The organism is Phyllobacterium myrsinacearum (genome assembly GCF_014138285.1).
Classification (GTDB): Bacteria; Pseudomonadota; Alphaproteobacteria; order Rhizobiales; family Rhizobiaceae; genus Phyllobacterium; species Phyllobacterium myrsinacearum_A.
The window spans coordinates 1-115,343 of record NZ_JACGXN010000003.1 but is presented as its reverse complement, the minus strand read 5'-3'; the positions used below and the strand labels follow the sequence as shown (position 1 = coordinate 115,343).

Genomic DNA, 115,343 nt, shown 5'->3' with positions numbered 1-115,343 from the left:
AAAGTCCACATTGCTTAAGGCGATCGGTGGTTATCTCAGTCCGACTGAAGGGCAGATCAAGCTCAAAGGCAAGGAGGTTACCGAACCTGGGCCGGACCGGATGATGGTCTTTCAGGAGTTTGACCAGCTTCTGCCGTGGAAAACGGTTGGCGAGAACGTTGTTTTCGCCCTTACCGCCAGCGGCCGGGCAAAGCCGGCGGAAGCGCGAGAACGGGCCCGTAGCTATATCGACAAGGTTGGCCTGACGAAATTCATCGACAGCTATCCTCACATGTTGTCTGGCGGCATGAAGCAACGTGTGGCCATCGCGCGGGGGATGGCCATGGAGCCGGATGTTCTTCTCATGGATGAACCGTTTGCCGCACTCGATGCGCTGACGCGCCGCAAAATGCAGGATGAACTGCTGCAACTCTGGGATGATACGCATTTCACGGTTCTGTTTGTTACCCACTCCATCGAAGAGGCAATCCGCATCGGCACGCGCATTTTGCTCCTTTCACCCCATCCAGGACAGGTGAAGGCCGAATTGAACAGCATATCGCCAAGCGAGCTTGGGACCGGTGCGCAAGCGGCGCTTGAAACCCGCATCAACGACATGTTGTTTGCCAGTTGAGATTGGAAAATTCGATGACTGAAGTTCTCTATACACGTCCAGAAATTGTGCGCGGTGATGGCAAGACAAATTTTCTGCAGGTCGAGAAGACATTGTCTGTCTTTGAGCGCATCTATCGCATCGGTGCAGTGCGAAAGGCATTCATCCTGTTTGTTCTCGCAGCAGCCTGGGAGATTTATGGACGCTGGCTCGGCAATCCGCTGCTGTTTCCCAGCTTTTCCCAAACCTTTGCGGCCTTCAGCTCCAACATTGCTGATGGAACCATTCCGGCTCGGGCGCTTGCATCCATCAAAACCTTGCTTATCGGATATGGTATCGGCATCGTGCTGGCTTCGCTGCTCACCACGCTGGCAATCGGATCCCGCATCGGTGCCGATCTGCTTGAAACACTGACCTCCATGTTCAATCCTCTTCCGGCCATTGCGTTGCTGCCATTGGCTTTGATCTGGTTCGGTCTGGGGCAGGGAAGTGTGATCTTCGTGCTGGTGCACTCGGTGCTATGGGCAATCGCCTTGAATACGCATGCCGGTTTCCGGTCGGTCTCCAATACAATGCGCATGGTGGGGCTCAATTACGGCCTGCGTGGTCTCAAGCTTGTCCGCCACATTCTCATACCTGCTGCGTTCCCGTCCATTTTGACGGGCCTGAAGGTAGGCTGGGCCTTTGCATGGCGCACGCTGATCGCTGCCGAACTGGTCTTTGGCGTATCGTCCGGCTCGGGTGGTCTTGGCTGGTTCATCTTTGAGAACCGTAACCAACTGGAAACGGCCAATGTCTTTGCAGGATTGTTCACGGTTATTTTGATCGGCCTTGCCGTCGAAAACCTGATCTTTGCCACGGTTGAAAAGAAAACCATTCGCCGCTGGGGAATGCAGGCTTGAGTTTAAACCGCCGGGAACCGGTATGTACAAAGGGAGGACTACAATGAAAATCATGAAACAGCTCTGTGCTGCTATGCTGGGTATCGGACTCGGATTGGCAGGTACTGCGAATGCTGCCCGTGCGGAAGTGACTGAAGTGCGGATCTCCAAGGGATACGGCATTCTGTATCTGCCGCTGATCATCATGGAAAACCAGAAGCTAATGGAAAAACAGGCGGCCAAAGCCGGTCTCGGTGATGTCAAGGTGACATGGCTGATGCTGGATGGCGGCAACGTTATCAATGATGCGATGATGGCCGGTTCACTGGATTTTGCCGGCACCGGTGCGCCAGGCTTTGTAACCCTGTGGGCCAAAGCCAAGGGTATCCCAAATGTCGAAGTTGTCGGCATCAGCGGTCTCAGCGCAACGTCGCTGTGGTTGAATTCAAACAACCCCGAGGTCAAGACCCTGAAGGATTTAACACCCAAGGACAAAATTGCTCTGCCGGGGATCAAGACGTCCCTCTCGGCCGTTGTCCTGCAAATGATGGCTGCGCACAAATTCGGGCATGAGAATTATGCGAAGCTGGATCCATTGACGGTTAGCCTGCCACATCCGGAAGCCTTGGCGGCGGTCACGAGCGGCCAGACGGAAATTACGGCGCACTTCACGTCGCCGCCTTTTTCCTATCTGGAGCTAAAAGACGCGAAGATGCATCGTGTCGTCAATTCTGTCGATGTGATTGGCAATATCACGCTGGACGTGACCTTTGCGCCCAAGAAATTCGTTGATGCCAATCCGAAAACCACTGAGGCTTTTCTGGCGGCACTGGATGAAGCAAACGCTTTCATCGCCAGCAACAAGCAAGCGGCTGCCGAGATTTTTTCCAAGAGTTCGAAGGTGAAGGTTTCGGTCGAGGAAGTCCTTGAAATGCTCAACGACAAGGATTCGCAATTCTCGACGACACCAAAAGGCGTCATGCAGTTTGCCGAATTCATGAATTTAGCGGGTACAATCAAGGTCAAGCCCGCAAGCTGGACTGACCTGTTCATTCCTCAACTTCATTCGCGTAGCGGAAGCTAGCTGGTTGCCAGACTATCGACGGCAATAAGAGGTGGCATTTTTGATATGGTGCCACCTTTTACATGTCCCCATTCAAGCGATGAGACGTGAGCGAGCAGTTTCGGCGCATCGGTTAATCCGAAATCGCAGCGTCGAACAAACGGAGTCCATCAGGCAAAACAGAGAACTTTGTGTTCTCCAATTTCTGCGTATCGCCATTTGCTGGTATATATTTCCGTGCCCAGATCTCGATCGAGCAGCTTTCGCGTTTGCGCTATTATCTGTGGATGTTCAGAATAAGTTGTCAGGAACAGCTTGTTCTGAAATGTCAGGAATGGAGCAAGACGCCGGTTGGCAATACGCAGAAACTCAAACAGGCCTTCAGATACGCTCGGCCAATGCGGACCAAGAAAATCATCCAGCAGTATCACGCCCCCGGGCACAATCAGCTCCTGTGCTAATGCCATATCATTCATCACGTGTTTAACGGTGTGACCTCCGTCAACTGAAAACAACCGTGCGCCAGAGCTGGAGAGGCGGTCTCTTATCGTTGTGGGGATAATCGAGAGGCTATCGGCCGATATGGCGGTAATTTGTGATTTCAGATGGGGAACGTAATCATCAATATGCTTGGTGAATATTGAAAGCGATCCTTTGCCGCTGTGGTCCAAGTTTTTCTCTTGGTCATCAAACAAGTCGATTGCAATGCATTTTTCATTTGGCCTCGCTGCTGCGGTGAACTGCCCCCAGTTTCGACCGGACACTCAGCATAAGCAGGAAGGCTCAAGCACATGCTTGAGGATATGTGTGGACGCCTCCGGTTGCGCAAGAGAATTCTTTAGATCTGGACGTTTGAGTTTGGTGCGGACATGTGTTCGGCTTCTTTCGCGGCAGAACTTCGCCGCCAGCCACTATGGATTACGCGGGCTCAGTCCACTTCAGGCTTACGTGCTCGGGTCTGGTTTTCTGAACCCTGCTGCAAACTCGTCGGCCATACGATCCTTAGACCTCTCGTGCAATACGCATTCTCCCTGTCAGACTGTCTGCATATACCGCCCTCCGTGCCGCATAAGCGGCCGTTCAGCAAACGTGCAAACGAATGTATTCGCCAGACAATGCTGCTCAAGAATGCATGGCACGACAGCGGCAAGGTCTATGGATACCGCAAGCTGCACGATGATCTGCGGGATCAGGGAGAGACCTGTTGTCCGAACCGTGTGGCGAGGTTGGCCAGGCTGGCAGGCGTCAAGGCCCAGATCGGTTATAAACGCCGATCGGACAGATACGGAGGTAGGCCTACATCGAGATGTTTTATAATCCGCAGCGCAAACACGTTAGAAACGGTATGCTGTCACCGGCACACTTTGAACGGAACCACAAACTGAAGACGCAGGGTGTCTAACAAACTCGGGGCTATTCAAGCTGCCCTCTGAGAGGAAGTATTAGTAGTGAGAATGTACAGTGAAGTTGAAAGTAAATACAGTTTGGTTATGGCTGTACTAGAGCGTTGCTTGATTTAAAGTAAATAACATTATGATACAATCAAACATTAAATTATTTAAATATTATTATTACTATATATGCTGAATAAACATATATATAGATTCCTTTTTATGTGTTAATCATCAATCTTCTGTATAACTAGTAGGGTTGCCTAAGACTGTATCATCATATATTACCTCAAGGGAATTCGATATGCTTTCTTTCATTCGTTCGCGGTAATTGGGGGGCGCTAATATGTCTGAGGTATTTGAACCGTTTATCGCCAGAGAGCGAATCGTCGGGCCGCATAAGTTTGATGTTCATATTGAGGACGATTTGGCGCGCAAGTGGTATAGCTACCCAAATCAATGGCAGACAGAGCGACAATGGTGGATCGACACCATCCAACCTGGCTGGATGGTCCTTGATTGCGGCGCCCATCAGGGCTTGACCACTGTTCTATTGGCTTTATGTACGGGTCCGACTGGCACGGTTCATGCTTGGGAGGCGTCACCCAATAATGCGACTATGATTAAGCGTAACGCAAAATTGAACAAGCTTAAAAATATCGTTGTTCATCCTCGCGCTGTTGGAGATCGGAAAGGTATGTTGCCGGTTTTAAACAATGACGGCGCGTTTCTGGTTCTCCCCTCGGATCAGGATCCAAGAATGTCGACTAAAGTCGAAGTCGTCAGGCTCGATGATGATTACGACCACTCCAGGAAGGTCGATTTTCTGAAGATCGACGTAGACGGTGCAGAGTTGGAGGTAATGCTTGGGGCGCCGAGAATTTTGTCTGATCGACCTTACGTCAACCTAGAAATACATAATTACCTCTTCGACAATCCGGTGAAAACGATGTCGAAGATCGTCGAAATATTTCATGATCTGGAATACAGCTTCAAATTGGACGGCTATGACGGCAAGGAAGTTGTTGATGCTGGCGTCTCCCCGGATGTTGCTTGGCTGACCAGTTTCAAATTCGCGCAACTCTTCTGCACGCCAGTGTAGAGTTGGCGCCAGTGCAGCAGCGGTTGGTTGTTGGTTCCCGATCGATCGGCGGCTTATTCAAGCAGAGCCGATACAAAAGAATTCGATTCTCGAAGGGGCGATAGAAGAGGGCTAATTATTTTACGGAGGAAGTTGTTTCTCTAATTGGCATTGGTAAATCGTCATATGATAACATGTTGTATCCAGAATATAATAAGCCTCGCAGTCTGCATATAATAAGTACAAATTACGCAAAATACGGACAGATAGCGTTTTTACTCCACTTCAAAATCAAATGAGAATATTAAAATAAATCTTATTCGCAAATTTAGATAAGGTCGGGCTCGATCTGTATTGTCTTGTACTTTGGTATGAATTACGCTCGTGGTGCGTTGGAGGAAAATTAATGTCTCACCCATACCGCGATTTACCTGATCATCAGTATTGGCGCCGCGCTGTAAGCTTACGATGTTGGGAAGATGTGGATCCTGCCGTTGGGGGTACAGTAAAACTTAATCCCAAAACTAGGCTCGCTACAGCGGGCAGTTGCTTTGCTCAGCACATTGCCCGTTCGCTGATCGATCAAGGTTATTGTTATTTAAAAACTGAGCAGGCGCCAGCTGGACAGGAAGACAACTTGCTCTATGGACAATTTTCTGCAGCCTATGGCAATGTCTATACCGTCACGCAGCTATGCCAGTTGATGGCGCGTGCTTATGGCTTCTACAAGCCCAAGACAAATTATTGGGTAAATTCGAACGGCAGATATATGGATCCCTTCCGGCCCGCTGTACGTGAAGAAGGGTTTGAGACACTCGAAGAACTACTTACTCTTCAAAAATCACATCTAAGGGCAGTTCGGCGTGTATTCGAGGAATGTGACGTATTCGTCTTCACTCTTGGTCTCACAGAAGGCTGGGAGGCCACGGAAGATTCGGCAGCCATACCGGTGGTTCCTGCAGCGGTTGACTGCCCGGACTGGCAGCATCTTTACGCATTTCGCAACGCTCGCGTTAGCGACATGAACACGAATCTAAATGCCTTTTTGAAGGATCTGCGTCTTGTGAATCCAAAGGTTCAAGTGATTTTGACCGTTTCACCGGTGTCGTTGATCGCCACTTACGAACCACAACATATCCTTCTGTCAAATACCTATTCAAAATCTGCATTGCGGGTTGTCGCTGATGAAGCCGCCCGGGATCATGATTTTGTATCCTATTTCCCATCCTTTGAGATTATCAGCTCTCACCCTTCGAAAGCGCAGTACTTTGAAGACGATTTTCGTCAGGTACAGGCCCAGGGTGTTGCACATGTGATGGAGATTTTTGCCAGACATCATCTGACTGCTGATGAAAATATCGAGACCGTTGCGCGCACGGCTCCCCCAGCTGCCAGCAAAGAACAGGTCGAGAAGACTGAAGCCGAATATGCTCAGGTCGCGGGCGTGCTGTGCGACGAAGAACGATTGGTACTTTAGGGGATAGGTGACAAATGACTGTACGCGTCGCCGTTGTTGGAAACTGCACAGCTATTGGCATTGCCAACGCGATCAAGGTGCTTTCTCCAGATGCTTTTGTCCAGCATTTCAGTGTTGCAGACATCCACACTCTTGAGCCCTCTCGGCTCAAATCCATGTTTGAGGGCTTTGATCTGAGTCTGTCATTTGCGGAAATCGGCAACTATGCCTCCATTAACGAGCAGGTCAGCAAGATCGGCCGTTCGGTGTTGTGGCCAAGCATAGTTTTTACTGGTTATCATCCGGATATTACATATTTTGGCATTGAAGGTCGTGTGGCCACATCCTGCCTAGGTGCTTACAATTCGCGCATCGTGGCGGTTGCTTATGCCAGCGAACTTTCCGTCGAAGATACGGCTGAGCGTTTCAACGCGCTGACTTTCGGACGTCTCGGCTATTTTGATGCATATGAGCTCGGAAGGCAGCAGTTTCTTCGCACGGCTAAGCAATACAACCTTGATCTAGAAGAGGATTTCGCTCGTTGGGAAAAATCGGATCCATTCATGTACACTATCAACCATCCCAAGATAGCCGTTGTCAACGATCTCGCCCGCAACCTGCTCGAAGCCTCGGGTCTTGCGATTAAACGGGATGTTACAATGGACGAAACTGTTCATGACTATTTTGCTGACGGAATTGTGTGGCCGGTATATCCGGAGATCGCACAGCGCATCGGCAATAACGCGGGATCTTACGAGTTCAAACCCGCGGGGCATGCCGCAAACCCTTCGTCCGCCTTGCATCTGGAAGAATTCATCGACGGATGCTTCAAACGATACAAGGATGACGGCTTTACGCCAGCCCAGTTTAGAACTACCGGACTGCTGAATGTGCTGGGTGCTCATATGGGTCTTGCTTGATCTGCTGGGATGAACATATTTTGGCACGCAGATGCTGGTAGCGCGTGCTATTTAGAATTCCAGCGTCCTCGAATCCCATTACGCCGATTCTGCGGTACTGGAAAAGCGCGGTTGGCATCTACGAAGACTGGCACGCAAGCGCCGAAGCCAGCTTGAATTGTCCTTATCCAAATGGCGAACGAGCATATTCTTTAAAGGACAAGAAAATATACTCTTCGAGTCCGTATGTTTTGTTGCCATCCTGTGCCCCGCCTCGAAAATCCAAAGAGCCTTTTAAACCGATTCGGTTCGCCAATTCAGGATAAACCGGCCAAATTACACCCGTTGAGAGATCATCTTCCGTATCTTTCGCATGATCGATTTCAGAGCTGGCTCGGGAAATCCGCACAGCTAGGATAAGTGGAATTTCTGCCTGACTTCGGCTTAGATGCCGGGAACAGGAGAGACCATGACGAGACGACCGCGCCGGAGCCACAGCCCGGCTTTCAAGGCAAAGGTGGCGCTCGCCGCCATCCGAGGTGAGCAGACGCTGGTGGAATTGTCCCCGCAGTTTGACGTACACGCCAAATTCCCCGACTACATGCGCCACACAGGCACGGCGGCGTGCGGGGCTTAGATGGGGTATTCGGATTGCTCCTCGCCTTCACGCGTTGGATGAGGTGAGATGGCAGTTCCGTTAATCCAATTTGAAAGGAACCTATCATGTCACTGTTTGCCGGCCTCGATATTTCCGTGAAGACGACAGCTATCTGCGTCTTGGACAACAACGGTAAGGTTCTGCTCGAAACGACTGTTGAAAGCGATCCGCACGCAATAGCCGATTGTCTGTGCGGGTTTGATGAATCGTTCGAACGCATCATACTCGATATATGAGTCTCATTTACCCCATAAATACGTTATGATGCAATGTATATATTCGTTATATGTAAGTAATTTAATTTCTATAATTGAGATTTATACCATATTTCACGTCATTTCATCATTATAGATTATGAACTAGTCAACATTATCTTGATCAATGTAAATGTAATATTGTTAGCTAACCTAACCGTGTGCTGCACTAATATCGTTTTGACCGTAATTGGTTGCAGTAATCCTGTATGGTTCAAAAGCCAGGGCTAATACGGTTATTGCCGGAAAAGCTCGCTCCCTGCGCCGGAACCTTTGTGGGCTTTCAAGTCATTCGCGCCTCTCGTGAGCGCAAGTAACATTCTCAACCTTTTAGACTCATGAAGAATCGTAGAGTATCGATCAATTGAATCAGAAGCATTTATAGAGAATTTTTGTACTCAAAGACAAGGAACGGGATTTTGAGATAAAGACTTAATATACAGAGAAATTATAATTACCCCAATCCATAGAGCAGTGGAATTTTTGTTCCATCACCATGTTGGGGTCAATGATAATGAGGATAAGGATACTTGGTGATTCCAGCATGACATTGGAGAGCGGGCCCATAACATGGGTTCCGGCCAATTTTTTTCGCATTTTAGCATACTTGCTGTTGGAAGAGAGTTCTCACTCTGTTTCACGGTCGAAGTTGGCACAAATTTTATGGTCGGATAGTGATCCGTCCCACGCACTTGTAAATCTGCGTCAAAGCCTTGCACGCATCCGTAAGTTTCAAGATCAGAATGCCCTGAATCTGATTCAGATGGATGCAATATTTGTTTCACTCAATCTTGAGCAAGTTAGGGCTGGGTTAGTCTGGATTGATGTGATGGCAGTAATCGGGCTGTCGCAGAATGGAGACGTGGAGTCCGTTCTTGAATGCTGTGATGCGTATCGAGGCGATCTTCTCGAGCAAAACCTGCTTCAACATTCGGACTTTGATGATTGGCTTGATATCAAGCGGGTCGAGCTGCGCGATACAATTATATCGCTCTTAAAAAGAGTGTTGGATCACGCGACTGTTATGCCAGTTGAGGCGAAGTGTCAGTGCGCGCGAAAACTTATCGAGATCGATGCATATCAGGAAGTCGGTTATCGGACCCTTATGCGGGTAGCCGGTCAGCTCGGACAACCGGGCAAGGTCGAGCGTCTGTTTCGCGAATGTGCTGGCAAGTTACGCGACGACCTCGACGTAGACCCAGAGGAGCAGACGATCCGCCTCTATCGAGACCTTATTTCGCAATCCCAAACAGATTCAAAAGGTCAGCAAAATATTCCACGCCAAGACCTGATCCTATTTGATACAGGTTTGAACTCCGTGAGCGATGACGTTTTTGAGGGAAGCCAAAAAGAAGCTTCGCACGAGGGCCTGCCGAAAATTGCTGTCATCCATCTGGCGGTCAATCCAATGGATCCGATGGAGCAGCTGGCAGCATCTTTGGTCGACGATATCACCTTGGGCCTTTGTCAGCTTAACACACTCTGGGTGGTTGCTCCCTATACAGCAAGCCAGATAGCGACGAGTTCCATCTCGACTCTCCACCAAACGAGCAAGGGGCTCGGCATCGATTACATAATCAACAGTAAGGTCACTCAAATCTTTGGAAGTTACGTTCTGTCTGTCTGCCTTATCAAGATTGGGTCTCAAGAAGTTGTATGGGTGGAAAGCCATAAGTTCGATGACGTTCTCCCCGAACAGCAGTATCGCCAGATTTCGATCAGAATTATTCTGTCAGTTGCGTCGGTTATCGAGAAAAAGGAACTCGAACGTTACAATCAACTGTCTCGTGATCCCACTGCTTATTCCTGGTATCTAATCGGACAGGGTGAAGTCGATAAATTTGACGTTGAAAAGCTGCATCAGGCACGGCAATCGTTTAAAAACGCGCTGAATGTATCTCGCGATTTTGCTCCCGCCCTCAGTGGAATAGCCAGGAGCATGCATAGGGAATGGCTCGTATTGGACCGGGATGACAACTTCCTTCTTTTGGAGGCTGAGAAAATTGCCCAACGAGCGGCAATGGCCGATACGGAGGATGGAAGGCCCTTACACGAACTTGGCATCATCAGCATGTATCTGGGCAGGTTCGAGGACAGTCTCGATTATTTTGACCAAGCAGAGTCCAAGAGCCACCAACATGCGGATTTACTTGCAGATTATTCCGATGCTTTGTTGCACTATGGCAACCTGGACCTGGCGCTGGCCAAAATCAAACACGCTTTTGCGCACAATCCTCTTGCGCCGGATCATTATTTTTGGACCGCTGCCGGTATTCTTCATAACCTTGGCCAGCATGCGAACGCCATTGATTATCTGTCACGTATGAAAAATCCGCGCGTCGCATCACGCCTAATGGCCGCATGCTGGGCGGAGCTTGGCGAAAACAAAGAAGCGAACAGGTACAAGAGCTATAATTTGGCGGGCAGTCCCAAATTTCGCATTGGCGATTGGGCCCGAAACATCTGCCTGAGACTGCCCGTGCAGCTTGCCAGAAACGAAGCATCATTTCCCGCTGTCAGGCTTCAATAATCGTTCAGACCGGGTGCACCAATGAGTTGAGGTGGTCGTGTTTTCCCGCACGCGGCACGAAACACGGAAGAGAGCTGAATAAAGTCCGGATACCACCAATGTCCGGCAGTTCAGCGACACGCGATGGCGTCCAATCCTTGATCAGGAATATTGTGCTGTGCGCCGGCTTTGACGCACAAATCATAACCGTATTCCGCTGCCTTTTCAGGCAGCACCTAAGCGTATGCATTTGAGTGCGACTCAAGCAACACTTCAGGTTAAACTTCAGGCGTTGGCCAATGATTCAGTCATTTCGGAAAAACGATTGATCGCGCGTTGGGTATTCCAGCCGGCAGAGGACTGCAGCGATGATTGTTCAAGATAGTTCCGGTAGATAGCCGCAGCTTGGGTCCGATTGTGAACCTTGAGTTTCCGGATCAGATTGTGAACATGGACCTTCACCGTGTGGCCGGAGAGATTCAGCCGGTCAGCTATGGTCTTGTTTTGCAGGCCCTCAGCAATAAATTCCAGAATTTGACGTTCGCGCAATGTCAATGTGTCAATGGGCTTGCTTTCGGTAATACGCCCGGCGAAGCCATTTGTTGTAGCCGGTTGACGGCCGCGCATGGGGTTCTCTTTTGCGATTTGTTCCAGCGACTGCATGACACCGTAGGGATAATATTCCCCGCCGTTAAGCAAAAGCCATATGGCCGCCAGCCAGATATCAAGTTTCAGGGTAAATGGTAGCAGTCCCTGAATTCGTTTGTCGCCAAACAGTCTGCTTAGTCCATGAGATCCGGCGCCATCACCGTTGATCATCAAAGTAATCGAAGCATTCGGAAAAGATATCCGGCAGCGTTCAATGCACTCCGAAAGATCATCGACGAGATCTATATGTAGAAGTACTAATCCCACGCTCAGATCCTGATCCTGAATATCGGGAAGATAATTCGACAAATCTATCTTTATGTCAGAAAATGTTCTTTCCAGTGATTGTACAAGCCCCTGAAAAACGACCCCCGTTTCGGCATAAATGAAAATGCTGTTGGTGCGTCTGTTATCATGACTGGCGCCAAAATTGTAATGAATACAGTCTTTTGCGTGGATGTTCGTATTCGTACTCATGCTTGCCCCTACGTTTCTTGTGAACATAATCATTACTGTTCATAGTTTTTAAAATTCTGTTTTTCAGAAACTTGGATGGTCAGAACCATGATTGCAGTAATATTTGATCCATCCTTACCGAGTAAGTTAATTGGTTGAGAGTGACGAGGGCGTGACTTGAATATTATGGCTGATGCTTCTGGAAGTTTTCACTGATGCTGGATGTCATGCATAATCCGGCTTAGGCCCCAACATTGATTATCGCTGGAATTGTAAGCTCGTTTTCCATGACAAAAGAGGGTTGCATAAGCTGTTCTGCGTAAATCGTGGCCGCGTTCCAGGGTAGGCATGATCTCAAATAAGGCGTGCAATTCCACCTGACCAGCGCGCCTAATCAAAAGGGGCAGTTCGCCTCATCCTTCAAGCTGATCTTGTTCACAATTTTACTAAATGGAGCTCTCTTCGGAACGCCGATACCTTTTAAAAAAAGCGTTCACGTTGATGGTGAAAGGTGATGACATCTTGCATCGGTGAATGCCTCATAAACGGGGGTCGTCCGTGTTGCTCTGGTTCACCAATTCCATCGTAGCCCTGTCAATGACCGTGCTGCTTATCGTGTTTCTGAGGAAGATTTCCTACGCATTGGCCCTCGTCGATCATCCGAATGATCGCAAACGGCATGAATGTGTGATTCCGTTGTGCGGTGGTATCGCGATCTTTTCGGCATTTTCATTTGTCATATTATCCAAAGGCACCGGACTTCTTCCCACGAGCTTTTGGGCTGGTATATTCGTCATTCTTTGTATCGGTGTGATGGATGACCGGAAGGAGCTATCAGCAGCTACCCGGCTTTTTGCGCAGCTGCTTGCTGCTGGCATCTTGATCGTGCCACTGGCCGGATCGAGCATTTATGTTGCGAACATGCTGCCCTTGGCCTTCGTGGATACAAGCGCACCGATACTCATGATCATAGCGATTTTATTTGTCGTCGGCCTGGTCAATTCATGGAACATGATTGATGGCGTCGATGGGCTTGCTGGCGGCTGTGCTGCTTTCTCGCTTTTTTGGATCGCTTTGACTGCGAGCTGGAAGGGGCTGGCAAATCTGGATTTATCCTGCTTTGTGCTTCTTGCGGCCGTGTGCGGCTTTCTTCTCTTCAATATGCGCAGTCGCTGGCTGGCACGGGCCAATATATTCTTGGGCGACGCCGGAAGTACGGCACTCGGCGCTACTATTGCCTATCTTTTGATCACTCTCTCGCGTGAGGGTGAGATTGCCTTTCCGGTCCTGTTGTGGATCGTCATCGTGCCGGTCACGGATACGATCAGCCTCATTGTCCGCAGGTTATATTCTGGACGCAATCCATTGACAGCGGATCGCTGGCATCTGCACCATTTGCTACTGGATCAAGCATATTCGCATTCCACCACTACGAACATTATCGTGGCATCATCAGCACTGTGCGGCGGTATTGGTTTTATTGGATTGATTGTCGGCGTTCCGAACTATGCAATGACATTCGGGTTGCTGTTCCCGGTTGCTATTCACTCTGCGTTTGTTTTCGCGGCAACCGGATTTCCCAGCCACGACAAACCGCACCCCGTTAAAATTCCTCAATTCAATCCTATTGCTCCCATGCTTCTTCGCCCCGAGCTGGACAAGAGCTTTGTTGCTAGCCAGCAGCCAGTACAACCAAGTCCTAATATTTTGTCCGATGCCGTCTAGCGCACCCAAGAATGGAGTATTCACTTGTCCGTATCTGTCTTGATTATGACCCTGAACGAGGAAGAGAGCCTTCCGGCCTGCCTGGCTTCTCTGTCCTGGTGCGACGACATCGTTATTTTGGATTCCTTCAGCACGGATCAAACTGTTGAAATTGCGCGGCAGGCGGGTGCGCGCATCTATCAGCACAGATACGAAACAGAAACCAAGCAGCGCATGTACGGCCTGAAGGAAATAGAGTTCAAACACGCTTGGGTTTACATGCCGGATGCTGATGAAATCACACCGAATGATCTGCGTGACGAAATGTTGACGATAGCAAACGATCCAGATCGACCGGAGGCACTGTTTCGGGTTCGCTACAAGAACATGTTCATGGGACGTTGGGTGAAACACAGTAGCCTCTATCCGACATGGATCACACGTCTTTGCCGGCCAGAACGGGTCGTATATGAACGTGAGTGCCATTCACGCTGCGTCGGCAACGGTCCTACCGGACGGCTGAAATCTCACTTCATTCATTACAGTTTCAGCAAAGGCCTGACTGCCTGGTTTGACAAACACAATCGCTATTCAGGTTTCGAAGCCAAAGAGTCCCTGCAGATCCTGCGCGGCAGGGGCGTTCCATGGAGGGACTTTTTGAGTACGGTTCCGGAAGCGCGCCGCAGGGCACTCAAAGAACTGTCCTACAGACTGCCGTTCCGACCCGCAGCCCGCTTTGCTTACATGTATCTGTTGCGGGGCGGTTTCCTCGACGGCTGGCAGGGTTATCACTATTGCCGCCTCATCGCTGCTTACGAGTATATGATCGTGATCAAGATCCAGGAGCAGCGCCGCCGCGAGCATGGTCTTTCGATATGACAACGACCGCTTCTCATCTGAAGCAGCGTAGTGAAAATCTGCTGCATCATTGGTGCGTGACAACTCTGGTTCTGGGTGTCCTCGTCCTGTCCAGTTATCCCTTGGCAATTGTTTTTGCCAATGGGCTCCTGAGCGTACGCAACCAAGCTGCCAAGGCAGATGTTATTGTTGTTTTGGGTGGGGACGGACCTTCGCGTGCGGCACAGGCTGCCCGCCTCTGGCGCGACGGCTTGGCTCCGAGAATACTCATAAGCGGTGACGGGGACTGTACCTGGATACGCAAAACCATGATTGAGCTTGGCGTCGATGGTGGCTCAATCTCGATAGAATGCCAATCGGGAAATACATGGGAGAATGCCCTTTTCTCCAGTCCCATTCTCCACCGCATGCACGTGCACAGGGCTATTCTTGTGACAAGCTGGTTTCACTCTCGCCGTGCCTTGGGCAGCTTTGAAAGGATATCCTCCGATATCCAATGGATATCAATTCCGGTTGAGCCAAGCGTTTCCAATTGGCAGATAGCCGTTGCGCAGGATGGCATTCAGATTTTCAAAGAGTACCCGAAAAGCCTCTGGTACATGCTGCGCTACCGGTTGTGGAAAGACCGCGGGACGAGGGATAGCCGGATCTTTGCCGAGGGAATGATCGCATGAACTGGCTGTTCACATGGTTGATGCTCATCACGGTTCTCCTGCTCATCGGCTGGGGGCTTCTGCGAAGTGAAAGGATATACCAGTTTCCGTTCCTCGTCGGAGTCATCACGTTCAGCTTCATCATGCCTCAGATACCAGCGTTGGCAGATGACCATTTTCTGCCCGAAGGCGCTTATGTCAAAACTATCGCGTTTTCAATTCTTTGCCTGATCATGTGCTGGCTGGGATGGGCACCCAATGCTCGACCCTTCCGCTTCCTCCAACAAAGCTTTGATGAGAAGCGCTTGCTGGTTGTTTCATTGCTATTATCCGTTACGGGGGCCTATTTCTACTACAAGCTAAGCCGATTGCCGGGTGACGTTTCTGTCGGCGTTCAGATGAGTGGCGCGCCGGTTGCCTGGTTGTTTTTTGCCCGATTTATGACCTATGGCCTGGCGATCGCCGTTCTATGCTTTGCCCGTCGCTTTTCCTGGATTGCGGCACTTATTATTGTTGTTGATCTTGTATTCTATCTGGATCGAATACTCGTGACCGGCAAACGGGCGGAAGCCGTTGAGCTGATTGCCATATTTGTTCTGGCATTCTGGTTTCACAGAGCCTGGATTGTGCCACGCGCATTTGCCGTGGCTGGCATCGCAATAGGCATGTTGTTGATGAGCTCGATGAGCGATTATCGAGATATAACACGTGCGAATTCCGGACCGATATGGGAAGATATCAGCCATATCGATATTGCTGCCAATTTTGATAATCTGCTGAAAGATGGCGGTCCGGAAATGCATAATGCCGTTCTGCGCATCTACAACACCGACATGTCACTCGAATTCGACTACGGCATGTTTCACTGGAATCGTCTTGTGTTCAATTATGTCCCTGCGCAGCTTGTCGGCGACAAATTGAAGAACGCGCTAATGGCGAAGCTACCCTCGCTGGGCCGCGAATATAGCCCGCTTACGGGGACCACCGAAACAGGGATGGCCGATGCTTTTCAATCATTCTGGTATTTTGGAGCGTTGAAGTTTCTTCTTCTGTCGTATCTCGTCCGAAAATTATGGGTCTCTGCAAATGCCGGTGCAACGACTGCCCAGATCGTTTACATGCTATCGATCGTCCCTGCCATGCATGCCATCTCACATCAAACTGACTGGGCGCTGATCGTGTGGGTGCATATGATCATTTTCCTGGTGCCAGCTCTCGCTTGGGCACGGCGCCCAACATCTCATAATCAACATGAACGGTTTTTTGCTGATGCGCCACTGTTGCAGCCTCATCTCACCGCAGCAGCCTGAACCCAAACTGCAAAAACGGCGAGTAGTTTATTCATATAGGGAGAATTTGATGCAATCACGTTTCGCCGATGGGACGTTGGACAAAGCAGGGGAACCATTACCCCGTTTCGGCGGGGCAACTTTTGCGCTCAGATTTCGGCTCGCGCGATTGGGTTGGACAATTTGCTGGTTTTTTCTTGCTGCTTGGACACCGTCTCCTTGCAATCTTTGGCGGATTTGGTTGCTCAAGCGTTTCGGAGCGCAGATTCACCCAACGGCAATTGTCCGCGGCAGCGTGCGAATCTGGTGGCCGGGTAATCTGGTGATGGGGCAACATGCATCGATGGGCCCTGGCGTGCTTTGTTACAATGTTGCTAACGTGACGCTTGGGGATTTTTCGATTGTATCGCAGCGTGCGCATTTGTGTACAGGGACGCATGATGTCGATGACGAGGACTTCCCCCTTGTCAGTCTGCCGATCACCATACAGGCCAACGCTTGGATTGCCGCCGAAGCATTCGTGGGACCCGGGGTTGCTGTCGGGGAGGGCGCTGTCCTCGGTGCCAGGGCCGTGGCAGCCCGGACACTGCTGCCCTGGACTATTTATGTGGGCAATCCTGCAAAGCCAGTCCGGCTTCGTCACGCAGCCGGTACAGTTTAGAGTTTTCCGTGTGCCGATACGCGCTGAGATGTTACCGGCATTGGGGTGCTGAGAATCCCCGTGTAGCCTTTGATCGTTGATGACGCTATCTGCGGCCAGGTATACTGCTCGCGAATGAGCCGCCGTCCGTTTTCACCCATTGCCGAAGCCATCGTGGTGTCATCGAGAATTGCGCTAAGGCCGGAGGCTACGTCTTCCGGGACGAGGCTTACCACAGCTCCGGCGCGCGCGACCCGGACTTCCGGAAAGTGACATGCATCACTGATAACAACCGGTAATCCGCACGCAAGCGCTTCGAGAATGGCTACACTGAAGCCTTCTTGGCGGCTTGGAAGGCAAAAGCAAGTTGCATCCACCAATGCGCGCAGTTTGTCTTCGCCATAAAGAGCACCTACCAGATGGACGCGATCATTCAGGTCCAACTGTGCTATCGCATCGACGAACCCGTCACGTGCGCCTCCATCAGGACCAGCAACAACAAGATCCACATCCGGATAGCTGCTGGCGATGTATGCATACGCCTTTGCCAGGATATCCAGTCCCTTCTTGGTGTGAAGCCGTGACAGGAATAGGATGATGCGCTTGTCGCCGATGTATGGAAGCCGCTCCTTGAAGAACCCGCTTGCGGGAAGGCGCTCAAACTCCTCGAGAAATACACCGTTGGGAATTATTAGGTGAGGCGACGCCAGGTTAAGCGGCTCAAGCAGTCGCGCCTCATCCGTATTCAAGGCCAGAATGAACTTGGCCTTGCTTAACATTTTCCGATAACCGAAACGCAACGCAAGGCGTTTTTTGAAGGCTTTCTGTTTCAGGCTCCACACATCAAGCATGCCGTGCGGTTGCACGCAGTAGGGTATTTGCTTTCCCCGGGCGATGCTGGCAGCCTTCCTGAGGAGAGGCTCCCAAACGCCGTGGATATGTACAAATGATGCTCCTGTCAAAACGGCGTGGAGTGTTTTGCGGCCCTGCAAGCAAAAGATGGATTCCTTCACATTTGGATCTGCAAGCAAGTGCCACGTTATATCTTCAAGATGAGGAACCACGCGGGCCGCCTGAAAAGCTTTTTTGCGTATGTCTTCACCGCCATAACTGACGATATGCACATCATGGCCCAGAGTTGATTGCGCGGCTGCCAGACGAATACAACCCGACTGGGGACCACCTTGTGCCGGATCGATGGAAGAAATGACGTGAATTATGCGCATGGTGAAGACCGTCCGCCTGTTTCTTGTGCCGGCAATGGGGATATGAAGCACTCTTTCATGATTATCTTGTCATCCAGACGGGACCTGTTTTCGCGCCAGCGACGTCAACACACCCATAAGCCGTTCGCCGTAGCGTTTGACCGTGAAGTCCGCTGCGCGTTCTCTGGCATGGTTCGACATTGCAATGCGGTGTGCTGCGTTTGCTGACAATTGGAAGAGCGCTTCAGCAATGGCGTTGCTGTCCCTGACAGGAACGATAAAACCATCTATTCCATCCCTGACGACGCTGCCTGCGTTTTCAGTGCAGATGACAGGCAGCCCGGCCGCCAATGCTTCATAGATTGCTGTGGCTGAGCCTTCACACACTGACGGCAGAAGGAACACATCAGCCCATCGATATTCCTCTGGCATGTCTGTTCGAGGTACAATTCCACGCAACTCGACCAGAGCAGACAGGTTCTTCCTGACTTCGGTAGGCAGGATTGTCGGCCCGGCCATACGGAAGTGTGCCGCAGAACCCAAAAGACGGGCTGCCTCTGCCACGTAGGGAGAGCCTTTGCGTAACCCCACCTCGCCAACGGTCAACACACGCAATGGGCCATCCGTACGGTTAGGTTTGTTATCTTTAAACTGGGAGTCGATTCCATATGGAACTACAACGCACCGCCCGGAAGGTCCTCCGCAGGCTATAACGTTGCGTCGGACAAATTCCGATGGACAAACGATGACGTCTGCGAGTTCCCACTCCGCTTTTTCGCGCGCGGCAAATGCTTGCGCATAGCGGTTCATTTCATATTTTCCTGCCCAGTCCGGAAAACTCAGTTGTTCTGCTTGGACCAGTTCCTCGACAACTTCACGTGGAGCGATCATCTGTTCTACCGCCGTCCACATGCCGAGTGCTTTTGCTGCTTGCATTTGCTCCAATGCGTCCCCGCTGAAAGCGTAAAGACCGGCGGCGCCGTGAAATCCGCTAGAGGCGACCAGCTCGGAGAAATGTGAACCAGCCCAAACCGCATGCCGCGTCTGTTCAACCACGTTTTTGAGCCTGAGCCTGCGTATCGCCGATATGACTCCGAAAGTAGGAAACGTTGATGTCAGGCTGGGTGCCACGCCTTTCGGCACGCGGCCGATCAATCGCGTCAGTGATGATGGAAGCACCGTCCTGGGCAGACTGTTAATCAGGCGGGGCCAGCTGTTGGTAGCGCAGATGTCGGTGTAGAAATGCGCAAGTTGTCCTTCCGATGCCAAGATACGTGGCACGGCGTAATGCATCCGCGCTCCGAGTTGGCTGACGACCACCATTCCACTCATTATGCCGACCTATAGACAGAGGATTGCAAAGGCTCTTCTGCACGCTGCTGGAGCCCGGACATGAGATCCGACCAGGATTGCACCGCATTATTACGGGAATAGACGATATCCAGGACATCTCTGGCATTTCGCCCCATATTCTCGCAGCGTTCAGGGGAGTTCTTCAACTGAACAATCAGGTCTGCCAGTTTTTGGCTTTCGCCGATTTCAACAGCCTCTCCACATCGGGTTGATGCAATGACGTTCGCCACTTCACCATCAGGCGATCCGACAAAAAATGTGGGGCGGCCGGCTGCCAGGATGCCGTAAAATTTGCTGGGTACGATACAGTGTTCGAGTCTGGGTATAAGTGAAACAACGTGTGCATCGGCAGCGCTCAGGCTTTCGGAAATATTCTCGGGTGGTTGCAACGGTTTGAAAGTGATGTTCTTCAGTTGCTGTATTCCGACAGTTTCTTCAACGCGCGCGCGTTGTTGCCCGCCTCCGATCAACAGGAAGTGGATATCGTTATCGTTCTTCAAAAGGGCTGCTGCTTCAAGCAGTGTTGCAAAGTCGTGAGCCCTCCCAAAATTCCCGGAGTAGCCGATGACGAACTTGTCCTGCAGCCCCCAATGCCGTCTCAGGGCGTTGGTTGAACGCGGGACCGGATAGATTTCACTACCATCCGACCAATGGTGCATAACGCGGATACGGTCTCGGGAAAACCCGCTCTCTATTAAATAAGATGCCATCATTTCGGTCGGGCAGACAATTACAGTCGACTTTCGCAAAGACCAATTGCGTAGTGCTTTGCTCAGTTTTCCTGGAATGCCGGTTTTCGAAAGCATTTCCAGCTCAATGGCGACTTCCGGAAACAGATCCATGACCCAGTTTATCGTTCTGGCTCTCCGCCAGGATACGGGCAGGGCAGTTGTAACAGACAACAGGGGAGGATCCGTGCAGACCACAAACAGGTCCCCAGCGCGAAGATTTCTGAGACACCACAAAAACGCAGATATATGGAACGTCAAATAATCCATTATCCGGCCGATCAGATGATGGCGTCCGAACCGTGTTGCCCAGAGCCGTTTGACCATGACACCGGCAATCATTTCCTCTGCGGGAAGAGCGACATTCGAATGGTCATGCAGTGTTCGACTGGTAATCGCCGTGACGTCGAAGCCCTGATGAACAAGCGCTGAGGTCAGACTTGATACCATCCGGCTGGTGGCCGACTGATCAGGCAGGAAATAGCGGTTCGCGAAAACGATTCTCATTCCCAATCCTTTTTATATCTGGCCCAGCCAAATGATTGCGGGAAAAGTTAGAAAGGGAGTTTCGCAGTTCGCCGGGAGCGCGGGCAAGTTCGACAATCGCATTACCGGTGGCTCATATGGGGAATAGGTCTCCTACTCCTTCTGGTGAAGGATGATCGCTCGAACACCTATTTAAGTATTCAGCCGCTGGTCTGTATGCCCAGATAGCCCGGTGGTTCATCCGGAATCCTATCCCTATTGCCGAAGTGCCTATTCTCGACCGTTGCCTATACTCGCCGTGTATTCATTGTCGATGAGTGCCGCCTCAACGACCAAAATTCGCCAAGCAGTGTGCGTGTTATCGAACGCCTTGCGCAGAAGAATGGAAAATTGCGAATGGCCGCGAAGACCGCATTGATCATTGGCGTTACCGGGCAGGACGGTGCCTATCTGAGTGAGTTCCTGCTGAATAAAGGCTACATCGTACACGGCCTCAAACGCCGGTCGTCATCGTTCAATACCGCCCGCATTGATCACCTCTATCAGGATCCGCACGATGAGGATGTTCGATTTCATCTGCATTTCGGTGATCTGACCGACGCCACCAATCTTTGTCGTGTGGTTCAGGAAATCCAGCCCGACGAGATTTACAATCTTGGCGCGCAAAGCCATGTGCAGGTCAGTTTCGAAACGCCGGAATACACGGCGAACGCTGATGCGATGGGTACTTTGCGTTTGCTGGAGGCGATGCGCATCATGAAGATCGAAAAGACCTGCCGTTTCTATCAAGCTTCCACATCCGAACTGTTCGGCAAGAGCACCGAGGCGCCCCAGCATGAGGGGACACCATTTCACCCGCGCAGCCCCTATGCCGTAGCCAAGCTCTATGCCTATTGGATCACGGTCAATTATCGCGAGGCTTATGGCTTTCACGCATCAAACGGTATCCTGTTCAATCACGAGAGCCCAATACGTGGGGAAACATTCGTTACCAGAAAGATCACCCGGGCTGTTGCTGCCATTGAGCGCGGATTGCAAGACAAGCTTCGCTTGGGAAATCTGGAAGCGAAAAGGGACTGGGGCCATGCGCGCGATTACGTGGACGGCATGTGGCGTATCCTGCAACAAGACAATCCCGACGATTATGTCCTGGCTACGGGTGAAACCCATACGGTGCGTGAATTCGTAGAGAAGGCTTTTTCCACCGTGGGAACAACGATTGAGTGGAGCGGATCCGGTGTCGATGAAATCGGTTACGATCGCAAGAGCGGGAAGGAGCTCATAGAGATAGATCCGCGTCATTTCAGACCCACAGAGGTTGATCTGTTGCTCGGTAATCCTGAGAAAGCGCGCATTAAACTGGGCTGGAGCCATACAACAGCATTTGAGGATCTTGTTTCGGAAATGGTTGAATCGGATATGAGAACCATCATGCGGGAAGAAAGCCGGAATGACTTCTATGGCTGAGACTTCCCGGCACAGTTTCGATCTCCGCAACAAGCGGGTCTGGGTTGCAGGACATACGGGCATGGTTGGGTCCGCTCTCGTGCGCCGCCTGCATGACGAAGGGTGCCATTTGATCAAAGTGGATCATGCGGAACTTGACCTGACACGCCAGCGCGAGACAGAAGAATGGATGGCGTCCATGCGACCGGACGCCATTTTTATTGCTGCTGCACGTGTCGGTGGAATTCTGGCCAACTCGCTTTATCCGGCTGACTTTCTGTATGACAACACTATGATCGCTATGAACATCATGCATGCTGCTCACCGGCTTGATGTGAAGAAATTGCTATGGCTCGGGTCCAGCTGCATCTATCCGAAATACGCGGAGCAACCTATCGAAGAACAATCATTGCTGACGGGAAGTCTTGAGCCAACGAATGAAGCCTATGCCGTTGCCAAGATTGCTGGACTGAAGCTTGCGGAGGCTTATGCACGTCAGTACCGCCAGTGTTTTATTACTGCCATGCCAACCAATCTTTACGGCCCAAATGACAACTTTGATCTCCAGCAGGCCCACGTCCTTCCGGCACTGATACGAAAGATGCATGAGGCTAAGGATTCCGGGAGCCCAACGGCTATCGTATGGGGTACCGGCACGCCGTGCCGCGAGTTCCTCCATGTGGATGATCTTGCCGATGCATGTGTTTTCCTCATGAAGCATTATGCCTCCGCGGGCCATATCAATATTGGTTCCGGAAGGGAGATCTCCATCCACGAGCTTGCCCTGCTCGTTGCCAGGATTGTGGGTTATCGTGGCGCCGTCGTATTCGATGTCTCAAAACCGGATGGAGCTCCGAGAAAGTTATTGGACTCTTCGACCATGCAAGACATGGGATGGTATCCTCGTGTGGAACTTGAAACCGGTATTCATGAGCTCTATGTCCGATGGCAAACGACAGATGCGCTTTCGCGCGCACTGGACGATGCTATGTCTGTTTGAGGATTTCCCTTCGCGTCATCCCATTCCCAAGCGTATCCCGCGTTAAAAAGGTAACGCGCAACCCTCAGGACGCGCGTTGGAACGGAACTTGTTTGTTAGTTTTCTGCTTTGGCGACGACCTGCTTGGGCAACTCAAGTTGAGCGCGTAATATATCACCGGCCCTGATCATATCGTGTTCCGACAGAATGGTTTCACGATATTCACCGTCAACGACCCGAACCACGGTAAAGGCAAGTTTGACGGTCTCGTCGCGTGAACTGACGCGCTGTGCTGCCGCACCTATTTCACCCATGGTCTGCGCGATGAAGGCCATTTTCTTGCGAAGCCGTATGATATCGAGGTCGATATCCCTGAGGTCTTTCGCCGCATCATTTGAACGGGAATCGCGCAAGGCAAGCAGACGTTGCTCAATGGCGTTTTCATTCTGTTTTGCGCGCGCCAGGAAAGAGCCGAACTCAAGGGCGTCTCTGCGCATGGCCGACAGTTGACGTTGTGTATCGCGTAATGTCGATTGTGCGGTCAGGCCCTTGTCTACAAGGCTCTGCGATGCCTTCACATTCTGTTCAAGAAGAGAAATCTCATCGTTACGCAATTGGGTGCTCTGTTCGAGCGTGGTAATTTCCTCCTCATAATTCTTCTTCTGCGCCTGAAGCGCAGTTGCCTCGCTTTCGAGAGCGGAGAGACGAAGATCAAAAAGTTTACGTTCGGAATCCACGACCTGTTGCCGATCTGATTTGTCCTCGATCGTATCTATGCCGGAAGCCAAATCATACTCGAATGGCTTTTCGTTCAGCTCGGCTTCGAGGCGGGCACGTTTTACGTCCTGTGCGAACAGTTGCAGTGACGTGTCTGCGTATTCCTGGCGTGCCGCAACCAGCTGGATGCCGGCTGTATCGAGTTTGTCCGAAGCTTGCCGTAGTCCTCCGCTTAATGCAAAAAGTTCCAGCGCTATCATGCCCGGTCGATATTCATACTTTCCGGGCTTTTGCACATCGCCAATGACGAATACGGGCGCATATTCCTTCACCGCAACTGAAGCGGAAAGACCTGGAATGTGTTGCAAAAGAGATTGTGTGATGGTTTGACCAATCTCGGCAATCGTATGATTATAAACAGTTATGTTCCCGAGAATAGGGTAGGCGATCGTTCCATCCACGCTGACCGGAAACGTGCCGGTCAATCCCGTGTCGCCGTAGACCGTTATAAGCAAAACGTCACCCGAAGCTATCTTGTACGGTGCCTCGGCCGCATAAGCCCGGGGCGCGGTGAAAGAGAACATGAGCAATGATGAAAAAGCTCCTGCCATCAGAAAACTATACATACGCGCACGACTTTTTTTCGGCATTTTTTGCATTTCTGACCTCATGCCTTGACTGCTGAAGTACGGGATCTTGCATAGCTGGCTATTTCCGTGACGAAGCGTTTTGCTACGGCGTTTGCCGGAGGTAACTGATCCGTTTGGAAAGGGTCTTTCATGCTTTGATCGCTGTTCATGACGATACCGCTCAATTTGCGACCTTCGGAGCTGAGTATCCTGACGGCATTGATGATGTCATCGGTATTGGCCTTGTCGCATCGGGCGACCAGGAGAGTTGTATCCGCCAGCGACGCCACCCGGATCGCATCCGCGCTCTGGTTCACCGCCGGCGTATCGATAAGGACGATGTCGTATTGCTGCTTGAGTGCGCTGATCAGTTTGCCAAACTGTTCATGCCCCAAAAGAAACTCAGCTGGGACAGAGCAGGTTTGGGTTGCAACGAAGTCGATTGACGAAAAGAGATCATGCTGAATGGCAGCCTCGAGCGTTTGTCTGCCCCGGATCACATCCTCCAAATATGGGCCGAATTGATCGCCGAATTCTTGTGCAACCATTGGTGTTCTGAAATTGGCGTCTATTACAATGGTACGCACGCCCGTGGCCGCCAACGATCGTGCGAGGCCGGCAACGATCAGCGTCTTTCCCTCCTGAGTGCCGGCTGACGTGACCGCGATAGCTCGCGCACTTTTCTGCGGAGAGGACAGCAACAGATGAGCTTGCAGATCCGCAATGGCGCGAGCGAAGCGGTAGCGACCCTCACTGACAATGTGCGCGACGTTCTTTCGTTCGCCGCTCGACAGTCGCGGGATGCGGCCAATAATGGGTGTTCTGGTTGCGCTTTCCAATGCATGCGCTGAGCGAATGGATTTGTCTTTCAACTCAAGAACAATAGATACGCAGAAGCCGAAGAATAGCCCTCCAAGCGTGCCCATCGCCAACCAGGTTGAGAAGTGCGGGCTGGCCTTTGATCGAGCCGGAACCGCGCGCGAGATCATGCGTGCCTCCGCCGTCGCGATGCCATCCTGTTCGATCGTCTGTTTGTATCGGGTTAGATAGCTTTCATAGATCGCACGGTTTGCACTTGCTTCGCGATCAAGCTGATCAGCGTGAACGAGGGCCTGGTTAGCTGCGGACATGCCTTCCTGCATTTCCCTGAGATTGGTCTCCACAGCACTTTGCTGACGGTGGGTGACATTGATCTCATTTCGCAAGCTGTCGATGACCTGCTGCACTTCTCCTGCAATCTGTGTTTTTAGAGATGCAAGCTGAGAGTTCAGCTGTGGTAGCTGGACACTCTGCGACGCGCCACTCTGGCTAATTTCCTGAAGGGAGCGTTCGACACGGGATTGCTCGGCGCGCAGTTGCTGAATAGCAGGCGAACCAAGAATTTCAGACAATGCGACACCAGCCTTGTTGTTGGACGCATCGATTGCTGTTGTAAGCCGCGCTTCTGCTCCGGCGAGCTTTGTGCGCAGGTTTGCCAGCTCCGTATTGAGTGCAGCAATTTGCTGCGATTGGAGCGTCATGCCGTTGGCTTTCACCAGGCCGGATTTCTCGCGAAAGTCCGCGGCGGCGCGTTCCGACTGTTCCAACGTGGCTCTGAGGCTGACCAACTTGCCGCCAAGCCAGTCACTGACACGTCGGGTGGCCGAGGTTTGTAGATCGATTTGATAGTCAAGATAGGATTCGCCAAATGCGTTGGCCACTGCTGCAGAATATTGAGGATTGTCAGCTTTGTAGTTTATATAAATCGTATAAGATCTGCCATCGTTCATCACGCTGACGTTGGACAGTAATTTGTCGATCCGGCTGCGATTGCGATCTTCGTCCATCTGCAGTGATAACGGGCTGACTTGCTCGGGATTGCTGATGTTTGCAGATGTATGCTGATCTGCTGGGTTAATTCGCCCATCAGTATCAAAACCCGATCCATCAAGACGGGCGAGGACCTTTGCAGCCATCATGCGGGAACTGATGATATCGAGTTCCGTTCGCAACACAGGACTTTCCTGCGGCAATGGCGACACAACGGATTCGCTGGGCAGGGCCTGTAATTTTCGAACATCCAGAGCAAGAATCGCTTCGGATACGTACTGCGCAGGTGTCGTCAAATAACCAACAGCCGTGAGAACGAGACACGCCGCCGATGCCATCAGCATTGTTTTCTTTCGTTTAAGAACGATGGAAAAAAGGCGATGTATTGCCGTGCCTGATGAGTTAGGAATATTGTCGGAGAAGATCATCGCGGAAATCCCTGAAAAATCGGATGTTGATTGATCGCGTTTCTTCACCCATCACAGTCTGGATTCGCGCGGGATCATGTCGCTGATCTTATAGGCAACTTCCGTCCGGTTGGTTGCACCCAACTTTTTCATGATATTGCGTATGTGAACTTTTACCGTGCTTTCGCACAGGTTCAATTCATAGGCGATAATCTTGTTGGCCTTGCCACGGCGCAGTCCTTCGGCAACAGCCGACTGCCGTGCGGTGAATGAAGTTGTTATATGCCGGAATTCATCGCTTCGCCCACCCACGAGCTTCCTCAGTGCAAGCACACTGCTTGCGGGAACAAATTTTCCACCTGCAATTGCAAGCTCGATAGCCTGCATGCAGATCTCTACCCCAACCGTCGTTGGAATATAGCCTTGCACTCCGAGTTCCAGCGCTCTGAGAACGGATGTAAGATCATCATGATCCGCGACAACGACGACTGCGATGTTGTGAAAAGCCGCAACAAGCTCGCATATCTCCGTGGATAGTTCATCATCGTCGAGGTTACGGTTGCCCGTATTGATTAGAACGGCACGCAGTCCGGGTACGTGTTTGTCTGACGCTTGCCACTCCTGCAATGATCCGCAGGTCTTTACCTTCAAGCCGATGTGGTGGGTGGTGAGTGCTTGCGCCAGGCATTCCCTGTCCAGTGCGCGTTTGTCCATAATGACCAAATAATCGTCAATGGAGTATTTGCTGAATTTGTTTTCGTTTGCGCTTTTGAGAAGGAGTGAATTTTCCTTTGCATCCTCTCGAACATCGCGGCCTTCCGATAATGCGTTTGTATTAACCGGTACATGTATAAGATCCATAATAATTCCCCAAGTCTGATGTTTTTTGCGAATTATTTTATAATCCATGTATTTCATTCGCACTTTTTTGATGAATTCAATTTACATCTGTCTTTTGGGAAAGTCTTTAAATCCAACTATAGTTACTTTGATATCGAATAATTACTCGAATATGGCAAAATTAATCCGTTAGTATAATGTAGCTAGTCCACCCTGGGTATAATGGATGGTATGTGGTGTAGTGGCGGGTGATTGGGGTTCCCATCCTGCGTAAAGAGACCGAAAGCGTCCGATCGAAACCGGTCTGCCTGGTCGTTCCACATCGCTTACGCAAATGAGCAGGCATCTAAATCTTCGGGCTTTAGGTGTTTTGACCGATCTGAAGCGTCATTTTTCTGGCAGTGAATGCTTCTGCAAACCTGCTTTGTGAACGGCATTCCATGCCCCTGAGACGTGCAAGACCATAAAACGTTTCCTCGTCGAACCAGTCCTTGGACCGTTGCGAGCCAAAATGCTTCATAAGAAGTTCTGTCTTACGTTGCATATCTGCGGTGCTCAGGGGGATATAGACGTTGCGCTCCGTCAGATCACCATCCCACTTGGGAATTTCGTACTCCAGAACAAGATGATCCCGGAACACGTTTGTGGTGAGCTGATTGACTTCACGATGGTCCTGATGCGCGTCACCACGTGCGTGGGTGAAGATAATATCCGGGGAAACCCGCTCGCGTAACGCGTTGAGCCAGATTTTGAGCTCGCGTGCTTGACTGGGAAAGTAGCTGTCTTCGAACTCTGCAATTTCGATGTGCGTTGATGATGCACCGACGAGAAAATCAAGGGCTGACGCGTGCGCCTCAGCTGCCCGGTTACCTGAACCACTGAGTACGCACCAATGAACATCAAGCAACGCCCCTTCTTCGATCATGTGCAAGATTGTGCCACCTGCACCGATCTCTATATCGTCGGAATGTGCACCGAGACACAGGACAGACAGCCGTTGTCCACGCTGGACAAGAGGCACTGGTCTCATAGGGCTTTAACCATCGGCATGCTGGTATTGCTGCGGGTGGCCGCATGGATCATCCACGGCATTTCCCCGCGTTCCACCATCTCCTGGAGTGCCTGCCAGTCGCGAAGCGTATCCATCGAACGCCAAAAGCCTTCATGCTTGTAGGCCATGAGCATTTCATCTTTGATCAGCCGGCTGAATGGTTCCAGTACGAGCTCCTCGGATTCCCGCATATAGTCAAATATCTCGCCACGCATGAGAAAATATCCGCCATTGATCCAGATATCGGATCTGTCGGACGTACGAAATTCGCAAACGCGGCCGTCCTCGGCTATATCCGCCAGATGGTATGTGAGGGGTGGTCGCACCGCAAGAAAGCACGCGATTTTGCCGCTCGCCTCAAATTTTTCGATCATGTCGTCGAGATCGACGTTGGTGAGTCCGTCACTGTAATTGGCGAGGAAGATGCGCTCTCCTCGCAATTGGTCACGCACCGCCCAGAGACGTTCGCCAATGTTGCGCCATATGCCGGTGTCAATCAGGGATATGCGCCAGTCCTTTTGCGACTCCCCAAGCACTTCCACTGTTCCGTCACCATTGACAACGCAGTCTGCGAATGTCTGCGGACGACTATTGAGGAAAAAGTCCTTGATGACATTTGCCTTATAGCCCAGGCAAAGAATGAAATCCTCGTGTCCATAGTCAGCATAATACTGCATGACATGACGCAGTATGGGTTGCGAGCCGAGTGGGATCATCGGCTTCGGAACATTTTCTGAATATTCGCGAATACGCGTGCCCATGCCACCGCAGAACAGAACTACTTTCATAGCTCATCACCTCTCGGATCAATAATCTCGACGCCCGGGATGGGCACGATGAATTTGGCGCCCCATTCATGTACATGGTGCATCTGCTTGACGATCTCGTCCTTGAGGTTCCATGGCAAAATAAGGATGTAGTCCGGCTTGAGCCGGTCGATCGCATCAACGGTCTCAATTGGGATATGCATTCCAGGCGTATAGCGGCCGTGCTTGTACGGATTGCGATCAACCGTGAAATCAAGGAAGTCAGAGCCGATGCCGCAATAATTAAGAAGCGTGTTGCCTTTACCCGGTGCACCATAACCGCAGATTGTCTTTCCCGCTGACTTGGCAGCAATTAGAAATGACAGCAGATCGCGTTTAACCTGACGCGCGCGGCCGGTAAAAGCGGTGTAAGTGGGGATCTGATCGAGCCCGGCCTCCACCTCGTTCTGCCTGACATGAGCCACACTCTTTTGTATGGGCCTTTTACTTGCCGAATGGGCCAGATGAACCCTGAGCGACCCGCCGTGGGTCGATAGTTCTTCCACATCGATAATCTTGAGCTGGTGGTTCTTAGCCAGACGCTCGATGGTAAGCAGAGAAAAATAGGAAAAATGCTCGTGATAGATGGTGTCGAACTGGCCCTGCGAAATGAGTTTCTCAAGGTGCGGAAATTCCAATGTTATGACGCCCTCCGGTTTTAGAAGAACCACCATTCCCGCGACAAAATCATTGAGATCCGGAACCTGGGCCAGGACATTGTTGCCCACAATCAGATCAGCGTGGTGACCTTCGGCCACCAGCTCACGTGCGTACATTTTTCCAAAGAACTCTACACGGGTAGCGATACCTTTTTCTATCGCTACTTTGGCTACATTTGCCGCGGGTTCAATTCCCAGCGCGGGAATGTTCATCGGAATGAAATGCTGCAGAAGATAGCCATCGTTGCTGGCAAGCTCAACAACAAGGCTTTGCCGATCGAGCTGCAATTGCTCTGCCATCTGATGGCAGTAGTTTTTTGCGTGTTCTACCCAACTCGTCGAATACGAAGAGAAGTAGGCATACTCCTCGAATATGGCCTGTGGGCTTACGTATTCGCCCAGCTGTACAAGAAGACACTCCTCGCACACAAAGGTGTGCAACGGATAGTAGGGCTCCATTTCATCAAGCTGTTCACGAGAAACAAAGCTTTCGCACGGTGGTGACATGCCAAGATCAACAAAAGTGTGCTTGAGAGCCGCACTGCACAGACGGCAAATATGCACTCTGCTGTTCTCTTGGTTCGGTAGTGAATGCGTGCTGGCCTGCAGGTTCATACCCTCGCTCCTGATAAATTGGCCACGTTCCCGGATACGCAACCTGTCGGTTTTCCTCATGTCGAGCCTACGGCCTCGCGATGGGAGAGACGACATACCAATGCGACCAAGGGCATCATCCGAACGGAGGACCTGCAGGGAAGGCATTCCATCAAACGGCGTGGTTAGAACTGGCAATGTCGAGCTGTATGAAATGAGCTGGCTGGCTCAACCTCAAGTACGGCATCGGTTACCTCTTATGGAGAGTTTCATTTGCACCAAGGCTCTGAGAAGATCGCGTGTTCGATCCACTCACACGGATCAGAAGAAACGGGCAGGATCCGATGCATTTCACCGAAACAGAATTAAACGGGGCATGGCTGATCGAAACGCTTCCCCATGGTGATGCGCGCGGATCATTTGCCCGGACCTTTTGCACCCGGACATTTGCAGAGCATGGTTTGGTGACGCAATTCGTACAGCACAGCGCATCGCATTCTCTCAAGGTGCACACACTGCGGGGTATGCATTTTCAAACAGCCGAATATGCGGAGGTCAAGGTTGTTTCCTGTACAAGGGGCGCAATCTGGGATGTGATTATCGATTTGCGCGAGGGTTCAAAGAACTTCGGGCGTTACGCGGGGTTCGAATTATCCGAAAGCAATAATCGCCAGCTATATATTCCAAAGGGCTTTGCGCACGGCTTTCAGACCTTGAGAGAAGATACAATGGTGTCCTACCTCATCTCCGAGTTCTATCATCCGCCCGCCGCAAGCGGGGTGCGTTTCGATGATCCCGCCTTTGCGATTGAGTGGCCGGCTGCACCCTCAGTTATATCGGAAAAGGACCAATCCTGGCCGCTTGTCCGCGTCTGATATTGAGTAATTTGCATTGCCCTCAATGTTTGGCAGTTTTATTCGGACCGTTACGCAGAAGCCCCTTTGCCAGCAACAATTGCGCGGCGTGAAAGATGTCAGTGTAGGGCAGGCCGGAGCGCAAAGAGATGTCGAGAAGACTGTGAGCTCCATCAGCCAGATTAAGAACCCAAAGGAAAGCCATCGAGGTCTGTCCGGCTGATTTGTCACCACCTAGCGATGCATACAATCCGCGGCGGCCGAGTTGTGGCTCGCCTTTTGGGAAAAGGTTGACGGGAGTCCAGTTGGTTTCAAGAATATCAATGACTTCGGTGATGATTCGGAATGACAATGCAAGGTTTTCAGGTGTAATAAACGTCATATTGTCTGCAGATGTGTGGTACTCTGGAAACGTGCCAAAGCCGCTGCGCTGGAAAAGTCCGACAGGGAGATTAAAACCCGGCGAGCAATATTGGCGTTCATCATAACCGTAGGGACTGAAGTCCTGCATAATTGCCTGCCGATTACCGGTGCAAAGGACACTTTCCATGGCACGGTCGATGGTGGCATTACCCAGACGGCTGCGTTTATAAGTTGGTCCGCCGCCGTCCCCGACGCATGACACGATCAGTCCGTGATCAATACGTCCCACCCTGGCCTCGTTTTCAGCAAGCCAGCTAAGAGCACCGATCGTTCCGGGAGCGAAGAGAAAGCGATAGCTGTAGTGTGTATTGCGGGCCCGCATTGTCTTGCCAAGCATTGTGAGCAAGGCCAGACTGGAGCAATTGTCATTCGCAAGGGAAGGGTGGCAGATGTGCGCTGACAGCAGCACTTCCTTGTCGCTGGTACCCTTGTGGAGATACTCGCCATAGGTGAGATGGCCGACCGTCTTTTCGGCATCGATCAGAACTTCATAATCGCCATCCTCGAGAGCGAGAAAGGTATTATGGCTCATGCACAATCCCCATTGCTCGCTGTAATAAGAGGTTCGGTACGGTATGAGATCCGGTTGATCGGGCAGCGTATGAATATGTGCTTTGAGTTCACTCAATTGCATGATGCGATGAATTGGGTTGCTGTAACTCACGACGTGTAGATTGGATTCAGCCAGATTGATGATCTTGCGTCCGGATGCATCCTTTATATAAGCATCACGGATGTTCCATTCGGGCGGAACGACCCAATCGAACACTTGAGTTCCGGTGGGTATTTCGTGTTGAGTGAGATCGATATGCTGACCCAGAATGCCCAGCGTTTCACGAACTCCGTCGCCTGTGATGCTCCGGCATATCGGAAAAAGACGGGCAGCGAGTGCATGAATGCGTGTGCCTATATCTGTCTCTGAATCAGCGGGTGTTCCCACCCGGTGGGGTGTGGGCGAGATGCCGCTCATAACAGGCGCCAGGTTGTCATGCGACTGCATCTGATAATGCAGGACAGCGCTCCGCGGCGGAAATATGGCGTAGGCTGGAGCTGAGCCTTCTCTCTTCAATCTGCTGGCGGATATGGCTGATGCGCTGATAGCGCGGTCCTTCGAACTCCTCGAATGTCAGATGGGCGCTCACATAAGCTGCATGCAATTGTTCCGCTCCTGCGTTGGCATCCCAAACAGGTTTGAAATCGGGCAGTACCCGTTTGATCTTGTCAAAGCTGACCCGATAAGACCGCGTATCGGGGCCCGCGCCAGGCGCAAATTCCAGTTGGCAACCGGGAACCATGTCGGCTACGATTTTAGCTATGTCACGGATGCGGTAGTTATGCTCGGATTGACCTACGTTGAATGCCTCATTGTGCACGATTTCCCGAGGCGCCTGCAACACGGCCAGAAAGGCGCGCGAAATATCTTCAATGTGAACAATTGGTCGCCATGGGGTCCCGTCCGACTTCAATAAAATAACGCCTTCCGTCACAGCCCAGGCTACAAGATTATTCAGTACGATGTCGAAGCGTAGCATGGGCGAAAGTCCATAGGCCGTTGCTGGCCGCAGATATGTCGGGCTGAATGTGTCATCTGCAAGCTCGGCAATATCCCTTTCGGCGAGTACCTTGGAGCATCCATAGGCTGTCACCGGATTCAGTGCGCCGGTTTCATCAATAGTCTCGCTCCCTGATTGGCCATAATTGCTGCATGACGAGGCAAAGATAAAACGTGGAACACCCGCCTTTTTCGCTGTTCTCGCCATCTGGACGCTTGCGCCATAGTTGATTTCGTAGGTGATATCGGGATTGAGGTTGCCGAGCGGATCATTCGACAGTGCCGCAAGATGAATGACGGCATCGAAGCCCTGAAGGTCGCTTACAGTCACATCGCGGACATCCTTGCGTATACCGGGGATATCTGGCATGGCGCCTCCGGGCGCATAATGACACCTTCGATAGAGTTCACTGTCAAATCCGTGAACGTCGTGCCCTCCTTTTTGTAGGAACGGGACCATGACTGACCCGATATAACCGCGATGCCCCGTCACAAGTACTTTCATCGTCCCAATCCTCTTCAAAGGTGTCTCTGCTGGTCGCCACGCTACTTCCGTGGCTATCCCGGGACGAGAGAGGAGTTTGGAGGATTGAGAAGGCGATCGGCTCAACCTTCGTAGAAGCCGTTACCTCTTTTGCTCTAGTTTTGCGTAATGACGAGAAGCCAGTCGCCATAGCCGGATGCATTCCGGATATCGGGAGCTTTGTATTCCAGGCTTCCTTCAACTGTCACCGCCGGCTTTTCGGCCGCGGTGAATTCTCCCGAAGATGGATCGAACCATTTGGCTTTCCTGCCCGATTGCTCGCTCACGTCCATTTTGATGGTCGCAGTACGCGTGCCAGACAGATAGACCACAAACAGTTTTCCGTCGTGAGAGCGTGCGGCCACTGCAATGCCAGCGGTGGATTGGCTTTGTGGTGCAAGCATTTTGCCCTGATCGGGCTCAAGGCTCCACCAGGGGACCGTGTCAAAGAACTCTTTCAGGTAGGTCATGCTTTTGGCGCCACGGCTGGAAAGGGCGATTGGCCACGGGACGGTTTCCGCGTGCAGACTTGGACCAGAAAAATGCCAGACTGGATTGTTGCCAAAAACCTGGCCTGCTGCGCCTGTCAGAAGCGCACTGTAAGCTGTTGTTCGAACAGTCTCTTCGGTTGCACCATTTTCTCCCTCGTAAACGCCTTCGATGAAGAAGAACGGTCGCGTTGGTTGCACAAGGTATTGTTGAAGAGTAGCAGCGGCAACGTTGCCATAGGTGTATACTGTATCAAGCTTTTTCCAACGCGCATCTGACCAAACAATGTCGGTGCGCACGTCACGACTGCCGTGAACACTTTGAATGGCGTCCGGGTCAGTCTCGGCAATTGTTGTCGCCAAAGCTTCCACCAGATCTCGCTGGGGCGGGTCATAATCGCCGCCCTGTATCCAGATGATATTACTGAATTTGGCAAACCTGTTGCCGACATATTCTCCGTAGCTCTTCATCGCTGGAGCACCAGCGGCCTGCATTTCGCTGTACCATCCCTCATTACCTCCATTCACGCCGAGATAGGCCGGAAACAGCAGTACCAGAAAGCCGGCGTGATCAGCACGACGCAAGAACCAATCGACATTGTCAAAATATGCCTCATTGGGAGCAACAAAGTTCCCGTTCTTTTCGAATGGCGATTGCTGATAGAAATTGCGCGGTGCATTTCGGCTGAAGTGATGTTCAATCAGAGAAACCAGGATGGTATTGAAACCGCGTTTCTTTCGATCTGCCAGATAATGATCGATTTCGTCGCGAGAAAGGTCACCTATCAACGACCATGCCGCGTCGGCAACCATAAGAAAAGGATGCCCTGCGGCGTCCTCCAGGTAGCGTTGATTGGCTGAAACATGCAGCGGAAAGACTGTTTCCCGTGCTGATGCCAATGAATGAAGGGCGAGAAAAGAAAACACCGCCCATAACAATATGCCTCTGGGGTGCAGATCAGGCACGGCCCACGCGTTCCAGGTTGTCAGGAAGCGGCATCGCATTGTTGAAGCGACGGAAAACCGGTTGAGAGGGGCGCCCTACTAGATAATTGCTCACTCCGTTCTGAAGTGCCTGACGATATATGCCGAGTGCGCCATCTATTGCTTCTATGGTGCGATCGATGTCCTCTGTTGTGTGTGTGTAGCTCACGACAAGTGAAGGCATGAGTATCCCTCGCCGTATCGTCTCCTGCAAGAATAACGTCCGGAAGGCTTGAGAGGGTAATCGTTCAGAATCCAGCGTTGCATAGGTCAAGCAACAGTCCCGTCCAGTTATGCGCATGTGATTGGCAAGATCGTGCCTGTCGACCACCTGTTGAATGCCATCCTTGAGCTGCTGTCCTTGCTGATGAAGGTGTTCGATCACCGGTTCGTTCTGATAAATGCGCATGGTGGCGATAGCTGCAGCAAGAGCATGCGTCTCTGCACCATGTGTCGTCGATAAAAGAAATACTCTGGGTTTAAATGGCTGGATCAAGCCGCCCAGCTTCATGAATTCACGTTTGCCGGCCAGAGCTGAAACTGAAAATCCATTGCCAAGCGCTTTGCCGAAACATGACAAGTCCGGCACTATGCCATAGGCCTGCTGGGCGCCACCCCTGTGCCAGCGGAAACCTGTGATCATCTCATCGAGAATGAGCAAGGCACCATTGTCGTGGCAAAGCTTCAACAAGCCGTGTAAAAATGATTGTGAAGATCCTTCTCCCCTTGAGGGTTCAAGGATCAGCGCTGCGATCTTGCGTGGGTATCGCGCAAAAAGCTCTCGGGCGCTTTCCAGACTGTTGTATCGGAAACCGACGGTTAATTCCTGAACGGCGATCGGTACACCCGCATTCATTTCCGTCGAACCTATGAACCAGTCATCCGTTGAGAAAAATGGATGGTCGGCGCAGATGCCGATCATGTCCCGTCCGGTAACTGCGCGTGCCAGCCTTACCGCGGCAGAGGTAGCATCGGATCCATTCTTGCAGAACTTGACCATTTCCGCCGAAGGAACGGTCTCCAGAAAGGTCGCTGCACATTCCACTTCTATTTCAGCCGGGCGTGTGAAATTGCAACCGAGTTTGAGCTGGTGCATCGCCGCTTCGAGCACTGGCGGGTAGGCGTGGCCAAGCCCGACAGCACGATTTCCCATTCCATATTCAATGTACTCGTTGCCATCGATATCCCACACATGACTGCCTTGGCCTCTTGCTATGAAGCCGGGTGACAGGACTGGATATTGGTCCTCACCTTTTGCATAGGTATGCGCGCCGCCTGGAATCAAATGATGCGCGACCTCACGCAAATTGTTTGATTTCTCAAAGTCTGTGATTGATTTGACCATATGTCAGGTCTCCTATGCGCCCGAGAAGTATTCAAATCCGCTCACGCACCACGCGCAGCCAATTCTTCAAAGGTCGTGGTACCAGTGTCCGCAAACCCGAGCGCAGACCTCTCGGCATTGCCCACTCCTCCATTCTGAGCGGGGCTGCAATGTTGATCGGGTCTGCTTTGACGTTGCGAATAACATTCAAGTATCGCTCAGCCATGATCTCCAGGGTAAATGTAGCGTCTGCCTTGCATTGCGCCGCATCGGACAACCATTGGGCTGTTTCCGCATTGGAATGAATCTGGGCAACGATCTGCGCGGCTTCCCGGCTGTTTCCAATGGGGAAAAGGAATCCGTTCGTACCATCATCGATTATGGTGTCTGTGACACCTCGAATACGCGAGACCACCGGAATGCAGCCGGCTGACATTGCTTCTGTGATTGTGAGCCCAAATCCTTCGTAGCGGGACGGCATGATGAGCACATCATGCTGGAGAAGGAGATTATGTACCTTTTCGGGATGAACGGCACCGAGGAAGGTGACCCGATGAAGGTGGGGCGAAAGTTTATCCTTCAAGTTTCCAAGATCCGGTCCATCACCAGCAACGGTCAAATGAACTGTCTGGGGTAGATGGGACAAAATTTCCGGAAGCCAGAACACGCCCTTCGAGGCGTCTTCGATGCGTCCAAGAAAAATGAGGCGCAGAATGTCGCTCATATTGGCTTCGCGCCGAATATCGCGTGTGGAAGAAGATCCGGCGGCATGTGGAATGACAAAAGTCCGGTGCGCAGGAAAATCCAATTTTCTGACCAGATCGCTGCGAATACGCTCCGAGACCCCGATGGTCGCATGAACATGATTTCTTATAGCCTTCGCCGCGCTATAGGTCCCCGCCGTGATGTTGTGCACGATCATGATGCGCAAGAATTTTTCGGGGAGATATCGCGCAATATTCGTCAGAATTCTCTCGCTGAGAACATTGATGAATATGCCGTCAAACCCCCCATCTTCCAGAGCTTGTACAAGTGTCTCTGCCTGATCTCGTTCAGTCATCCCACCATGAACCTGCACCAGAGATCCGTAGCTGAATTCAGGAAGCCATTGATCATCATGAACTGAACCAGGGGAGTCTATGCTCATCCAGTGAACATCCACGTCCTTTTCAGCCAGCCCCGCCCGCAGCTGTTTGAACACGGAATAGGTGCCTCCGATATGAGGACGGACGAAATATGCGAACTTCATGAAGTCCTGACCTTGAGTTGCTGAGATGTGTCGAAAAATCAGCATGAACCGGGACCGGGTGGAAATGAATGCTCCATGGCGGATAAGGCCCTAATCCATTGGGAGGAGGCACATGCTCATTCGGCTGGTCAAACTGTTCCAATGTCCATGTATTTTTTACCCACTCACCCCAGCAAACTTCCGTCTGCGAGAGGTCCGATAAACGATGCCTCCTCGAGGGGTTTTGTATGAAAATCTGTTTGTTGGGGCAGTTTGGTAGCGGCAATACGGGGAATGACGGTTCTCTGGAAGCGATGCTGAATTTTCTGCGCTCCCTACCCCAGACTGCAGAACTCGTGTGCATCTGTTCCAATCCGGAACTTGTCGAGAAAGAGTACAATGTCAAATCCATCGGGATCAGCGGAATAGTCTTGCAGGGCAAGTGGTATATCCGCTTCAATACCTTGCTCGCAGACATTCCACGCCGAATTGCCAGTCTTTACATGCTTCTTGCAAGTCTGGGAGGGGTGGATCTTATGGTCATCCCCGGCACTGGAATATTGGATGATTTTCAAGAAACTCCGTTCGGCTGGCCCTTTGTCCTTTTCCGCTGGTGTCTGGCAGCCAGATTGCGCAGCACCAAGATCGCGTTTGTCAGTATCGGTGCCGGGCCGATCGAACATTCCTTGAGCCGCTGGTTTCTCCGCTCAGCAGCAAAAATGGCGCATTATCGGTCCTATCGGGATAAATACTCTTTGGCATACATGAAAAAGGCGGGTCTTCGCGTGGATCATGATTACCAGTTTCCCGATATTGCTTTCCGGCTTCCAGTGCCATCTTTACCCCGACCAGAGCATATTGGGGTGTTGACGGTTGGGGTCGGCGTTATGGATTATCGCGGGTGGTCCAAGGATGCGATATTTGGTGAAGCCATTAATCGTTTATACATCGGCAAGCTTGCATCATTTGTATGTTGGCTGCTCGAAGAAGGGCATGATGTCCGTTTGTTGACCGGTGATGAGCGGGATTGGCGAGCAGTTCGGGATATTATCGAGAAAGTTTCCGGTACGATGAGTGGAAATGCCATGGACCGGATCACTGTCGGGCGTGGTGCAACCCTGCACGAATTGATGAATGAGATGAGCAGGGTCAATATCGTGATCGCAACACGCTACCACAATATTGTCTGCGCTCTGAAGCTTGCCCGTCCCACTATCTCTCTGGGGTACGCTCAAAAAAATGATGAGTTGCTGGCACAGTTTGGCCAGCATTATTGCCAACATATCGAAACGTTCGATGTGGAGGTGCTGAAGGATCAAACCCGGGAGATATTGGCAGTCCTTGATGATGTGCACGTGCAATTGGCTACAAGAAACGTAACCGTTCAACAGGAACTGTCTGTCCAGGAACGATTGTTGAACGACAACGTGATCGATCCGCTGCGGACCGCATAAACCGGCATTTTCAGTGTGACGAGCGGGCTGATAACACAGATGTCCGCAAGCGATTGCCAAGTCTTCTCATACTGCTCCCTATCAGCGCTGATGTTTCTGTTCGTCGCATCAGGTAACTGAACGGGGGCAGGAATGCCGTTGAAGGCCGCAGGTTAATCGCATGGCGCAACAAATCCCGCGCACCTGGCTCGCCTCGGCAAAACTGCGCGATTGCCGACCAGTATGCTCTCTCATTCAACGCGTGGCGCGCGTGCCGAAAGAGTATGTCAGCATTGGCAAGATTTGCTCCGTCACTTTCAAAGAACGATCTGAACGCGGCCTCAAATTCGATGCTCCACTGTTTCAAGGTGCGAACAGAAGCGGACTGATTGACGCTGTGAACCCGCGCAACCGCCTGAATGGTTTGTGTCTGCGCGACAGAACCATGGAGCCCAAAGCGCAGCCACATTTCCAGATCATCGGTATGTGTCAGGGTAGGCTTGTAATGACCGACTTTCTTTTGAATTGCAGTTCGGACGATCACGGTAGGGCCGCTGATGAAATTTCTCCCGCTTCGGCAGACAGTTTCCACAAATGCCATTCCATCCTGCTTTGCCCAGGCCGCCGATGAAGGGGGGGCGGCAATTTGACCGCTGGGAAAGGCCGTTTCAGCCAGAAACAATGTCTTTCCGTGTGTCAGATGGACATCAGGATGCGTTTCCATCAGGGCCAGTGCACGGGGCAGGGCCCCCGGCGCCAGGTAATCATCTGAACAGAGGATCAGAAAATAATCCGACCGCGCCCAATCGATTCCATCGTTGAATGAAGCATGTGCGCCGCGGTTTTCAGCGCGCAAGAGCAGCTCGATTCTCGGATCCGTCTTTGCCAGTTCCCGAGCTATTGCTACGCTTTCGTCTGTAGAGGCATTGTCGATTACCAGAATGCGTAGTTCTTCAACGGGCTGACTTCGAATGCTGTCGATACAGCCGCGTAGATAGCGGCCGTAATTGTAGTTCGGTATGACAACATCGACGGATTTCATTGTCCGCAATCCACTTCTAAATCTGAGACGGTCGACCCGTTATTTGATCGCTACGGAGCTTTTCCTCGCCACAAGTGCAAACATTGCAATTCTCGCGAGGCCCTCCAGTTCGTCGAGGAAGGGGTGCTTGAGAATGAACAGCCCGGCAAGCCAGCCGATTGCCGAGAGGCAGCCGGCGATGCAGGCCTGCATGATCGACAGATCAAACTGAAAACCATTTACTGCAAGGACGATTAGCGGACCGGCGATTCCCCACGCGGTGATCAGGCCGCTTCTATACAAAACGTGAAATAATTCGCTCCATGCGAAAGGCACATGTCGCTTCACGTAGATCAGGGAAAGATACATCTGAAACGGCAGAACAATGAATTGGCTTCCGGCTAAGGCATACAACCCGAAAAAGCTGGCCGTGCAGATAACAAACATCGAGAGCCCCCTGCCAATGAAATTGGCTTCGAATGCTTCCCTGTTCGCTCCCATCGCAACCAGAACCGGAAATGTCAGAATATTCGGAAACCAGAAAAGGGCGGCGAGCGAGAATATCTGCACAAGAGGCGCAGCGCTTGTCCATGATGGCCCCAACGCAACATGGACAATAGGATAGGCAAGAATTGTCATGACAAGCGCTGCCGGCCAATAAAGGACCGTGATATAACTGATAATCCGAAGATAGGCTTTCTTGACGTTCCGGTTTGCTCTGACTTCAGCGGCAAATGCGGGAAAGGCGACCGAGAATATTGCGGAAAGCAGAACCTTGTCCGGCAGCCCGCAAACAAGGTTTGCCCGGTTGTATAGGCCGACAGCAGCCAAGGGCATGATCCTGCCGAGCACCAATTGGGGCAGAGCTTCGTAGGAGCGGTCCAGCAGTGTGGATGCCCCTTTGTAAGAGCCGAATGCAAAAGCCGATCGCCAGCTTGTGAGGCACGGCTTCAGCATCCAGAAGATGGGCTTGGCGTGAAAAGCAAAAAGTACCCTGACAATTGCCGATGCAAGCGTTCCCCAAGCGAACCCCATATATCCGAAACCCAATGTAACAAAAATGATGGTTACGACGGCATTTGTTATACTTCCAATTGCATTGATACGTGTCACCGCTCCAAATGTCAGATCGCGCCGCAGCAGCGCGACGATGGGGCATACAACGGAATCAACCACACCGGCGAATGCTAGTATTTTGATGAATGTGACCAGTTGAGACTGACCATAGAAACTGGACAGGAACGGGGAGGAGAAAAACAGAAAACATCCGATAATCATGGAAAAGCCAAATGTAAGTGTAAAGCTCGTCCTTACATCTTGGGCCGTCAGTGTTTCGCGCTGAATGAGGTACTCAGCCGTCACGAACTCCCGGAAAGTCAGCGCGATTGTGCCAATGCCCAAGCCGATTACGGCTATGCCTATCTCGTTGCTGTCAAGCAAACGCGACAGGACAGTGATCATCGCAATGCTGACGATCACTTGCGAATATTGCTCCAGTATTGCCATGAAGAACGCCCGGCGGACAGTGCTCACTCGTTGATCTCTTCTTGATTGCTGCGCTTGTTATTCGAGCGCTTTCGTATGGGTTGAGTTCCTGCCCTTCTGGCGATCACGCGGTCAGCAGTGAGCCTAGTCCTTTGCAAACGCAGGTTTAAGTTGACCATTCAGTTGGGGTGGCCCTAAGCCGTTTGGTGTAGGTACGGTAAGGATGGGGCGCAGGGGCAACCGATTGGGTGGCTTCCGGCGTTCGGAACTGTATGAAAGATAACGGAACTATATCGTTTTCATTGCCGGCGTCGAAAGCTTATCCGCTTTAGGATGTACCCCTTCTCCGTCAGTCCAATTATGAATCCAGTTCGTAACAATGCTAATGAAGCGGTTCGGATGGGTTTAAAGGCTCCAAGACTTTCATGATCGACGATGAACAGATACGTACAGAAATGATGGCGATGCAGTTCTGGCTTCGCGCGCTCTTTCTGCATGCTGCCACCGGAACGCGTCCCACATCTCACTCGGTCCAGGAACTTCTCAATGAGTTGAAAAATCTTGCACCGCAGGATGGCGGCAGCGGCCTTGCGCCGGCCGATTGGGATGACGAGCATCTCGCGCACTATCCCAGTTTTGAACGCGTTGGAATCAAGATTATTGAAACTCTGTTGAGTTTGGAGAAAAAGCTGAGTTCTTGAAACTATCGAACGAGCGAGGATGAAACTGTGGATCAAGTGGGATGCGTTGTTGCCGGCGGCGGCGTCATCGGAATTGCAATAGCCCGGGAACTTGCAAGGCGAGGTATCGAAACTCTGATTGTCGAGGAGTTTGGGTCTGTCGGAACCGGCACAAGTTCACGCAATTCCGGGGTCATCCATGCCGGTCTCTATTATCCAGAACATAGCCTGAAGGCGCGGTTTTGTGTGGAAGGCAATGCTGCGCTTTACAGGTTTGCCAGAGACTACGGGGTACCGCACAAACAATGTGGTAAATTAATTGTCGCCACGGATAATAAGCAGGTTCAGATTCTCACTCAGATTGCCGGCCGTGCAGCTGCTTGTGGTGTCAAGAATCTGCAATTCTTATCGAGGAGCGAAGCGCAGCTCCTTGAACCCGACCTTATGTGTACGGCCGCGATTATGTCTCCTTCAACCGGAATTATCGATTGCCATGCCCTGATGTTGGCCTTGCTGGGTGACGCCCAGGTGCATGGCGCCATGATCGCCTTCAATACGAAGGTGGAGTCTGTTGTCGCAAATAGTGACGGATTTGTCCTCGGGACAGTCGAAACGCAAAGCGGACGTCAATATGAATTTCAATCGGCTATGTTCATCAATGCCTGTGGATTGAATGCACCCGCGTTGGCCATGAGCATCGCCGCGTTACCAAAGAAAAACGTGCCCCAGTCTCGCTATGCCAAGGGAAACTATTTTTCGGTTCCGGGCACGGCTCCGTTCCGTCATCTGGTTTATCCGGTGCCCGAAATTGGAGGGCTGGGAATTCATCTGACTCTCGACTTGGCGGGGAGCATGAGATTTGGACCTGACGTCGAATGGATTAATGCCATCGACTATGCCGTGGATCCGGCGCGGGCAGGAGTTTTCTACGAAGCAATCCGAAAATATTGGCCATTGCTGCCGGACGGATGTCTCGAACCAGCCTATTGCGGTGTCAGACCGAAATTAAGCATTGCGGGAAGTGCTGTCACTGACTTCATGATTGAGGGGCCTGCATTGCATTCTGTCAAAGGGCTGGTGAATGTCTTCGGAATAGAAAGCCCTGGTCTCACGTCCTGCCTGCCGATTGCGCAATATGTGTCGGCGTTGGTGTGAAGGCTTGTGGGACATTTCCGGGAAGGCTTTCTGGCTACGTCCAACTTTCGTAGTATTTTTAAGTCATAAGTATATCTTTCCTCCAAGGGGCGTGTACTGCATAATTAAGCCATGATAAATGTCATCTATATTCAAAATGCAGCAATTACATGCTGACATTCTGAGAGAAAATTACCCTTATTTGATAAGGTCGATCAATTTCGACCAATCCAACATTGTGTTCACTGTGGTTTGTTGTCGGGAGCGGGTTATGCCCGGGGATGAGTATGCAACCTGGTGATCATAAAATGCATGATCAGGCATCTCATCGCCACCGATATTAGAATGAAGGAGCTTCATTGGTGCCTTTTCGAGTTCGACAAGATCATCGATCTAAATGCGGCATCAATTATTTCGTGCTGCAGCGATTTTGTTTTTTCTCGGTTGTTCTCGCAAATTCTCTTCACATACCCCTAATGACGGCTTTGCGAGGAGCCAGATGATGAACGATTTCAAAGACAGGGAAAGTGAAGCATCCGCCACGGAGAATGCGTCATCTGGTTTGGAGCGACGTCGATGGCCACGCCAGCCGGCAGCCCAGGATCGGCTCAATTCGTTTGAACCGCCTGCACTCAAGCCCCTGCATTTTTCAACCTTTCAATTGCCGCCCGAAGATCAGTTTGACGCCTGGAAAGAATATGTTTCAGGCGTAGTGGATGTTCGAATTCCTGATCAACAATCAACGTCGGCAGGCTTTCTGGCAGAACATACCGCCTGGAATCTTGGAGGCATGTTGATCGCAAAACAGCGTGTTCCGGGTCACAGCTACGCTCGTTCCGAGACCCGACATCGAACAAGTTCAATTGATCACTGGGTAATTGCGATCATGCGCAGCGGCCGCAGCTGGACAGAGATGAACGGTGCCGTCGTCGAGAATGAACCAGGCAAAGCGGTTATTCGGTCCCTTGGTTTCCCTTTTCGTGGAAGAGCCACCGATGCGGAAAGCTTGCAGCTTTATCTTCCGAGAGATGTATTCGCAGAAACGTTCAGCGGCCATAATATCAGAAACAATTCTCTGCTTTCCGGCAATTTAACCAGTCTTCTGGTTGAGTACGTTGTTGCGTTGGAAGGCCTGCTTCCGACATTGCGAACCGACGAACTGCCTGGTGTTGTTCGAATAGTTCAGTCGATGGTGACGACATGTCTTCTGGCCCTGACGGGGCAGGAACCCGTGTCCAATCGTCTGTTGGGAGCGGCATTGATTGAGCGTGCCCGCCACCATATTCAAATTAATCTTTATTCCGAGGATCTGTCGCCGGAGACGTTGTCCCGGGCTTTGGGAATATCCCGGACACATTTGTATCAATTGTTCGAGCCGAGTGGGGGTGTTCTCCATTATATTCAAAAACGTCGGCTTTTGTCCGCACATGCTGCACTTAGTGATCCAGCCAACAACCAGCAGATTTCCGATATCGGCCAAACGGTTGGATTCAGTTCAGCTGCTAATTTCAGCAGGGCTTTCAGCAAGGAGTTCGGCTATAGCCCAAGTGCGGCCCGCAGTGCGGCATCCTCGCAGGTTCCTGTCGCATCCAGCTCGCACTGGGATAAACAGGAAGGTACATTTGGAGACTGGCTCAAAGCGCTTGGCACATAGCCGATATCTGTACAGCTTCTCTTCGGATTCTGCATCGGCCAAACGAACAATGCCAGGTTCTCGAAGCAGATTGGTTCGAGTACCTGGCATTAAAATATCCCATATCCCGCTATCGAGCGGTTTCCTCCAAAAATTACTGTTAAACGTTCATGTGAATGGCTCACACACGTACGCCATGTATGCCGCTGATTTCAGCTGACGGTTTGTCTGGCACGCGCTGCAATTTTATTACGGGCTTCCTGGACAGGATCTGGTCTGTGGACAAAGCGGGGTGTAGCCAGGCGAAGAAGCGCCTTAAGGTGCTCCCGGCCGCCTTCATATCCGACGACCGGCGCGAAAGGTACCATGGTGGAGCGGGAGCCAGCGGGATAGAGGCGTGCAAATTCGGCGAAGTTCGTAAAAGTCTCATAATTACTGCTGCGGAGCAGGAATGTCTCGGCGGGAGCGCCCTCGGCCATGATCACTTCATGAGTATCGAGCACAATGTGGAAATATTCGATGATCTCTCGTTCATCGGGAAGGGCAGGCGCAATGGAAATACCATTGACTAGGTCTTTTGCGCGGATGAGGACGCCATCGATAAACAAGGCATGATTGGGAGAGAGATAAAGATCTGTGTGAGGTGTTCGTTGGTCGAGAGCCTGGCGTGAAATACGGATTGGCATCACGCTGTCGATCCAGGATGGGCTGTTCTTTTTGAAAACTTGGCGTCCGATCCATTTGACCGGCATTGCTTTGCCGCGCATTGTGCGAACAAGATCCCCTATTTGAAGATCCTCAATGCGAATCTCGCCTGCGGGGGTCGTAATCGACGTGCCCCGGAGAAAGCAATTCTGTCCATTGCCGCTGGTACCATTGCCCTCTTCCCACCATTTGGTTCCCATAGATTTCGCTGGCAAAGAAAATATCGTTGTCGCTAGAGCACCAATCGCAGTAACCTTGGCACCGGTTGAAAGCACGACGCCAAGAAAGTGACGCCTCGCGCGGCTGAGTGGCCGTTGCTGGTTTGTATCTGGTGACATAGTCCCCTCCATGGGTTCGCTGTGTGTGTTGATCCGAGTTTCCTTGTGATCAGCCTACATCAAAGCGTGACCAGAAAATCCTTGGATTTAGGCCGTTGATGAATGCTGAAATAGGTGTATTGAATCCGACAAAGTACACATGGCGGGTGCCAGCTCCATCCTTTTGGAGGACGGGTTGTACGTCTTAAGACGTGCCGACCATTCATCGATAGCCAATTGTTTACTCAAGGGTTGCGTGCTGACACTTGCAAGCATTCCGCCCGAACAGCTGAGAAGCTGTTCGGTGGATTTTCTGACATCGCAGCTGTACGCCCACTCAGCCATTATTGTAGATAGTGGCATCATGTCAGTGTAAAATGTCAAAAAAGTATCAATCGGATGTTGATGGCGTAGTAGCGGCTCACTTTATCTGCGCGTACACTTTGAGAATAGAAGAAGACGACCTCTGGGAGGAGGTACCAAAGCCAGATCAATTCTGGCCAGGTGAAGGGAGGGGCATTGATGAAGCCGGATCTGGAAGTCGTTGCGATCGGCAGTGGCGAGTCCTTCAAGGCGTGGGAGCATGGCTATCCCTATCGCACCGTTCGCTGGCATTTCCATCCCGAGTACGAAATCCATCATGTTGTGGCAACGACAGGTCAATACTTTGTCGGTGATTTCATCGGTGATTTTGAGCCCGGCAATCTCGTTCTTACCGGGCCGAACTTGCCTCACAACTGGGTGAGCGATGTTCCCGCGGGTGTGAGCCTGCCGCTGCGTGGCAGGGTGCTTCAATTCTCTGAGTCCTTTTTTGCTGAGGCAAGCAAGATATTTCCCGAGCTTTCGGCTTGCCAGGACATTCTGGAATTGAGCCGGCGCGGTGCACTGTTCACACCTGATACGGCGGCATTGGTCGGTCCGTTGTTGGGCGATCTGGTTGGTGCCACTGGAATTCGGCGCATCGAGCTGTTTATGGGGGTCCTCAACACACTGAGCCGGGCCCAGGGCACCCGCACGCTTGCCAATGCGCAATATCATCCCGATCCATCAGGATTTATGTCGGCGGGTGTGAACAGGGCGCTCTCCTACATCAATATGCATTTGACCGAGCCTTTCAATGAAAGCGACCTCGCTGCACTGAGCGGACAGAGCCAGAGTGCGTTCTCGCGCAGTTTTCGGCGTCACACAGGCATGGCGCTTGTAAAATACGTTAATCGGCTGCGGATCAATTTCGCCTGTCATCTTCTGATGAGCCAATCGGCGCTGTCGATAACTGACATCTGTTTTGCCGCAGGTTTTAATAATATTTCAAATTTCAATCGCCGGTTTCTGGAGCAGAAGGGCATGGCACCCACGCGCTTCCGGACACTGCTGGCGCAGAATTTAAGAGCGGTGGAGGCCGCGTAACGAGGGAGGACCGGGAGGAAAAACAGAATAGATCCAGGCATAAGCGGAACGGGACACACACGTATCCCGATAGGATTGCCTATGCCCAAAACTGGCGAACGGAAGCATCCAGAAAACCCGCGCCCGACGCCGGGATTTTACGTGCATCACATGAGCCTGCAGCCAGACACAACGAGCCTGCGGCTTTCATTACTCAATTGAATTGGAACGGAGAACTCCAATGACATCATTCGTATGGAAATTGACCGGCGCCGCGGTGCTGACCCTGGGACTGCTCAGCGGTACGGCTGCATTTGCGCAGTCCGCAAAGGTAACCGACGCGACCGTGGCTTTTCTGATGCCTGATCAGGCATCCACCCGATATGAGCAACATGATTATCCCGGCTTTGCCGCAGAGATGAAGAAGCTGTGTCCCGGATGCAAGGTAATCTACCAGAATGCCGATGCCGACGCGTCCCGTCAGCAACAGCAGTTTAATTCGGTTATCTCGCAGGGGGCGAAGGCAATTGTCCTTGATCCTGTTGACTCGACCGCAGCGGCCTCTCTGGTTAAGCTGGCTCAAAGCCAGGGCGTCAAGGTTATCGCCTACGATAGGCCGATTCCTTCAACACCAGCAGACTTCTACGTTTCCTTCAACAATGAAGGAATTGGCAAGGCGATCGCAGACTCGCTCGTGCAGCATCTCAAGTCGTTGAAAATTGAAGCTGGCGACGGTGGCCTGCTGCAGATCAACGGCTCGCCGACTGATGCAGCGGCCGGCCTCATCAAGAAGGGCATTCACACCGGCCTCGACACCAGCGGCTATCCGATCCTTGCGGAATACGACACTCCAGAATGGGCGCCGCCAAAGGCGCAACAGTGGGCCAGCGGTCAGATCACACGGTTTGGCAAGAAGATCCTCGGTGTTGTCGCGGCAAATGACGGCACTGGCGGTGGTGCAATCGCAGCCTTCAAGGCGGCAGGCGTCGATCCTGTTCCACCTGTTACCGGCAATGATGCGACGATTGCAGCGCTTCAGCTTATTGTTGCCGGCGATCAGTACAATACCATTTCGAAGCCGAGCGAGATTGTTGCTGCCGCTGCTGCCAATGTCGCTGTCCAGTTGCTTTCCGGTGAAACGCCAAAAGCTGAGACAACCCTCTACGATACACCCTCGCAGCTCTTCATTCCGGCGGTTGTTACGGCCGAGAACCTGAAGGCCGAGATCATCGACAAGAAGATCGTCACAGCCGCAGAACTCTGCACTGGCCGCTATGCGGAAGGCTGCAAGAAGCTCGGTATCAACTGACAATGTGAACATGATCTTCCGGTCATCCCATGGTGGTACCGGAAGATTATCCCTCTCTCGTCCCGCCCGGACCTATCGAAAGGCAGGCAGCATGACTGATATATCCGACGGAGCTGTTCCATCTGGCGAGCTCGTGCTTAGCCTGCGCGGCGTCTCCAAAAATTTTGGTGCGGTATCGGCATTGACCGATATTGATCTGGATGTTCACGCTGGCGAAGTCGTGGCGCTTGTTGGCGATAATGGCGCGGGCAAATCAACCCTCGTGAAAATCCTCGCGGGTGTCCATCAACCGACATCCGGCACGGTGACCTTTCGCGGCGCTCCCGTAACGCTCAGCAATCCGAGCACTGCACTCAATCTGGGTATTGCGACCGTGTTTCAGGATCTCGCTTTGTGCGAAAACCTTGACGTCGTCGCCAATATCTTCCTCGGCAGGGAACTCAACCCGCTGAAGCTCGATGAGACTGCCATGGAAGTGAAGGCGTGGACGCTGCTGAACGAGCTTTCCGCCCGTATTCCGAGCGTGCGTATTCCGATCGCATCGCTTTCAGGCGGGCAGCGCCAGACCGTTGCAATTGCCCGTTCGCTGCTGCTTGAGCCAAAGCTGATCTTGCTGGATGAGCCCACGGCAGCATTGGGTGTGGCGCAGACTGCTGAAGTACTGAACCTCATTGAACGTGTTCGCGATCGCGGTCTAGGCGTCGTCATGATCAGTCACAATATGGAGGATGTCAGAGCTGTCGCTGACCGGATTGTCGTTCTCAGACTCGGCCGCAACAACGGCGTTTTCTATCCAGATGCCTCCAATCAGGAACTGGTCGGGGCAATCACGGGCGCAGCGGATAACTCCGTTTCCCGAAGAGCAGGACGTCGTCAGGCGCAGTCTGACATTACGCAGGAGGGGCAGATATGACCGGTACTATCAAACAGGCACCACCGTTGCTGGATCGCAGCGACGTACGGGTGAAACATGAAACAGGTATCGGCGGCACGGTCAGCGCATTCTTCGAGCGCGTCCGCTCCGGTGATCTCGGTTCGCTGCCCGTTGTCGTCGGGCTTGCCATCATCTGGACCGTTTTTGCCAGCCTCAATCCGATCTTCCTGTCGAGCAACAATCTTGTCAATCTGCTCTTTGATGCTTCGACCGTGGGTGTGATATCGCTCGGCATCGTCTGCGTGCTGATGGTTGGTGAAATCGACCTGTCTGTCGGGTCGATCAGTGGTTTTGCTTCGGCGCTGGTTGGCACACTCTGGGTTAATCAGGGCTGGCCGGTGGCGCTCGCAATCGTTGCGGCTGTCGCAGTTGGCGGGCTTTTTGGCTGCCTCTACGCATTGCTGTTCAACCGTCTCGGCATGCCGAGCTTCGTTTCGACGCTTGCGGGTTTGCTCGCCGTGCTTGGAATGCAGCTTTATGTGCTGGGCTCGACCGGTTCGATCAATTTGCCATACGGTTCGCCCGTGGTGAACTTCGGTCAGCTATTGGTCATGCCGCATTACGTTTCCTATACGCTGGCAGCAATTCCCGGGATCGTCATGCTGGTGACGGGCTTTCGTACCATAGCCCGGCGCCGCGCGGCCAATCTGTCCGCACCGTCGGCCGGCAGCATCATTGTGCGCGCAGTCGCCATTACCCTCGTTCTCGAGCTCATTGTCTTCTACCTCAACCAGGATCGTGGCATTCCATGGATGTTCGGTCTGTTTGTCGGTCTTGTCATGACCATGAGCTACGCTCTCACGCGAACGAAATGGGGCCGCTCGATGACAGCAGTCGGTGGCAACCGGGAGGCCGCGAGGCGAGCTGGTATCAACGTACGGCGTATCTATACCAGTGCCTTTGTGCTCTGCTCGATGCTGGCGGCGTTCGGTGGTGTATTGGCCGCCGCCCGCCTGGCATCGGCCAGCCAGCAGGCCGGTACCGGTGACGTCAACCTCAACGCGATCGCGGCAGCTGTGATCGGCGGAACAAGCCTCTTTGGCGGACGCGGCAGCGCCTATTCCGCACTGCTCGGCATCGTTGTCATCCAGTCGATTGCCAACGGTCTGACGCTGCTCGATCTGTCATCGTCGCTTCGTTACATGATCACCGGTGCTGTTCTCGCCATTGCGGTCATTGTCGACTCGCTGGCTCGCCAATCACGGGTTTCGCACGGACGAGCCTGATATAATAACCAAGGTAGGAATTGATATGAGACAGGAACTTTCTGGAAAGGTCGCAGCCATTACCGGGGCCGCCTCTGGCATTGGACTTGAATGCGCCAAATCACTGTTGCAGGAAGGGGTCAGCGTCGTGCTTGTCGACAGATCCGAGGATGGACTGAAAAGCGCATGCGCGGACCTTGGACCTCAGGCATTTCCGTTGGTGGTCGATCTGACCAATTCTGCCAGCGTTGCAACGATGATGCCGCAGATTCTCGAGCGGTTTGGCAAGCTTGATATCTTCCATGCCAATGCCGGTTCCTATATTGGCGGCGACGTGGTGAACGGAGATCCCGATGCGTGGGACCGGATGCTCAACCTGAATATCAATGCGGCCTTTCGATCCGTTCAGGCGGTCTTGCCGCACATGGTGGAAAGGAAGTCCGGCGACATTATCATGACAAGCTCTATTGCCGGTCTTGTGCCGGTCGTGTGGGAACCGATCTACACGGCGTCGAAACACGCAGTTCAGGCTTTTGTCCACACGGTACGGCGTCAGGTTGCAAAACATGGCATTCGGGTGGGTGCGGTCGCTCCCGGCCCGGTGATTACCGCATTGATCAGTGATTGGCCGAAGGCGAAACTGGACGAGGCGATGGCATCGGGCGCTTTGATGGAGGCAACGGAAGTGGCAGACGCAGTTATCTTTATGCTCTCAAGGTCCAAAAACGTCACGATCCGCGATCTGGTTATCCTACCCAACAGCACGGATCTCTAGGCATGTCCCGTTTCTTTCTCGGTGTTGACGTGGGTACGGGCAGCGCCCGTGCGGGTGTGTTTGACAAGAATGGTCATTTGCTGGCGTCGGCGAAACGTCCGGTTACGATCTGGCATGAAGCTGGCAGTTTCGTTGAACAATCCAGTGAGCAGATATGGCGAGCTGTCTGTGACAGCGTGAGGGAAGCCGTCGCTTCAGCAGGTATTCCGGCAGCAGACATTGCCGGTATCGGCTTCGATGCAACTTGCTCTCTCGTTGCGGTCAAATCCGATGGCTCGCCTGTTGCTGTCGGCCCGTCCGGCGATCCTGATCGCAATATTATCGTCTGGATGGACCATCGTGCTGCCGATGAAGCAGCGGAAATCAATGCAGGCGATCATGACGTTCTGCGTTATGTCGGCGGGCGTATCTCGCCGGAAATGGAAACGCCAAAGCTGCTTTGGCTGAAGCGTCACCTCCCGGCCTCTTTTGCGGCCGTCGACCAATTCTTTGATCTTGCCGATTATCTGACTTGGCGTGCAACTGGCTCACTGAGCCGGTCGATCTGTACGGTTACCTGCAAATGGACATATCTTGCGCATGAGAAGCGCTGGGACGCGCGGTATTTCAGGGATATCGGGCTTGAGGAACTGGCCGCGGAAGGGTTTTCCAGAATTGGCACCGATATCGTCGAGCCCGGTAGCGCGCTGGCGAGCGGGCTGACTGTTGCGGCGGCGCACGAACTTGGGTTGAACCCCGGTATCGCTGTCGCAGCGGGGCTGATCGATGCCCATGCGGGCGGCGTGGGCACGCTTGGCGCCGCTGATGCCAACGACCTGTCCGATGTGCGGAGCAGGCTGGCCTATGTGTTTGGAACATCTGCCTGTTCAATGGCATCAAACGACAGTCCCGTTTTTGTCGACGGAGTATGGGGCCCCTATTATTCTGCCATGGTTCCCGGTCTCTGGCTGACTGAGGGTGGCCAGTCCGCTGCCGGTGCGGCTATAGATCATCTTGTGACGATGCATCCAGCTTCTTCGGAAGCCAAGGCGAAAGCAGAAGCGGCCGGTCTCACTCTCGTCGCATGGCTTGACGGCATGGCGACGGAATTGTCTCCTGATCTCACCCGTTCGGTCGAACTGGCAAAATCGATCCACGTCGTTCCGGAATTTCTGGGGAACCGTTCGCCCTATGCCGATCCTGATGCGCGGGCAGTCATTGCGGGCGTCGGACTTGAAACCGGCATAGCCGATTTGATCTCGCTTTATGTCGCTGGCCTCTGCGGAATCGGTTACGGTCTCAAACAGCTCCTGGAAAAGCTGGCCGAGGACAGCATCCAGCCGGACCTGATCATTGCGAGTGGCGGTGCGGCACAAAGCAATCTGGTGCGGCAGCTAATGGCCGACACAACCAATCTGCCAGTGGCAATTCCGGAGACAGACGAGCCGGTGCTGCTTGGAGCAGCAATGCTCGGAGCAACTGCCGCAGGGCAATACAACTCTCTGCGAGATAGCATGAAGGCCATGTCAAGCCTGTCGAAGGTATTCAGGCCTGCTGGCGGTTCAATCGAGACCCTTCATGCGTGTCGATACAGTGCATTTGAAGCCTTGCAATCAGCTGATCGGCACGTCCGTTCGCTCATGATGGATGCAACGACACCTGATCCGGATTTGTAGGTTCTCCGGCAGATCCGACGCGCGATCACGCGCGTCGGATCACCATTATAGCACGCTTCCTGTCAGAGAGGGCGGGCAGAACTGTTTCGCCGACGGGCAAACAGTCTGAACCAGGGCGCTGAGTGAAAGACGCTCATCAACACATACATGACCACCATTCCGCTGAATGGTGAGGCCGTTTGCGTGGCCGAACAGATCATGTTCGCATTGTCGGTAGAAGTGGCCAGCAGGGCCATGAGAGCGAAGGTCGGCGAGGCCGGGAGACACAGCCATTCGAATCCGCTGAAGACATTCTCCCGATTGCTCGGGCTCCCCGCGGATCCGCCTTCTGCGGGAGATGCTCTTTGCGCATGGTTGGAACGAGGAGACATCTTGGTTCAACCTTGATCGTACTTGTCGTGATGACGCCACCAGACACCGTTTTCGTTGCGCCCCATTGGCGCACGATCAAGCCATTGATACATGCCCCAGAGGCCATCCAGTCCACGCGCGTAGCTGGAATAGGTGTGGTAGACGGCACCATCCCTGAGCGCGAATGCGCTGAGGCCGGGCCTGTCCCGGGTGTATGTGGCTACATCAGTGCCTGTCATTGCGGCGATCTGGGCGACGGGGCCCTCGTTATCGGGCGTTTGCCATTCCTGTACAGTCCTGCCTGCCAGCGGCTCGGGTGCCGGTGCTTCGTGACGGAAATTGTATTCTATCCGGCCGTCGCGTTGCTCTTCAGCAGTAAACCAGACACTGAAATCGCGATTGAACTCACTGCTGAACGAGGACGCCCAGGGAAAGTCCCAGCCCATTCGTTGTTTGAACGCCTGCAGTTTTGCAAGCGGGGCTCGTGATACTGCTGAAAAGGCCACATCATGATTTTCCAGATGAACTGTGATTCCGTTGAATCCATCCGCAATGGCGGAGCAGGACGGGCATCCGGCGGCATAGTCGGGGCCGAACATGAAATGGTAGACGAGAAGTTGTGAACGGCCTTTGAAAAGGTCTGTCAGCAAGACACTCCCTTCATCTATATCAAACCGGTACTCCTTCTCCACCCGTACCCAGGGTAATTCCTGACGTTTCAGAGCCAATGCATCACTGCGCCGCGTCAGCTCTTTTTCGTCTTTAAGCAGATCTAGTCGGGCGCTCAGCCACTCGTCACGGGTTCCCGTCAGATGTGCTGTCATGGTTCTTCTCCTTCAGTTGTCCGTCGTCTACCATTGCGGATGCGACGTATTGATCCTGAAGCTTAAGGCCGGAGAACCAGAACATGGGAGTTACAAGTGTGACGGGATTGCCATGGACTCGCTGATCAACGCAGCAGCCCGTGCGCTTGCAGCGGGGGATCTCCTTGGCGCATTGAAGCGGGTTGCCTTGCGTGACGACGCGCCGGCACTCGCACTCAGAGGCATCGTGATGGCACAGCTCGGCGATTTCGTCCGTGCAAAAGCGTTGCTGAAAAGTGCTGCGCGTGCATTTGGTCCGCGAGAGGCAATGGCACGGGCACGATGTATTGTTGCCGAAGCGGAGATTGCGCTTGTCTCGCGGGACCTCTCCTGGCCGGCCAGATCACTGGATGCCGCACGGGCAACCCTGGAAGCGCACGGTGACGCCGTCAATGCCGCGCATGCGCGCAATCTCGAGGTGCGCCGCCTGCTGCTGATCGGTCGTCTGGACGAGGCAGAGAGTATGCTCGCTGCGCTTGACCCCACGCCCCTGCCGCCCGCATCAAGAGCTGCCCACGCACTGGTCGTCGCAGGTATCGCCATCAGGCGTCTGGATACGAAGGCAGCTCGCGCTGCTCTTGTGCGGGCTGGGCAAGCCGCGCTCCAGGCTGACATTCCGGTGCTGATGGCGGAGGTCGAAAGTGCGTCTCTTGTCCTGAGCACGACCGCAGCGCGGCTGATCGCTGGGGGTGAAGAACGCTCCTTGCTGCTTGCGGACGTCGAAGCGTTGCTGGCATCTGATACGCTGGTCGTCGACGCATGCCGCCATGTCGTACGCGCGCCCGGCTCGACCGTTTCATTGGCGAGGCGCCCGGTCCTGTTTGCGCTGGTCCGCACATTGGCTGAAGCGTGGCCCGCAGATGTACCCCGGAGCACCCTGATCGCAAGGGCCTTCAGAGGAAAATACGCCGATGAATCGCATCGTGCTCGGTTGCGTGTCGAAATAGGGCGGCTGCGCGCCGAGGTGGGGATGCTTGCTGACATCGGGGCGACAAAGCGCGGCTTTGCGTTGGAGCTTCGACAGCAAAGCCGGGTCGTCGTCCTTGCCCCGCCTTTTGAAGAACAGCATGCCGGTGTGCTCGCTCTTCTTGCTGACGGTGAGGCTTGGTCAAGTTCGGCGCTGGCAATAGCGCTTGACGCAAGTCCTCGCACCGTACAGCGGGCACTTGATCAGCTTGCAACGGCAGGGAAGGCGCAGTCGTTCGGTCGCGGGAGGTCGCTCCGCTGGATGACGCCGCCAGTTCCGGGTTTCCCGACGATCTTGTTACTCCCCGGGCCGCTCCCAAGTGAGTAGTATGGACGTATTGGAAATGATGAGGAGGATATCATGAAACATTCCACTGCCGAAATACTCTGTGAGTATGGACCTTTTCCGGGCGTTGACCGTGTAAACGGTGTCACATTCGATGGTCAGAACGTCTGGTTTGCGTCTGGTGACAAGTTGAATGCTCTTGATCCGGCAAGCGGCGAAACGGTTCGGTCGATTGATGTTGCCGCCCATGCCGGGACGGCCTTCGATGGACAGTACATCTACCAGATTGCCGAAGACCGGATCCAGAAAATTGATCCGAAGACAGGCGGTGTGCTGGCCACGATTCCGGCGCCGGGCAACGGCGGCGATTCCGGCATGGCCTGGGCGGAAGGCACGCTCTGGGTGGGTGAGCATCGAGGCCGCAAGATCCATCAGATCGATCCCCAGACAGGGACCATTCTCCGTACCATCGAATCCAAGCGCGTCGTTACGGGCGTCAGCTGGGTCGATGGTCAACTCTGGCACGGCACCTGGGAAGGTGATGACAGTGATCTCAGGCGGATTGATCCGGATACCGGAGAGGTCCTCGTGACGCTCGATATGCCGGCAGGGATGGGGGTCTCAGGACTGGAGTCTGATGGCGGGGATCGGTTCTTTTGCGGGGGAGGAAGCAGTGGCACGGTGCGTGCAGTTCGTCGGCCCGGTTAGACCGTCACTGCCGGAACATCAAACACGTTGAGGGCCGGCAATGATTTTCGCGTTCACGCTTGTCTACAGGCGCGTCAGTTATTCCACGTACGTTCGAGGACACGAATCCAGTTCTCGTGGCAGATTTTCCCGAGAGCTTCGTCATCATATCCGGATTGACGCAGAGCTGTAATGAGCAACTGCAAATCGCCGGCATCACGCATGGAGGCCGGAATGGTTGTGCCATCAAAGTCTGATCCAAGAGCGATATGATCAATCCCGATACGATTGACGATGTAATCGATGTGCCTCACCAATTCGCTCAAATCGGTATCAGGATTTTTAACGCCGTCCTGGCGCAGGAACAGCACGCCAAAATTCAGACCGGCCAGCCCGCCGGTATCACGGATCGCGTCCAGCTGACGATCCGTTAAGTTGCGGCTGTGCGGGCAGAGCGCATGAGCATTTGAGTGAGAGGCCACAAGCGGTGCGTCGGATATCGCTGCAATATCCCAGAAGCCCTGCTCGTTCATGTGGGAAAGGTCGACCATTATACGGAGCTCATTGCACGTCCGGACCAGTTTTCTTCCATGATCGGTCAGACCCGGTCCGATATCCGGCGAGCTGGGGAAGCGAAAGGGCACGCCATAGGCGAAAATGTTCGGGCGGCTCCAAACAGGGCCGAGTGTGCGTAAACCCGCCTGATGCAGGACGTATAAAGCATCAAGATCAGGGCCTATTGCTTCGGCCCCCTCGATGTGAAGCACGGAGGCGAATGCGCCGCGTTCCATCGCCCCGCGAATATCATCGGCAGTGCGGCAGATATGCAGACGACCTCCCGCTTGTTGTTCTATACGGGCCAGAAGAGCCGCCATGCCCAGAGTAGTGCGCAGCGCGCTTGCCATTTCGGGAGTGCAGTAATCACCGTTTGCATCTTTCTTCTGGGACGGTGTCGGAACGTACATCGCGCACAGTCCACCTGCCAATCCGCCTTTGCGTGCTTTCGGCAGATCGATATGTCCGGCTTTCTCACCCTCGATGAACCGCTTTTCCGGCAAAGGCTCGCTCGACAGCCAGAGGCGGAGCAGGACATCATTGTGCCCGTCGAAAACAGGGACGATTGAATCGGTTGTCATTGGTCAGGAAGCCTTGGTGCATTTAAGGGGAGCGGGAGTGAGTCCCGATGATGGACCAGTTTTGAACCGAATGCCTGCAAATGGCAAATGCGTTTTCGGTCAATTTCCATGCTGACCATGCATCACCACGTATCAATCGGGCCTGCGCGCGAACTGCATGCATAGTGTGCATAGGTACTGCCAAAATAGGCATTGGCTGCCTGTTCTGTTGGCGTGGTAGAGCCTGCTTAAAAAAATGACACGCAACAAATTTGGGCGGCAGGTCAGTCAGACTCGTCCGGGAACATAAGAACAATTGGCAAAAGGGGCCCGCAATATGATCTCAAGACGCAATCTATTGATTGGCGGAGCAGCAGTACCGTTTCTATCCTATCTTAATCTGACGCACGTGTTTGCCGATACACCCAAGGATATTCTTGTGGTCGCTCAGCAGATCGACAACATGACCAGCCTTGATCCCCATGAGAGCTTTGAGGCCGTTGGCAGCGAGATTGCCGGGAACATCTATCAGAAACTCGTACATCCCAATCTTGAAAATGCCGATCAGGTTGATGGCGGTCTGGCGGAATCCTGGGAGGCTGACGCCGGCGGTACTATGTTCACGTTCAAGATGCGTGCTGGAACAAAGTTTGCCAGTGGTGCACCGGTAACAGCTGAAGACGCGGCATTTTCGTTGCAGCGCGCCGTGAAAATGAACAAGGGACCCGCATTCATTATCACGCAGTTTGGCTTTACCCCCGAGAACGTAGAGCAACGTATTGCGGCGGTCGATGAGAAGACGTTGAAGATCACCGTAGAGAACCCTGTTTCTCTGTCCTTCCTGCTCTATTGCCTCTCTGCCAATGTTGGCAGCATCGTGGAAAAAAAGATCGTTCTGGAAAACGCGGTGGCCGATGACTTCGGTAATGGATGGTTGCAGAAGAACAGCGCAGGGTCGGGTGAATGGACGCTTGTTGCCTGGAAGCCCAGCGAAAGTGTCACGCTCAAAGTGAATCCGGAAGGTGGCTATAAAGGCAATATCAAGCGGATCATTCTGCGGCATGTGGTTGATCCGTCATCACAACTGCTGATGCTGCAGAAAGGTGACGCCGATATCGCTCGTAACCTGACAACCGAGCAGCTCCGCAAGCTTCAAGGCGATGACAGCTATACGCTGGTACAGAAGGGCGTCGCGTCGCTGGTTCTCATTTCGCTTAATCAGAAGAACCCTGATCTGGCCAAGCCTCAGGTGTGGCAAGCGGTCAAATGGGCGATCGACTATAAGGGTATCCAGGAGAATATTGTTCCTCTGACGCATAAGATCCATCAGAGCTTCCTGCCCGAGGGCTTTCCTGGTGCCGTGAACGATACGCCGTTCCAGAAGGACGTCGAAAAGGCCAAGGCACTCATGGCCGAGGCAGGCCTTGCCGGCGGTTTTGATATTGTCATGGACCATTATTCGGCCCAGCCCTATCCGGATATTGCGCAGGCTCTTCAGGCGAACCTTGCCGAAATCGGCATCCGTGTTCAGCTACAGGCGGCCGAGAACCGCCAGGTTTTGACCAAGATGCGCGCCCGTGAACATCAGATGGCTCTATCAGCCTGGGGTTCGGATTATTTCGACCCGCATGCGAATGCCGATGTCTTCAATATCAATCTCGATAACTCGGACAACGCAAAAACCAAGCCGTTCCTCTGGCGCTCGTCCTGGCAGGATGCGGAAATGACCAAGAAGGCCGAGGAAGCCCGTGATGAGAAGGATCCGCAGAAGCGTATCCAGCTCTATGAGGCGCTGCAGAAGGCGCATATGGAGCACAGTCCGTTTGCTTTAATGCTGCAAGCAACAACGACGGCAGCCTGCCGCAAGAGTGTTTCGGGCATGCGCCTGGGAACATTGTCTGACTCCCACTCCTATGCAGGGATAGCAAAGGTTTGAACGCGCGGATAAAAAATCTGTCCAGCCTTCTCGGCAGTGTTTTCCTGACACTGCTCGGGTTGACGGTGATCACATTCATGATCGGCCGCGTCATGCCGGTCGATCCTGTGATCGCCGCCGTTGGCGACAATGCGCCCGAGGCTGTCATTGCCCGGGCGCGGATCGAAATGGGACTGGATCAGCCGGTGGTGATCCAGTTCCTGCATTATCTCGCGCAAATCGTCCAGGGTGATCTCGGCAAATCCATCCTGACCCGAAATCCCGTCGCAACAGACATCGCCCGTTATTTTCCAGCTACGCTGGAGCTGGCAACCGCGGCGCTTATTCTTGCCGCCGTGATCGGTATTCCGCTTGGCGTCTGGGCAGCGGTTCGGCAGGGAAGCTATGTCGACCAGACCATCCGCGTGATCTGCCTCGCCGGTCATTCGGTTCCGGTTTTTGTGCTGGCAATGATCTCGCTGCTGGTGTTCTACGCCGTTCTTGGCATTGCGCCGGGGCCGGGACGTCAGGATATCATTTTCCAGGATATGGTGCCGCATATCACCGGCATTCTGACAATCGACTCCCTGATAGCGGGGGATTGGGACGCATTCCACGACGCCCTCGTCCATATGATACAGCCCGTCTGTATTCTTGCTTACTTCAGTATGGCCTACATCACCCGAATGACACGCGCGTTTATGCTGGACGCGCTCAAGGGCGAGTTCATAATTACCGCACGGGCCAAGGGGCTTTCTGCCGTAGCCGTTGTCTGGAAACATGCCTTTCCGACTGTCGCAGTCCAGCTCGTGACGGTTCTCGCGCTTACCTATGCAGGATTGCTGGAAGGCGCCGTTGTCACTGAAACTGTGTTCAGCTGGCCGGGCCTTGGGCAGTATCTGACCATCTCGCTGATGAATGCGGACATGAACCCGGTTGTGGGTGCAACACTCCTGATCGGCCTGATTTATGTCGTTCTCAACCTGCTCGCCGATACCTTATATAAACTGCTGGATCCACGCGTCCGATGATACAGACATCTTTTCGTAACTGGGCGCTGGATGAAACTCCGGCCTCCCGCTCGCAAGCCAACTGGGGGCGCAGATACCGCATTTGGCTGAGCCTGAAGTCCAACCCTTTGGCAATGATCGGCCTCGGCATCATCCTTCTGTTTGCCTTGCTGTCCCTGTTCGCACCCTTGATAGCGCCCTATGATCCAAGCCTGCAGAACCTGGGCAACAGGTTGGCTCGTCCCTCCGCAGGACATTGGTTCGGAACGGACGAACTGGGGCGGGATATTCTGTCCCGCATCCTGTTTGGCGGCCGGGTCACGCTTGGAATGGTGGTATCGGTGGTTGCCGTGGTTGCGCCCATAGGTCTGGCCGTGGGTTGTGTTGCCGGATATATGGGCGGCGTGGTTGATTCTGCTCTCATGCGGATCACCGATGTCTTTCTCGCATTTCCGCGTCTCATTCTCGCTCTGGCCTTCGTAGCTGCACTGAAGCCGGGTGTGGAAAGCGCGATCCTTGCGATCGCCCTGACAGCTTGGCCGCCCTATGCCCGGCTTGCGCGGGCGGAAACCATGACAATCCGCAACACCGATTATGTCGCGGCGTATCGTCTGACCGGTGCATCACGCTGGCGGATCATGTTGCGCCATATTGCGCCGCTATGTGTACCGAGCCTGATTGTGCGCACAACACTCGATATGAGTTCGATCATCATTACTGCAGCCAGTCTCGGCTTTCTCGGCATGGGCGCGCAGGCGCCATCCCCGGAGTGGGGAGCCATGATTGCCACGGCCAAACGCTTCATCTTCGAACAGTGGTGGGTTGCCACAATCCCGGGAATAGCGATCTTTATGGTATCGCTCGCCTTCAACTTTCTGGGTGACGGCCTGCGCGACGTCCTCGATCCGAAGCAGAATTAGGAAATACGATGCTGGTCGATATCAAGAACCTTCGTATTGCCTTTGAAACGCGAACAAGTCGGTTCGAAGCAGTGCGTGGTGTTTCCATGCAGCTTGGTACTGAAAAACTCGGTATCGTGGGTGAAAGCGGATCAGGCAAATCCTTGACGGCCCGCGCCTTGATGAAGCTGTTGCCGAACAATGCAAAAATTGAAGCAGATACGCTTTCATTCGACGGTATTGATATTCTCGGGGCTTCAGAACGGGGCATGCGGCAGATCCGTGGAAAACGCGCCGGCTTTATTCTTCAGGATCCCAAGTATTCGCTCAATCCTGTGAAAACGGTTGGCAGCCAGATTGCAGAATCGTGGCGCACGCACAAGAAGGGCAGCAGGAAAGAGGCAGCAGAAGCTGCCATTGAGTTGCTGGATCAGGTCATGATCCGCAACCCGCGTAAGGTGGCGGCTGCGTACCCGAACGAGATTTCCGGCGGGATGGGCCAACGCGTCATGATTGCCATGATGCTGGCGCCTGATCCGGAGTTGTTGATTGCCGATGAACCAACCAGTGCACTTGATGCGACCGTGCAGGCGGAGATTCTTCGTCTCATTGATGATCTGGTGTCGCGCCGGGGAATGGGTCTCATCCTGATCAGCCATGATCTTCCCCTCGTCTCGCATTTTTGTGACAGGGTGGCTGTCATGTATTCAGGCAGGGTCGTGGAAGAACTGAAGGCTTCCGAGCTTGTGAAGGCACAGCATCCCTATACAAAGGGCTTGTTGAATTGCATGCCTTCCCTGATGCACCCCAAGGAAAGACTTCCCGTTCTCAATCGCGATGCAGCGTGGCTCAATCCATGATCAAGGTCGATCAACTCAGAATCTCATTCGGTACGCATGAAGTCGTCCGGGGCGTTTCCTTTGATGTTCCCAGGGGTGGCAGCTTCGGCATTGTCGGCGAGAGCGGATCGGGAAAATCCACTGTCCTGCGCGCAATGGCCGGCCTCAATGAAGACTGGAGCGGGCGCATTGCATTTGATGGAAACAGTGCGCCGCTGAAACGTCCTCCGGTATTTTTTCGCCAGGTACAGATGGTGTTTCAGGATCCTTTCGGCTCGCTGCACCCACGTCAGACTGTTGATCGGATTCTCAGTGAACTCCTGCTGGTGCACACACTCCCGGATATCGAAAAGCGCATAAAGCAGGCGCTGTCAGATGTGGCTTTGCCACAGACAGTTCGTTTTCGTTATCCGCATCAGCTGTCTGGTGGACAGCGCCAGCGCGTTGCAATTGCCCGTGCATTGATCGCCGAACCGCAGATATTGCTGCTGGATGAACCAACCAGTGCACTTGACGTTTCGGTACAGGCAGAAATTCTCAATCTGCTGGCTGACCTGAGGCAGGCGAGGAATTTGACCTATGTTCTGGTCAGCCATAATCTGGCGGTCATAGCCCATCTGTGCCCGCAACTTGGTGTTATGCTGAACGGAGAAATGGTCGAGCAGTTGAGCACGGATGATCTTCGCGCCGGGCGCACGAAACATGCGCATACCGCTGATCTTCGCACGTTGAGCATCAATCTTGAAGAACCGGCCTAAGTGGAGGGCAGAATGTCCATTAATCTGAACTGGATGGCTGCTTCCACCTGCGCCGGGAACTTTGCAAGCCAATGGCCTGCCAACGAGCCGGGCGGGGCAATCATGGGTTTTGATACTCAGGGTATTCGCTTTGCGCACGCTGGAGGGTTGGAGAGCCTTGCGACACGCACGGCATTTTCGGCTGACAGTGTGGTGCGCTTCGCCTCGGTGACGAAGCATGTTTTCGCAGCGATGGTATTCCAAAACTCCGGGCTGATCGGACTGGATGATCGTCTCGGTGATCATCTTGGGGAGCTGCAGCCGCCTCTCGCGGATGTGACAGTTGGCCGAGCTCTGGATATGAGCGGCGGTCTGCCGGATGTACGCGAATGTCTGACCCTTCTGGGGTTGTCCGTTTACACAGAAACGCAGAAGCAGCCGCTTCTGGATTTTCTGTATACGTTGACGCGATTGAATTTCGATGCGGGCACAGATGTTTCATATTCCAACACCGGCTACCGGCTCGTTGAGGCGGCGCTCGAGCGCAAGGGGCTGACATTCGACACCTTTGTTCAGAATGAGATCGCAGATCCGCTTGGCATTTTCCTGAAAGCTCCAGAGGTTTGGATTGATCCGGTCCAAGGACTGGCACCGGGCTACTTCAAGGATGGAGAAAACTGGCAGTTGAGTGCCGCCGGTTTGCATATTTCCGCCGCGGGTAGTCTCGCAGGCTCTGCCCGCAGCCTGACAGTATGGCTGCAGCATTTGCTTGCCGGCAAAGATTGCCATACGGGGTTGCTCGCGGCCCTCTCGGGCACCCGTTTCATGAGTGATGGCCGCCCTTCCGGTTATGGCCTTGGATTGCGATGGTCAGAATTGGCGGGGCACCGTTTCGTTGGCCACGGTGGGTCGCACCCAGGTTACAAATCCTATTTTCTTCTTGATCCGGAAGCAGGGACTGGATTTGTCGCCGTCTCCAATCGCGATGACACCAACGGATACAAGATTGCCCTCGCAGCGATGGGCGCACTCATGGGCCTGCCATTGCCGCAGACAAACTGCGGGATTCCCGATGGCCTCTATGTGACAGAAACCGGCCCATACTGGATTGAAGTGGCGGGCGGTGTTGCCACCTATCTCGACGCAGAAGATACGCTTTATGACGATGGCGACGGGTGGTTTTCGTCGCGATCCGCTTCCTCGCCAATGCGGCTTCGTTGGACTGGCACAGAGCTCGAAGGCGAGGCAGGTTATGTAAAGCACCGCTTCTTGCCAGTGAAACCGGAAGCTGTTTCAGCTGCTCTCAATGGTCATTGGGTCGCCGCTCAATACGGGGCCCGGTTCGACATCAGCGATGGAGTGGTGATGTGGGGTATTGGACCCGCCCGCCGATCATTGCCATTGACCGCACTTGGCAACGACCGCTTCCTGTTTACGCTCAACGATGGACCCTGGCGAAAACGTATCTGCCTTCATCGTCTTGCTGATGGAAAAGTCGAGCTGGTTCTCAGTCGCAGCCGAATGATGGAATATACGCTGGCGCGTTGATTTTGATTTGAAATCCGCTTCGCTTTCCGTATTACGGGAAGGTGCCTGATGACCGCGGGCGCCTTTTTGTTATTAAGCAGGAACCGTCCCATTGGAAATCAAGTGGCTCGAAGATTTTCTCGCGCTGGCGAACACGCTGAATTTTTCGAAAGCTGCCGATGAGAGGCATGTCACGCAGTCCGCCTTCAGCCGGCGCATCAAGCAGTTGGAGGCCTGGCTCGGGACAACTCTCATAGACCGGGCGACGTATCCGTCGCGTCTGACCGATGCCGGAGACAAATTTGTACCTGTCGCACAGGACGCGCTGAAAACGCTGCAGCAGGCCCGACGCAAATTCAAGGTGGAGGAAGGTATCGATGCCCATACGATCACTTTCACCGCGCTGCACACCCTGTCCTTTACGCTTTTCCCCGAATGGTTGAAGGCCCTGAACGCCAAAACGGGCCCCGTACTCTCAAGATTACGCCCGGATTCCGGCAGTATGGAGCAGAACGCCAATTCCCTTGTGGATGGCGCGTGCGACTTTCTTTTGACCTATGCCCATGTCTCGGTTCCATTGTTGCTTGACCCCCTGGAATTTGAATATCAGTTGATCGGTACAGAGAATATCATTCCGGTGTGTATTCCCGATGCCCAGGGCGAGCCTCTGCACGCCCTGGGCCAAGAGGGCAGACCAGTTGCCTATATCAGCTACGAAAAAGCTTCATTCTTCGGCCAGCTATTGGCCGATCTCTTCGCCAGGCGACAACCGGAGTACACGCTTGTCCATGAGGGCAGTATGGCCGTTGGACTGAAGGGCATGGCCCTTGCAGGGTGGGGCGTTACCTGGGCGCCGGAAAGCCTGATGCGGGGCGATCTGGCCGAAGGCGCACTGGTGCGCGCCGCCGATCCAAGCTGGGATATCAGCGTCGATATCAGGCTCTACCGGTCAAGGCAGAACCGTCGGCCCATCGTTCGGCGTGTATGGCAATCCATCGCAGAAATGTCATCGTCGCACTGACGTCTTCGATCCATTCTGTTTGTTCGCTGTTCAGATTGCAGTCTTGCGTGCATGTTCGATGTACAATTCACGCAACCGCTGCATAACCGGGCCAGGCGTACCATTGCCGACAGGCTGCCCATCTATCATCGTGACCGGCAGCACAAAATTGGATGCACTGGTCATGCCTGCTTCGGTGGCACCAAGCGCTTCCTCAAGGCTGAAGGGGCGCTCCTCAACGCAGACACCGGTTTCCTGTGCAAGCTGCAACAGAGCCAGACGTGTGCAACCTGGTAATGTCTTGTTGCTGTTTGCTCGCGTTACAATTGACCCATCCGCCATCACGATATAGGCCGTTGACGATGCCCCTTCGGTCACCACGCCATCTTCGATCATCCACGCCTCCTGGCAGCCGGCATCTTTGGCGATGCGTTTGGCCAGAATCTGCGGCAACAGGCATGTGCTCTTTATATCTCTGCGTGCCCAGCGCATGTCTTCGACAGATTTCACGGCCAGACCGGCTTTCAAGGCGGGAGAATCGATGAGCTTCTTGGACTGGGTGAACATGACGAGGGTAGGGTCGAGGTCGTCGGAGAACAGAAAATCACGTTCCTCAACACCGCGCGTCATCTGCAAATAGATCAGTCCCTCGACCAACGCATTCCGTTCGACGAGCGCTTTTTGAATTTCCCCGATTTGATCAGGCGAGACTGACATCCGGATGCCTATCTCGTTCGTTGAACGTTGCAGACGGGCAGTATGAAGGGCGCTGTCAATCAACTTTCCGTCGAGAACGGCGGTCACTTCATAGATTGCGTCCCCGAAGAGGAAGCCGCGATCGAAAATGGAAACGCGAGCCTCTGCAACAGGGACAAATGCGCCGTTCACGTAAGCGATGCGACTATCGGCCATGTGTTTCATAGAAACTCCTTGGGATGAATTTGATTTTTGAATGAACGCTCATAGACGTGCGAGGCGCTTCAGGGCATCAAGCGAGATTGCCTCAATTTTGTTCGCGCTCATCGTAGCAGCATTGAAACCTTCGGTGGTTTCAGCCGCGCACAATGAGTTGATGATGCTTTCTTCCGTCGCTTCGATTGCTGCCTCGAACAGTGGCGATATGAGTTCGTTCGGCAAATCTGGAATTGCCGTCACCCTCTGACGCTGCTCTTTCGTCCGGCGAACACCCATCGCTGTGGAGAACGCTACGGCATAATCGCCAGAACCGTTGCTGAGCGCTGCGCCTGTTCTGGCAAGCCCACCAAAAGTGCGCACGGCGAGTCGCTTCAGATTGCGACTCGATAGAGGTGCGTCGGTTGCCACAACGATCACGATTGATCCATCACGGTCTTGGCTTGCCACCGTGACATAGGCTTGGCCATCAATGCGCAGATGTCCGCCGTAATTGGATTGGACGAGAATGCCAACCATATAGTCCTTGCCGCCAATCTGGATGGATCTGGAGCTTGTCCCGATGCCGCCTTTGAGACCAAAGGCTACTGTTCCCGCGCCTGCGCCAATGCTGCCTTCTATGACAGGACCGCCTTGGGCCTTGCCAAGCGCCTGACCTATCTCGTCAATCGTGGGCCGCCCGCTCCTGATATTATTGAGGCGACTATCGTTCGTTTCGCCGACAACGGGATTAATGGAAACCACACGATCATTGTCCGGTTGCGATAAAGTCCAGCGATTGATCGCTTCTATGGCCCGGCCAGTTGCCAATGTATTGGTCAGAACGATTGGTGTTTCAATTTCACCCAGTTCCTCAATCTGGGTGGAGCCCACAAATTTCCCATAGCCATTCAGGACAGCAATTGCTGCGGGCACCTTGTCTTGAAACAGATTGCCGCCGTGCGGGAGGATCGCCGTGGCTCCTGTCCGGATTGTCTCGCCTTCAATAATGGTAACGTGCCCGACGAGGACGCCTGCCACATCCGTTATGGCATTGAGCGAACCCGTTCTGTATTGACCGGGCGCAATACCGATATCCCGAGATCTGATCCGTTTTGTGCTTGCGTCGGCCTGTGCCATGCCTTGCTCCCTTATGGCGTTCTCATACCGCTCTTCCATGTGGGATGGCATAGCAAATGTGGAATAGTTCTATGCTGAATGCGCAACACGTCTGCCATGGACCCAGTATGACGGCACCGGCTGAAGCAAGACGGAGCCTCCCCGATCAGGAGTGTCAGGCAACTTCAACCCGATTGCGCCCGCTGGTTTTCGCACGGTACAACGCTTTGTCGGCGGCTTTGAGCAATGCTTCCATGCTGGTATACCGCTCGTCAAGACTGGCAACACCCGCACTGACCGTAACATTGACGTTTTCAACGTCGGTGGAAAAATCTGTGTGCTCTATCTCACTGCGAACGCGCTCTGCGAGTTCGTTCGCGACGGTTTGCGGGGTATTGAGCAAAAGCAGTACGATCTCCTCTCCGCCGTAGCGGACAACGACATCTGTGATGCGAACATTCTTTCGAATAATTGACGCAACATCGGCCAACACCACGTCACCCATGGAATGTCCCCATCGATCGTTGATAGCTTTGAAATGATCTATGTCGATCATAACCAGAGAGCAATGTGTTGATTTCGATTTGTTGTCGTTCATGGCTCGAAGGGCTGCCTGATCAAAGGCACGCCGGTTGTGGAGTTTGGTGAGGGGATCGACCCATGCTTCATGTTCAAGCGCTCTCATGATCCGTAGACGGGATTTTTCCCGCTCAAGGAAATCCGTGACGACAACGACATTCATGACATTGGCGATCGTGACCGCGAAAAGCGGAAATCCGATTATCGTAGCAACGATGTCGTGGGGTAGAAGAATGATCCAGACGAGAGACAGCGAGGCGAGCAGACCCGTCAAGGTTGACCGCGTAATGCCAATGGGAAGTCTTCTGACCGGAATGAGTGTAATGGCAAACCCGATTGCACTCACTGTTATAATAGAAATCAATCCCGGAACCAGGCCCGCTCCGCCAAGCCAAATTCGGTATCCGGCCATTAATAGTACCGCCACAACTGTTCCGACAAGGCCACCATAAGGATAGGCAATGGCAAGCAATGCTGTTCGGCCATCAAAAAAGACACCCGGTGCGATAACCACGGGATCGTTCATCGACAGGATCCCGCCCAACGCAAACAATGTGCCAACGGCAGCCCCCTTCTTCCAGCCTTTTGAGAAGGTGCGGATGACGATTGAATAGCTGAGAATGACAAGTGCCGTAAGACCAAGAGTACGAATGATACCTGTCAGCAACATGCTGTCGTCCATATGATCCTCGAGAATCTCGTCGTCTGAATCACTGCAAGAATAAGCCTAGCACGTTGGTGACAATAAAGTGTGGCGATCATGCATGGCACAATTTTGTCTGCATCTTATGTCGCTGCTTAATGGCTGTCTGCGCGCGGTGAGCAATTTTCCTCACTTCGTCTGGCGTGACGATGATTATGATGAAAATCATTATCATCGCTTGTAAATGCCTTACGCTCGCGATAAAGATATTAAAGTAACTATTATTAAGATATCTAATTGTGAGAGAGTGACGATGATGCAACATTGCAAAGAGATGCCCCGTCTGTCGCTCTCAAATGAGAATGTCATGGGCCGGACAGCCGTGACGCAGGGCGTGTAAATCCCGGAGGAAAAAGACAATGACAGAAGCAATCAATCGTGGTCGCCGCCGCTTGTTCGGAACTGCTGCTGCAGCAATCGCCTTTGCCCAGCTTGGAATGATCGGCCTTGCAGAGGCGCAGTCTGACAAGCCCAAGCCAGGTCGGTTACCTGCGATCAAACCAGGGACACACAGCTCGTTTGGTCCGCTCAAACAGATCAACGCTGGTGTTCTCAACATGGGCTATGCGGAGGCGGGACCCGCCGATGGTCCTGTCGTCATTTGTCTTCATGGCTGGCCTTACGACATCTACAGTTTTGTCGATGTCGCCCCTTTGCTTGCGTCAGCGGGTTACCGTGTGATCGTTCCTTATCTGCGTGGCTATGGCACAACGCGCTTTCTATCGGACAACACGCCGCGCAATGGTCAGCAGGCAGTTGTGGCCGTCGACATCATCGCATTGATGGACGCGCTCAAGATAGAAAAGGCAGTCATGGCCGGCTTTGACTGGGGAGCACGGACGGTGAATATTCTAGCAGCGTTGTGGCCCGAACGGTGCAAGGCCATGGTTTCTGTGAGCGGCTATCTCATCGGCAGCCGTGAAGCCAACAGAACACCTCTGCCACCCAAGGCCGAGCTTGCCTGGTGGTATCAGTTTTATTTTGCGACGGAGCGCGGCCAGGCCGGTTACGAAATGTACCGGCACGATTTCAACAAGCTCATCTGGCAGATTGCGTCACCAAAGTGGAATTTTGACGAGGCCACTTTCGATCGCAGTGCGGCAGCTTTCGATAATCCGGATCACGTCAGTGTGGTCATCCATAACTATCGCTGGCGCATAGGATTGGCCGAAGGAGAAAAGCAGTATGACGATCTCGAAAAGCGCCTTGCTGAGGCACCGCTCATCAGCGTCCCGACAATCACATTGGAGGGTGACGCCAATGGCGCGCCCCATCCGGACAGCGCCGCCTACGCCAAGAAGTTCACCGGCAAATATGCGCATCGGCTGATCAAGGGCGGCATCGGACACAATCTGCCTCAGGAAGCACCAACTGCTTTTGCTGAAGCGGTCATAGAGGTGGATGGTTTTTGAGCATAGCCGTTTATAATCAGCCCGATATCTGAAGGCATCGGGCTGATTGCATCATGTGCAGATTATGCAGCCTGCACCTTTCTGGGACCGCGGGCCCATGCCGGAAGCCAATCACCATGCGCTGCAAGGAGATCATCCACGAGTGACCATATCTGATCGAGATCAAGTTCGGCGGCAGTATGGGGATCCATCATCGCCGCATGATAGATATGCTCCCGGTTCTCGGTCACCAACGCCTGAACAGTCAGTTCCTGCACGTTGATGTTCGTGCGGATAAGGGCGGTGAGTTGTGGCGGCAATGCGCCGACGTAGGTCGGTTGGATACCTGACGCATCGACGAGGCACGGTACTTCTGCAGCACAATTGGCGGGCAGGGACGTGATGCAGCCATTGTTGCGTACATTCCCGTAAATGACAGATGGTTCACCGGTCCACACTGAATTCATGATGGACGAGGCATATTCGCGGCTTTCGGTCACTTCTATGGTGTCCGCTTTGGCATAGGTTTCGGCCTGTCCCTTCCAGCGTTCAATCTGCTCGATGCAGCGTTTTGGATATTCATCCAGCGGAATGCCAAATTTTTCGATGAGATCCTCGCGGCCTTCCTTGATGAAATAGGGCGTGTACTCCGCGAAGTGTTCTGAGCTCTCCGTCACGAAATAGCCGAGCCGTGTCAGCATCTCATAACGCACCTTGTTCGGGCAGCGCGGGTTCCAGTGGCTGGGTTTCGGGAACCGTCCCTCGCGATATCCTTGCACAAGGTCCGGATAGAGGTCACGATAGCTGCCATCAGGCTGCTGATGCTCGAACTGCAAGTAGAAAGCCATATGGTTGATGCCCGCTGCGCGGTAGCGGATTTCCTCGATCGGAATGTCGAGGTCGCGTGCAAGCTCACCTGCAGTACCCTGTACAGAGTGACAGAGGCCGACCTGACGGATGGTCGGATATTTTTCAGAAATCGCCCATGTGTTGATTGCCATGGGGTTCACATATTGCAGCAGAATGGCCTGCGGGCAGACGGCAAGCATGTCTTCGCAGATAGCCCACAGATGCGGCACAGTCCGCAGTCCGCGCATGATCCCACCAACGCCAAGGGTGTCGGCAATGGTCTGGCGCAGGCCGTATTTTTTCGGAACTTCGAAATCCGTGACGGTGCAAGGTTCATACCCGCCGATTTGAAAAGCAACCACGACAAAGTCGGCTTTCTCGAGCGCGCGCCGACGGTCCGTATGCGTTTCAATAACGGCTTTGGCGTTGAGTGTTTTTGCAAGCTTGCCAGCGACGATCGCACTCTCGGCCAGACGTTGCGGGTTGATGTCCATCAGAGCGATCTTCGCACCTGAAAGTGCCGGACGCTGCAAAATATCGCCGATGATGTTTTTCATGAAGACGGTGGATCCGGCTCCGATAAAGGTGACTTTGGGTTGTTTTGACATGACAATCTCCGGGAGGATTATGCGGCTACCTCGAAGGCGGCTTTGACAAGCCGTTCAGTGTAGGCGGTCTTGGGATGGAACAAAACGTCATTGACGGGACCTTCCTCGACGATCTTGCCGTGCTGCATCACCATGACACGGTGGCAAAGAGCACGAACCACTTTCAGATCGTGAGAAATGAACAGGTAACTAAGGCCGCGATCATCTTGCAGCTTGCGCAACAGATCGATGATTTGCGCCTGAACCGACAGATCAAGTGCTGATGTCGGTTCGTCGAGAAGAATGAATTCCGGTTCAAGTGCTATCGCACGCGCAATGGCGATCCGCTGGCGTTGACCGCCGGAAAACTCGTGTGGGAAGCGGGATAGAATATTGTGAGGCATCCCGGCGCTCGCCAGAGCTTCCTGAACGCGGTCAAGACGATCTGCCCGGTTCACGCCGATCCCGTTGATAACAAGCCCTTCCTCGATGATTTGCCCGATGGACATGCGTGGATTGAGTGAGGAAAACGGATCCTGAAACACGATCTGCATACGTGAACGCAGTGGCCGCATTTCAACACGGGACTTCTTGTGGATCGGCTGCCGGTCGAAATAGATCTCGCCGCTATCCGTATGGATGAGCCGCACCAGCGCCTGACCGAAAGTCGTCTTTCCCGACCCGGATTCGCCGACGATACCCAGCGTCTCATGCTTGTGGAGTTCCAGACTGAGACTGTCGACAGCCACAAGTTCGTGCAATTGCGGCTTGAAGAAGCCGCCGCGTTTCAGCATGTACGTCACCCGCACAGACTTGCCTTGGAGAATGGCTTCGCATTCTGGTGGCATTGGGTTGGCCTGACCTTTCGGCTCTGATCCAAGAAGATGGCATGTATAGGGATGACGGGGAGCGGCAAAGAGCGCTGCTGTCGTGTTGTGCTCTTTCACCTCGCCGTGCTGCATAACGTAGACATAATCGGAAAATTGCCTGACGACGGTGAGATCGTGAGTAATGAGAATAACGGCCATTCCGAGCCGCTTCTGCAGGTCGCGGATGAGGTTGAGGATTTGGGCCTGCACCGTTACGTCGAGTGCGGTTGTCGGCTCGTCGGCAATCAGCACGTCAGGGTTGTTTGCAAGAGCCATGGCAATCATGACACGCTGGCGCTGACCGCCGGAAAGCTGATGCGGATATTGATTGAGGCGGGATTCCGGATCGGGAATCTGCACCTGTATCAACAGGTCCAGCGCGCGCTTTTGCGCCTCGCGTCTGCTGATGCGCTGGTGCACGCGAATGGCTTCAACGATCTGGCTGCCGACCGTATAAATCGGGTTCAGCGAGCTCATCGGTTCCTGAAAGATCATGGACATGCGATTGCCGCGCAGCGCGCGCCGTGCCCGGCTTGAGAACTTCAGGATATCCTTGCCATCGTAGTCGACCTTCGATTCCCCCGACACGGCGGCACGCTTTGTCAGGAGTCCCATGATCGTGCGAGCTGTTACCGATTTTCCCGATCCGGATTCACCGACGATTGCAATCGTCTCGCCGCGGTAAAGTTGAAACGAGACATCCTTGACGGCGTCGACGACGCCGTCTTCCACTTTGAAGCGGACCGCGACATGACGGGCATCGATAATCGGGTTGTCTGTATGGACAGCACTATCCAGCCGTCGTTGGGGTGCCATAGTGTCTGGTTCCTGTGTGAGCATCGTTTTTAGCCTCAGTAAGGGTCAACGGCGTCGCGCAAACCATCGCCCAGAGCATTGAATGCAAAGACTGTGAGAAGCACGAAGGCGACAGGGGTAAGAATCCATGGATAGGACCCGATGACGGAGTAGGTCGCTGTGTCCTGCAGCATCAAGCCCCAGGAGATAAGCGGAGGTTTCACGGCAAATCCGAGAAAGCCGAGGAAGGATTCCAGAAGGACGATCTGCGGGATTGCAATGGTGACAGCAACGATCACATGGCTCATGACATTGGGAAAAATATGCTGAAAAATAATGCGTTTGTCGGAAGCGCCTACCGCCAGTGCCGCGCGCACATATTCGATGCGGGCAAGTGCCAGCGTCTTGCCGCGGACTTCGCGCGACATCTGTGCCCAGCCAAGCGCCGACATGACGATGATGACAAAGCCAAGAAAAATACTTGTTGGAGCGGTTACGGGTATAAGCGAGCTGAGTGCCAGATAAAGCGGGAGTTGCGGAAACGCCAAAACCAGATCGACAAAACGCTGTGCCCATGCGTCAAATCTTCCGCCGAAATAGCCTGATACCAGCCCCACAGTCGTGCCGACAACCGTAACGATGGAAACGACTATCAAGGCGATCATCAGCGAGATACGCGAGCCGTAAATAGCCCGGGAAAGAACGTCTCGACCAAATTTGTCCGTTCCCAGGAGATGCACAGACTGCCCGTCGATCGTGCCGAAGAAATGCCGGTCCGTCGGGATTATACCGAGAAGCTTATATTCAAAGCCTTTGACGAAAAACCCCAACCGCCGTGGATTGTCATAGTCTGGACCGACCACGGGCTGGAATGTCACGGGGTCAAGTTCGTCGGTCTCGGTGATCGGATAGGTGCGCGGGCGTAAATTGAAATTTCCGTCCTTGTCAAAGAAACGCACAGCTTCGGGTGGTGCAAATCCAATTTCTGTCTGCATGGGATCAACGGGTGCAAAGAAACCCGCAAAAATGGCCATGGCAAGCAGCATGCAGACCAGAACAAGTCCGATCATACCTGTCCATGAGCGCTTCAGACGTCGCCAGACGAGCGCGGAATAGCTTTCATTGCCATGTTTGCTTTGGGTTATTTCCACTGCCGGGACTGGTGGCTTTATCTGGATTTGCATCACCGCGCCTCCCCATACTGACGGACACGAGGATCCATGAGAGCGAGCAGAACGTCTGCAATGATGTTGCCGACAATAAGTGTTGCTGACAGCACCAGCATGAAGGTTGCCGTTACATAGACATCACCCACCCACATGGATCCGACGATCGCAGGGCCGACCGTCGGCAAAGTAAAGATAATCGCGGTTTCGATCTCTCCGGTCAGCATATATGGCAGGACGACACCCTGATACATGATCAACGGATGGAGTGCGTTGGGTACGGCATGGCGCATGATAACCGCGCCTTCGCTCAGGCCCTTTGCGCGGGCCGTTTCAACATACTGTGCATTGAGTGTATCGAGCAGATTGCCGCGCATCACACGCATGTTGTAAGCGAGCCCGCCAAATGTTGCGATGGCAACGACAGGCCAGACATGCTGGACGAGATCAACAAACTTGCCCCAGGACCACGGTGCTCCGCCATAACGCGGTGAATTAAAACTGCCGATCTCCGACACATTGAAATGAAACACCATGATGTAAACGATGATGAGCGCCATCAGGAACCTTGGAACGGTCATGCCAAGGAATGATATGCCGGAGAGCAGGCTGTCGACCCACGAATATTGCCGTGTGGCAGCCAATATCCCGAAACTGATCCCGATAATCGACGCGAGGATATGGCATGTGAGGGCGAGGAGAAGCGTACGTGGTAGCCGCTCTCCAACCACATCGGCAACCGGTTTGTTGTAAAACAGGCTGTGGCCAAAATCTCCTCGGGTCACCATACCTACGACCCAGTTTACGTATTGCACGGGCAGCGGCTTATCCAGACCATTGGCAACACGATACGCCTGCGCTTGTGCGTCGGCTGCTTCAAAAGATGCACCACCCTGGTTCATCAGTTGCGACCGGATGTAATCGGAGTAGTCGCCGGGAGGTGCCTGAATGATGGCAAAGGTCACCACGCTCAGAACAAACAGCACCGGAACGGCGGATGCGATACGCACAAGCAGGAATCGTAACATGGGCCGGTTCGCTTTTCTTGTGTTGGTTTCAAAACTGCCATGAACATATTCATGCCATTGACTTTTGGGTTCGTCTTACCGGTCGCACAGAAGTGCGACCGGTCATGTCAGAGTCCTTGGGAGGCTCAGTTCATAGGACCGGGGCCACCAGGCTTTCCGGGCAATTGTTCAGGGAACAGTTCAAACTTTCCCTGCTTGTCGGCTTTGACGAAAACCCTCTCGCGGATAATGGCGTCTTCAGCCCAGTTGAACATGAATATCGGCGCACCGGAGGGAATGTTGGAAAAGCGCTTGTTGATGACCAGTGCCCCGGCAAATTCTGTAAGCCCGACGGTGTTGACGTTTGTGGTATAAATCCTCTGATATTGCTTCATCAGTTCAGCCCGCTCGGCATTGTCCTGACTCGAGATGAACGCGTTGACGATTTTCACCATCTCTTCTTCGAACGGCATCAGATCGACCTGGCCATTTTCGGGTGCACGGTGATTCCAGCTTGTGCGCGGCCCGACTGGTGCCAGTTGTTCGGTATTTTGCACCACTGAGGCAAGTTCGGATCTGTTGCGGAGAATCATCCAGTCAAAGCGCCCGCCGAAATTCGCGGCATCCCTTTGATTGCCATCGAGAGCGTTAAGAATGACGCGCAACCCCAGTTTTTCCAATTGCGCTATGACACCCTCGGCGAGGTTCTTGTCGGTGCTATAGGCATTGTTCACAAGAAGGGTGATTTCGACATCTTTTCCTCCCGCCTTATCAGGCGGAAAATTTACGATGCCATTACCATCAGTGTCTTTCAGGCCAGCCTTGGCAAGTTCAGCTTTCGCGCCTTCCAAATCAAAGGGGTAGTAGACGGTGGATTGCCGGTCGTAGAAGCTGGTAGCCGATGACAGCCCGCCTGGATAGATCGCGGTAAACGGGCCTTTCACGAGTGCTTCACCAAGCTTCTTCCGATCAATGGCCATGGTGACTGCTTTGCGAAAATGCTCGTCGCGGTTGAGTTCACGAACGGCTTGAGCGCGCGCATCAGGTGCACCCCAACCATTGGCCGAAAAATTCATGTCAAGATTGTAGCCGATCAAGCGCGGGCCAAAGGCGAGCCGGGCAGGCGCATTATCCTGGGCGGCGCGTTTCAGCGACTCCACGAAGTTTTCGGGCTGCTCCAGATTGGAGAAATCGGCCGAACCTGCAACGGTCTGCAGGTCACGATCCGCCCACGTCGAGAGTTTGTAATGCATCTCATTGACATAGGGCAGTTGGTTGCCTGCTTCGTCAACCTTCCAATAGTAGGGATTGCGGCGCATGACGATGATGTCATCAGGGCGGTATTCAACCGGAACCCAGGCGCCCATGACCGGCATATTCATGTATTCTGGCGGGAAGCCGTTCTTATATTGATCGTAGGTCGTGTTGGCATATTTCGGATGCTTTGTTTTCAGGATATGTGCGGGGCCGGGGCAGAATGTTCCATAGGCCATGGCATAGAGATATTGACGAGGAAACGCTTCCTTAAAGGTCCACTCGACCGTATAGGCGTCAATCTTTTTCAGCGTTGTGCCGACGCCAAACGTTTCCTGGGTTGCGCCGTTGAGCGGGGAAACATTCGAGTCGATGACATTGTCATCCCAATAGAACATGACGTCGTCAGCATCGAACGGTACGCCGTCGGACCATTTGGCACCTTCAATCAGATGCATGGTCAGCGTGTGGCCATCCGGTGACCATTCCCACCCCTTGGCCAGATTGGGCAAAGGTTCGACGTCCGTCGCTTCCACCTGAAAAAGTGGCGCTGTTCGTGTCAGGCATTCAGACAGGCCGATATCAATTCCGCCATAACCCTGTGACTGGCCGCCGCTATAGTTCCAGCCTTCCGGACGACCACCAATGACGTGCCGCAAAGTATCGCCGTAGACACCGATGCCGTCGGGCATATTACCGGTCTTGTAGACGAGCGGCTCTTTCGGTAACCGGTCCTTGACCGCTGGAAGCTTACCGGGTTTGACAAATTTCTCAGTGACCCAGTCCGGTTCATGATAGACGGGGAGGGTTTTGAATTCGAGAATTGCGTCCCTTGGCACATAGGAGATTTGGGCCTGCGCTTTAAACGAAGCCGGTTCCGGTGGGACTGTCGGCTCGGATGCCAGCGCCGGAAAGGCCAACATAGAAACGCCAATGGCGAGTGTATTCCAATAGCGAAAATGGCTCATCGTCTCTCCCTCTCGATTTGGTCCAGCTTGTTGTCGCCACCCCATCTCCTCCAAGACGGGGACAGCGGCCGGAAAAGTTACCTCACGGCCTGTTTCGTCGATGCCTTTTCAGCTCTCAGTTCCTCGATTGACCGCACTGCACGACTGGCAACGCCTTTCCATTCACGTGTTGCCACGGTCTTGTGACGCAGACGCTCTTTTGCATCGTCAACCGCATGGGCGTATTGCGGCAGCCACTGGGCCTGAGCAACGATCATTTCATCGACCATCTGCCAGACTTCTTCCGGCGTACACACAGCGCCAACCAGAGGATCATGCAGAACGGCGAGTTTCAGGAGATCAATATCGCCGCTGACGGCAGCATGGACGGCCATTCGTTGCACATTGATGGACGAAATGCAGGTTGCAGCGCATGCTTCCGGCAATGTGATGCCCGAGACCATATTGATGCCGAACCGGTCAACGAAACCCGGTGATTCAATAACCGCGTCGGCCGGAAGATTGGTGATAATTCCGGTATTGCGGGTATTGAAATGACCGCGATAGACGCGCCCGGTTTCCAGGGCTTCCAGAATGTGGCTTGCATGTTCATTGGAACGGCGTGCCGGATCGATAGGCTTGGCAGCCGCTTCGAGGAATTGCGGGAACTCGGTTTCAAACCAGTTCCTTGTTTCGGTCGAATACCTGAGATAGCCCCCCGTCTCGCCATGAATCCAGTCGGACATATCGATCCATTTGGTGATTTCGTCGGGACGCTTGCGATACCATGGCAGATACTCCGAGAGATGACCGTTGCTTTCCGTGGAATAGACGCCGAAACGCTTCAGAACATCAATGCGCAGCTTTTCCTGTTGTGAAAAGACAGGATGCGCCTCGAATGCGGAGATGAGCTCAGCCTTGCCAATCCTGCGGCCACGCAGGCGTATATCAACGAACCATGTCTGATGATTGATGCCCGAGCAGATATAGTCGAGTTCGTCCTTGGACTTGGCACCAAGAATTTCAGCGATCTGCTCGGCGCCGTGCTGAACTCCATGGCAAAGTCCTATGGTGTCGACCTTGCCATATTCTATGGCTGCCCAGGTGTTCATGGCCATGGGATTCGCATAGTTGAGGAATTTTGCGCCGGGTTCCGCGACCTCGCGGATGTCCTTGCAGAAGTCAAGAATAACAGGAATGTTGCGCTGTCCATAAAGGATGCCGCCGGCACAGATCGTATCACCCACACATTGATCAATGCCGTATTTCAAAGGAATACGAATATCGTCCGCATAGGCTTCGAGCCCGCCAACCCGTACACAATTGATGATGTAGCGGGCGCCTTCTATGGCCTTGCGCCGGTTCGTTGTGGCGGTGACCTGTGTCGGAAGGTTATTGGCTTCGACAATGCGATCAAGAATGGCCTTGATCATTTTGAGGTTATGCTCGCTGACGTCAGTCAGGGCAAATTCAATATCCCTGAACTCTGGCACGCAAAGAATGTCAGTGAACAGCTTTTTTGTGAAACCCACACTGCCCGCGCCAATGATGGCGATTTTGAAACTGCTCATGGTTCCCTCAAATTGCAAGTCTTCGAGACAGATTGAAGCAATAGGGCAGGGGGAGCTTTGGCGGCGAGACACCAAGCTTTGCAAAGATCAGGATTTCCTGCCTTTTCCTCTGCGATATTCCTCGCGCACAGTTCGTCTGCTGTCCTTGACCGTTATTATGCGTATATTCGCGAGAGCGAATAGAGAGGGATTATGCTTTTGAGGGTAATTTTGTGCTGCAGAAACTGATCGACACCGGGCATACCATGAAGACGGTTTCCCTGCCGCGGGGCCGCCATACGCTGCACACCATGCCGACCAGCACCGGTTATGAAGTTCGCCGCGATGAAATCTATGATTGGGACGGCCGCAAGCGGGGCCAGACCCCCTTTACTGTCCTGCAGCACACGATCAGCGGCACAGGCACCCTGCGCTATGAAAATCGGAATTACAGGGTGCGCCAAGGTGAAACCTTGCTTGTACTTGTGCCACATAACCATCGTTATTGGCTGGAGAAAGGTGACCACTGGGAGTATTTCTGGATTTCCATGAACGGAGAGGAAGCGCTCCGCATTCACCGTTCGGTTCTCGTGGCCCAAGGCCCGGTTTTGAGGTTACCGAGCGAGACAATAGAGCATCTGGCTGATTGTAGTCTGCGCCTGATTATGGATGCAGAAACTGCTGGGCGAGCCTCGGCCATCGCCTATGAGGCTGCTATGGCGCTCTATGATGGTGTCTTTGGGTCTCATCCCGTTGATCAGCACGAAAAAACGATCATGCAGCCCGTCATTGATCACATCAGCACCAATCTCGACAAACCGCTTCCCGTTGATGAACTTGCAAGCGTGTCCGGGTTGAGCCGCGCGCATTTCTCTCGCGTATTTGCCGAATGCGAGGGGCTGCCACCTGCAGAGTTTGTTCTGCAAAAACGAATGCAAAGAGCAACCAAGCTCCTGACCAACGCCGCGTTTCTCCCGGTCAAGGAAGTGGCGATCATGACCGGTTTTGATGATGCCAATTACTTTTCGAAAGTGTTTCGGCGGGTATACGGTGCCAGCCCCACCGAGTTTCGAACAACAGGAATGTATGCAAGCATTTCCAATCGGATTCCGGATCCGGATGAGAAATAGTTGCTGCTTTGAGATTCGCCTTTCCTGATATTCTAAATTGGTCGCATCGATGGACGGCGATTTTCATCGCCAGTGTCGTCTCAGACGCCTTTGAACAGGCTGCCGGCTGCAAGCACGATAAAGGCAATCAGCAACAACCAGTAGCTGTAAGCGCCAAGAACACCCGCTGCTATTCCAATGACCGGAAGCGCCGATAACACAGCCAGTATAACCGCGATTATAAACACTATCTTTGTTGGTGCGCTTAGTTGCATAGGACTTCTCCTTTTTGAAACCATCACCTCGTGGATTATACCATAGGTTGTGGAAACGCGGAAAAAAACACAAAGAGCGTCAAAAGAGGAATGATTGCGTCGAATATTCTTAATGCAACAATGCAGTTGTCGCGATTAGGCATGGCCCTAAAACAAAAGGCCCAACGCGGGAGGAGGTGCGTTGGGCCTTGATTGTAAATGCAACAGGGAGGAGGTTGTTGCATCAAGCGTTAGGATTTCTGGGAGGAAAGAACCTAACAATCACAAGATAGCATCGCTCAAATTTAGGGCAACATACAAAGTTGCATATTAGCTATGCAAATTGTCGCATTGTTGTCTGAGTGAGAATCGAGATGCCGCATTCTAGGAATGCCGCAGATAACCTCCTGCAACTCCCGACGGAGACAGGACAGTTTGCCAAAGCTGTATCTGGCGAGCCCGGAAACATCCTGCCATACACAGGAGATAGTATCGCCACATCCGATAGAAGCGCTCGCCATACTGGGATGCGAATTGTGGCCACGCTGCTTCAAATCGGGCATGCCAAGCCAGCAATGTCTTATCGTAGTCGGCGCCGAAATTATGGACGTCCTCGATGACAAAGCGGCCGTCCACACTGGTGGAAATCTCACTCAGGGAGGGCAGTTCGCCATTAGGGAAGATATAACGATCAAACCAGGGGTCTATGACATTGCGGGTGCGTTTTCTTCCAATCGTGTGCAGCAGGAACAATCCGTCGTCGACCAGACTACGTTTGCACGCATCGAAAAAAGCACCGTAGTTCTTGTGACCAACATGCTCAAACATACCAATCGACGCTATGCGATCAAACTTTTCATCGCCGTTCGGATTGAACGAACGATAGTCCGCCAAGCGAAACTCGACCGGCAATCCGCTAAGCTTCTGACGAGCAAACTCCGCTTGCTCTTTGGATATAGTCAATCCGACACAGGAAACGCCGTAGTTTTCAGCGGCAAACTGCATAAGGCTGCCCCAGCCGCAGCCAATGTCCAGAAGACGCATGCCGGGTTGAAGGCCAAGCTTACGGCAAACAAGATCGAGCTTGGCAGCCTGTGCGTCCTCGAGATTATTGGCCACGTTCCAATAGCCGCAGGAATAGGTCATGCGGCTATCAAGCATTTCTGAAAAGAGATCATTGCCGACGTCGTAATGCGCCTTTCCGACTTGCCAGGACCGTCTGCTGCTTTGCAGGTTGAGCAAACGTGCCTTTAACGTCTGCAACACATCCTTTGCCGTGACATGCTCTGTCAGATTGGCCTGGAATATCCGTTCAAAGAAGATGTCCAGCGCCGCACAGTCCCACCATCCATCCATGTAGCTTTCGCCGAGCCCCAGACTGCCTTGTGCCAGAATACGGCTAGCGGCTCTGTCATCGTTGATGTGAATATCCCAAGGAGCGTCGCCGTTGATTCTGATCCCGGCACGACCGAGGAGATTGCCCAGCGTCCCGATAGCGGAAGACTTTTTGCCGCCGGGTGTTGCCGGGCGGGGCGCTGCTTTGCGTTTCGATTCCTCATCCAAGTCAAGGTCCATGCTTGCTCCCGGGCCGGTGGTTTGCTTGTGCCTTCGATCACCGGCCTTCAAGGTTATATGAGCAGTATGGAGGACGAAATGTCAAAACGTTCGTAGGATTGTGCATTCCCTGGCGATCCTTGAAAATCGCGTTATGCGCCGTGACCTTGATTAATGGAACTGATGCTCGAACGATCGATTAATGCCGATATCCATAGCTCTACGCATTGATGGATATCTCTTGTTCCGCTCTGGTGATCATTGAAACGTAACGAGGTGTCGGCTGAAAAATAATCGGCACTGATCGGACCACCACATGACGACTTTGAGATGGAACCTCAAGAGCATGTCCAAGTGGTGGAAATGAAAGCAAAGCGGCGGATAAACGAAAGTAGTCGCGGCGAGATCCGGCAAACCTTGCTGATCTCGCCGCATCAAATTTCTACTCTTCAATATCGACGTCTTCGAACAGGTTGCCGCCAAACGGGTCAACCCGGAAGTCTTTGACCTTTGCACTCACGGGCTGCTGCACGATCTGATGCGCAATCGTCAGCCATGGTGCCTGCTCTTTGAATACAACTTGCGCTTGTTCGTAAAGCTTTGTCCGCTCGGTCTGGTCTGTCGTCAATTTGGCCGCCTGGATCAGTTTCTCAAAATCCTGATTGCACCAGTTGGCACGATTGCCGCTGCCGATGGCCTGACAACCGAGAAGGGCTGCAAGGAAATTATCCGGATCAGCAATCCCACCGGTCCAGCCGAGAATAACGGCGCCATCCCGCTCCTTCTCGAGCGATCGTTTCAGATATTCGGTCCAGTCATAGGAAACGATGTCAACTTTGATGCCGACTTTCGCCAGATCGGATTGCATCATTTCAGCGGCGCGGCGCGCGTTCGGCATATAGGGACGCTGAACGGGCATCGCCCATATCTTCATCGAAAGATCGGTTACGCCCGCTTCAGTGAGCAGCTTTCGCGATTGTTCAGGATCATATGGGTCATCCTTGACCGCCTTGTTGTAGGACCAGACGCCGGGGGGGACGGCATTGACGGCGACAATTCCGCTGGAGCCATAGATTGCATCGATGATCGCCTGCTTGTTGACGGCCATATTGATGGCTTTTCTCACACGAACATCGTCGAAGGGCTTGGTCAATGTATTGTAGGCCAGGAATGCAACATTCAAGCCTTCCTTTTGCAGGACATTGATGGAAGGGTCTGCCTTCATCTCCGCAAGATCTGCCGGGTTTGGATAAGCCATCACGTGGCATTCACCAGCTTTCAGTTTCTGGTACCGGACCGCGGCGTCAGGGGTTACTGCGATCAGCAGATCATCGATCTTTTGCTTGCCACCCCAATAATCCGGATTGGCTTGAAAGCGGATAACGGTATCCGGCTGATAATCGACAAATTGATAGGGTCCGGTTCCGATGGGAAACTGACTAAACTGATCCTGCTTGCCCTCTGCCAGAAGCTTGTCCGCGTATTCCTTGGACTGAATAACCGCAAATGTAAGAGACAGGGAGGCGACCATCGTCGCTTCCGGCCGGGTAAGCACAAACTTGACGGTATGCTCGTCGATTTTTTCTATCTTATCGATCAGACTTGGAAAGGAGTAGGAGTTGTATTGCGGCCAGACCCCCTTGCCATTGTAGGGGTTGGCTTTGTTTCCTTGACGATCAAACGTAAAAATAACGTCATCGGCATTGAAATCCCGCGTTGGCGTAAAATAACTGGTTGTCTGAAATTTCACGCCTTTACGAAGGTGAAACGTATACTCTTTTCCATCCGCAGAAATATCCCAGCTCTCGGCAAGTCCCGGTTCCAGTTCAGTCGAGCCGCGTTTGATTTTGACGAGACCGTTGGAAACATTGCGCGCCGAGGCATCGTAGGTTGCGCCAGATGTGGTTGCTGCCGCATCGAAACCGTCCGGTGCAGCCTCCGAGCAATAGATCAATGTCTTCGCAGAGGCGCTGGTCAATGCCGGACCGCTGAAAGCGATTGCAAGGATGGTCGCTGAAAGAATTTTCTCGTAACGTTTCATATGGTCCTGTCTCTTTCTGGAATCGGATGGGTGCAGATAGGGGATCAGAACTTATTGACGAGGGATTTGGTCAATGCAACACAAAGATGTTCATTGAACGCTTGTACCGGCAAGTGGAATCATTGAATTCAACACCTCTTGTCAGAAATAGAGAACACGATGGACATTGTTGAGAGATTCCTGAGCTACACGCGCATCAATACCACCACAGTACCGGGAGCCGGACATCTGCCATCAAGTCCGGGACAATCCGTACTGGCGCGCTTGCTGGCCGGTGAATTGCGCGAACTCGGGCTGAATGTCGAGGAACGGGATCATTCGATTGTGGTGGGCACACTGCTGTCGAATGTACAGGACAAGAGCCGCAAAATTCCCACTGTTGCCTGGGTCGCCCACCTGGACACCAGCAATGAGTACTCCACAGATACGCATGCTCGGATCGTTTCCTACAATGGTGGCGACATCGTGCTGAACGAGGAACTCAATGTGGTTCTGCGGTCCAGCGAATTTCCCGAACTGGCGCGTTATGCTGGTGACCGGATCATCGTCACGGATGGAACAAGTCTGCTCGGTGCCGACAACAAATCTGCCATTGCCGAAATCATGCACGCTATACAGACGCTTCAGACAAATCCGCAGATCGAGCATGGCGACGTAAAGGTTGTCTTCGTCCCGGATGAGGAAATCGGGCTTCTGGGTGCCAAGGCACTTGACGTGACGACCCTCAACGCGGATTTCGCCTATACGCTGGATTGCTGCGAGATTGGCGAAATTGTCTTTGAGAACTGGAATGCCGGGGAATTTCACATAACATTTCGCGGGCAGACCGCCCACCCGATGTCTGCCAAGGGAAAACTGCGCAATGCGGTGCTTTTCGCCCAGCAGTTCATCGCGATGCTGCCGGCGGGAGAGCGGCCTGAATATACGGAAAACCGCGAAGGTTACTATTGGGTGAAATCCGTCCACGGTACCGTGGCCGAGGCGCGGATCGTTCTTGACATCCGTGACTTTACACAGGGTGGTTTTGAGCATCGCCGTCAATTCGTTGAAACTCTTGTGGAGAGTTTCAACCGCCTCCAAGGCACTCAGACTGTCGTATCCACCTATCAGCCCATGTATCGCAACGTTGCTGAGGGCCTGCAAGGTTCCAATCGCTATGCCGTCGACCTGGCGCTGGAAGCCATGAAGGCAATCGGTGTGGAACCTAAATCTATTCCCATGCGTGGTGGCTACGATGGAGCGGTGCTTTCGGAAAAAGGATTGCCGTGCCCCAATCTTTTCTGCGGAGCCCACAACTTTCATTCAATCTATGAGTTTCTACCGGTAAACTCGCTCAACAAGGCTTCCGAGATGGTTGTCGAAATCTTGCGCCGTACGGCCAAACCGGCGCTTGATTAACTTATGTATTCCACGTGCGTCTGGCTTCGTCGTGCAACATGATGCCGATACGCAAGTAAGAGACCGTTTCAAATCTGGTGCTATCATCCCTTCAGGGAGCTTGGCTTCCCATCCGCAAATCGGTGTACCTGAAATGACCAATACCGCGCTTTACGAAATCCATGACCAACGCTTTGGAGCCCTTATCGCGGGGAGCGCAGCGCTGGAGGAATTGTACTCGTCCTGTCGCTGGGCTGAAGGACCAGTGTGGTTCAATGACAGCAATAGCCTTTTGTGGAGCGATATCCCCAACCAGCGCATGTTGCGCTGGGTGCCGGACGGTGGCGTCTCTGTTTTCCGATCACTGTCCAATTTTACCAACGGCAATACACGAGACCGGCAAGGTCGCCTTGTGTCCTGCGAACATGGTACGCGCCGGGTTACAAGAACAGAAGTGGACGGAACCATCACCGTTCTGGCCGATCACTATCTTGGCAGACGGCTGAATTCTCCCAATGATGTCGTTGTCCATTCGAGTGGCTCGGTTTGGTTCACCGATCCGACCTATGGGATTCTCACCGATTATGAGGGCTATAAATCCGACCCCGAACAGCCGTCACGCAATGTCTATCGGCTGGATCCTGTGAGTGGTGACATATCCGCCGTGGTGACCGATTTCCTTCAGCCTAACGGCCTGGTTTTTTCGCCAGATGAAAGCCTGCTCTATATCGCGGATTCCGGCGCAAGCCATACGGACGGCGCGCCGAGACATATCCGCGTCTTTGACGTTGTGGACGGAAAAACCTTGCGCAACGGCCGCGTCTTTGCCCATATCGATAACGGAATTCCCGATGGTATGCGGGTCGATACGGATGGCAATCTTTGGTCAAGTGCCGCTGATGGCATTCATTGCTTTGGTGTGGACGGTGTACTGCTCGGCAAAATAAAAATCCCGCAGACCGTTTCGAATCTTACCTTTGGCGGGCCTCGGCGCAACCGGCTGTTTATCACGGCAACACAGTCACTCTACGCGATCTATGTGACGACAAGCGGTGCCCAACATCCCTGAGGCCTGCATTATGGGGAGAGGGTGCGCTCCCCATAGGCAAGTTTTGTCGCATAGCGGCTTAAGTCTTCTGGCCAGTCAGTGATGCGTGCGGCGAATGATTCCCTATCACCGGCAAACAATGCACGGATTGCTTCTTCGAAGTACGGTAAATTGCCGGCCATGGCCGACATGAAGTGATAAGCTGCTTCCTGTGCCGCACGGGATTTCTGCTCGCCTCCGCCGGCCTTCCTGGCTTCATCTACGAGTCGCCTCAAAACAACCGATGCGCCGCCACTTTGCGTTGCAAGCCAGTCCCAATGCCGTGGCAACAGGGTGACTTCACGTGCGATCACCCCCAGTTTTGGCCGGCCCCGTCCACGCGGCGTGGTTTCCACTAAATCGGATGCTGTCTCCTTTGTTGGTTGAGGCGGGCTGGATTGATCGCTGGCTGTCGTTGATGATTGCAACAGTCTGGCGATGATATCCGCCTTGGTTCCGCGCAGATCAAAATCTATGGCCCGTCCGGTCGCATCATCGAAGACAAGGAGGGGCTGTGTCGTGCGCGTTGCTTCAGATGCGTTCTTCACTGCCAATGCCACCTCAATCAAGGGCCCAGAGGACAGGATACGATTGCCGTCGAAGGCGGTGCAGGGTTTTGAAAGATAGTCAGTCATGGTGCGGAACTCGTTATTGATGAGTATTTTATATCCGGGTTAAAATCGAATAGTCAATATCATCCGGGTAATAAATTGACTGTAGTCGGATTTTTTGCTAACTGACCTGCAACTTTGAAACTGCGCTATGATTGGAATTGCGAATGAAGACCGAGGAGCGGAAGGCTGCGACAGCGGCCTATAAAGAAAGAAAACTGGTGACCGGAATTTATGCCGTCCGCTGCCTTGTTTCCGGTAACGTATGGATTGGCCAAAGCCCCAATCTGGATACGATCCAGAATCGGTTGTGGTTCACACTCCGCCTTGGCAATCATCCTTGCCGTGGATTGCAGTCGGCTTGGAATGATCATGGTGCGGAAGAATTTACATTTGAAGCGCTTGAACGTCTGGGTGATGAAGATCTCGTTTATGTGCGCGATACACTGCTCAAGGAACGTGTACGCTACTGGCGCTCGTCGCTTGACGGGTTTGCCATTTGACAGTCAGTGGTATTCACCGAATCTACAAGCGAAGGGCCTGACGCAGGGGGGCATTGCTGGCAGCTTTGTAGTCAAGGTCGGCTTCAATATGATCGATATGGTGGAGGATGGTGCTGGCAGCTTTTTTACCATCCCGGGCGATCAGTGCGTCGAGAATATCCGCATGTTCCGATCGGGCGCAGCTTGACGCGCCGGATTGTCCATACAGCGCGATAACGAGAGATGACCGGGCAATCAGTTCCCGCATGAAACGCTCAAGGATCTGATTTCCGGCAACGGCAGCGAGCATGAGGTGATAGTCGCCGGAGGCCTTGATCGCGGCCCGACGCGCACTTGGGCCCCGTTCGACCAGCAATCTTTCTTCTTCTTTCAGATGAGCCTGAAATGCCTTGACATCTGCATTTGTCATCCGTTCTGCGGCACGCTGGGCGATTTCAGGCTCGATCACACGACGGGATTCAAAGATCTGCCGGGCTTCCTCGGGTGTTGGGTAGGCGACAAACGCGCCGCGATTGCGCTCGATCTTGACCAGTCCTTCGAAGGCAAGCATCTGCAGCGCAGCGCGCACGACTGTACGGCTGACATCGAACAATTCACCCACTTCGGTTTCGACAAGCTTTGTACCCGGTGCAAGCCTCCGTTCGACGATAGCGTTGTGAAGCGCCTCACGAATAAGTTGCGAACGGTCGTCTGGCGTATCATCACGCATCGGGAATGTATCAGTTTCTGGCTTCATCGTTTCCTGCCTTCCAAATCCCTTTTAGCGTGATTTCCAGGCAAGACCAGCCTCCAATATTGCACCCGATGGAAATTCAGATTGCATACAATTTGATCTTGGATTGAAAACATTGAACATAAATTGTGCAATGCAGCATTGTCGATCACATATCAGCATTCACACTGTATTCATTGGGGTAAAGATTCCAAAGGCTTAGGAGAAAGTCTGGCAATTGGCACGGTACATGCAGAGCTCTTATGGGCACATAAGGGAAAGCTGCATGAGCAAAGCCGCCGAAATTGATATCGTCTCTGTTTCGAAAATTTACGGTACGACAACGGCTGTCGATACGATCAGTTTGAAAATCCCTGCGGGAACCTATTGCTGTCTTCTCGGTCCTTCCGGTTGTGGCAAGACGTCAACGCTACGCATGATTGCTGGGCACGAAACAATTTCCAGCGGGGATATCCGCCTCGGCAACACTGTCGTGACAGATTTTCCACCGGCCAAACGCGGCACCGCGATGATGTTTCAATCCTATGCCCTGTTTCCACATCTCGATCTCGTCGACAATGTTGGGTTCAGCCTGAAAATGAAAGGCGTTGCCAGGGATGAACGCCGCACCAAAGCATTGGCAATGCTGACGTTGATGCAGATGGAGGCGTATGCGAGCCGCCGTCCAGCGCAACTCTCCGGCGGACAGCAGCAACGGGTTGCACTCGCGCGTGCCCTCATCACCGATCCAGAAGCCCTCCTGCTCGATGAGCCCCTGTCTGCGCTTGATCCGTTTCTCAAGATACGCATGCGCGCAGAGCTCAAAAAGTTGCAGACGAGCCTTGGTATAACCTTTGTCCATGTCACCCACAGTCAGGAAGAGGCCATGGCGCTCGCCGATCTGATCGTGGTCATGAACGATGGCAGGATAGAGCAGGCGGCGCATCCGCGCGCCGTTTTCGAACGCCCGGCGACCGCTTTTGTCGCACGCTTCATGGGAGACCATAATGTCATTTCTGGCCGCGTAACGAAAAGCGTCGGCGGTCTTGTCAGTTTTGATATTCCCGGCGGCATTTCCTTAAGCGCTGCGGGCAAGGCGGAAGCCGGAGCGCCACTCGACATCGGCATCCGCACTGACCGTGTTCGTATCAGTGACAACCCCGCTCCAGGTTTTGGATTCACCGGTATTGTTTCCAACATCGAGTATCGCGGTGCATCGGTCAAAATCTCCGTAACCGGTGCCGGCATTGATGATTTCACCGTCATCACCAGCGATCAGGCTTTCTTTGAAAACCCTGTTTCCGTGGGCGAAGCCATCCCGCTCGCCTGGGACATTAATGACGCCATCATTCTTGGCCGTCTGGACTCCTGAACCAAACAATCAACAAAAAGGGGAACTGAACATGACCGATAAAACGAAGAACAAGACAGGATTGAATCGCCGCACGTTTCTGAAGACGGGTGCCGCCGCAGCGGGTCTGGTTGCAGGATCCGGTGCCATCACTGGTTTTCCCACCATCTGGGCACAGAACATCAAGAATGTAACCCTGCGCCAATTCGGAACAGGTGTATCCAATCTCAATGACGTAGCCAACAAGGTAAAGGAAGATCTGGGCTTTACGCTACAGATGACAGCGCTGGATTCCGATGCCGTAACCCAACGAGCCGTAACCCAGCCTGACAGCTACGACATTGCCGATATCGAGTACTGGATCGCCAAGAAAGTTTTCCCGGCGGGTGTGATGCAGCCGATGGACGTGTCGAAAATGAAATATTTCGACAAGATTGCTCCGCTCTTCATAACAGGCAAGCTGACGCCGGAAAGTAAGATCGCTCAGGGTACCGCGCCTCATACAGTCGGCTTTGTCGAGAGTGCGGAGTCAACAAAGTTTGCCGCTGAGCCTACCAAGTGGATGACGCTGATCCCGACTATCTACAACGCCGATACGCTTGGAATCCGGCCTGACTTGGTCGGCCGAGACATTATCAGCTGGGCCGATATCATGGATCCGGCGTTCAAGGGCAAGGCGTCCATCATCAACATTCCATCTATTGGAATCATGGACGCCGCCATGATCTGCGAGTCCATGGGCACCATCAAATACGGTGACAAGGGCAACATGACGAAGGCTGAGATTGACCAGACTGTCGCCTTTCTTATCAAGGCAAAAACAGACGGCCAGTTCCGCTCATTCTGGAAGACATTTGACGAGAGCGTGAATCTTATGGCGTCCGGTGAAGTGGTCATCCAGTCCATGTGGTCACCGGCTGTTGCTGCCGTTCGCTCCAAAGGCATTGCCTGTAAATATCAGCCGCTCAAAGAAGGCTATCGTGCCTGGGGCGGCGGTCTGGGTCTCGCCAAGCACTTGAGCGGTATCGAGCTCGATGCTGCTTACGAGTACATCAACTGGTATCTGTCCGGTTGGGTGGGCGCTTATCTCAATCGCCAGGGTTATTACTCCGCAGCGCCCGAAACCGCGAAGAACTTCATGACAGCGGACGAATGGGGTTACTGGATGCAAGGCAAGGCAGCGGTCGGTGACATCGTTGCTCCCGATGGCAAGGTTATGGAAAAGGCAGGCGCAATCCGTGATGGCGGCGCTTTTGAGGCCCGCATGGGCGCCGTTGCCTGCTGGAATTCAGTGATGGATGAAGACCGCTACATGGTCCGAAAATGGAATGAATTCATCGCCGCCTGATATGCCGGTCCGGCCGCCCTTTTCTCCAGAAAGGGCGGTCCGTTCATCCAGAGGAATGTTCCATGACAGCAACAGCAGCAGATATTTCTGCGGACGCAAAGAATGAGTCGGACAAGCCCGCCAGACCGCGTCGCAGCGTATGGCGCAGGACAAACCATATGCTTGTTTCCTACCTTCAGGCGATGCCGCTGGCACTTGTTCTTGGCCTTTTTCTGCTCTTGCCCATCCTAACAATCGTCATGGTCAGTTTCTGGGATTATGACTCCGTGCGCATCTATCCGGATTTTGTCACGTTCAATTACACCGAGACACTCGGCTCATGGGTGACATGGAAGATTTATCTGAACACGTTCAAGTTCACACTGATCGTCTGGCTGCTTACCTTGTTCATCGGCTTCTGGGTGGCTTATTTCCTCGCCTTTCATATCCGCTCTACCACCATGCAGATGGTACTGTTTCTTGTCTGTACCGTGCCGTTTCTCACCTCCAACATCATCCGGATGATTTCGTGGGTACCATTTCTCGGACGCAACGGACTGATCAATTCATCCCTGATCGAGCTTGGCATTGTTCCAAAGCCGCTCGAGTTTCTGCTGTTCTCGGAATTCGCAGTCGTCCTTGCCATGGTGCATCTCTACACGCTCTTCATGGTTACGCCGATCTTCAATACGCTGATGCGCATCGACCGTTCATTGATTGAAGCGGCACGCGATGCCGGCGCATCGGGTTTTCAGATTCTCACGAACGTGATCATACCTCTGGCCAAGCCGGGTATTGCCATCGGTTCGATTTTCGTCGTTACCCTGGTTATGAGTGATTTTATCACTGTTCGCTTCATGTCGGGCGGGCAAAGCGCGTCTGTTGGTCTGATGATGGCGAACCAGATATCACTCCTGCAATATCCCGCAGCTGCCGCCAACGCGGTCATTCTCCTGATTGTTGTGCTGCTGATTGTCGCCGCGATCCTGCGCGTCGTCGATATTCGCAAGGAGCTTTGAAATGCACACAGAAAAACGCTCGCGCGAATTCTACATTCTTGCCTTCTTTTTCGCACTGTTCGTGCTGTTCCTTTACGGACCGCTTTCGACGATCTTCATCCTTTCATTCCAGGGGCCATCCGGCGGTTTGACCTTTCCGATGAACGGCGTGTCGATGCACTGGTTCGCCAATCTCTTTGAACAGCAAGCGGTGGGTGACTTTGGCGGGTCATTCCGGCGATCCATGATCTTGGGGCTGATGACCACTGCGATTACCGTTGTGGTTTCGCTGTTGGCCGGTCTTGCCTTTCGGCGCCGGTTCAGGGGATCGACGTTCCTTTTCTATCTCGCGATTTCCAGCCTCGTGGTGCCCTCAATCCTGATCAGCCTTGGCATCGGGCTCTTCTTTCAGGTGCTTGGGATACGGCCCGCATGGTGGTCATCGGGCCTCGGGGCACATCTGACGTGGACGCTGCCGTTTGGTGTGCTGATCATGTTTGCTGTGTTCAATCGCTTTTCCCCGGCCTATGAGGAAGCAGCACGGGATCTCGGTGCAAATGCCTGGCAGACCTTTCGTTATGTCGTGCTCCCGATGATTGCTCCGAGCCTCATAGGTGTAGGGTTGTTTGGCTTTACACTCTCCTATGATGAATTTGCCCGTACGCTCATGGCAGCTGGTACCTTCAACACCTTGCCGCTCGAGATTTACGGAATGACCACCAACGTTACGACGCCTGTGCTCTACGCGCTGGGCACGGTTACATCGGTCTTCTCGTTCCTGATCATTCTTGTTGCCCTGTCCGCCATCATTATCGTCGGTCGTCGCCGTGCACGCATCGGATAAACAGCGAATGCATATTCTTCTCGTCAATCCCAATACGACGGCCAGCATGACCGCCTTGATCGAGGACGCTGCGCAATCGGTCGCCGGACTTGCAACGCTCGTCAGCGCACGGACGTCGCGTATGGGCCCGGTATCGATCGAAGGTTATTATGACGAGGCGTTTGCGGTTCCCGGCATGCTGCTGGAAATCGCCGAAGGAGAACGAGCGGGCGCCGACGCAGCAATTATCGCCTGCTTCGATGATACGGGGCTTGATGCGGCGCGGGCCATGGCTTCGATCCCCGTGCTCGGCATTTGTGAGGCAGCTGTGGCCACCGCTGCCCTCATAGCACAGCGGTTTTCAATTGTGACTACGCTGGAGCGATCAGTCATGCCGGTAAAAGGCTTGGTGCATCGTTACGGAATGGCAGAGCGCGCCACGGTTCGTGCGGCTGATATTCCAGTATTATCTCTGGATGATCCTTCATCCGAGGCTCTGACCAAATTGCGTATGGAAATCGAAAGGGCGCTGCGGGATGATCAGGCCGAGGCCATTGTCCTCGGTTGTGCTGGAATGGCTGATCTTGCCCGTCAGTTGCAGGATGAATATGGCGTGCCCGTTGTTGACGGGGTAAGCGCAGCGGTCAAACTCGCTGAATGTCTGGTAACGCTCGGATTGCGAACGAGCAAACGCGGTGGTTATGCGGCGCCGTTGACCAAGCCCTATCTTGGAATGATGGCTCCGTTTGCACCCGTCTCGAATAAATAGTTTGCACGAGGCAAAAAATAATAGGGTATGCCGGGAATAAAACCGCGCGGGCTCCGTATACTTATTATGAAAACGCCGAAACCACGCTTTGATGTCGTTGGACAGCTTGGTTCTCTTCGCCGCTATGCCCGTTCCCTGACCCGGAATGACGCGGATGCGGAGGATCTTGTTCAGGATACGCTTCTGCGCGCCTATGAGCGCCGGGGCGGGTTTCGCCACGGCAATACATTGCGAGGCTGGCTTTTGTCCATCCTTCATAACCGCTTCATCGACATCAAAAGAGCAAGCGCGGCAGATGCTCGAACCATAGAAGCTGCTTATTCCCTGACCGAACCGACCATCGACGCACCGCAGGAGCATTCCGTTCGCCTTGCTCAGGTACGAGACGCATTTTTTGCTCTGCCGGAGGAGCAGAGATCGGCACTTCATCTCGTTGCGATCGAAGGTCTCTCTTACGAAGAAGCGGCAAGAACGTTGAACATCCCGATGGGGACCTTGATGTCGCGGATCGGCCGCGCCCGCACGATGCTTCGCGCGCAGGAATCTGAACGACAGCCTGATAAAGCCGGTCACCTGAAAATTGTAGGAGGTCGAGATGACCGAAGCGATTGATCCCGTCGTCGAGGCTGATCTCGATGCCTATATTGATGATCAGCTCGATACCCTGCGCCGGATTGAAGTTGCGCGTTACCTGTCCCAGCATCCCGAACAGGCTGCTCGTGTTATGTCCGACCTGCAGTCACGCGATGAACTGCGGCTAGCTCTGGTACAAGGGCATACGGCAGGCTCTCCCGATACTTCGGAACTCGCCCACCGCCTTGAACGCGGCTTGGCACGAGACCGATTGTTTGGCGGGCTGCAACGCGTGGCAGCGGTCGGTGTATTGCTGGCCCTGGGATGGATGGCACATGCGGGGTTTGGTCCTTTGACCGTCTCCAAAGTTGTGGCCGCCACACCGCCGCCCGCCTACGTCTCCGATGCCATCATGGCGCACAGGACGTCGTCGTTGCGTGCAGGAATGACATCGCAGCCGCAGACGCGCAGCTACGATCCTGCGGAGATACGCGCATCGACCGGGATCATCATGCCCACTATGCCCGACAAGTGGAGCGTGCGTGATGTGCAGCTGTTTCCGTCGAATTTCGGACCGAGTGTCGAAATGGAAGTCCGGTCCGACAGTCTTGGTCCGGTTTCTCTTTTTGCCGTTCGTCCCGGTACGTTTGATGTCGTCAAACCCAAAGCCGTCAGGGTGAATGATACCTCGGCGGCGTATTTTCAGATCGGCGATGTCGCCTATGCGCTTGTTTCAGATGCGGCAACAGCGGATCTCGAGAACGCTGCTCAACGCCTGGCCAAAACCCTTTACTGATCCAATGAACCGAAAGGAACGAAGTTTATGAATACACCTCTTCGCTATGGGATGGACACGGCCCGCGGCCAGTCATCTGCAGCATTTGACGAAGGTCTGCGCCAGCATATGCTGCGCATCTACAATTACATGGGCCTTGGTCTCGTCCTGACGGGTGTTGTTGCGTTTGTCGTCGCTTCCACACCGGCACTGTACGTGCCGATCTTTTCAACGCCGCTGAAATGGGTCGTGATGCTTGCTCCGCTGGCATTCGTCATGTTTTTCTCGTTCAAGATGCAGTCGATGTCAGCATCGTCGGCGCAAGCCATGTTCTGGGCGTTCTGCGGCGTCATGGGATTGTCGTTGGCATCCGTGTTCCTAGTTTTCACGGGAACGAGCATCGCCCGGACATTCTTCATCGCGGCAACCATGTTTGGCGCGACCAGTCTGTATGGTTACACAACCAAGCGTGACCTTTCGCAGTTCAGCTCATTTCTGATTATGGGCCTGATCGGCGTTGTCATCGCGAGCGTCGTCAATCTCTTCCTCGGCTCGTCGATGCTGCAATTTGTTGTATCGGTCGCCGGTGTTCTGGTGTTTATCGGTTTGACGGCATGGGACACGCAATCGATCAAGGAACAGTATGCTGAAAGTTTCGATTCTGAATCGCAACAGAAGCTTGCCGTCTTCGGTGCATTTTCGCTTTATCTGAATTTCGTCAATATCTTCCAGCTGCTGCTCAGCCTGACGGGGCAGCGCCAGGAGTAATCCGGCTGGATTAAAACGCCAACACTATCATTCAAACCCGTGCTGATCACACAGCACGGGTTTTTGTTGTTTGGGCTAAGATCAGAAAATCTGCTTCAGCACGAGTTCCAGTCCAAGCAGCAGCAGGCAGATCAGGAACCAGCGGCGGAATGTGGCAGGGCTGATGGCATTGCGAATCTTCTGACCGCACCACATGCCCAACAATGCTGGTGCCAAGGCAAGGGCCGATGTGCTCAGGCTGTCGAGTTGCAATGCACCACCGGAGGTCAACCCGATGGCCAGTGCAACAGTTGAAACGGTAAAGGACAGGCCCAGAGCCTGTATCAAATCATCCTTGGTTAAACCCAGAGACTGAAGATAGGGAACGGCCGGGATGACAAAAACTCCCGTTGCGCCTGTAATAACACCCGTGACGACGCCAACGAGAGGTGACAGGAAGGGTTCCAGATGTCTGGGAACAGACAGTTGGCGCGCGAAAAGGCTGAATCCCGCATAGATCATCAGGGCAGCGCCAAGACCCATCGTCGTCCATCCTGCCGTATCATTGGCCATAAGCCACGATCCAGCGATGGTCCCGAGCAGGATTGTGAGCATCATTGCCCAGAGACGCAATGCAAGAGCAGCAAAACTCGGCCCCGACAGAAGCTGCAGCACATTGGTGACGAATGATGGCACAAGCAGGAGCGCTGCCGCTCCAGCGGGCGGCATGATCGTGCCGAGAATGCCCATTGCCACGGTTGGCAAACCCATACCGGTTATCCCCTTGACGATTCCGGCAAGGAAGAAAGTGAGCACGATAAGGAGAAGGGAGGTTGAGGAAAGGTCAAACATACCCTCATCATTGCGCGGCAACATGGCACTCGCAATGCGGAAGAAACGTACTCTGCCTTAGGCTATGACGAAGGCTGATTGAATGGTACTAACGGTACATGCGTTTTGATCTCACAGATTTGCGGCTTTTTCTTCTGGTTGTGGAAGCTGGAAGCATTACGCATGGCGCAGCGCAGGCCAATATGACACTTCCCTCGGCCAGTGCCCGTCTTCGCGGCATGGAAGAGGTGATTGGCCTTCCCTTGCTTGAGCGGGGCCGGCGAGGTGTCGTGACAACGCCTGCAGGAGACGCGGTAGCCCATCACGCCCGTATTGTCCTGCGCCAGATCGAACAGATGCGCGGTGAGCTCAATGAATTCTCGAAAGGCTTGAAAAGTCAGATTCGCCTCATGGCGAATACCGCGGCGATGACAGAGTTCCTGCCGGAAAAACTTGCGCTTTTTCTTGCCAGCCGCCCCAACGTCGATGTTGATTTGAAGGAGCGCCTCAGCACGGAGATCGTCAAGGCAGTGGCCGGTGGATCTGCTGATATCGGTGTGATCACAGATGCCGTCGACCATGGAAATCTGGAACTGCGACCATTCGCGATTGACCGCCTCGTTCTCGTTGTTGCGCGCTCCAACCCGTGGGCGGATCACCGCCGCATGGCATTTGAGGATGTCGCGGAACAGGAATTTGTCGGATTGAGCGCTGGCAGTCCATTGCAGGATTATCTTGGCGATCACGCGGCGCGCGCTGGCCATACTCTCGCTTTCCGCATCCGTTTGCGGACCTTCGAGGGTATTTGCCGCATGGTTGCTCAAGGTGTTGGCGTGGGGATCGTTCCAGAGACTGCGGCCAGAAAATATCGCCGCACGATGCCAATTCATTCCATTCATTTGACCGACGGCTGGGCGACGAGGCATCTGGCGATCTGCGCAAACAAGTTTAACGATTTGCATCCCCATGCGCTTGAGTTGGCCAAACATCTGACAAACTTCAGCTGATTTGCCGAGCAGGGACCCTGCTTGATACCTGCTATTCACGGCATAGCGAGACGAAGGTCCTCGGATATGGTCAGGCGGATACCGATGTTCGTTGGCCGATTTGTCCAGCCCTTGAATTCGCGTCAATCAAACTTATGATCGAGAGATGCCTTCAGATCATTCGATTTTTCCATCACCTGAGCAAAAGACGGATACCGCTTCCGGGCAGAACGAGGTCCGCACCTTTCTGAAGGCTGATATAGTCGTCATCGGTGCCGGACAGGCGGGGCTCTCCTCCGCCTACCATCTGCAGCAGCTTGGCCTGAAACCCTGGAAGAATTACCTGGTTCTGGACAAGTCGCCGGGCGCTGGCGGAGCATGGCAGTATCGCTGGCCTTCCCTGACGTTGACGACAGTCAATCGGGTGCACGACCTGCCGGGGCTGCCTTTTTCCGAAGCCGTTGATGCGGGAGATGAAGTGAAAGCGTCGGTAGCCGTGCCGGAATATTACGCGGCCTATGAGCGGAGATTTGAACTACCGGTCTACCGGCCACAAACTGTGACTGTGGTCTGCGAGCGCGCCGGACGGTTCCGGATCGAAACCGATCAGGGCGGTTTTTCAGCTCGCGGTGTCATTAACGCAACCGGCACATGGGAAACGCCCTACATCCCGGCCTATCCGGGCGCTGATATATTCAAAGGCCAGCAACTTCACACGCGTGATTACCAAACGGCTGACGCGTTTGTCGGAAAGCATGTCGTTGTCGTCGGTGGCGGCATTTCTGCATTGCAATTGCTGGACGAGATATCGCGCGTTACGTCTACAACCTGGGTCACGAGACAGGAGCCGCAGTTTCGGGATCAGCCCTTTACATCAGAGGATGGGCGCGCGGCAGTTGCAATTGTTGAAGACAGGGTAAGGCGCGGGCTTGTGCCTGGCTCCGTTGTTTCCGTGACAGGCATACCATGGACCCCGGCGCTCAGGGCTGCGCAGGCGCGGGGCGTCCTGAAGCGTTTGCCGATGTTCGCCGAGATCACGGAGAGCGGCATACGATGGTCCGACGGTGAGGAACAGAAGGCTGATGTCATTCTCTGGTGTACGGGGTTTCGCAGCTCGCTTGATCATCTTGCTCCGCTGCAGATCCGCGAGGAGAATGGCGGCATTGTCATGTTCGGTAGATTGGCGACGCAGGTCGCTAAAGATCCCCGTATTCATCTGGTTGGCTACGGCCCTTCCGCCTCCACGATAGGCGCAAACCGTGCGGGTGGGGCGGCAGCACGGGAACTTGCCACCTATCTGGGCTTGCTTGAGGAATAGGTTATTCTTTGCCTGTTGATCCCGTGCTGCATCCTTCGAGAAACAGCGCGGCAGCCAGGGTAACACGCTCCTCGATTTCCCTGTCCTCGGGAACGCTGATGAGTCCCAATGTCGCGCTACGGAAAGGGTCCGCTGTCACCATGCTGAGCAGCATGGACGCGGCCATTGCCGGGTCGTCAAGCCTGATCAGTCCGCGTTTCTGTTGCTGCTCCAGAAACCGCGCAACCATCGCGGAGCTGCGTGCTGGACCTTCACGGTAGAAGGCTCTGGCCACCTCGGGAAAATTGAGCGCCTCTGCCGTTACAAGGCGATAGAATGCCACCGTCTGGTCGGAGAGAACGAGGTGGGCGAATTCGCTCAGGATATGCTCCAGCGCATGTTTCAACCCCAATTTGTCAAGCGACTCAGGGTGGATGGTGTGAAGGAAATCATCAACCCTTTCGGCGAGTTTTTCACTTCGCTCTGCAACAATGGCGGCCAGAAGCTCTGATTTTGTCGTCCAGAAGCGATAGATCGTCCGTTTGGCAACACCAGCTTGCCTCGCCACAGTTTCCATACGGGTTGCCGTATAGCCGTTCTCCAGCAGAACCTGAGTCGCAGTTTGCAGGATCAGATGACGGGTATCGGCGTCCGACCGGTTCTGTGGCCGGCCCCTCGGACGTTTGATTTCTCCCATTTTGTCGTCCTGATCTTCATCAATATCGCGTGTGTCCGTCGGTTTTGTCACCAGTGTTCTGCTTTCGGTCTTCAAAAATAGTTGCTTGAGCATTTTCTGTCTTGCAATCGGAATTGTCCAGACATAATTAGGGAACTAATGGGTTCCTTATTTATCACCGACCCGAGTTCTCCCAACGAACCGTGCCGATCTAGTTCCTCAACTTAGGGCATTCGCCATGACCAAAAACACGCAACCACTCGAGCTGAAGATTGAAAAAACAATGAGTGCCGACGAGGCTATGTCGGTGCAGCAGGACGGCGCGACGGAGCAGCAAAAGCCGCGCCCGCGTAACATCCGCCGGTTATTGATGATCGGCGCTGCTGTTGTGGTTGTCGGGTTGAGTGCCGAATTCGGTTGGCACTATTGGACGATTGGCCGTTTTCAGGAATCGACAGACGATGCCTATGTAAAGGCTGATTCCACAATCGTTTCCCCGAAAGTCTCAGGATATCTGCGGGAAGTGCTCGTAACCGACAATCAGACCGTTGAGGCTAATCAGCCGCTCGCAAAAATAGACGATCGTGACTATGTGGTTGCACTTGATCAGGCCAAAGCCGATGTTGCTGCCGCACAGGCCGATATTGAAAACACTATGGCAAGCATCGATCAGCAGCAGGCTGCGATTGCCCAGGCGCAGTCCACCGTGTCCGTAGATCAGGCCAGTTTGAGGTTTGCCCAGCAGGATAATGACCGTTACGGCGCCCTTGCAACCCAGGGTGCTGGCAGTGTCCAAAATGCCCAGCAGGCGGTTTCCAAGCTGGATATTGCCAAAGCGACCCTCCAGCGTGACGAAGGGGCTGTCGTTTCGGCCCAGAAACAGATCGGCGTGCTTCAGGCGCAACTTGCCAAGGCAAACGCTGCGCTTGCGCATGACAAAGCGGTTCAGGATCAGGCCGAGCTCAATTTGAGCTACACCACGATTGTTTCACCGGTTGAAGGCGTTGTCGGCAACCGTACCCTGCGTGTCGGGCAATATGTTCAGTCCGGTACACAGCTCATGGCCGTGGTTCCGGTCGATAATGTTTATGTCACTGCCAACTTCAAGGAAACGCAGCTCACGGATGTGAAAAAGGGACAGCTCGTCGATATCGTCGTCGATACATTTCCGGGCGTCGCCTTGAAGGGACGTGTCGATAGCATCGCGCCTGCCAGCGGCCAGGAGTTTGCACTGCTGCCGCCAGACAATGCGACGGGTAATTTCACCAAGATTGTGCAGCGTATCCCGGTCAAAATCGTGCTCGATAATGACAGCAAGCTCGCCGGATTGCTGCGCCCCGGTATGTCCGTGACACCGACGATCAACATCAAGGACTCGGGCAGCGCGGCCGATTGCGGCGAGTCTGCCTGCTTCAAGGCCAGCAACTAGCAAACCATACAGGACGAAAAAAATGTCCGCTGCCGCAGTACCAGTTGCCGATCAGGAACGTCCCGCAAGTTTGAAGACATGGATCACAGTCTTCGCGGGCCTGATTGGCGCGTTCATGGCCGTCTTGAATATCCAGATTACCAATGCGTCGCTGCTCAATATCGAGGGCGGTATCGGCACGGGCGTCGACAATGGCGCATGGATATCGACGGCGTATCTCATCGGCGAAATCATTGTTATCCCCCTGACCGATTACCTCAGCCGGGTTTTTTCCTTCCGTCGGTTTCTACTGGTCAATGCCCTGCTGTTTCTGGCTTTTTCGGTGGCTTGTGCCTTCGCGCGCAACCTCGAAGAGATGATCATCTTGCGCGCCATACAGGGTTTTACGGGCGGTGTGTTGATCCCGATGGCGTTCACATTGATCCTGACCAAGCTGCCGCGATCCCAGCATTCTGTCGGCATGGCTCTCTTCGCAATCACTGCAACATTTGCACCAGCGATCGGCCCGACGATTGGTGGTTATCTGACCGAGAATTATGGTTGGCAGTACATATTCTTTATCAACCTTGTCCCCGGCGCCTTTATGGTTACCGCGCTCTATCTCAATCTCGAGCGCCAGCCCATGAATCTTGGCCTGTTGAGGGAAGGCGACTGGTTTGGTATTTTAGCCATGGCCATTGGTCTTGGGGCGCTTCAGACCGTGCTTGAAGAAGGCAACAAGAATGATTGGTTGGGTTCGCCATTCATTGTCCGCCTCACAATCATCGCTGTAGTGTTCCTGGCTCTGTTTGTCTGGATCGAGCTGACCGTGAAAAACCCGGCCGTTAATTTGCGTCTCCTGAAGCGGCGTAATTTCGGCCTTGGCACCGTCGCAAATATGCTCGTCGGGTTCGGCCTCTATGGATCCGTGTATCTGCTGCCGCAATATCTCGGCCAGGTTCAAGGCTACAATTCCGAACAGATTGGTTCTGTGATGGCCTGGACCGGTTTGCCTCAGCTCTTGATCATTCCCTTTGTTCCCATGCTGATGGGTCGATTTGATACGCGGATCATTGTGTTTCTTGGCTTGTGTGTGTTCGGCGGCAGTTGCTTCATGAATGTTCACATGTCAGCCAATTATTCCGGTGATCAGCTCTGGGTTCCCAATATCGTTCGTGCCATCGGACAGGCTGTGGTTATGGCGCCCCTGACTGCCATCGCGATGGTCGGCGTTGCCCGTAACGAGTCCGCTGCCGCCTCTGGTGTTTTCAATATGCTGCGAAACCTTGGCGGTGCGTTTGGCACGGCAATGCTGGCCACGATCGTCACCAAGCGGGAGCAGTTCCATTCCAATACCATTGGAAGCTCAGTCAATCTGTTCAGCGAAACCGTCCGTGCCAGGCTTGATCAGATGACGGCTTATTTCATGGCCCACGGCGTCACGGATCCCGTCGCTGCGCGTGAACAGGCAATCATTGCACTAGGCCAGACTGTAAAGAAGCAATCGCTTATCATGGGTTACAGCGATACGTTTGTTGTTCTGGGGGCCATGCTGATCATTGCTGCGTTCTTTGTCCTTTTGACCAAGAAAGGCCAGGCGAGTGGTGCCCCTGCCCATTAGGTGTGTCATGGATTGGCAGTTGCTTTCACGCGATGCAAGAAACGGGTTGTATTCGAGGTCTGTCAGTATGATGTTCATGACAAGTGAAAGATGGAGACCATGTCATGGGTCAGACAGTGCACAACTATCATGTCTTTGAAACCGAGGGCGGCTTTTGCGGAATTGCCTGGAACAGTCGTGGTGTCACACGCTTCCAACTGCCGACAAAGACTGCGGAAGGTACAGAACGGCTCTTGCTGAGGCGTTTGCCAGTCGCCGAACGTGTGGCTCCCACAGCGGAAATTGGCGAAGCGGTTGCAGCGGTAAAGCGCTATTTCAGAGGTGAACAGATCGACTTTACCGATATTAAGCTTGATCTTGACGGGCAGGATGAGTTTTTCAAACGGATATACGATGCCGTTCGGCGCGTTGGCTGGGGCCATACGGTTACCTATGGCGGATTGGCCAAGCAACTTGGTGCCGGACCGGAGGCTGCGCGCGATGTCGGTCAGGCCATGGCAAAGAATCCTGTCGCACTGATCATCCCATGCCATCGGGTGTTGGCGGCAGGAGGCAAAGTCGGTGGTTTCTCGGCTCCTGGCGGATCGTCTTCCAAAGTCCGGATGCTCGAACTGGAAGGAGTCCATCTTGGACCGCCAGAACCGGCACAGCAATCCCTGGGATTTTAAGCGGACTTTTCGCAGAGCTGAAAAGACACGATGAAGTGATGCATGCTGTGCCTGTAGCGCTGCAAAAAGCGTGTGAAAGAGTTGAGTTGGCTTCTCAATTTTTGCTGTCCGCCCTAGAAAGTCCTTACAGATTGTATAATCTGAAGTTGAAGCGCACGCCGGTATCTCTGACGATATTGGGTCTGGCGCGCTGTATGAACACTGTTGCCGGCACCGCCCATTCCATTTGTTATTTCGATCGTGGACGTGCTGTTTGGTAAAGACAATGAATGATTGGGATTATCGTGGCTGACGGAACTTTGAAAGAATCGGATTCGGGAAAATTGCAGGCAGGAGAAGCGAAACAGTCTTTTGAGACTGCTGGAATTGCTCCCATGGAGCGTGCCAGCCGGGTCACCCGTTTCTTCATGAGCATTGTGTCCTGGGCCGAGGGGCTCAATCTGAAATATGCCAAGTTTGGTAACCCTCCGGTTTATGACAACGCTACATTTCCATGGTCGAGTGAGATAGAAAAAGCTTGGCCGGAAATCCGCAAGGAGCTTGATCATGTCCTCCTCCGCCAGAGCGAACTGCCTGCGTTCCAGGATATCTCCACCGATGTAAAAACGATCTCGACAGACAAGAACTGGAAGACGTTCTTTCTGATCGGTTTTGGTGTCAAATCGGAACAGAATATTCTGGCCTGTCCCAACACATGGGCAGCGGTACAAAAGATTCCAAATCTGAAGACGGCCATGTTTTCGATTTTCGAGCCCGGCAAACATCTGCCGCCCCACCGCGGACCCTATAACGGTGTCCTTCGTCTCCATGTGGGTATGATTGTCCCGGAACAGTCGGACAGGCTGGCCATTCGTGTGAAGGACCAGATTTGCCATTGGCATGAGGGTAAGGCGCTCATATTCGACGATGCCTATGAGCATGAAGCCTGGAACCATACGGACAAGACGCGTGTCGTGCTTTTCGTCGACTTTGTGAAGCCAACGAGATTCCCGGCCAATTTCGTCAACTGGTCACTGATGAATCTGGCGGTATTCACGCCGTTTATTCGGGAAGGGCTCGATAACCACAAGGAATGGGAAAAGCGCTTTTATGCGGAAGCAGAAAAGCTCCGAAACCAGCCGGGTCGCTAAATGACCAAAGGCGCTGAGTCAGTTGACCCGGCGCTTTTCAAGCTTGCGGGCGAGGGTTCGGCGATGCATGCCAAGCCGCCGCGCCGCTTCCGAGATATTGAAGTCTGTTTCGACTAGCATCTGGTGAATGCGTTCCCATTCCAGCGTCTTGATGGAAGTTGGGCGGGCCGTCAGGTCAATCTGGGTGTTGCCCGCGGCCTTGCTGAAAGCGGCTTCAATGTCATCGGAATTGGACGGCTTGGCCAGGTAATGACAAGCACCAAGCTTGATTGCTTCCACGGCGGTTGCGATACTGGCGAAGCCGGTCAACACGACGATAAGCATTTCCGGATCGTGCTTGTGGAGTGCTTCGACACAAGTCAGGCCAGAGGCCCCGGCAAGTTTCAGATCGACGATCGCATAGTGAGGAGACCGAGTCTTCAGGATCTCTTGGACCTCTTCAAGACCGCCGGCGAGAACCACGTTGTATTCGCGCCGTTCAAAGGAGCGTTTCAGGGTTCGGGCAAACGCCGTGTCATCTTCGACAATAATCAGCAGCCGTTCACTTGCCATGATCGTGCACCCCGATAGCGAGTGAAGCCAGTGGCAGCTCCAATGTCACAGACGCTCCGCCCTGCGGCAAGTTGCGCGCATGTACGGCGCCACCCAGTTTGCGAACGGCATTGACGACAAGAAATAGCCCGAGACCACCGCCGAGGCGGCCTTTGCTTGACTGATAGGGTTTGCCAAATTTTGCAAGGATATCCGGCTGGAAACCGGGGCCTGCATCGTTGACGCGCAACACGAGCATATCCCCCTCGCGTTCCGCCAGAAACCCGACCCAGCCCGGGGATGCATCGAACGCATTGTCGAGAACGTTGAAGATGACCTGCTTCAGCGCTGAATCAGAAACAATTGTGAGGTTCAGCCCGAACGCATTTCCGTACGAAAGGGTTGTTGCGGATCGGGCCCCCCGCCACTCGGCGACAAGTTCATCAAGGAAGGCATTGACGGTCGTCACGGTGGGAGCTTCGCCGCGCGCTTCGCCTGCGGCAAGCAGAATGCCCGTTACGATTGCCTTGCAGCGTTGTACCTCTGCCTGCATTTCGTCAATTTCCTGCACGAGATCGGGATCTGCGGCAAGGGCCGGAACCCGTCGCCAATCCCCGAGGATCACGGAGAGAGAGGAAAGGGGCGTGCCAAGCTCATGCGCCGCGCCGGATGCAAGCAAGCCCATGCGAACAATGTGGTCCTCTTCGGCTGCATGTTGTTTCATGGCGGCGAGATTGGCATCGCGTTCGCGCAGATTGCGATTGATGCGGGCAACAAAGACAACCAGCAATGCGGCATCCAGCACGAAACAGATAAGCATGCCGATGATGTGAAGGCGAAAAAGTTCGTCGGGGCCCTGACCGGGCAGTATTATGGGTTCATAGAACGTTGTCAGGCCGGCAAAACTGATACCGGCAATGGCAACAATTGCCGAGGTCAAACGCGCATCGAGCAGGACAGCGCTGAGTGTCACCTGCAGCAGATACAGAAAAATGAACGGATTGGTTGCTCCGCCACTCAAATAAAGCTGTGCCGTCAGCGCTGCAACGTCGAGTACAAGAACAATGAAGAGGGAAGCCTGTGTTGTGATCTTGTCGTTACGCAGCCAAACGATGCTGGCAAGGTTCAACCCTATCAAACCAGCCAGAACCAGAAACATGGGAAGCAGCGGCAACTCGAGATTGAGCCATTCATGCACAACGGCAATTGTGACGACCTGTCCGACGACGGCGATCCAGCGCAGCTGGATCAACAGGTTCATGTTCTTCCAGTTGGCGGTGTAGTCAGCTGGCGGCGCTGCTGGCCGGAGCCCCGCCATCAGGCCATCTTCAATTTGGCTGATCTGTTTCGAATCCACTCGGTTCGCCTCTGGGTTCAACATATCAGACCCGATTCAATCGGATGGTTTTACGGGCTTGCCACTCATATCGTCCAACATAAATCGAAGCCGCGGCCAACATGAGCGCGAGTGCAAACCATGTTATGGCATAAACCAGATGATTGTTCGCAAAACGGATGACCGTCAATCCTCCGATCGGCGGTTGCTGTGATTTGGGATTTGCGTCGGCATCTATGAAATAAGGCGCGACGTCGCCCAGAGATTTTGCCGCTGCGATTACTTCGACATCTCGGGAAAACCAGCGGTCGGCGCCGGGATCATTGCGCCTGAGAAAGCCACCTTGAGGTTCGGTCACGCGCAAAAGGCCGGTCAACTCCATGGTTTTGCCTTCAGCATTGTTATCCCGCCAGGCGCTCTCCGCCGTGCCATCGGGCACAAATCCGCGATTGATCAGGACGACAAAGCCGTCATTGGTTCGAAATGGACTCATTACCCAGAATCCGCTGCCACGTTCAGTCACAGCTTTGACAAGCGTATCATGGTTTCGCAGAAAATGTCCGCTGACACGGACATGACGATAGGTATCCTGATCGCCTATGGAGGGCCATGCATCCGGTCCAGGTGCAGAACTTGCCGGTGCGCTGACCCGTTGTTCAACACGCTTGATCAGGTCCAGTTTCCAGATGCGCCGCTCCAGCTGCCAGATGCCAAGGCCGCACAGCAGAACGATACCCAAAACAGCCGCAAGAGCGAAGACAGCTAGTCGCCAGAGAGCCGTGGGCCGCATGCTTGCGGTCTTGCCAGCATCATCCATTGCGCCATCCTTGGGCTAATCTGCCGTCACGGTATCTGGTTCATGTCATGGCCGGGCATCATATTGGTATTCAGGTGGTACATGACCCACAGTGACCCGGTCAGTGTGATGACGACGAGCACAAGCGTGAAAATCAGCGCCATCATCGTCCAGCCATTTTCCGAACGAACATTCATGTGCAGGAAAAACACCATATGCACAAAGATCTGGACCACGGCCAAGGCCATGATCGCCAGTGCCGTCACCTGTTTCGAGTCAAGAACACCGCTCATGACAAGCCAGAACGGGATGGCGGTGAGGACGACCGAAAGGCCAAAACCGATCAGATAGGAACGAAGCGAACCATGAGCGTGCCCATCATCTTCCGCGTGGCCGTGATCATCCGTGTGTGCTGGTGTCATCGCAACATTCCCATCAGATAAACAAAAGTGAAGACGCCGATCCAGATGACGTCAAGGAAGTGCCAGAACATGCTCAGACACATCAAGCGGCGCTTGTTTGCCTGGATAAGGCCATAGCGCTTGACTTGAACCATCAGGGTGACCAACCAGGTGAGACCGACGGTAACATGCAGTCCATGCGTTCCGACGAGTGTAAAGAACGATGACAGGAAGGCACTTCGCTGCGGCGTCGCACCCTCGTGGATCATGTGCGCGAACTCATAGAGCTCGATACCCAGAAATGCCAGACCGAAGAGGCCGGTCAAACCAAGCCAAGCCTGCGTTGCGCCGATCCGCCCCTTGTCCATGGTCAACATGGCAAAACCATAGGTGATGGACGAGAAGAGCAGCATCGACGTATTGACCGCCACGAGCGGCAGATCGAAAAGATCCTTGGGCGATGGACCGGCTGCATAATTGCCGCCAAGAACACCATAGGTTGCAAACAGCACGGCGAAGATGAGGCAGTCGCTCATCAGGTAAATCCAGAAGCCGAACATGGTGCTGCCGCCTTCGGCATGATCATGTTCGTCAACCACGTAGAACGTTGGAACCGTGCCGTTCTCGTGCACTGCAGATGCTGGTGAACTCATTGTGCTGCTCCTGCGAGGAGCGCTGTCCGCTCACCTTCCGTACGGACAACTTCTTCAGCCGGTATGTGAAAATCGCGCTTGTAGTTGAAAGTGTGCCCGATTGTTACGGCAAGCAGAGCGACGAAACTGAAAGCAGCCAGCCACCAGATGTACCAGATCATGGCAAAGCCGAAGATGATGCTTAAGACCGCAAGGATGATACCTGTGCCGGTATTGCTGGGCATGTGAATAGGTTTGAAACCGTCGACTGGACGTATGTAACCGCGTCTCTTCATGTCGTGCCATGCATCGAGGTCATGTACGACAGGCGTGAACGCGAAGTTATAGGCCGGCGGCGGGGATGATGTCGACCATTCCAGTGTACGGCCATCCCAGGGATCGCCCGTCAGATCGGCGAGTTTGTCGCGATTGCGTATGCTGACATAGATCTGGATGAGGAAGGATAGAATACCGATGGCGATCAAGACCGCTCCGAAAGCCGCAATTACAAACCAGATTTGCAGCGACGGATCATTGAACACACGCAAGCGCCGGGTCACGCCCATCAGGCCGAGCACATAGAGCGGCATGAAGGCGAAGTAGAAACCAATGACCCAGAACCAGAACGACATCTTGCCCCAGAATGGATCCAGCTTGAAACCGAACGCCTTGGGGAACCAGTAACTGATACCGGCAAAGAGGCCGAACAACACGCCGCCGATGATGACGTTGTGGAAATGTGCCACGAGGAACAGGCTGTTGTGCAGGACGAAGTCCGCCGGGGGAACGGCAAGCAACACACCCGTCATGCCGCCGATAACGAAGGTGAGCATGAAGGCAATCGTCCACATCATCGGCAATTCAAACCGGATGCGTCCGCGATACATGGTGAAGAGCCAGTTGAATATCTTGGCCCCGGTCGGGATCGATATGATCATCGTCGTGATGCCGAAGAACGAGTTCACGCTTGCGCCGGAACCCATGGTGAAGAAGTGGTGCAGCCAGACGAGATAGGCAAGAATGGTGATAACGACCGTGGCATAGACCATGGAGGTGTAGCCGAACAGGCGTTTGCCGGAGAATGTGGAGGTGACTTCGGAAAAGATGCCGAAAGCTGGCAGAATGAGGATGTAGACCTCCGGATGGCCCCAGATCCAGATGAGGTTCACATACATCATCGGATTGCCACCAAAATCATTGGTGAAGAAGTTGGTGCCGACGTAGCGGTCAAGGCTGAGAAGGGCGAGAACGGCGGTCAATACAGGGAACGCGGCCACGATCAGCACGTTGGTGCAAAGGGCTGTCCAGGTAAAGACCGGCAGCTTCATCATGGTCATGCCAGGTGCACGCATCTTGACGATGGTTGCCACCAGATTGACGCCGGACAATAACGTACCGATACCCGCGATCTGCAACGCCCAAATGTAATAGTCCACCCCGACATCAGGACTGTATCCGATATTGGAAAGTGGCGGATAAGCCAGCCAGCCGGTCTTGGCAAATTCTCCGACAAACAGGGACATCATGACAAGGATTGCGCCGGCTGTTGTCATCCAGAAACTGAAGTTGTTCAGGAACGGGAAGGACACATCGCGCGCGCCGATCTGCAGCGGAACGACAAAGTTCATCAGACCGGTGACCAGGGGCATGGCGACGAAGAAGATCATGATCACGCCATGGGCGGTGAACACCTGGTCATAATGGTGGGCTGGCAGATAACCCTCCGATCCTCCAAAAGCGATCGCCTGCTGCAGACGCATCATGATAGCGTCAGAAAAGCCGCGCAGCAGCATCACGATACCGAGGATCATATACATGATGCCGATGCGCTTGTGATCGATGCTGGTGAACCATTCACGCCAGAGATAACCCCAGAGGCGGTAATAAGTCAGAATTCCCACCAGCGCCAAACCGCCAAGGGCAACCATGGCAAATGTGCCGACCAGGATCGGTTCGTGATAGGGGAAGGATTCCAGGGTCAGTCGGCCGAAGACCGCTTTGAGAAGATCGGGATTATCAAACATATCGGACTCAATCCGTTCAGGAATTCGATGGACGGCGTTGTACGCCGAACAGTGGGGCAGATGGGCGCGGCAGTCCGGCTCCGAGTATTGGTGACGTATCGCGCGGCGACAGCAGCGGCTGTCCGCTTGCACGCATTCTTTCTTCTTCTTCCGTCGTGCATATCCGAGCGACGTAGGTTGCCGGCGGAGCAAAAATGGCACCGCGCCGTGTATATTTGTCATACTCAAGCGGGTGGACATTGTTGATGCCGGCAAGTCCGAGCCCGCCTTTGGCATCGATCGAGCTCATCTCGTCCATGCACATTTTGCCAAGCTCGACGCAGCGATTGAGCACGGCGGTGAAGAGCTGCGTTTCGACGCTGCCATAACGGCGCGCAGGCTCGTTTTCACTGGGTCGCTCAAGTTCAAGATAGGCATTGCGATCCAGCTTATCGCCCTGCGACTTCACATCGGTCATCCACTTGTCAAAGTCGGCGTCAGACAGACCAAGGAAGGCAAATTTCATACCCGAGAAACCCGCACCGCTGTAGTTTGCCGAAAACCCTTCAAAGGTGCCGGGATGATTGATCACGGCGCTGAGTTTCGTCTGCATGCCCGGCATGGTGTAGATCTGCCCTGCAAGAGCCGGAATGTAGAACGAGTTCATGACCGCCGATGATGTCAGGCGAAAATCAATTGGCCTGTCGACCGGAGCAGCCAGTTCATTGACGGTGGCGACACCATATTCCGGGTAGATGAACAGCCATTTCCAGTCGAGCGCGACGACTTCGACCTGCAGAGGCTTGATCTGTTTGTCGACGAGTTTGCCGGGCGCGATGCGATCCAGCGGGCGATAGGGATCGAGCAAGTGTGTGCCCATCCATGTCAGCGCACCAAGACAGATGATAATGAGCAAGGGGGCGGCCCAGATGATCAGCTCAAGTTGCGTCGAGTGATCCCAGTCGGGCTCGTAGCGGGCTTCGGTATTGGACTGACGGTAACGCCATGCAAAAAATACCGTCAGCATCATGACGGGCACAATAATGATCAACATCAGAATGGTCGAGATGACGATAAGGTCCCGCTGCTGTGCAGCCACGTCGCCAGACGGGCTCATGACGACAGCATTACATGCGGTCAGCATGGTAAGAAACGGAAGTATGGCGACGGCAAGAAAACGTTTCAAGGTCGTTCCTGTCATGATAACGGCGCTAATTTACGCCATCCGTAGCGGCACCCCATTCAAAGTGACATTGGACAATTTGCCCAATCCTTCCCTAATGTGTCACAATGATAAAGGAGATGCTAGCATAAGCCGTGAATGCGGCTTGACGAAAGCAGCTGCGAATTCAGGATTGAGGAGCGCAACGGAATATGAGCGCAGAAATAGGGGTGCCCTCATCGACGCCGCACGGACGTGACGTGAAAGGCCTGCATGGTCATGAAGACGTCAACGTGGGCGAAATCGCCATTGGTGTTATCATCGGGCGTACGTCAGAGTTCTTCGACTTTTTCGTTTATGCCATCGCGTCCGTACTGGTCTTCCCGAAGCTCGTCTTTCCCTATGTGGATCCGCTGACCGGCACGCTCTATTCCTTTGCGATTTTCGCGCTGGCATTCATCGCGCGTCCGCTGGGTACCGTGATTTTCATGGCTATCGACCGCACCTACGGTCGTGGTGTAAAGCTCACTATCACCCTGTTTCTGCTGGGAAGTTCGACCGTAGCGATCGCCTTTTTGCCAGGGTATGAGCAGGTGGGATGGGTATCTGCACTGCTGCTCGCGCTCTTCCGTCTTGGTCAGGGATTGGCTCTGGGCGGCGAATGGGACGGGCTAGCGGCACTTCTCGCGCTGAATGCACCGGAACGCCGCCGTGGCTGGTACGCCATGATTCCGCAACTTGGCGCTCCGCTCGGATTGATGGTTGCTGCCAGCCTGTTTGCATTTTTTGTTTCTCACCTTTCCGCACAGGATTTCCTGGAGTGGGGCTGGCGCTATCCATTTTTCGTTGCCTTTGCAATCAACGTGGTGGCGCTTTTTGCCCGTCTGCGTATGGTTGTAACCGAGCAATATTCCGAACTCTTTCAACGCAGGGAATTGCAGCCGACGACTGTCAGCGACACATTACGGGCAGAAGGACGCCATGTCGTTATCGGTGCCTTTGCCCCTTTGGCCAGCTTTGCCCTCTTCCATATGGTTACGGTGTTTCCCTTGTCGTGGGTCTTTCTCTTCACAGACCAAGGACCTGCCCGCTTCCTCATGATCGAGACAATTGGCGCGGCAGTGGGTGTCGTGGCGATTTTCGCTTCCGGAAATATAGCTGATCGCGTCGGGCGAAGCCGTTTGCTTATAGCCACGGCCATAGCAATTGCGGTGTTCAGCGGATTTGCACCTCAGTTGCTCGATGGTGGCGATGTCGGCGAAATACTCTTCATGGTTTTCGGTTTCCTGCTTCTCGGCTTGTCGTTCGGCCAGTCATCCGGCTCCGTCGCGTCGAATTTTTCCAGAAGATACCGTTATACCGGGTCTGCACTGACAACCGATCTTGCGTGGCTGTTTGGCGCCGGGTTTGCCCCACTCGTCGCTTTGATCCTCTCGAGTCGCTTTGGGCTTATTGCAAGCGGAGGCTATCTTCTGTCCGGAGCAGCATGCACGCTCATTGCGCTGGCCATAAACCGCCAGATTGACGGGCGTGACAAATAGCAACCGATCTGCCGGGTTTGACCGGCAGATTAGAAGAGCTTCAGCGGGTGGGTTGTGTAGAATATGAATGCCGAGCGGGCAAACTGGCGGATGTGCCAGAGGCCCTTGCTGGCAGCATTACCACCTTCATGTACGATCTTGACTGCCGGTACATAGGCAATGCGGGCTATTTTGCCGGCTCGCAGGGATATATCAAAATCTTCGAAATAGAGCAGGTAGCGCGGATCAAAACCACCCAATTGTCTGTAAACGTCACCGCGGAAGAACATGAAACATCCGCTGACAATAGGGGGATCCCAGAAAGGGGTATCAGCAATCTGATCGTGCATTTCGTACCGGTCAAGGCGCTGGCGAAACAGAGCCTTGATGCTCCTTGGCGCAAAGCCACGGAGAAGCAGGTCGAAGATTGCGGGATATCGCTTGCAAAGATACTGGGTACTCCCGTCCGGATTGAACGCTCTTGGTGTGATCAGCCCGGTGGACGGAGTGTCGGTCATGAATGCCAATGCCTGTTTCAGGGCATCCGGCTCCATTTCCACGTCAGGATTGAGGACAAGGTGGAATTTCCCCGCCATACCCAAGACCATATTGTTGGCTGCTCCAAAACCGACATTGCCATGCCCCGCAATGACCTGAAGCGGCAGGTCCGGCAATAGCTCTTTCAACCCGTCGTCTGAGGGCTCCGGTGAATTGTCGATAATATAGAGCTTGGCGCGAAGGGGAGTTACCTCGTTAACGGCCCTTTGAAGACTTTGGAGCGTCTTGGCGAGCATGGTTCGATCAGGCTTAAAAATTACAATGCCGATTGTAAGCTCGTAATCCGGATGAGCGTCAGGCGCTTTCTGTTCAATCATTGTCGGATTTCTTTCCCATCCGTCCCAGCAAGCCGTGAAATATACCCGTTGTCATCATCCGGGCGTGCTCAAGTCTAGGTGTGGTAAAAAAGCTGTAGAACACGAATTTCCGCACGAGGCGTATCGCATCGACGACCTTCCAGTTGGCACGGGGCCAGGATTGCCGATAAAGCCATACCGCATTTCTGAAATGGTAATAGTGCCGTAGTGGGCTATGGACGGGAATGTACCGTCCACGAAACTTTACTGGTTTGTCGCCGAGATCGTGCTGCATTTCAGCAGCACAAACGCCAAAAGAGCGATAGCCCTTGTGTTGCGCCCGTAAACCCCACTCGATATCCACATAATCGATAAACAGTTCCTCCTTCATTCCGCCAACGTCTTCGATTGTTGTCATGGGAATAAGAGAACCCGAGGCGATCAGATAGTCGACGTCGACAACCGAGTCGGCTGAAGCACAGGTTTGACGCTGGAGGCGAAACCCTTCAATTTTTATAAATGGGGGAGGGTTGTTCTGGCGCGAATCTTCATAGCGGGGCCCGACACATGCAAGTTTGATCCCCCTAGCGATCTGGGCCCTTGCGGCAGCGAGCAATGTAGTCGCCATATTAGGCGCCGGTACACTGTCCTGGTCAAGCAGCAGGATGAAATCCGAACCGTTTTCGCCTGCCCGGTCAATTCCCACATTCTGCGCTTTTGCAATGCCATAGTTGGAGCCCAGCGCGACAAATTCAGTTTTTACATTTTGCTCTGCGAGCCACTGACCCACATTCGTTTTTGAGCCGTTGTCGACTATTATGACGTGGGAAACTTGAGGACCTATCGCAGTTAAAAGCTTCCCGAGGCCGGTTACATCCGGATTGTAGGTCACGATAATCGCGCTGACTTCAGATTGCTGTTCGGTTTGCATTCAGGGGTCCGTCTTGCCTGGCATTAAGTGTATAGTTATCAACCGGAATTATGATGTAAAATCATTAAGTTGCTTGAGGTTATGTATTCTGGTTGCATCGCTTTTCTAGTGCGTTTTGGTTGACTTGTCTTTCTGTTCTCGCCAAATGTCTGGCACAATGATAGATGAACCGCATTTCGCCATTTTTAAGTGAAATCAACGGCGGCTACTTAAAACATCATATCGCTACTCGACTTTTAGCATTGACATAAGGAAGTG

Annotated in this window: 100 protein-coding genes and 3 pseudogenes (1 of these 103 running past the window's edge); 57 read left to right on the top strand and 46 right to left on the bottom strand. The window is 53.4% G+C overall.

The genetic code is table 11. The annotated features are described in order from the left end of the window. The 3 genes in view from FHW16_RS12845 to FHW16_RS12835 are tightly spaced (at most 43 nt apart) and all read left to right on the top strand, a layout consistent with a single transcriptional unit that may run on beyond the window. On the top strand, positions 1-613 hold the 3' portion of the coding sequence (locus FHW16_RS12845; RefSeq protein ID WP_182549611.1) for an ABC transporter ATP-binding protein. Its footprint begins 164 nt before the window's first position; only the last 613 of its 777 coding nucleotides appear in the window; the start codon falls outside the window, past its left edge; it ends in the stop codon at positions 611-613. 14 nt (positions 614-627) lie between these two features. After that, complete coding sequence (locus tag FHW16_RS12840; RefSeq protein WP_182549610.1) at positions 628-1,494, top strand: ABC transporter permease; 867 nt, start codon at positions 628-630, stop codon at positions 1,492-1,494. A 43-nt stretch (positions 1,495-1,537) separates the two neighbouring features. Further along, a complete protein-coding gene (locus FHW16_RS12835) occupies positions 1,538-2,557 on the top strand; it encodes an ABC transporter substrate-binding protein (protein WP_182549609.1) in 1,020 nt (339 codons plus the stop codon). Between the two features lie 149 nt (positions 2,558-2,706). Here FHW16_RS12835 and FHW16_RS12830 read toward each other — a convergent pair whose 3' ends face one another. After that, positions 2,707-3,300 (bottom strand): class I SAM-dependent methyltransferase, encoded by a 594-nt coding sequence (locus tag FHW16_RS12830; RefSeq protein ID WP_348643881.1) that lies wholly within the window; start codon positions 3,298-3,300, stop codon positions 2,707-2,709. 276 nt (positions 3,301-3,576) lie between these two features. On the opposite strand from FHW16_RS12830, the pseudogene FHW16_RS12825 reads away from it, so the two are divergent. The 7 genes and pseudogenes from FHW16_RS12825 to FHW16_RS12795 form a co-directional block, all read left to right on the top strand. Then, positions 3,577-3,837 (top strand): annotated as a pseudogene (locus FHW16_RS12825) (IS3 family transposase); the annotation flags it as partial. 436 nt (positions 3,838-4,273) lie between these two features. Next, positions 4,274-5,029, top strand: a complete 756-nt coding sequence (locus FHW16_RS12820; RefSeq protein WP_182549608.1) for an FkbM family methyltransferase — start codon at positions 4,274-4,276, stop codon at positions 5,027-5,029. 385 nt (positions 5,030-5,414) lie between these two features. Beyond that, complete coding sequence (locus tag FHW16_RS12815) at positions 5,415-6,485, top strand: GSCFA domain-containing protein (protein ID WP_182549607.1); 1,071 nt, start codon at positions 5,415-5,417, stop codon at positions 6,483-6,485. 14 nt (positions 6,486-6,499) lie between these two features. Beyond that, positions 6,500-7,384 (top strand): WcbI family polysaccharide biosynthesis putative acetyltransferase, encoded by an 885-nt coding sequence (locus tag FHW16_RS12810; RefSeq protein ID WP_182549606.1) that lies wholly within the window; start codon positions 6,500-6,502, stop codon positions 7,382-7,384. A gap of 448 nt (positions 7,385-7,832) precedes the next feature. Then, positions 7,833-7,946: pseudogene (locus FHW16_RS12805) on the top strand (IS3 family transposase); the annotation flags it as partial. A 140-nt stretch (positions 7,947-8,086) separates the two neighbouring features. After that, positions 8,087-8,195, top strand: a pseudogene (locus tag FHW16_RS29270) (IS110 family transposase); the annotation flags it as partial. Between the two features lie 624 nt (positions 8,196-8,819). Then, the gene (locus FHW16_RS12795; protein ID WP_182549604.1) at positions 8,820-10,805 is read left to right on the top strand and encodes a BTAD domain-containing putative transcriptional regulator; all 1,986 of its coding nucleotides are present in this window, start codon (positions 8,820-8,822) and stop codon (positions 10,803-10,805) included. Between the two features lie 264 nt (positions 10,806-11,069). Here FHW16_RS12795 and FHW16_RS12790 read toward each other — a convergent pair whose 3' ends face one another. Beyond that, complete coding sequence (locus FHW16_RS12790; RefSeq protein WP_182549603.1) at positions 11,070-11,909, bottom strand: helix-turn-helix transcriptional regulator; 840 nt, start codon at positions 11,907-11,909, stop codon at positions 11,070-11,072. 537 nt (positions 11,910-12,446) lie between these two features. Between FHW16_RS12790 and FHW16_RS12785 the strand changes: the two genes are divergently transcribed. Genes FHW16_RS12785 through FHW16_RS12765 form a run of 5 tightly spaced genes read left to right on the top strand, consistent with a single transcriptional unit; the run spans position 12,447 to position 17,053 of the window. Beyond that, complete coding sequence (locus tag FHW16_RS12785; RefSeq protein WP_182549602.1) at positions 12,447-13,613, top strand: MraY family glycosyltransferase; 1,167 nt, start codon at positions 12,447-12,449, stop codon at positions 13,611-13,613. Positions 13,614-13,637: 24 nt separating this feature from the next. Next, entirely contained in the window at positions 13,638-14,471 is an 834-nt protein-coding gene (locus FHW16_RS12780) for a glycosyltransferase family 2 protein (RefSeq protein WP_182549601.1), read from the top strand. Beyond that, complete coding sequence (locus FHW16_RS12775; RefSeq protein WP_182549600.1) at positions 14,468-15,124, top strand: YdcF family protein; 657 nt, start codon at positions 14,468-14,470, stop codon at positions 15,122-15,124. The genes FHW16_RS12780 and FHW16_RS12775 overlap by 4 nt, the downstream gene beginning before the upstream one ends. Continuing rightward, positions 15,121-16,413 carry a hypothetical protein gene (locus FHW16_RS12770; RefSeq protein ID WP_246711746.1) on the top strand — a complete coding sequence of 431 codons (1,293 nt, stop codon included), beginning with the start codon at positions 15,121-15,123 and terminating at the stop codon, positions 16,411-16,413. The genes FHW16_RS12775 and FHW16_RS12770 overlap by 4 nt, the downstream gene beginning before the upstream one ends. 49 nt (positions 16,414-16,462) lie before the next feature. After that, the gene (locus FHW16_RS12765; RefSeq protein WP_182549599.1) at positions 16,463-17,053 is read left to right on the top strand and encodes a putative colanic acid biosynthesis acetyltransferase; all 591 of its coding nucleotides are present in this window, start codon (positions 16,463-16,465) and stop codon (positions 17,051-17,053) included. On the opposite strand, the gene FHW16_RS12760 is transcribed toward FHW16_RS12765, so the two are convergent. The 3 genes from FHW16_RS12760 to FHW16_RS12750 form a co-directional block, all read right to left on the bottom strand. Next, a complete protein-coding gene (locus FHW16_RS12760) occupies positions 17,050-18,258 on the bottom strand; it encodes a glycosyltransferase (RefSeq protein WP_182549598.1) in 1,209 nt (402 codons plus the stop codon). The genes FHW16_RS12765 and FHW16_RS12760 overlap by 4 nt on opposite strands. Before the next feature lie 69 nt (positions 18,259-18,327). Continuing rightward, on the bottom strand, positions 18,328-19,569 hold the full coding sequence (locus FHW16_RS12755) for a glycosyltransferase family 4 protein (RefSeq protein ID WP_182549597.1): 1,242 nt from the start codon (positions 19,567-19,569) through the stop codon (positions 18,328-18,330). After that, a complete protein-coding gene (locus tag FHW16_RS12750) occupies positions 19,569-20,768 on the bottom strand; it encodes a glycosyltransferase family 4 protein (protein WP_246711771.1) in 1,200 nt (399 codons plus the stop codon). The genes FHW16_RS12755 and FHW16_RS12750 overlap by 1 nt, the downstream gene beginning before the upstream one ends. Positions 20,769-21,200: 432 nt before the next feature. Between FHW16_RS12750 and gmd the strand changes: the two genes are divergently transcribed. Together gmd and FHW16_RS12740 are read left to right on the top strand one after the other, a co-directional pair. Further along, entirely contained in the window at positions 21,201-22,271 is a 1,071-nt protein-coding gene (gene gmd, locus FHW16_RS12745) for a GDP-mannose 4,6-dehydratase (RefSeq protein ID WP_182549596.1), read from the top strand. Then, a complete protein-coding gene (locus FHW16_RS12740) occupies positions 22,255-23,250 on the top strand; it encodes a GDP-L-fucose synthase family protein (RefSeq protein WP_182549595.1) in 996 nt (331 codons plus the stop codon). The genes gmd and FHW16_RS12740 overlap by 17 nt, the downstream gene beginning before the upstream one ends. Before the next feature lie 95 nt (positions 23,251-23,345). On the opposite strand, the gene FHW16_RS12735 is transcribed toward FHW16_RS12740, so the two are convergent. The 6 genes from FHW16_RS12735 to FHW16_RS12710 all read right to left on the bottom strand — a co-directional run bounded on the left by FHW16_RS12735 (position 23,346) and on the right by FHW16_RS12710 (position 30,762). Continuing rightward, complete coding sequence (locus tag FHW16_RS12735) at positions 23,346-24,596, bottom strand: polysaccharide biosynthesis/export family protein (protein ID WP_182549594.1); 1,251 nt, start codon at positions 24,594-24,596, stop codon at positions 23,346-23,348. Between the two features lie 17 nt (positions 24,597-24,613). Then, positions 24,614-26,812, bottom strand: coding sequence for a GumC family protein (locus FHW16_RS12730; protein ID WP_182549593.1), 2,199 nt, complete (start codon positions 26,810-26,812; stop codon positions 24,614-24,616). Positions 26,813-26,863: 51 nt separating this feature from the next. After that, on the bottom strand, positions 26,864-27,709 hold the full coding sequence (locus tag FHW16_RS12725) for a response regulator transcription factor (protein WP_246711745.1): 846 nt from the start codon (positions 27,707-27,709) through the stop codon (positions 26,864-26,866). Positions 27,710-27,992: 283 nt separating this feature from the next. Then, the gene (locus tag FHW16_RS12720) at positions 27,993-28,661 is read right to left on the bottom strand and encodes a PIG-L deacetylase family protein (protein ID WP_182549592.1); all 669 of its coding nucleotides are present in this window, start codon (positions 28,659-28,661) and stop codon (positions 27,993-27,995) included. After that, complete coding sequence (locus FHW16_RS12715; protein ID WP_182549591.1) at positions 28,658-29,470, bottom strand: sugar phosphate nucleotidyltransferase; 813 nt, start codon at positions 29,468-29,470, stop codon at positions 28,658-28,660. Before FHW16_RS12715 ends, FHW16_RS12720 begins: the two co-directional genes overlap by 4 nt. Beyond that, positions 29,467-30,762 (bottom strand): class I SAM-dependent methyltransferase, encoded by a 1,296-nt coding sequence (locus FHW16_RS12710; protein ID WP_182549590.1) that lies wholly within the window; start codon positions 30,760-30,762, stop codon positions 29,467-29,469. The genes FHW16_RS12715 and FHW16_RS12710 overlap by 4 nt, the downstream gene beginning before the upstream one ends. Before the next feature lie 323 nt (positions 30,763-31,085). Between FHW16_RS12710 and rfbC the strand changes: the two genes are divergently transcribed. Continuing rightward, positions 31,086-31,616, top strand: coding sequence for a dTDP-4-dehydrorhamnose 3,5-epimerase (rfbC, locus tag FHW16_RS12705; RefSeq protein ID WP_182549589.1), 531 nt, complete (start codon positions 31,086-31,088; stop codon positions 31,614-31,616). A gap of 22 nt (positions 31,617-31,638) precedes the next feature. On the opposite strand, the gene FHW16_RS12700 is transcribed toward rfbC, so the two are convergent. The 5 genes from FHW16_RS12700 to FHW16_RS12680 all read right to left on the bottom strand — a co-directional run bounded on the left by FHW16_RS12700 (position 31,639) and on the right by FHW16_RS12680 (position 38,183). After that, complete coding sequence (locus tag FHW16_RS12700) at positions 31,639-32,988, bottom strand: DUF4910 domain-containing protein (RefSeq protein WP_182549944.1); 1,350 nt, start codon at positions 32,986-32,988, stop codon at positions 31,639-31,641. Positions 32,989-33,004: 16 nt separating this feature from the next. Continuing rightward, positions 33,005-34,075 (bottom strand): NAD-dependent epimerase/dehydratase family protein, encoded by a 1,071-nt coding sequence (locus FHW16_RS12695; protein WP_182549588.1) that lies wholly within the window; start codon positions 34,073-34,075, stop codon positions 33,005-33,007. Between the two features lie 134 nt (positions 34,076-34,209). Beyond that, on the bottom strand, positions 34,210-35,520 hold the full coding sequence (locus FHW16_RS12690; protein ID WP_246711744.1) for a DUF4038 domain-containing protein: 1,311 nt from the start codon (positions 35,518-35,520) through the stop codon (positions 34,210-34,212). Positions 35,521-35,539: 19 nt separating this feature from the next. Continuing rightward, on the bottom strand, positions 35,540-36,910 hold the full coding sequence (locus FHW16_RS12685; protein WP_182549586.1) for a glutamate-1-semialdehyde 2,1-aminomutase: 1,371 nt from the start codon (positions 36,908-36,910) through the stop codon (positions 35,540-35,542). A gap of 31 nt (positions 36,911-36,941) precedes the next feature. Next, positions 36,942-38,183, bottom strand: coding sequence for a glycosyltransferase family 4 protein (locus FHW16_RS12680; RefSeq protein ID WP_246711743.1), 1,242 nt, complete (start codon positions 38,181-38,183; stop codon positions 36,942-36,944). A 182-nt stretch (positions 38,184-38,365) separates the two neighbouring features. Between FHW16_RS12680 and FHW16_RS12675 the strand changes: the two genes are divergently transcribed. After that, positions 38,366-39,571: a polysaccharide pyruvyl transferase family protein gene (locus FHW16_RS12675; protein WP_182549585.1), complete on the top strand. Its 1,206-nt coding sequence runs from the start codon at positions 38,366-38,368 to the stop codon at positions 39,569-39,571. A gap of 10 nt (positions 39,572-39,581) precedes the next feature. Here FHW16_RS12675 and FHW16_RS12670 read toward each other — a convergent pair whose 3' ends face one another. Further along, on the bottom strand, positions 39,582-40,592 hold the full coding sequence (locus FHW16_RS12670; RefSeq protein WP_182549584.1) for a glycosyltransferase family 2 protein: 1,011 nt from the start codon (positions 40,590-40,592) through the stop codon (positions 39,582-39,584). A gap of 39 nt (positions 40,593-40,631) precedes the next feature. Beyond that, positions 40,632-42,104 (bottom strand): oligosaccharide flippase family protein, encoded by a 1,473-nt coding sequence (locus FHW16_RS12665; protein WP_182549583.1) that lies wholly within the window; start codon positions 42,102-42,104, stop codon positions 40,632-40,634. A 377-nt stretch (positions 42,105-42,481) separates the two neighbouring features. Between FHW16_RS12665 and FHW16_RS12660 the strand changes: the two genes are divergently transcribed. From FHW16_RS12660 to FHW16_RS12650, 3 genes are all read left to right on the top strand, one after another. Continuing rightward, entirely contained in the window at positions 42,482-42,757 is a 276-nt protein-coding gene (locus FHW16_RS12660) for a hypothetical protein (protein WP_182549582.1), read from the top strand. A gap of 27 nt (positions 42,758-42,784) precedes the next feature. Next, positions 42,785-43,891, top strand: coding sequence for an FAD-dependent oxidoreductase (locus FHW16_RS12655; RefSeq protein WP_182549581.1), 1,107 nt, complete (start codon positions 42,785-42,787; stop codon positions 43,889-43,891). Positions 43,892-44,369: 478 nt separating this feature from the next. Beyond that, positions 44,370-45,524 (top strand): helix-turn-helix domain-containing protein, encoded by a 1,155-nt coding sequence (locus tag FHW16_RS12650; RefSeq protein WP_246711742.1) that lies wholly within the window; start codon positions 44,370-44,372, stop codon positions 45,522-45,524. Between the two features lie 191 nt (positions 45,525-45,715). Here the strand turns inward: FHW16_RS12650 and FHW16_RS12645 are convergent, their stop codons facing one another. Beyond that, positions 45,716-46,546 (bottom strand): Hint domain-containing protein, encoded by an 831-nt coding sequence (locus tag FHW16_RS12645; protein ID WP_182549579.1) that lies wholly within the window; start codon positions 46,544-46,546, stop codon positions 45,716-45,718. A 501-nt stretch (positions 46,547-47,047) separates the two neighbouring features. Here FHW16_RS12645 and FHW16_RS12640 point away from each other — a divergent pair. The 6 genes from FHW16_RS12640 (at position 47,048) to FHW16_RS12615 (ending at position 53,789) form a co-directional block, all read left to right on the top strand. After that, on the top strand, positions 47,048-47,932 hold the full coding sequence (locus FHW16_RS12640) for an AraC family transcriptional regulator (RefSeq protein ID WP_182549578.1): 885 nt from the start codon (positions 47,048-47,050) through the stop codon (positions 47,930-47,932). A gap of 220 nt (positions 47,933-48,152) precedes the next feature. Then, positions 48,153-49,220 (top strand): ABC transporter substrate-binding protein, encoded by a 1,068-nt coding sequence (locus FHW16_RS12635; RefSeq protein ID WP_182549577.1) that lies wholly within the window; start codon positions 48,153-48,155, stop codon positions 49,218-49,220. A 91-nt stretch (positions 49,221-49,311) separates the two neighbouring features. After that, positions 49,312-50,133 (top strand): ATP-binding cassette domain-containing protein, encoded by an 822-nt coding sequence (locus FHW16_RS12630; protein WP_182549576.1) that lies wholly within the window; start codon positions 49,312-49,314, stop codon positions 50,131-50,133. Continuing rightward, a complete protein-coding gene (locus tag FHW16_RS12625; RefSeq protein WP_182549575.1) occupies positions 50,130-51,380 on the top strand; it encodes a sugar ABC transporter permease in 1,251 nt (416 codons plus the stop codon). The genes FHW16_RS12630 and FHW16_RS12625 overlap by 4 nt, the downstream gene beginning before the upstream one ends. Before the next feature lie 25 nt (positions 51,381-51,405). Continuing rightward, entirely contained in the window at positions 51,406-52,134 is a 729-nt protein-coding gene (locus FHW16_RS12620; protein ID WP_182549574.1) for an SDR family oxidoreductase, read from the top strand. A gap of 2 nt (positions 52,135-52,136) precedes the next feature. Next, positions 52,137-53,789, top strand: coding sequence for an FGGY-family carbohydrate kinase (locus FHW16_RS12615; RefSeq protein ID WP_182549573.1), 1,653 nt, complete (start codon positions 52,137-52,139; stop codon positions 53,787-53,789). Between the two features lie 377 nt (positions 53,790-54,166). Here the strand turns inward: FHW16_RS12615 and FHW16_RS12610 are convergent, their stop codons facing one another. Then, a complete protein-coding gene (locus FHW16_RS12610) occupies positions 54,167-54,964 on the bottom strand; it encodes a DUF899 domain-containing protein (RefSeq protein ID WP_182549572.1) in 798 nt (265 codons plus the stop codon). A gap of 112 nt (positions 54,965-55,076) precedes the next feature. Here FHW16_RS12610 and FHW16_RS12605 point away from each other — a divergent pair, with 112 nt between their 5' ends. Beyond that, entirely contained in the window at positions 55,077-56,297 is a 1,221-nt protein-coding gene (locus FHW16_RS12605) for a helix-turn-helix domain-containing protein (protein WP_182549942.1), read from the top strand. Positions 56,298-56,330: 33 nt separating this feature from the next. Next, the gene (locus tag FHW16_RS12600) at positions 56,331-56,963 is read left to right on the top strand and encodes a Vgb family protein (protein WP_182549571.1); all 633 of its coding nucleotides are present in this window, start codon (positions 56,331-56,333) and stop codon (positions 56,961-56,963) included. A gap of 74 nt (positions 56,964-57,037) precedes the next feature. Here the strand turns inward: FHW16_RS12600 and FHW16_RS12595 are convergent, their stop codons facing one another. Next, positions 57,038-58,078, bottom strand: a complete 1,041-nt coding sequence (locus FHW16_RS12595; protein ID WP_182549570.1) for a dipeptidase — start codon at positions 58,076-58,078, stop codon at positions 57,038-57,040. Between the two features lie 316 nt (positions 58,079-58,394). Between FHW16_RS12595 and FHW16_RS12590 the strand changes: the two genes are divergently transcribed. The 7 genes from FHW16_RS12590 to FHW16_RS12560 all read left to right on the top strand — a co-directional run bounded on the left by FHW16_RS12590 (position 58,395) and on the right by FHW16_RS12560 (position 66,005). After that, a complete protein-coding gene (locus FHW16_RS12590) occupies positions 58,395-59,993 on the top strand; it encodes an ABC transporter substrate-binding protein (protein WP_182549569.1) in 1,599 nt (532 codons plus the stop codon). Further along, positions 59,990-61,003, top strand: coding sequence for an ABC transporter permease (locus tag FHW16_RS12585; protein WP_182549568.1), 1,014 nt, complete (start codon positions 59,990-59,992; stop codon positions 61,001-61,003). Before FHW16_RS12590 ends, FHW16_RS12585 begins: the two co-directional genes overlap by 4 nt. After that, entirely contained in the window at positions 61,000-61,902 is a 903-nt protein-coding gene (locus FHW16_RS12580) for an ABC transporter permease (protein WP_182549567.1), read from the top strand. Before FHW16_RS12585 ends, FHW16_RS12580 begins: the two co-directional genes overlap by 4 nt. An 8-nt stretch (positions 61,903-61,910) precedes the next feature. Beyond that, positions 61,911-62,741 (top strand): ABC transporter ATP-binding protein, encoded by an 831-nt coding sequence (locus FHW16_RS12575; protein WP_182549566.1) that lies wholly within the window; start codon positions 61,911-61,913, stop codon positions 62,739-62,741. Then, the gene (locus FHW16_RS12570; protein WP_182549565.1) at positions 62,738-63,478 is read left to right on the top strand and encodes an ABC transporter ATP-binding protein; all 741 of its coding nucleotides are present in this window, start codon (positions 62,738-62,740) and stop codon (positions 63,476-63,478) included. The genes FHW16_RS12575 and FHW16_RS12570 overlap by 4 nt, the downstream gene beginning before the upstream one ends. Before the next feature lie 12 nt (positions 63,479-63,490). Further along, a complete protein-coding gene (locus tag FHW16_RS12565) occupies positions 63,491-65,005 on the top strand; it encodes a serine hydrolase domain-containing protein (RefSeq protein WP_182549564.1) in 1,515 nt (504 codons plus the stop codon). Between the two features lie 91 nt (positions 65,006-65,096). Continuing rightward, positions 65,097-66,005: a LysR family transcriptional regulator gene (locus FHW16_RS12560; RefSeq protein ID WP_182549563.1), complete on the top strand. Its 909-nt coding sequence runs from the start codon at positions 65,097-65,099 to the stop codon at positions 66,003-66,005. Between the two features lie 30 nt (positions 66,006-66,035). Here the strand turns inward: FHW16_RS12560 and FHW16_RS12555 are convergent, their stop codons facing one another. The 3 genes from FHW16_RS12555 to FHW16_RS12545 all read right to left on the bottom strand — a co-directional run bounded on the left by FHW16_RS12555 (position 66,036) and on the right by FHW16_RS12545 (position 69,255). After that, positions 66,036-66,905: a D-amino-acid transaminase gene (locus FHW16_RS12555; protein WP_182549562.1), complete on the bottom strand. Its 870-nt coding sequence runs from the start codon at positions 66,903-66,905 to the stop codon at positions 66,036-66,038. Positions 66,906-66,944: 39 nt separating this feature from the next. Then, entirely contained in the window at positions 66,945-68,015 is a 1,071-nt protein-coding gene (locus FHW16_RS12550) for a P1 family peptidase (protein WP_182549561.1), read from the bottom strand. 154 nt (positions 68,016-68,169) lie between these two features. Beyond that, positions 68,170-69,255 (bottom strand): GGDEF domain-containing protein, encoded by a 1,086-nt coding sequence (locus tag FHW16_RS12545; protein WP_182549560.1) that lies wholly within the window; start codon positions 69,253-69,255, stop codon positions 68,170-68,172. A 380-nt stretch (positions 69,256-69,635) separates the two neighbouring features. On the opposite strand from FHW16_RS12545, the gene FHW16_RS12540 reads away from it, so the two are divergent. Beyond that, positions 69,636-70,688 carry an alpha/beta fold hydrolase gene (locus tag FHW16_RS12540; protein ID WP_182549559.1) on the top strand — a complete coding sequence of 351 codons (1,053 nt, stop codon included), beginning with the start codon at positions 69,636-69,638 and terminating at the stop codon, positions 70,686-70,688. Positions 70,689-70,750: 62 nt separating this feature from the next. Here the strand turns inward: FHW16_RS12540 and FHW16_RS12535 are convergent, their stop codons facing one another. The 6 genes from FHW16_RS12535 to FHW16_RS12510 all read right to left on the bottom strand — a co-directional run bounded on the left by FHW16_RS12535 (position 70,751) and on the right by FHW16_RS12510 (position 79,712). Beyond that, positions 70,751-72,124 carry an alpha-glucosidase/alpha-galactosidase gene (locus FHW16_RS12535; RefSeq protein ID WP_182549558.1) on the bottom strand — a complete coding sequence of 458 codons (1,374 nt, stop codon included), beginning with the start codon at positions 72,122-72,124 and terminating at the stop codon, positions 70,751-70,753. A 17-nt stretch (positions 72,125-72,141) separates the two neighbouring features. After that, entirely contained in the window at positions 72,142-73,812 is a 1,671-nt protein-coding gene (locus tag FHW16_RS12530; protein WP_182549557.1) for an ABC transporter ATP-binding protein, read from the bottom strand. Between the two features lie 11 nt (positions 73,813-73,823). Beyond that, positions 73,824-74,951, bottom strand: a complete 1,128-nt coding sequence (locus FHW16_RS12525) for an ABC transporter permease (protein WP_182549556.1) — start codon at positions 74,949-74,951, stop codon at positions 73,824-73,826. Beyond that, positions 74,951-75,961 carry an ABC transporter permease gene (locus FHW16_RS12520; protein ID WP_182549555.1) on the bottom strand — a complete coding sequence of 337 codons (1,011 nt, stop codon included), beginning with the start codon at positions 75,959-75,961 and terminating at the stop codon, positions 74,951-74,953. The genes FHW16_RS12525 and FHW16_RS12520 overlap by 1 nt, the downstream gene beginning before the upstream one ends. A gap of 125 nt (positions 75,962-76,086) precedes the next feature. After that, positions 76,087-78,162 (bottom strand): ABC transporter substrate-binding protein, encoded by a 2,076-nt coding sequence (locus FHW16_RS12515; protein WP_182549554.1) that lies wholly within the window; start codon positions 78,160-78,162, stop codon positions 76,087-76,089. A gap of 77 nt (positions 78,163-78,239) precedes the next feature. After that, complete coding sequence (locus tag FHW16_RS12510) at positions 78,240-79,712, bottom strand: alpha-glucosidase/alpha-galactosidase (RefSeq protein WP_182549553.1); 1,473 nt, start codon at positions 79,710-79,712, stop codon at positions 78,240-78,242. 245 nt (positions 79,713-79,957) lie between these two features. Between FHW16_RS12510 and FHW16_RS12505 the strand changes: the two genes are divergently transcribed. Then, the gene (locus tag FHW16_RS12505; protein WP_182549941.1) at positions 79,958-80,821 is read left to right on the top strand and encodes an AraC family transcriptional regulator; all 864 of its coding nucleotides are present in this window, start codon (positions 79,958-79,960) and stop codon (positions 80,819-80,821) included. A gap of 80 nt (positions 80,822-80,901) precedes the next feature. Here FHW16_RS12505 and FHW16_RS12500 read toward each other — a convergent pair whose 3' ends face one another. The 3 genes from FHW16_RS12500 to FHW16_RS12490 all read right to left on the bottom strand — a co-directional run bounded on the left by FHW16_RS12500 (position 80,902) and on the right by FHW16_RS12490 (position 84,649). Then, on the bottom strand, positions 80,902-81,075 hold the full coding sequence (locus tag FHW16_RS12500; protein WP_182549552.1) for a hypothetical protein: 174 nt from the start codon (positions 81,073-81,075) through the stop codon (positions 80,902-80,904). A 363-nt stretch (positions 81,076-81,438) separates the two neighbouring features. Next, positions 81,439-82,629: a cyclopropane fatty acyl phospholipid synthase gene (cfa, locus tag FHW16_RS12495; RefSeq protein WP_182549551.1), complete on the bottom strand. Its 1,191-nt coding sequence runs from the start codon at positions 82,627-82,629 to the stop codon at positions 81,439-81,441. 421 nt (positions 82,630-83,050) lie between these two features. Then, positions 83,051-84,649 (bottom strand): ABC transporter substrate-binding protein, encoded by a 1,599-nt coding sequence (locus FHW16_RS12490; protein ID WP_182549550.1) that lies wholly within the window; start codon positions 84,647-84,649, stop codon positions 83,051-83,053. Positions 84,650-84,808: 159 nt separating this feature from the next. On the opposite strand from FHW16_RS12490, the gene pepT reads away from it, so the two are divergent. Both pepT and FHW16_RS12480 read left to right on the top strand, forming a co-directional pair. Then, on the top strand, positions 84,809-86,047 hold the full coding sequence (gene pepT, locus FHW16_RS12485) for a peptidase T (protein ID WP_182549549.1): 1,239 nt from the start codon (positions 84,809-84,811) through the stop codon (positions 86,045-86,047). A 133-nt stretch (positions 86,048-86,180) separates the two neighbouring features. After that, the gene (locus FHW16_RS12480; RefSeq protein ID WP_182549548.1) at positions 86,181-87,095 is read left to right on the top strand and encodes an SMP-30/gluconolactonase/LRE family protein; all 915 of its coding nucleotides are present in this window, start codon (positions 86,181-86,183) and stop codon (positions 87,093-87,095) included. A gap of 8 nt (positions 87,096-87,103) precedes the next feature. On the opposite strand, the gene FHW16_RS12475 is transcribed toward FHW16_RS12480, so the two are convergent. Next, positions 87,104-87,748 carry a DUF2239 family protein gene (locus tag FHW16_RS12475; protein ID WP_182549547.1) on the bottom strand — a complete coding sequence of 215 codons (645 nt, stop codon included), beginning with the start codon at positions 87,746-87,748 and terminating at the stop codon, positions 87,104-87,106. Between the two features lie 143 nt (positions 87,749-87,891). Here FHW16_RS12475 and FHW16_RS12470 point away from each other — a divergent pair, with 143 nt between their 5' ends. Beyond that, entirely contained in the window at positions 87,892-88,227 is a 336-nt protein-coding gene (locus tag FHW16_RS12470) for a GIY-YIG nuclease family protein (RefSeq protein ID WP_182549546.1), read from the top strand. Between the two features lie 22 nt (positions 88,228-88,249). Here FHW16_RS12470 and FHW16_RS12465 read toward each other — a convergent pair whose 3' ends face one another. Beyond that, entirely contained in the window at positions 88,250-88,963 is a 714-nt protein-coding gene (locus FHW16_RS12465) for a GntR family transcriptional regulator (protein WP_182549545.1), read from the bottom strand. A 262-nt stretch (positions 88,964-89,225) separates the two neighbouring features. On the opposite strand from FHW16_RS12465, the gene FHW16_RS12460 reads away from it, so the two are divergent. The 8 genes from FHW16_RS12460 to FHW16_RS12425 all read left to right on the top strand — a co-directional run bounded on the left by FHW16_RS12460 (position 89,226) and on the right by FHW16_RS12425 (position 96,323). After that, positions 89,226-90,311: an ABC transporter ATP-binding protein gene (locus tag FHW16_RS12460; RefSeq protein WP_182549544.1), complete on the top strand. Its 1,086-nt coding sequence runs from the start codon at positions 89,226-89,228 to the stop codon at positions 90,309-90,311. A 31-nt stretch (positions 90,312-90,342) separates the two neighbouring features. Next, a complete protein-coding gene (locus FHW16_RS12455; protein WP_182549543.1) occupies positions 90,343-91,638 on the top strand; it encodes an ABC transporter substrate-binding protein in 1,296 nt (431 codons plus the stop codon). A gap of 62 nt (positions 91,639-91,700) precedes the next feature. After that, positions 91,701-92,636: an ABC transporter permease gene (locus tag FHW16_RS12450; RefSeq protein ID WP_182549542.1), complete on the top strand. Its 936-nt coding sequence runs from the start codon at positions 91,701-91,703 to the stop codon at positions 92,634-92,636. Position 92,637: 1 nt separating this feature from the next. Continuing rightward, positions 92,638-93,459, top strand: coding sequence for an ABC transporter permease (locus FHW16_RS12445; protein WP_182549541.1), 822 nt, complete (start codon positions 92,638-92,640; stop codon positions 93,457-93,459). Between the two features lie 7 nt (positions 93,460-93,466). Continuing rightward, positions 93,467-94,207, top strand: coding sequence for an aspartate/glutamate racemase family protein (locus FHW16_RS12440; RefSeq protein WP_182549540.1), 741 nt, complete (start codon positions 93,467-93,469; stop codon positions 94,205-94,207). 66 nt (positions 94,208-94,273) lie between these two features. Further along, a complete protein-coding gene (locus FHW16_RS12435) occupies positions 94,274-94,819 on the top strand; it encodes a sigma-70 family RNA polymerase sigma factor (protein ID WP_182549539.1) in 546 nt (181 codons plus the stop codon). Continuing rightward, positions 94,803-95,576, top strand: coding sequence for an anti-sigma factor family protein (locus FHW16_RS12430; RefSeq protein ID WP_182549538.1), 774 nt, complete (start codon positions 94,803-94,805; stop codon positions 95,574-95,576). Before FHW16_RS12435 ends, FHW16_RS12430 begins: the two co-directional genes overlap by 17 nt. A 27-nt stretch (positions 95,577-95,603) precedes the next feature. Beyond that, positions 95,604-96,323 carry a Bax inhibitor-1/YccA family protein gene (locus FHW16_RS12425; RefSeq protein ID WP_182549537.1) on the top strand — a complete coding sequence of 240 codons (720 nt, stop codon included), beginning with the start codon at positions 95,604-95,606 and terminating at the stop codon, positions 96,321-96,323. Positions 96,324-96,404: 81 nt separating this feature from the next. Here the strand turns inward: FHW16_RS12425 and FHW16_RS12420 are convergent, their stop codons facing one another. After that, the gene (locus FHW16_RS12420; protein ID WP_182549536.1) at positions 96,405-97,154 is read right to left on the bottom strand and encodes a sulfite exporter TauE/SafE family protein; all 750 of its coding nucleotides are present in this window, start codon (positions 97,152-97,154) and stop codon (positions 96,405-96,407) included. Positions 97,155-97,252: 98 nt separating this feature from the next. On the opposite strand from FHW16_RS12420, the gene FHW16_RS12415 reads away from it, so the two are divergent. Further along, the gene (locus tag FHW16_RS12415) at positions 97,253-98,140 is read left to right on the top strand and encodes a LysR family transcriptional regulator (protein ID WP_182549535.1); all 888 of its coding nucleotides are present in this window, start codon (positions 97,253-97,255) and stop codon (positions 98,138-98,140) included. 145 nt (positions 98,141-98,285) lie between these two features. Beyond that, positions 98,286-99,437, top strand: coding sequence for an NAD(P)-binding domain-containing protein (locus FHW16_RS12410; RefSeq protein ID WP_182549534.1), 1,152 nt, complete (start codon positions 98,286-98,288; stop codon positions 99,435-99,437). Between the two features lies 1 nt (position 99,438). Here FHW16_RS12410 and FHW16_RS12405 read toward each other — a convergent pair whose 3' ends face one another. Next, on the bottom strand, positions 99,439-100,164 hold the full coding sequence (locus FHW16_RS12405) for a TetR/AcrR family transcriptional regulator C-terminal domain-containing protein (protein WP_182549533.1): 726 nt from the start codon (positions 100,162-100,164) through the stop codon (positions 99,439-99,441). 166 nt (positions 100,165-100,330) lie between these two features. Between FHW16_RS12405 and FHW16_RS12400 the strand changes: the two genes are divergently transcribed. The 4 genes from FHW16_RS12400 (at position 100,331) to FHW16_RS12385 (ending at position 104,919) form a co-directional block, all read left to right on the top strand. Beyond that, positions 100,331-101,521, top strand: a complete 1,191-nt coding sequence (locus FHW16_RS12400) for an HlyD family secretion protein (RefSeq protein ID WP_182549532.1) — start codon at positions 100,331-100,333, stop codon at positions 101,519-101,521. A gap of 22 nt (positions 101,522-101,543) precedes the next feature. Beyond that, entirely contained in the window at positions 101,544-103,121 is a 1,578-nt protein-coding gene (locus tag FHW16_RS12395; protein ID WP_182549531.1) for a DHA2 family efflux MFS transporter permease subunit, read from the top strand. Positions 103,122-103,225: 104 nt separating this feature from the next. Next, entirely contained in the window at positions 103,226-103,789 is a 564-nt protein-coding gene (locus tag FHW16_RS12390; protein ID WP_182549530.1) for a methylated-DNA--[protein]-cysteine S-methyltransferase, read from the top strand. A 269-nt stretch (positions 103,790-104,058) separates the two neighbouring features. Beyond that, the gene (locus FHW16_RS12385; protein WP_182549529.1) at positions 104,059-104,919 is read left to right on the top strand and encodes an aspartyl/asparaginyl beta-hydroxylase domain-containing protein; all 861 of its coding nucleotides are present in this window, start codon (positions 104,059-104,061) and stop codon (positions 104,917-104,919) included. A gap of 18 nt (positions 104,920-104,937) precedes the next feature. On the opposite strand, the gene FHW16_RS12380 is transcribed toward FHW16_RS12385, so the two are convergent. From FHW16_RS12380 to cyoA, 7 genes are all read right to left on the bottom strand, one after another. After that, on the bottom strand, positions 104,938-105,471 hold the full coding sequence (locus FHW16_RS12380; RefSeq protein ID WP_182549528.1) for a response regulator transcription factor: 534 nt from the start codon (positions 105,469-105,471) through the stop codon (positions 104,938-104,940). After that, positions 105,461-106,768 carry an ATP-binding protein gene (locus FHW16_RS12375; protein ID WP_246711767.1) on the bottom strand — a complete coding sequence of 436 codons (1,308 nt, stop codon included), beginning with the start codon at positions 106,766-106,768 and terminating at the stop codon, positions 105,461-105,463. The genes FHW16_RS12380 and FHW16_RS12375 overlap by 11 nt, the downstream gene beginning before the upstream one ends. Before the next feature lie 64 nt (positions 106,769-106,832). Next, entirely contained in the window at positions 106,833-107,603 is a 771-nt protein-coding gene (locus tag FHW16_RS12370) for an SURF1 family protein (RefSeq protein WP_182549527.1), read from the bottom strand. A gap of 26 nt (positions 107,604-107,629) precedes the next feature. Beyond that, complete coding sequence (gene cyoD, locus FHW16_RS12365; protein ID WP_182549526.1) at positions 107,630-108,004, bottom strand: cytochrome o ubiquinol oxidase subunit IV; 375 nt, start codon at positions 108,002-108,004, stop codon at positions 107,630-107,632. Next, positions 108,001-108,636, bottom strand: coding sequence for a cytochrome o ubiquinol oxidase subunit III (gene cyoC, locus FHW16_RS12360; protein ID WP_182549525.1), 636 nt, complete (start codon positions 108,634-108,636; stop codon positions 108,001-108,003). Before cyoC ends, cyoD begins: the two co-directional genes overlap by 4 nt. Further along, positions 108,633-110,639: a cytochrome o ubiquinol oxidase subunit I gene (gene cyoB / locus FHW16_RS12355; RefSeq protein WP_182549524.1), complete on the bottom strand. Its 2,007-nt coding sequence runs from the start codon at positions 110,637-110,639 to the stop codon at positions 108,633-108,635. The genes cyoC and cyoB overlap by 4 nt, the downstream gene beginning before the upstream one ends. Positions 110,640-110,655: 16 nt before the next feature. Continuing rightward, complete coding sequence (gene cyoA / locus FHW16_RS12350; protein WP_432652027.1) at positions 110,656-111,804, bottom strand: ubiquinol oxidase subunit II; 1,149 nt, start codon at positions 111,802-111,804, stop codon at positions 110,656-110,658. A 188-nt stretch (positions 111,805-111,992) separates the two neighbouring features. Between cyoA and FHW16_RS12345 the strand changes: the two genes are divergently transcribed. After that, positions 111,993-113,321 carry an MFS transporter gene (locus FHW16_RS12345; protein ID WP_182549522.1) on the top strand — a complete coding sequence of 443 codons (1,329 nt, stop codon included), beginning with the start codon at positions 111,993-111,995 and terminating at the stop codon, positions 113,319-113,321. Between the two features lie 29 nt (positions 113,322-113,350). Here the strand turns inward: FHW16_RS12345 and FHW16_RS12340 are convergent, their stop codons facing one another. Together FHW16_RS12340 and FHW16_RS12335 are read right to left on the bottom strand one after the other, a co-directional pair. Continuing rightward, the gene (locus tag FHW16_RS12340; protein ID WP_182549521.1) at positions 113,351-114,175 is read right to left on the bottom strand and encodes a glycosyltransferase family 2 protein; all 825 of its coding nucleotides are present in this window, start codon (positions 114,173-114,175) and stop codon (positions 113,351-113,353) included. Continuing rightward, entirely contained in the window at positions 114,168-115,085 is a 918-nt protein-coding gene (locus FHW16_RS12335; protein WP_182549520.1) for a glycosyltransferase family 2 protein, read from the bottom strand. The genes FHW16_RS12340 and FHW16_RS12335 overlap by 8 nt, the downstream gene beginning before the upstream one ends. Positions 115,086-115,343 lie beyond the last annotated feature (258 nt).

Coding starts and splice junctions, on each gene's coding strand:
- FHW16_RS12630 (WP_182549576.1), top strand. CDS start 49,312: ATGACTGATATATCCGACGGAGCTGTTCCATCTGGCGAGCTCGTGCTT.
- FHW16_RS12380 (WP_182549528.1), bottom strand. CDS start 105,471: ATGGCAAGTGAACGGCTGCTGATTATTGTCGAAGATGACACGGCGTTT.
- FHW16_RS12470 (WP_182549546.1), top strand. CDS start 87,892: ATGAAGACCGAGGAGCGGAAGGCTGCGACAGCGGCCTATAAAGAAAGA.
- FHW16_RS12775 (WP_182549600.1), top strand. CDS start 14,468: ATGACAACGACCGCTTCTCATCTGAAGCAGCGTAGTGAAAATCTGCTG.
- FHW16_RS12370 (WP_182549527.1), bottom strand. CDS start 107,603: ATGGATGATGCTGGCAAGACCGCAAGCATGCGGCCCACGGCTCTCTGG.
- FHW16_RS12620 (WP_182549574.1), top strand. CDS start 51,406: ATGAGACAGGAACTTTCTGGAAAGGTCGCAGCCATTACCGGGGCCGCC.
- FHW16_RS12740 (WP_182549595.1), top strand. CDS start 22,255: ATGACTTCTATGGCTGAGACTTCCCGGCACAGTTTCGATCTCCGCAAC.
- gmd (WP_182549596.1), top strand. CDS start 21,201: ATGGCCGCGAAGACCGCATTGATCATTGGCGTTACCGGGCAGGACGGT.
- FHW16_RS12395 (WP_182549531.1), top strand. CDS start 101,544: ATGTCCGCTGCCGCAGTACCAGTTGCCGATCAGGAACGTCCCGCAAGT.
- FHW16_RS12400 (WP_182549532.1), top strand. CDS start 100,331: ATGACCAAAAACACGCAACCACTCGAGCTGAAGATTGAAAAAACAATG.
- FHW16_RS12610 (WP_182549572.1), bottom strand. CDS start 54,964: ATGACAGCACATCTGACGGGAACCCGTGACGAGTGGCTGAGCGCCCGA.
- FHW16_RS12555 (WP_182549562.1), bottom strand. CDS start 66,905: ATGAAACACATGGCCGATAGTCGCATCGCTTACGTGAACGGCGCATTT.
- FHW16_RS12625 (WP_182549575.1), top strand. CDS start 50,130: ATGACCGGTACTATCAAACAGGCACCACCGTTGCTGGATCGCAGCGAC.
- cyoD (WP_182549526.1), bottom strand. CDS start 108,004: ATGACACCAGCACACACGGATGATCACGGCCACGCGGAAGATGATGGG.
- FHW16_RS12660 (WP_182549582.1), top strand. CDS start 42,482: ATGATCGACGATGAACAGATACGTACAGAAATGATGGCGATGCAGTTC.
- FHW16_RS12540 (WP_182549559.1), top strand. CDS start 69,636: ATGACAGAAGCAATCAATCGTGGTCGCCGCCGCTTGTTCGGAACTGCT.
- FHW16_RS12465 (WP_182549545.1), bottom strand. CDS start 88,963: ATGAAGCCAGAAACTGATACATTCCCGATGCGTGATGATACGCCAGAC.
- FHW16_RS12750 (WP_246711771.1), bottom strand. CDS start 20,768: ATGGTATCAAGTCTGACCTCAGCGCTTGTTCATCAGGGCTTCGACGTC.
- pepT (WP_182549549.1), top strand. CDS start 84,809: ATGGACATTGTTGAGAGATTCCTGAGCTACACGCGCATCAATACCACC.
- FHW16_RS12675 (WP_182549585.1), top strand. CDS start 38,366: ATGAAAATCTGTTTGTTGGGGCAGTTTGGTAGCGGCAATACGGGGAAT.
- cyoB (WP_182549524.1), bottom strand. CDS start 110,639: ATGTTTGATAATCCCGATCTTCTCAAAGCGGTCTTCGGCCGACTGACC.
- FHW16_RS12490 (WP_182549550.1), bottom strand. CDS start 84,649: ATGAAACGTTACGAGAAAATTCTTTCAGCGACCATCCTTGCAATCGCT.
- FHW16_RS12500 (WP_182549552.1), bottom strand. CDS start 81,075: ATGCAACTAAGCGCACCAACAAAGATAGTGTTTATAATCGCGGTTATA.
- FHW16_RS12670 (WP_182549584.1), bottom strand. CDS start 40,592: ATGAAATCCGTCGATGTTGTCATACCGAACTACAATTACGGCCGCTAT.
- rfbC (WP_182549589.1), top strand. CDS start 31,086: ATGCATTTCACCGAAACAGAATTAAACGGGGCATGGCTGATCGAAACG.
- FHW16_RS12575 (WP_182549566.1), top strand. CDS start 61,911: ATGCTGGTCGATATCAAGAACCTTCGTATTGCCTTTGAAACGCGAACA.
- FHW16_RS12520 (WP_182549555.1), bottom strand. CDS start 75,961: ATGTTACGATTCCTGCTTGTGCGTATCGCATCCGCCGTTCCGGTGCTG.
- FHW16_RS12375 (WP_246711767.1), bottom strand. CDS start 106,768: ATGGCGGGGCTCCGGCCAGCAGCGCCGCCAGCTGACTACACCGCCAAC.
- FHW16_RS12420 (WP_182549536.1), bottom strand. CDS start 97,154: ATGTTTGACCTTTCCTCAACCTCCCTTCTCCTTATCGTGCTCACTTTC.
- FHW16_RS12755 (WP_182549597.1), bottom strand. CDS start 19,569: ATGAGTGGAATGGTGGTCGTCAGCCAACTCGGAGCGCGGATGCATTAC.
- FHW16_RS12535 (WP_182549558.1), bottom strand. CDS start 72,124: ATGTCAAAACAACCCAAAGTCACCTTTATCGGAGCCGGATCCACCGTC.
- FHW16_RS12550 (WP_182549561.1), bottom strand. CDS start 68,015: ATGGCACAGGCCGACGCAAGCACAAAACGGATCAGATCTCGGGATATC.
- FHW16_RS12770 (WP_246711746.1), top strand. CDS start 15,121: ATGAACTGGCTGTTCACATGGTTGATGCTCATCACGGTTCTCCTGCTC.
- FHW16_RS12815 (WP_182549607.1), top strand. CDS start 5,415: ATGTCTCACCCATACCGCGATTTACCTGATCATCAGTATTGGCGCCGC.
- FHW16_RS12715 (WP_182549591.1), bottom strand. CDS start 29,470: ATGAAAGTAGTTCTGTTCTGCGGTGGCATGGGCACGCGTATTCGCGAA.
- FHW16_RS12730 (WP_182549593.1), bottom strand. CDS start 26,812: ATGATCTTCTCCGACAATATTCCTAACTCATCAGGCACGGCAATACAT.
- FHW16_RS12340 (WP_182549521.1), bottom strand. CDS start 114,175: ATGATTGAACAGAAAGCGCCTGACGCTCATCCGGATTACGAGCTTACA.
- FHW16_RS12580 (WP_182549567.1), top strand. CDS start 61,000: ATGATACAGACATCTTTTCGTAACTGGGCGCTGGATGAAACTCCGGCC.
- FHW16_RS12820 (WP_182549608.1), top strand. CDS start 4,274: ATGTCTGAGGTATTTGAACCGTTTATCGCCAGAGAGCGAATCGTCGGG.
- FHW16_RS12425 (WP_182549537.1), top strand. CDS start 95,604: ATGAATACACCTCTTCGCTATGGGATGGACACGGCCCGCGGCCAGTCA.
- cyoC (WP_182549525.1), bottom strand. CDS start 108,636: ATGAGTTCACCAGCATCTGCAGTGCACGAGAACGGCACGGTTCCAACG.
- FHW16_RS12345 (WP_182549522.1), top strand. CDS start 111,993: ATGAGCGCAGAAATAGGGGTGCCCTCATCGACGCCGCACGGACGTGAC.
- FHW16_RS12650 (WP_246711742.1), top strand. CDS start 44,370: ATGATGAACGATTTCAAAGACAGGGAAAGTGAAGCATCCGCCACGGAG.
- FHW16_RS12720 (WP_182549592.1), bottom strand. CDS start 28,661: ATGAGACCAGTGCCTCTTGTCCAGCGTGGACAACGGCTGTCTGTCCTG.
- FHW16_RS12840 (WP_182549610.1), top strand. CDS start 628: ATGACTGAAGTTCTCTATACACGTCCAGAAATTGTGCGCGGTGATGGC.
- FHW16_RS12435 (WP_182549539.1), top strand. CDS start 94,274: ATGAAAACGCCGAAACCACGCTTTGATGTCGTTGGACAGCTTGGTTCT.
- FHW16_RS12445 (WP_182549541.1), top strand. CDS start 92,638: ATGCACACAGAAAAACGCTCGCGCGAATTCTACATTCTTGCCTTCTTT.
- FHW16_RS12695 (WP_182549588.1), bottom strand. CDS start 34,075: ATGAAAGTACTTGTGACGGGGCATCGCGGTTATATCGGGTCAGTCATG.
- FHW16_RS12810 (WP_182549606.1), top strand. CDS start 6,500: ATGACTGTACGCGTCGCCGTTGTTGGAAACTGCACAGCTATTGGCATT.
- FHW16_RS12605 (WP_182549942.1), top strand. CDS start 55,077: ATGGACTCGCTGATCAACGCAGCAGCCCGTGCGCTTGCAGCGGGGGAT.
- cfa (WP_182549551.1), bottom strand. CDS start 82,629: ATGGACCTTGACTTGGATGAGGAATCGAAACGCAAAGCAGCGCCCCGC.
- FHW16_RS12600 (WP_182549571.1), top strand. CDS start 56,331: ATGAAACATTCCACTGCCGAAATACTCTGTGAGTATGGACCTTTTCCG.
- FHW16_RS12635 (WP_182549577.1), top strand. CDS start 48,153: ATGACATCATTCGTATGGAAATTGACCGGCGCCGCGGTGCTGACCCTG.
- FHW16_RS12725 (WP_246711745.1), bottom strand. CDS start 27,709: ATGAAATACATGGATTATAAAATAATTCGCAAAAAACATCAGACTTGG.
- FHW16_RS12590 (WP_182549569.1), top strand. CDS start 58,395: ATGATCTCAAGACGCAATCTATTGATTGGCGGAGCAGCAGTACCGTTT.
- FHW16_RS12430 (WP_182549538.1), top strand. CDS start 94,803: ATGACCGAAGCGATTGATCCCGTCGTCGAGGCTGATCTCGATGCCTAT.
- FHW16_RS12680 (WP_246711743.1), bottom strand. CDS start 38,183: ATGCTGATTTTTCGACACATCTCAGCAACTCAAGGTCAGGACTTCATG.
- FHW16_RS12515 (WP_182549554.1), bottom strand. CDS start 78,162: ATGAGCCATTTTCGCTATTGGAATACACTCGCCATTGGCGTTTCTATG.
- FHW16_RS12335 (WP_182549520.1), bottom strand. CDS start 115,085: ATGCAAACCGAACAGCAATCTGAAGTCAGCGCGATTATCGTGACCTAC.
- FHW16_RS12565 (WP_182549564.1), top strand. CDS start 63,491: ATGTCCATTAATCTGAACTGGATGGCTGCTTCCACCTGCGCCGGGAAC.
- FHW16_RS12640 (WP_182549578.1), top strand. CDS start 47,048: ATGAAGCCGGATCTGGAAGTCGTTGCGATCGGCAGTGGCGAGTCCTTC.
- FHW16_RS12525 (WP_182549556.1), bottom strand. CDS start 74,951: ATGCAAATCCAGATAAAGCCACCAGTCCCGGCAGTGGAAATAACCCAA.
- FHW16_RS12385 (WP_182549529.1), top strand. CDS start 104,059: ATGATTGGGATTATCGTGGCTGACGGAACTTTGAAAGAATCGGATTCG.
- FHW16_RS12410 (WP_182549534.1), top strand. CDS start 98,286: ATGCCTTCAGATCATTCGATTTTTCCATCACCTGAGCAAAAGACGGAT.
- FHW16_RS12475 (WP_182549547.1), bottom strand. CDS start 87,748: ATGACTGACTATCTTTCAAAACCCTGCACCGCCTTCGACGGCAATCGT.
- FHW16_RS12835 (WP_182549609.1), top strand. CDS start 1,538: ATGAAAATCATGAAACAGCTCTGTGCTGCTATGCTGGGTATCGGACTC.
- FHW16_RS12455 (WP_182549543.1), top strand. CDS start 90,343: ATGACCGATAAAACGAAGAACAAGACAGGATTGAATCGCCGCACGTTT.
- FHW16_RS12510 (WP_182549553.1), bottom strand. CDS start 79,712: ATGAGCAGTTTCAAAATCGCCATCATTGGCGCGGGCAGTGTGGGTTTC.
- FHW16_RS12685 (WP_182549586.1), bottom strand. CDS start 36,910: ATGGTCAAATCAATCACAGACTTTGAGAAATCAAACAATTTGCGTGAG.
- FHW16_RS12545 (WP_182549560.1), bottom strand. CDS start 69,255: ATGGACGACAGCATGTTGCTGACAGGTATCATTCGTACTCTTGGTCTT.
- FHW16_RS12570 (WP_182549565.1), top strand. CDS start 62,738: ATGATCAAGGTCGATCAACTCAGAATCTCATTCGGTACGCATGAAGTC.
- FHW16_RS12700 (WP_182549944.1), bottom strand. CDS start 32,988: ATGAGCGGCATCTCGCCCACACCCCACCGGGTGGGAACACCCGCTGAT.
- FHW16_RS12795 (WP_182549604.1), top strand. CDS start 8,820: ATGACATTGGAGAGCGGGCCCATAACATGGGTTCCGGCCAATTTTTTT.
- FHW16_RS12530 (WP_182549557.1), bottom strand. CDS start 73,812: ATGCTCACACAGGAACCAGACACTATGGCACCCCAACGACGGCTGGAT.
- FHW16_RS12440 (WP_182549540.1), top strand. CDS start 93,467: ATGCATATTCTTCTCGTCAATCCCAATACGACGGCCAGCATGACCGCC.
- FHW16_RS12450 (WP_182549542.1), top strand. CDS start 91,701: ATGACAGCAACAGCAGCAGATATTTCTGCGGACGCAAAGAATGAGTCG.
- FHW16_RS12790 (WP_182549603.1), bottom strand. CDS start 11,909: ATGAGTACGAATACGAACATCCACGCAAAAGACTGTATTCATTACAAT.
- FHW16_RS12505 (WP_182549941.1), top strand. CDS start 79,958: ATGAAGACGGTTTCCCTGCCGCGGGGCCGCCATACGCTGCACACCATG.
- FHW16_RS12595 (WP_182549570.1), bottom strand. CDS start 58,078: ATGACAACCGATTCAATCGTCCCTGTTTTCGACGGGCACAATGATGTC.
- FHW16_RS12390 (WP_182549530.1), top strand. CDS start 103,226: ATGGGTCAGACAGTGCACAACTATCATGTCTTTGAAACCGAGGGCGGC.
- FHW16_RS12760 (WP_182549598.1), bottom strand. CDS start 18,258: ATGCGCATAATTCACGTCATTTCTTCCATCGATCCGGCACAAGGTGGT.
- FHW16_RS12645 (WP_182549579.1), bottom strand. CDS start 46,546: ATGTCACCAGATACAAACCAGCAACGGCCACTCAGCCGCGCGAGGCGT.
- FHW16_RS12460 (WP_182549544.1), top strand. CDS start 89,226: ATGAGCAAAGCCGCCGAAATTGATATCGTCTCTGTTTCGAAAATTTAC.
- FHW16_RS12415 (WP_182549535.1), top strand. CDS start 97,253: ATGCGTTTTGATCTCACAGATTTGCGGCTTTTTCTTCTGGTTGTGGAA.
- FHW16_RS12480 (WP_182549548.1), top strand. CDS start 86,181: ATGACCAATACCGCGCTTTACGAAATCCATGACCAACGCTTTGGAGCC.
- FHW16_RS12735 (WP_182549594.1), bottom strand. CDS start 24,596: ATGCCGAAAAAAAGTCGTGCGCGTATGTATAGTTTTCTGATGGCAGGA.
- FHW16_RS12710 (WP_182549590.1), bottom strand. CDS start 30,762: ATGAACCTGCAGGCCAGCACGCATTCACTACCGAACCAAGAGAACAGC.
- FHW16_RS12765 (WP_182549599.1), top strand. CDS start 16,463: ATGCAATCACGTTTCGCCGATGGGACGTTGGACAAAGCAGGGGAACCA.
- FHW16_RS12615 (WP_182549573.1), top strand. CDS start 52,137: ATGTCCCGTTTCTTTCTCGGTGTTGACGTGGGTACGGGCAGCGCCCGT.